At 40.6% G+C, this 104,560-nt stretch carries 108 protein-coding genes, 1 tRNA gene and 2 pseudogenes; 41 read left to right on the top strand and 70 right to left on the bottom strand.

Annotated features, from left to right (window positions below):
- The 9 genes from ACIQXP_RS10120 to ACIQXP_RS10080 all read right to left on the bottom strand — a co-directional run.
- Window positions 1–77, bottom strand: a 77-nt coding sequence (locus ACIQXP_RS10120; RefSeq protein ID WP_402759924.1) for a class I lanthipeptide, incomplete at its 3' end; no start/stop codon positions are given.
- Window positions 78–107: 30 nt separating this feature from the next.
- A complete protein-coding gene (locus tag ACIQXP_RS10115; RefSeq protein ID WP_090981141.1) occupies window positions 108–347 on the bottom strand; it encodes a class I lanthipeptide in 240 nt (79 codons plus the stop codon).
- 38 nt (window positions 348–385) lie between these two features.
- Window positions 386–619 (bottom strand): class I lanthipeptide, encoded by a 234-nt coding sequence (locus tag ACIQXP_RS10110; RefSeq protein ID WP_293745100.1) that lies wholly within the window; start codon window positions 617–619, stop codon window positions 386–388.
- 22 nt (window positions 620–641) lie between these two features.
- Window positions 642–875 carry a class I lanthipeptide gene (locus ACIQXP_RS10105; protein ID WP_387505464.1) on the bottom strand — a complete coding sequence of 78 codons (234 nt, stop codon included), beginning with the start codon at window positions 873–875 and terminating at the stop codon, window positions 642–644.
- Window positions 876–1,167: 292 nt separating this feature from the next.
- Complete coding sequence (locus ACIQXP_RS10100) at window positions 1,168–1,401, bottom strand: class I lanthipeptide (protein WP_090981146.1); 234 nt, start codon at window positions 1,399–1,401, stop codon at window positions 1,168–1,170.
- A gap of 25 nt (window positions 1,402–1,426) precedes the next feature.
- Window positions 1,427–1,657, bottom strand: a complete 231-nt coding sequence (locus ACIQXP_RS10095; protein ID WP_387505465.1) for a class I lanthipeptide — start codon at window positions 1,655–1,657, stop codon at window positions 1,427–1,429.
- Between the two features lie 25 nt (window positions 1,658–1,682).
- Window positions 1,683–1,916 (bottom strand): class I lanthipeptide, encoded by a 234-nt coding sequence (locus ACIQXP_RS10090; RefSeq protein ID WP_387505466.1) that lies wholly within the window; start codon window positions 1,914–1,916, stop codon window positions 1,683–1,685.
- A 195-nt stretch (window positions 1,917–2,111) separates the two neighbouring features.
- Window positions 2,112–2,330, bottom strand: coding sequence for a hypothetical protein (locus ACIQXP_RS10085; RefSeq protein ID WP_293745097.1), 219 nt, complete (start codon window positions 2,328–2,330; stop codon window positions 2,112–2,114).
- Between the two features lie 2 nt (window positions 2,331–2,332).
- Window positions 2,333–2,485: a hypothetical protein gene (locus ACIQXP_RS10080; protein ID WP_159435201.1), complete on the bottom strand. Its 153-nt coding sequence runs from the start codon at window positions 2,483–2,485 to the stop codon at window positions 2,333–2,335.
- Window positions 2,486–2,632: 147 nt separating this feature from the next.
- Here ACIQXP_RS10080 and ACIQXP_RS10075 point away from each other — a divergent pair, with 147 nt between their 5' ends.
- Window positions 2,633–3,688 (top strand): sensor histidine kinase, encoded by a 1,056-nt coding sequence (locus ACIQXP_RS10075; RefSeq protein ID WP_293745096.1) that lies wholly within the window; start codon window positions 2,633–2,635, stop codon window positions 3,686–3,688.
- Window positions 3,675–4,412: a LytR/AlgR family response regulator transcription factor gene (locus ACIQXP_RS10070; protein ID WP_090981156.1), complete on the top strand. Its 738-nt coding sequence runs from the start codon at window positions 3,675–3,677 to the stop codon at window positions 4,410–4,412. The genes ACIQXP_RS10075 and ACIQXP_RS10070 overlap by 14 nt, the downstream gene beginning before the upstream one ends.
- Here the strand turns inward: ACIQXP_RS10070 and ACIQXP_RS10065 are convergent, their stop codons facing one another.
- Window positions 4,413–7,313 (bottom strand): lantibiotic dehydratase, encoded by a 2,901-nt coding sequence (locus ACIQXP_RS10065; protein ID WP_293745095.1) that lies wholly within the window; start codon window positions 7,311–7,313, stop codon window positions 4,413–4,415.
- Between the two features lie 642 nt (window positions 7,314–7,955).
- On the opposite strand from ACIQXP_RS10065, the gene ACIQXP_RS10060 reads away from it, so the two are divergent.
- Window positions 7,956–8,507 (top strand): hypothetical protein, encoded by a 552-nt coding sequence (locus ACIQXP_RS10060; RefSeq protein WP_293745094.1) that lies wholly within the window; start codon window positions 7,956–7,958, stop codon window positions 8,505–8,507.
- Between the two features lie 88 nt (window positions 8,508–8,595).
- Here the strand turns inward: ACIQXP_RS10060 and ACIQXP_RS10055 are convergent, their stop codons facing one another.
- Window positions 8,596–9,741: a hypothetical protein gene (locus tag ACIQXP_RS10055; protein WP_293745093.1), complete on the bottom strand. Its 1,146-nt coding sequence runs from the start codon at window positions 9,739–9,741 to the stop codon at window positions 8,596–8,598.
- 367 nt (window positions 9,742–10,108) lie between these two features.
- Here ACIQXP_RS10055 and ACIQXP_RS10050 point away from each other — a divergent pair, with 367 nt between their 5' ends.
- The 13 genes from ACIQXP_RS10050 to ACIQXP_RS09990 all read left to right on the top strand — a co-directional run bounded on the left by ACIQXP_RS10050 (window position 10,109) and on the right by ACIQXP_RS09990 (window position 19,938).
- The gene (locus ACIQXP_RS10050) at window positions 10,109–10,306 is read left to right on the top strand and encodes a hypothetical protein (protein ID WP_293745092.1); all 198 of its coding nucleotides are present in this window, start codon (window positions 10,109–10,111) and stop codon (window positions 10,304–10,306) included.
- Between the two features lie 67 nt (window positions 10,307–10,373).
- Window positions 10,374–12,020 (top strand): tetratricopeptide repeat-containing sensor histidine kinase, encoded by a 1,647-nt coding sequence (locus tag ACIQXP_RS10045; RefSeq protein WP_293745091.1) that lies wholly within the window; start codon window positions 10,374–10,376, stop codon window positions 12,018–12,020.
- A gap of 11 nt (window positions 12,021–12,031) precedes the next feature.
- Window positions 12,032–12,697: a response regulator gene (locus ACIQXP_RS10040; RefSeq protein ID WP_293745090.1), complete on the top strand. Its 666-nt coding sequence runs from the start codon at window positions 12,032–12,034 to the stop codon at window positions 12,695–12,697.
- A gap of 406 nt (window positions 12,698–13,103) precedes the next feature.
- Window positions 13,104–14,168, top strand: coding sequence for a type I restriction endonuclease (locus ACIQXP_RS10035; RefSeq protein WP_293745089.1), 1,065 nt, complete (start codon window positions 13,104–13,106; stop codon window positions 14,166–14,168).
- Between the two features lie 276 nt (window positions 14,169–14,444).
- The gene (locus ACIQXP_RS10030) at window positions 14,445–14,780 is read left to right on the top strand and encodes a hypothetical protein (RefSeq protein WP_293745088.1); all 336 of its coding nucleotides are present in this window, start codon (window positions 14,445–14,447) and stop codon (window positions 14,778–14,780) included.
- 195 nt (window positions 14,781–14,975) lie between these two features.
- Complete coding sequence (locus tag ACIQXP_RS10025; RefSeq protein WP_293745087.1) at window positions 14,976–15,287, top strand: hypothetical protein; 312 nt, start codon at window positions 14,976–14,978, stop codon at window positions 15,285–15,287.
- Window positions 15,288–15,363: 76 nt separating this feature from the next.
- A complete protein-coding gene (locus ACIQXP_RS10020) occupies window positions 15,364–15,969 on the top strand; it encodes a PH domain-containing protein (RefSeq protein ID WP_293745086.1) in 606 nt (201 codons plus the stop codon).
- The gene (locus ACIQXP_RS10015) at window positions 15,969–16,361 is read left to right on the top strand and encodes a DUF6804 family protein (protein WP_293745085.1); all 393 of its coding nucleotides are present in this window, start codon (window positions 15,969–15,971) and stop codon (window positions 16,359–16,361) included. Before ACIQXP_RS10020 ends, ACIQXP_RS10015 begins: the two co-directional genes overlap by 1 nt.
- A gap of 26 nt (window positions 16,362–16,387) precedes the next feature.
- Complete coding sequence (locus ACIQXP_RS10010) at window positions 16,388–17,716, top strand: hypothetical protein (protein WP_293745084.1); 1,329 nt, start codon at window positions 16,388–16,390, stop codon at window positions 17,714–17,716.
- A gap of 10 nt (window positions 17,717–17,726) precedes the next feature.
- Window positions 17,727–18,569 carry a hypothetical protein gene (locus ACIQXP_RS10005; RefSeq protein WP_293745083.1) on the top strand — a complete coding sequence of 281 codons (843 nt, stop codon included), beginning with the start codon at window positions 17,727–17,729 and terminating at the stop codon, window positions 18,567–18,569.
- Window positions 18,570–18,649: 80 nt separating this feature from the next.
- Complete coding sequence (locus ACIQXP_RS10000; protein ID WP_387505467.1) at window positions 18,650–18,862, top strand: hypothetical protein; 213 nt, start codon at window positions 18,650–18,652, stop codon at window positions 18,860–18,862.
- Window positions 18,844–19,368, top strand: coding sequence for a thermonuclease family protein (locus tag ACIQXP_RS09995; protein WP_387505468.1), 525 nt, complete (start codon window positions 18,844–18,846; stop codon window positions 19,366–19,368). Before ACIQXP_RS10000 ends, ACIQXP_RS09995 begins: the two co-directional genes overlap by 19 nt.
- A 207-nt stretch (window positions 19,369–19,575) precedes the next feature.
- Window positions 19,576–19,938, top strand: a complete 363-nt coding sequence (locus ACIQXP_RS09990; RefSeq protein WP_387505469.1) for a hypothetical protein — start codon at window positions 19,576–19,578, stop codon at window positions 19,936–19,938.
- 416 nt (window positions 19,939–20,354) lie between these two features.
- On the opposite strand, the gene ACIQXP_RS09985 is transcribed toward ACIQXP_RS09990, so the two are convergent.
- Window positions 20,355–21,509: a transglutaminase domain-containing protein gene (locus ACIQXP_RS09985; RefSeq protein WP_293745080.1), complete on the bottom strand. Its 1,155-nt coding sequence runs from the start codon at window positions 21,507–21,509 to the stop codon at window positions 20,355–20,357.
- A gap of 247 nt (window positions 21,510–21,756) precedes the next feature.
- Complete coding sequence (locus tag ACIQXP_RS09980) at window positions 21,757–22,368, bottom strand: GIN domain-containing protein (RefSeq protein ID WP_293745079.1); 612 nt, start codon at window positions 22,366–22,368, stop codon at window positions 21,757–21,759.
- 320 nt (window positions 22,369–22,688) lie between these two features.
- On the opposite strand from ACIQXP_RS09980, the gene ACIQXP_RS09975 reads away from it, so the two are divergent.
- The 3 genes from ACIQXP_RS09975 to ACIQXP_RS09965 all read left to right on the top strand — a co-directional run bounded on the left by ACIQXP_RS09975 (window position 22,689) and on the right by ACIQXP_RS09965 (window position 25,472).
- On the top strand, window positions 22,689–23,447 hold the full coding sequence (locus tag ACIQXP_RS09975; RefSeq protein ID WP_387505470.1) for a TlpA family protein disulfide reductase: 759 nt from the start codon (window positions 22,689–22,691) through the stop codon (window positions 23,445–23,447).
- Between the two features lie 219 nt (window positions 23,448–23,666).
- A complete protein-coding gene (locus ACIQXP_RS09970; protein WP_387505471.1) occupies window positions 23,667–24,638 on the top strand; it encodes an aldo/keto reductase in 972 nt (323 codons plus the stop codon).
- Window positions 24,639–25,472, top strand: a complete 834-nt coding sequence (locus ACIQXP_RS09965) for a helix-turn-helix domain-containing protein (protein WP_387505472.1) — start codon at window positions 24,639–24,641, stop codon at window positions 25,470–25,472.
- 116 nt (window positions 25,473–25,588) lie between these two features.
- Here the strand turns inward: ACIQXP_RS09965 and ACIQXP_RS09960 are convergent, their stop codons facing one another.
- A complete protein-coding gene (locus ACIQXP_RS09960) occupies window positions 25,589–26,566 on the bottom strand; it encodes a S41 family peptidase (protein WP_387505473.1) in 978 nt (325 codons plus the stop codon).
- 442 nt (window positions 26,567–27,008) lie between these two features.
- On the opposite strand from ACIQXP_RS09960, the gene ACIQXP_RS09955 reads away from it, so the two are divergent.
- The 5 genes from ACIQXP_RS09955 to arsB are packed head-to-tail and all read left to right on the top strand — an operon-like array spanning window position 27,009 to window position 29,886.
- Window positions 27,009–27,263, top strand: a complete 255-nt coding sequence (locus tag ACIQXP_RS09955; RefSeq protein ID WP_387505528.1) for a DsbA family oxidoreductase — start codon at window positions 27,009–27,011, stop codon at window positions 27,261–27,263.
- 57 nt (window positions 27,264–27,320) lie between these two features.
- Window positions 27,321–27,650 carry an ArsR/SmtB family transcription factor gene (locus ACIQXP_RS09950; protein ID WP_293745072.1) on the top strand — a complete coding sequence of 110 codons (330 nt, stop codon included), beginning with the start codon at window positions 27,321–27,323 and terminating at the stop codon, window positions 27,648–27,650.
- Between the two features lie 55 nt (window positions 27,651–27,705).
- A complete protein-coding gene (locus tag ACIQXP_RS09945) occupies window positions 27,706–28,173 on the top strand; it encodes a DUF6428 family protein (RefSeq protein WP_293745071.1) in 468 nt (155 codons plus the stop codon).
- Between the two features lie 13 nt (window positions 28,174–28,186).
- A complete protein-coding gene (locus tag ACIQXP_RS09940) occupies window positions 28,187–28,807 on the top strand; it encodes a low molecular weight phosphatase family protein (RefSeq protein WP_387505474.1) in 621 nt (206 codons plus the stop codon).
- A gap of 2 nt (window positions 28,808–28,809) precedes the next feature.
- The gene (arsB, locus tag ACIQXP_RS09935; protein WP_387505475.1) at window positions 28,810–29,886 is read left to right on the top strand and encodes an ACR3 family arsenite efflux transporter; all 1,077 of its coding nucleotides are present in this window, start codon (window positions 28,810–28,812) and stop codon (window positions 29,884–29,886) included.
- A 438-nt stretch (window positions 29,887–30,324) separates the two neighbouring features.
- Here the strand turns inward: arsB and ACIQXP_RS09930 are convergent, their stop codons facing one another.
- The 7 genes and pseudogenes from ACIQXP_RS09930 to metG all read right to left on the bottom strand — a co-directional run bounded on the left by ACIQXP_RS09930 (window position 30,325) and on the right by metG (window position 36,960).
- Window positions 30,325–30,486, bottom strand: coding sequence for a hypothetical protein (locus ACIQXP_RS09930; protein WP_356985625.1), 162 nt, complete (start codon window positions 30,484–30,486; stop codon window positions 30,325–30,327).
- A 76-nt stretch (window positions 30,487–30,562) separates the two neighbouring features.
- Window positions 30,563–31,270 carry a HesA/MoeB/ThiF family protein gene (locus ACIQXP_RS09925; protein ID WP_356985624.1) on the bottom strand — a complete coding sequence of 236 codons (708 nt, stop codon included), beginning with the start codon at window positions 31,268–31,270 and terminating at the stop codon, window positions 30,563–30,565.
- A complete protein-coding gene (locus ACIQXP_RS25185) occupies window positions 31,270–31,986 on the bottom strand; it encodes a DUF7737 domain-containing protein (protein WP_472977849.1) in 717 nt (238 codons plus the stop codon). The genes ACIQXP_RS09925 and ACIQXP_RS25185 overlap by 1 nt, the downstream gene beginning before the upstream one ends.
- A 36-nt stretch (window positions 31,987–32,022) precedes the next feature.
- A pseudogene (locus ACIQXP_RS25180) lies at window positions 32,023–32,534 on the bottom strand (DUF4132 domain-containing protein); the annotation flags it as partial.
- A 1,349-nt stretch (window positions 32,535–33,883) separates the two neighbouring features.
- A complete protein-coding gene (locus tag ACIQXP_RS09915) occupies window positions 33,884–34,273 on the bottom strand; it encodes a hypothetical protein (RefSeq protein ID WP_387505476.1) in 390 nt (129 codons plus the stop codon).
- A 366-nt stretch (window positions 34,274–34,639) separates the two neighbouring features.
- Window positions 34,640–34,711 (bottom strand) — tRNA-Arg (locus tag ACIQXP_RS09910).
- A gap of 140 nt (window positions 34,712–34,851) precedes the next feature.
- On the bottom strand, window positions 34,852–36,960 hold the full coding sequence (metG, locus tag ACIQXP_RS09905) for a methionine--tRNA ligase (RefSeq protein ID WP_387505477.1): 2,109 nt from the start codon (window positions 36,958–36,960) through the stop codon (window positions 34,852–34,854).
- 40 nt (window positions 36,961–37,000) lie between these two features.
- On the opposite strand from metG, the gene ACIQXP_RS09900 reads away from it, so the two are divergent.
- Complete coding sequence (locus ACIQXP_RS09900; RefSeq protein WP_387505478.1) at window positions 37,001–37,900, top strand: S66 peptidase family protein; 900 nt, start codon at window positions 37,001–37,003, stop codon at window positions 37,898–37,900.
- A gap of 1 nt (window position 37,901) precedes the next feature.
- On the top strand, window positions 37,902–38,309 hold the full coding sequence (locus ACIQXP_RS09895; protein ID WP_293745050.1) for a DoxX family protein: 408 nt from the start codon (window positions 37,902–37,904) through the stop codon (window positions 38,307–38,309).
- 162 nt (window positions 38,310–38,471) lie between these two features.
- On the opposite strand, the gene ACIQXP_RS09890 is transcribed toward ACIQXP_RS09895, so the two are convergent.
- The 9 genes from ACIQXP_RS09890 to ACIQXP_RS09850 form a co-directional block, all read right to left on the bottom strand.
- Window positions 38,472–39,131: a hypothetical protein gene (locus tag ACIQXP_RS09890; protein ID WP_293745049.1), complete on the bottom strand. Its 660-nt coding sequence runs from the start codon at window positions 39,129–39,131 to the stop codon at window positions 38,472–38,474.
- A 50-nt stretch (window positions 39,132–39,181) separates the two neighbouring features.
- Window positions 39,182–40,780: a RagB/SusD family nutrient uptake outer membrane protein gene (locus tag ACIQXP_RS09885; protein WP_387505479.1), complete on the bottom strand. Its 1,599-nt coding sequence runs from the start codon at window positions 40,778–40,780 to the stop codon at window positions 39,182–39,184.
- A gap of 24 nt (window positions 40,781–40,804) precedes the next feature.
- A complete protein-coding gene (locus tag ACIQXP_RS09880; protein ID WP_387505480.1) occupies window positions 40,805–43,939 on the bottom strand; it encodes a SusC/RagA family TonB-linked outer membrane protein in 3,135 nt (1,044 codons plus the stop codon).
- Window positions 43,940–44,894: 955 nt separating this feature from the next.
- Window positions 44,895–45,401, bottom strand: coding sequence for a hypothetical protein (locus ACIQXP_RS09875; RefSeq protein ID WP_293745046.1), 507 nt, complete (start codon window positions 45,399–45,401; stop codon window positions 44,895–44,897).
- A 30-nt stretch (window positions 45,402–45,431) separates the two neighbouring features.
- Complete coding sequence (locus tag ACIQXP_RS09870) at window positions 45,432–46,883, bottom strand: SusD/RagB family nutrient-binding outer membrane lipoprotein (protein WP_387505481.1); 1,452 nt, start codon at window positions 46,881–46,883, stop codon at window positions 45,432–45,434.
- Window positions 46,884–46,904: 21 nt separating this feature from the next.
- Window positions 46,905–50,075, bottom strand: a complete 3,171-nt coding sequence (locus tag ACIQXP_RS09865) for a SusC/RagA family TonB-linked outer membrane protein (protein ID WP_293745044.1) — start codon at window positions 50,073–50,075, stop codon at window positions 46,905–46,907.
- Window positions 50,076–50,427: 352 nt separating this feature from the next.
- Complete coding sequence (locus ACIQXP_RS09860; protein ID WP_293745043.1) at window positions 50,428–51,918, bottom strand: SusD/RagB family nutrient-binding outer membrane lipoprotein; 1,491 nt, start codon at window positions 51,916–51,918, stop codon at window positions 50,428–50,430.
- A 17-nt stretch (window positions 51,919–51,935) separates the two neighbouring features.
- Window positions 51,936–55,091 carry a SusC/RagA family TonB-linked outer membrane protein gene (locus ACIQXP_RS09855; protein ID WP_293745042.1) on the bottom strand — a complete coding sequence of 1,052 codons (3,156 nt, stop codon included), beginning with the start codon at window positions 55,089–55,091 and terminating at the stop codon, window positions 51,936–51,938.
- A 293-nt stretch (window positions 55,092–55,384) separates the two neighbouring features.
- Complete coding sequence (locus ACIQXP_RS09850; RefSeq protein WP_293745041.1) at window positions 55,385–57,880, bottom strand: M14 family metallopeptidase; 2,496 nt, start codon at window positions 57,878–57,880, stop codon at window positions 55,385–55,387.
- Window positions 57,881–57,963: 83 nt separating this feature from the next.
- Here ACIQXP_RS09850 and ACIQXP_RS09845 point away from each other — a divergent pair, with 83 nt between their 5' ends.
- Entirely contained in the window at window positions 57,964–59,265 is a 1,302-nt protein-coding gene (locus ACIQXP_RS09845) for a UDP-N-acetylmuramoyl-tripeptide--D-alanyl-D-alanine ligase (RefSeq protein ID WP_293745040.1), read from the top strand.
- Between the two features lies 1 nt (window position 59,266).
- On the opposite strand, the gene ACIQXP_RS09840 is transcribed toward ACIQXP_RS09845, so the two are convergent.
- From ACIQXP_RS09840 to ACIQXP_RS09825, 4 genes are read right to left on the bottom strand one after another with little or no spacing between them, the layout of a single operon-like run.
- Entirely contained in the window at window positions 59,267–59,740 is a 474-nt protein-coding gene (locus tag ACIQXP_RS09840; protein ID WP_387505482.1) for a hypothetical protein, read from the bottom strand.
- A 12-nt stretch (window positions 59,741–59,752) separates the two neighbouring features.
- Window positions 59,753–60,250 carry a gliding motility lipoprotein GldH gene (locus ACIQXP_RS09835; protein WP_293745038.1) on the bottom strand — a complete coding sequence of 166 codons (498 nt, stop codon included), beginning with the start codon at window positions 60,248–60,250 and terminating at the stop codon, window positions 59,753–59,755.
- Window positions 60,219–61,754: a regulatory iron-sulfur-containing complex subunit RicT gene (gene ricT, locus ACIQXP_RS09830; RefSeq protein WP_387505483.1), complete on the bottom strand. Its 1,536-nt coding sequence runs from the start codon at window positions 61,752–61,754 to the stop codon at window positions 60,219–60,221. The genes ACIQXP_RS09835 and ricT overlap by 32 nt, the downstream gene beginning before the upstream one ends.
- 1 nt (window position 61,755) lies before the next feature.
- Entirely contained in the window at window positions 61,756–62,904 is a 1,149-nt protein-coding gene (locus ACIQXP_RS09825; protein ID WP_293745036.1) for a DNA polymerase III subunit, read from the bottom strand.
- A 969-nt stretch (window positions 62,905–63,873) separates the two neighbouring features.
- Between ACIQXP_RS09825 and ruvX the strand changes: the two genes are divergently transcribed.
- The 7 genes from ruvX to ACIQXP_RS09790 all read left to right on the top strand — a co-directional run bounded on the left by ruvX (window position 63,874) and on the right by ACIQXP_RS09790 (window position 68,849).
- Window positions 63,874–64,290 carry a Holliday junction resolvase RuvX gene (ruvX, locus tag ACIQXP_RS09820; RefSeq protein ID WP_145858237.1) on the top strand — a complete coding sequence of 139 codons (417 nt, stop codon included), beginning with the start codon at window positions 63,874–63,876 and terminating at the stop codon, window positions 64,288–64,290.
- Window positions 64,291–64,296: 6 nt separating this feature from the next.
- Complete coding sequence (locus ACIQXP_RS09815) at window positions 64,297–64,935, top strand: O-methyltransferase (protein WP_293745035.1); 639 nt, start codon at window positions 64,297–64,299, stop codon at window positions 64,933–64,935.
- 78 nt (window positions 64,936–65,013) lie between these two features.
- A complete protein-coding gene (locus ACIQXP_RS09810) occupies window positions 65,014–65,691 on the top strand; it encodes a glucosaminidase domain-containing protein (protein ID WP_293745034.1) in 678 nt (225 codons plus the stop codon).
- Between the two features lie 92 nt (window positions 65,692–65,783).
- Window positions 65,784–66,626 carry a glucosaminidase domain-containing protein gene (locus ACIQXP_RS09805; RefSeq protein ID WP_387505484.1) on the top strand — a complete coding sequence of 281 codons (843 nt, stop codon included), beginning with the start codon at window positions 65,784–65,786 and terminating at the stop codon, window positions 66,624–66,626.
- A gap of 48 nt (window positions 66,627–66,674) precedes the next feature.
- Window positions 66,675–67,427 carry a hypothetical protein gene (locus ACIQXP_RS09800; protein WP_293745032.1) on the top strand — a complete coding sequence of 251 codons (753 nt, stop codon included), beginning with the start codon at window positions 66,675–66,677 and terminating at the stop codon, window positions 67,425–67,427.
- Window positions 67,424–67,747, top strand: a complete 324-nt coding sequence (locus ACIQXP_RS09795) for a hypothetical protein (RefSeq protein ID WP_293745031.1) — start codon at window positions 67,424–67,426, stop codon at window positions 67,745–67,747. The genes ACIQXP_RS09800 and ACIQXP_RS09795 overlap by 4 nt, the downstream gene beginning before the upstream one ends.
- A gap of 94 nt (window positions 67,748–67,841) precedes the next feature.
- Window positions 67,842–68,849 carry a DUF3078 domain-containing protein gene (locus ACIQXP_RS09790; protein WP_090981267.1) on the top strand — a complete coding sequence of 336 codons (1,008 nt, stop codon included), beginning with the start codon at window positions 67,842–67,844 and terminating at the stop codon, window positions 68,847–68,849.
- Between the two features lie 7 nt (window positions 68,850–68,856).
- Here the strand turns inward: ACIQXP_RS09790 and ACIQXP_RS09785 are convergent, their stop codons facing one another.
- Entirely contained in the window at window positions 68,857–69,588 is a 732-nt protein-coding gene (locus ACIQXP_RS09785; protein ID WP_293745030.1) for a ferredoxin reductase domain-containing protein, read from the bottom strand.
- A gap of 96 nt (window positions 69,589–69,684) precedes the next feature.
- Between ACIQXP_RS09785 and ACIQXP_RS09780 the strand changes: the two genes are divergently transcribed.
- The 3 genes and pseudogenes from ACIQXP_RS09780 to ACIQXP_RS09770 all read left to right on the top strand — a co-directional run.
- Window positions 69,685–70,674, top strand: a complete 990-nt coding sequence (locus ACIQXP_RS09780; RefSeq protein WP_387505485.1) for a helix-turn-helix transcriptional regulator — start codon at window positions 69,685–69,687, stop codon at window positions 70,672–70,674.
- 227 nt (window positions 70,675–70,901) lie between these two features.
- Window positions 70,902–72,239, top strand: coding sequence for a signal recognition particle protein (ffh, locus tag ACIQXP_RS09775; protein ID WP_293745028.1), 1,338 nt, complete (start codon window positions 70,902–70,904; stop codon window positions 72,237–72,239).
- A 351-nt stretch (window positions 72,240–72,590) separates the two neighbouring features.
- Window positions 72,591–73,643: pseudogene (locus ACIQXP_RS09770) on the top strand (YifB family Mg chelatase-like AAA ATPase); the annotation flags it as partial.
- On the opposite strand, the gene ACIQXP_RS09765 reads toward ACIQXP_RS09770, so the two are convergent.
- Together ACIQXP_RS09765 and ACIQXP_RS09760 are read right to left on the bottom strand one after the other, a co-directional pair.
- Complete coding sequence (locus tag ACIQXP_RS09765) at window positions 73,633–75,108, bottom strand: recombinase family protein (RefSeq protein WP_387505486.1); 1,476 nt, start codon at window positions 75,106–75,108, stop codon at window positions 73,633–73,635. The pseudogene ACIQXP_RS09770 and the gene ACIQXP_RS09765 overlap by 11 nt on opposite strands.
- A gap of 108 nt (window positions 75,109–75,216) precedes the next feature.
- Complete coding sequence (locus tag ACIQXP_RS09760) at window positions 75,217–75,432, bottom strand: hypothetical protein (RefSeq protein WP_387505487.1); 216 nt, start codon at window positions 75,430–75,432, stop codon at window positions 75,217–75,219.
- Window positions 75,433–75,696: 264 nt separating this feature from the next.
- Between ACIQXP_RS09760 and ACIQXP_RS09755 the strand changes: the two genes are divergently transcribed.
- The gene (locus ACIQXP_RS09755) at window positions 75,697–75,927 is read left to right on the top strand and encodes a hypothetical protein (protein ID WP_387505488.1); all 231 of its coding nucleotides are present in this window, start codon (window positions 75,697–75,699) and stop codon (window positions 75,925–75,927) included.
- Here ACIQXP_RS09755 and ACIQXP_RS09750 read toward each other — a convergent pair whose 3' ends face one another.
- The 11 genes from ACIQXP_RS09750 to ACIQXP_RS09700 form a co-directional block, all read right to left on the bottom strand.
- The gene (locus ACIQXP_RS09750) at window positions 75,928–76,455 is read right to left on the bottom strand and encodes an ADP-ribosyltransferase-containing protein (protein ID WP_387505489.1); all 528 of its coding nucleotides are present in this window, start codon (window positions 76,453–76,455) and stop codon (window positions 75,928–75,930) included.
- Between the two features lie 10 nt (window positions 76,456–76,465).
- The gene (locus tag ACIQXP_RS09745; RefSeq protein ID WP_387505490.1) at window positions 76,466–76,975 is read right to left on the bottom strand and encodes a DUF1281 family ferredoxin-like fold protein; all 510 of its coding nucleotides are present in this window, start codon (window positions 76,973–76,975) and stop codon (window positions 76,466–76,468) included.
- Window positions 76,976–76,978: 3 nt separating this feature from the next.
- Complete coding sequence (locus tag ACIQXP_RS09740; RefSeq protein ID WP_387505491.1) at window positions 76,979–77,809, bottom strand: DNA adenine methylase; 831 nt, start codon at window positions 77,807–77,809, stop codon at window positions 76,979–76,981.
- 9 nt (window positions 77,810–77,818) lie between these two features.
- Entirely contained in the window at window positions 77,819–78,673 is an 855-nt protein-coding gene (locus ACIQXP_RS09735) for a hypothetical protein (protein ID WP_387505492.1), read from the bottom strand.
- A gap of 9 nt (window positions 78,674–78,682) precedes the next feature.
- The gene (locus ACIQXP_RS09730; RefSeq protein ID WP_387505493.1) at window positions 78,683–79,003 is read right to left on the bottom strand and encodes a hypothetical protein; all 321 of its coding nucleotides are present in this window, start codon (window positions 79,001–79,003) and stop codon (window positions 78,683–78,685) included.
- 26 nt (window positions 79,004–79,029) lie between these two features.
- Window positions 79,030–79,806, bottom strand: a complete 777-nt coding sequence (locus tag ACIQXP_RS09725) for a DUF4099 domain-containing protein (RefSeq protein WP_387505494.1) — start codon at window positions 79,804–79,806, stop codon at window positions 79,030–79,032.
- 16 nt (window positions 79,807–79,822) lie between these two features.
- On the bottom strand, window positions 79,823–81,058 hold the full coding sequence (locus tag ACIQXP_RS09720; RefSeq protein WP_387505495.1) for an ArdC family protein: 1,236 nt from the start codon (window positions 81,056–81,058) through the stop codon (window positions 79,823–79,825).
- A complete protein-coding gene (locus ACIQXP_RS09715) occupies window positions 81,048–81,230 on the bottom strand; it encodes a hypothetical protein (RefSeq protein WP_184470772.1) in 183 nt (60 codons plus the stop codon). Before ACIQXP_RS09715 ends, ACIQXP_RS09720 begins: the two co-directional genes overlap by 11 nt.
- A 22-nt stretch (window positions 81,231–81,252) precedes the next feature.
- A complete protein-coding gene (locus ACIQXP_RS09710) occupies window positions 81,253–81,624 on the bottom strand; it encodes a M23 family metallopeptidase (protein ID WP_387505496.1) in 372 nt (123 codons plus the stop codon).
- A gap of 101 nt (window positions 81,625–81,725) precedes the next feature.
- The gene (locus tag ACIQXP_RS09705; protein WP_387505497.1) at window positions 81,726–82,154 is read right to left on the bottom strand and encodes a hypothetical protein; all 429 of its coding nucleotides are present in this window, start codon (window positions 82,152–82,154) and stop codon (window positions 81,726–81,728) included.
- 21 nt (window positions 82,155–82,175) lie between these two features.
- On the bottom strand, window positions 82,176–84,218 hold the full coding sequence (locus ACIQXP_RS09700) for a TraM recognition domain-containing protein (RefSeq protein WP_387505498.1): 2,043 nt from the start codon (window positions 84,216–84,218) through the stop codon (window positions 82,176–82,178).
- A gap of 303 nt (window positions 84,219–84,521) precedes the next feature.
- Between ACIQXP_RS09700 and ACIQXP_RS09695 the strand changes: the two genes are divergently transcribed.
- Window positions 84,522–85,262, top strand: a complete 741-nt coding sequence (locus ACIQXP_RS09695; RefSeq protein WP_387505499.1) for a DUF6577 family protein — start codon at window positions 84,522–84,524, stop codon at window positions 85,260–85,262.
- A 5-nt stretch (window positions 85,263–85,267) separates the two neighbouring features.
- A complete protein-coding gene (locus ACIQXP_RS09690) occupies window positions 85,268–86,329 on the top strand; it encodes a nucleotidyl transferase AbiEii/AbiGii toxin family protein (protein WP_387505500.1) in 1,062 nt (353 codons plus the stop codon).
- A gap of 57 nt (window positions 86,330–86,386) precedes the next feature.
- Here ACIQXP_RS09690 and traN read toward each other — a convergent pair whose 3' ends face one another.
- From traN to ACIQXP_RS09580, 22 genes are all read right to left on the bottom strand, one after another.
- Window positions 86,387–87,256, bottom strand: a complete 870-nt coding sequence (gene traN / locus ACIQXP_RS09685) for a conjugative transposon protein TraN (protein ID WP_387505501.1) — start codon at window positions 87,254–87,256, stop codon at window positions 86,387–86,389.
- Between the two features lie 4 nt (window positions 87,257–87,260).
- Window positions 87,261–88,478: a conjugative transposon protein TraM gene (gene traM / locus ACIQXP_RS09680; protein ID WP_387505502.1), complete on the bottom strand. Its 1,218-nt coding sequence runs from the start codon at window positions 88,476–88,478 to the stop codon at window positions 87,261–87,263.
- A gap of 10 nt (window positions 88,479–88,488) precedes the next feature.
- Complete coding sequence (locus ACIQXP_RS09675) at window positions 88,489–88,767, bottom strand: hypothetical protein (RefSeq protein WP_387505503.1); 279 nt, start codon at window positions 88,765–88,767, stop codon at window positions 88,489–88,491.
- 19 nt (window positions 88,768–88,786) lie between these two features.
- The gene (gene traK / locus ACIQXP_RS09670) at window positions 88,787–89,407 is read right to left on the bottom strand and encodes a conjugative transposon protein TraK (RefSeq protein WP_387505504.1); all 621 of its coding nucleotides are present in this window, start codon (window positions 89,405–89,407) and stop codon (window positions 88,787–88,789) included.
- Between the two features lie 3 nt (window positions 89,408–89,410).
- Complete coding sequence (locus ACIQXP_RS09665; RefSeq protein ID WP_387505505.1) at window positions 89,411–90,421, bottom strand: TraJ family protein; 1,011 nt, start codon at window positions 90,419–90,421, stop codon at window positions 89,411–89,413.
- Window positions 90,422–90,538: 117 nt separating this feature from the next.
- Complete coding sequence (locus ACIQXP_RS09660) at window positions 90,539–91,318, bottom strand: hypothetical protein (RefSeq protein ID WP_387505506.1); 780 nt, start codon at window positions 91,316–91,318, stop codon at window positions 90,539–90,541.
- A 2-nt stretch (window positions 91,319–91,320) separates the two neighbouring features.
- A complete protein-coding gene (locus ACIQXP_RS09655) occupies window positions 91,321–91,998 on the bottom strand; it encodes a hypothetical protein (protein WP_387505507.1) in 678 nt (225 codons plus the stop codon).
- 1 nt (window position 91,999) lies between these two features.
- Window positions 92,000–92,659, bottom strand: a complete 660-nt coding sequence (locus tag ACIQXP_RS09650; protein WP_387505508.1) for a hypothetical protein — start codon at window positions 92,657–92,659, stop codon at window positions 92,000–92,002.
- Window positions 92,656–93,321: a hypothetical protein gene (locus tag ACIQXP_RS09645; protein WP_387505509.1), complete on the bottom strand. Its 666-nt coding sequence runs from the start codon at window positions 93,319–93,321 to the stop codon at window positions 92,656–92,658. The genes ACIQXP_RS09650 and ACIQXP_RS09645 overlap by 4 nt, the downstream gene beginning before the upstream one ends.
- 4 nt (window positions 93,322–93,325) lie before the next feature.
- Entirely contained in the window at window positions 93,326–95,803 is a 2,478-nt protein-coding gene (locus ACIQXP_RS09640; RefSeq protein WP_387505510.1) for a TraG family conjugative transposon ATPase, read from the bottom strand.
- Window positions 95,793–96,080, bottom strand: a complete 288-nt coding sequence (locus tag ACIQXP_RS09635; protein ID WP_387505511.1) for a DUF4133 domain-containing protein — start codon at window positions 96,078–96,080, stop codon at window positions 95,793–95,795. Before ACIQXP_RS09635 ends, ACIQXP_RS09640 begins: the two co-directional genes overlap by 11 nt.
- Window positions 96,080–96,367, bottom strand: coding sequence for a DUF4134 domain-containing protein (locus tag ACIQXP_RS09630; protein ID WP_427430984.1), 288 nt, complete (start codon window positions 96,365–96,367; stop codon window positions 96,080–96,082). The genes ACIQXP_RS09635 and ACIQXP_RS09630 overlap by 1 nt, the downstream gene beginning before the upstream one ends.
- Window positions 96,368–96,419: 52 nt before the next feature.
- On the bottom strand, window positions 96,420–96,743 hold the full coding sequence (locus ACIQXP_RS09625; protein WP_387505513.1) for a DUF4134 family protein: 324 nt from the start codon (window positions 96,741–96,743) through the stop codon (window positions 96,420–96,422).
- Between the two features lie 5 nt (window positions 96,744–96,748).
- Window positions 96,749–97,087 (bottom strand): hypothetical protein, encoded by a 339-nt coding sequence (locus tag ACIQXP_RS09620; RefSeq protein ID WP_387505514.1) that lies wholly within the window; start codon window positions 97,085–97,087, stop codon window positions 96,749–96,751.
- A complete protein-coding gene (locus ACIQXP_RS09615) occupies window positions 97,084–97,515 on the bottom strand; it encodes a hypothetical protein (RefSeq protein WP_387505515.1) in 432 nt (143 codons plus the stop codon). Before ACIQXP_RS09615 ends, ACIQXP_RS09620 begins: the two co-directional genes overlap by 4 nt.
- Window positions 97,512–98,147 (bottom strand): ParA family protein, encoded by a 636-nt coding sequence (locus ACIQXP_RS09610; protein ID WP_387505516.1) that lies wholly within the window; start codon window positions 98,145–98,147, stop codon window positions 97,512–97,514. The genes ACIQXP_RS09615 and ACIQXP_RS09610 overlap by 4 nt, the downstream gene beginning before the upstream one ends.
- Before the next feature lie 25 nt (window positions 98,148–98,172).
- On the bottom strand, window positions 98,173–99,405 hold the full coding sequence (locus tag ACIQXP_RS09605; RefSeq protein WP_387505517.1) for a relaxase/mobilization nuclease domain-containing protein: 1,233 nt from the start codon (window positions 99,403–99,405) through the stop codon (window positions 98,173–98,175).
- A gap of 3 nt (window positions 99,406–99,408) precedes the next feature.
- Window positions 99,409–99,819, bottom strand: a complete 411-nt coding sequence (locus ACIQXP_RS09600) for a plasmid mobilization protein (RefSeq protein ID WP_387505518.1) — start codon at window positions 99,817–99,819, stop codon at window positions 99,409–99,411.
- Between the two features lie 378 nt (window positions 99,820–100,197).
- Window positions 100,198–100,464, bottom strand: a complete 267-nt coding sequence (locus ACIQXP_RS09595; RefSeq protein WP_387505519.1) for a hypothetical protein — start codon at window positions 100,462–100,464, stop codon at window positions 100,198–100,200.
- 23 nt (window positions 100,465–100,487) lie between these two features.
- Window positions 100,488–101,447, bottom strand: coding sequence for a toprim domain-containing protein (locus tag ACIQXP_RS09590; protein ID WP_387505520.1), 960 nt, complete (start codon window positions 101,445–101,447; stop codon window positions 100,488–100,490).
- The gene (locus tag ACIQXP_RS09585; RefSeq protein ID WP_387505521.1) at window positions 101,425–102,093 is read right to left on the bottom strand and encodes a hypothetical protein; all 669 of its coding nucleotides are present in this window, start codon (window positions 102,091–102,093) and stop codon (window positions 101,425–101,427) included. Before ACIQXP_RS09585 ends, ACIQXP_RS09590 begins: the two co-directional genes overlap by 23 nt.
- A gap of 336 nt (window positions 102,094–102,429) precedes the next feature.
- The gene (locus tag ACIQXP_RS09580) at window positions 102,430–103,317 is read right to left on the bottom strand and encodes an RteC domain-containing protein (RefSeq protein WP_387505522.1); all 888 of its coding nucleotides are present in this window, start codon (window positions 103,315–103,317) and stop codon (window positions 102,430–102,432) included.
- A gap of 676 nt (window positions 103,318–103,993) precedes the next feature.
- On the opposite strand from ACIQXP_RS09580, the gene ACIQXP_RS09575 reads away from it, so the two are divergent.
- Window positions 103,994–104,230, top strand: coding sequence for a hypothetical protein (locus ACIQXP_RS09575; protein WP_387505524.1), 237 nt, complete (start codon window positions 103,994–103,996; stop codon window positions 104,228–104,230).
- Window positions 104,231–104,560 lie beyond the last annotated feature (330 nt).

The following is a 104,560-nucleotide window of genomic DNA, read 5'->3' as shown; positions in this document are numbered from 1 at the left end:
AGTTCCATTTGTTCTTCGTTCAATTTTGCAACAGTTTCTTTGTTAAGCGCAAGTTTGGTTTTTAATTGCTTTTTCATTTTTCTGAGGTTTTTATAGTTAATGATTAATTATTTACAGCTACAGCCACAGGTACTGGTTACAGGGCAGGTTTTTGAAGCAATAATGGATTGCCTGCCGCAGCTATCACCCTCTACTGCTGCAGCTTCAGCCCTTAGCTCAATACCGATTACCACCGTAGAGCCAGCAGCAGCAGCCTGGCCGCCAGCTACCAGTTCCATCTGCTCTTCATTGAGTTTTGCAACAGTTTCCTTGTTCAGGGAAAGTTTTGTTTTTAATTGTTTTTTCATTTTTTCCAAGGTTTTGTTTATAAATTGATGAATTGTTTTTAGCAGCTACATTTACAGGTACTGGTTGCCGGACATGTCTTTGAGGCAATGATGGATTGTTTACCACAGCTGCCACCGTCATCAGCTACCGAAGCTTCAGCTTCAAAGCCAATAACCACCGTTGATCCCTCGGCAGCGGCCTGGCCGCCACCAATCAGCTCCATTTGTTCCTCATTTAATTTGGCTACAGTTTCTTTGTTTAGAGAAAGTTTGGTTTTTAATTGCTTTTTCATATCATGGTGTTTTGATGATTAATTATTTACAGCTACACTCGCAGGTACTGGTTGCAGGGCAGGTTTTTGAAGCAATAATTGATTTCTGACCACAGCTGCCGCCTTCGGCAGCTTCAGCTTCTAAACTCAGGCCCACTACGAAAGTGGAGCCATCAGCAGCAGCCTGACCACCGGCAATTAGTTCCATCTGCTCTTCATTGAGCTTTGCAACGGTTTCCTTGTTAAGGGATAGTTTGGTTTTGAATTGTTTTTTCATAAGATTTGATTTTTATGGTGATTGATTAAGTTATTTTGCTTTTTATTAGCATCACTGAAAGCCGATTCATTTGAAGGCAGTTTTTTGAAAACCATTACTATCTGTTTACCACCGACTTTGCTCCTGGAGAAAGTTTCTGAAAGCACATCCGGTACAATTGTTGCATCAGTGTCCAGGCATGTCAACCAGCTATCAGCTTCATTTGCTCTTAATTTAGTTTTGCGAGGTCTCTGTACTCAATAAGCGCTTTTTAGGCTGTCTTTTTTTCCTAGTGATTTAGTGCAGGTATTTATTAAATCGCGCAGCAACAAGTACTGGTAGGTGGACATGTTTTGGAATGAATGGGACATGAAGGACCTGTGCTGCCGCCGCATTTACCTGTATCAGTATCAAGCCCGATGTCGATCACTACTGTTGCATTAGCCCCGGCAGCCTGACCTCCTGCTACCAGTTCCATCTGCTCTTCGTTAAGCTTTGCTACTGTTTCTTTATTCAATGTAAGTTTTGTTTTTAGCTGTTTTTTCATGGTGATGTAGGGTTAGATATTTGCATTATTTGCACACGCACAGGCATGAAGTCGTGGCCGGGCATGTTTTTGAAACCTGAACGGTTTGCGGCCCACAGTTGCCAACGTCGCCTAAGGCATCTACTTCTGCTTTTACAGTAACGGGGCCATTTAATGGCAATCCCTGTCCACCGGCAATGAGTTCCATTTGTTCCTCATTCAGTTTAGCAATGGTTTCTTTTGCTAAGGAAAGTTTGATTTTGGGCTGCTTTTTCATTTTGTATATTTTTTATATCACTAAGTTATTCGCAGATACAAGCACATGAACCGGTTGCCGGGCAGGTTTTTGATTTCATAAATGTTGGATTGCAACTTCCTCCTTGTTCAGTTGAAGGACTGAGTCCTTCTTCCATAATCACCGTAACTAACTTGCTGCAAACCGAATGTCCTCCGGAAATCAGTTCCATTTGTTCCTCATTCAGTTTAGCAATGGTTTCCTTAGCTAAAGAAAGTTTGATTTTAGGCTGTTTTTTCATATCGGATAGTTTAAAATGGCATGAACAGATCAGCTAAAGATTAAAGGACAAGGGAAGGATAGTAGATGGCTATCCCCCCAAAGTCGCTTTCAATAGAGCCATTCCGAGCGGTTTTTCATAGGTAGATTGCTGTTCAGGCTAAGTATAGCTTTTGTCTCTTTATCCTCACGGTAATGACTTGAATGGATATAGTTTTTATAGCAAATTGTCTTCCTGGCTTATACGTTTATTATACTGGTTACGCTGGGCAACATGCATTAAGGTGTAGCCCGATAACTTTGCTTCGAAAGGAAGGTTTAAGGAGAAACGGATATCAGCTTCTGATTGTCCTCCTCCAATCATGTCGCTCATTTCGTCGGTTAACACGGTTGCCGAATTTTCCAGGCCAAGCTTTTTCAGTAGTGTTGCTTTCATAATTAAATACCAGTTAATGTTGTTACCAGTGTTTCTGTTGGAAAATAACTCCCGCGCTGATTTAAAACCATTGTTTTTGCAGACGTACTGCGGTTAAGAATCTGAATTTGTTTAACTTCGATTTGCGGTAGTGAAACTTTAATTTGATTTTTCATAGCTTTATGGTTTGTTGTTGATATAAATTTGGAGTTTGTTAGAAAGGCTTCAAAATAATTTGTACCAATGAGCGGTTTTGGATGACGAATGAGTGGCTATAAAAGGACAAGTGAAATTTCATTCCTAAGGCAGACAAACTAAATTAAATGGATAGAAAAAACCTCGGCATCCATATCATCGTATGGGCGGCATATATTCTTTACGAAGTTCTGATCAGTTATTTTGCCGGGCTTGATCTTCGTCCGCTATTTACCGTATTATCATTTGCCATTAACATTGCTGTATTTTATGCCACATGGCTGGGCTTTATGTTTATAAAAGAACATAAGCGTTCACTGATGGCAAAGGTTTTAGGCATCACATTGATTACCCTGTTTACACTTGCCGTATCTGCCGCGATGAAGATTTCGGTAGAGGTTTTTCTATATGATAAAAACCTGGAGATTTATCTCACCCGTTACCAGATTACGGCGCTGGTGATGCGTTGGCTTTATTTTTACATTATCGCCATGGGTTTCAGTTTTGCACAGCTTGCCGCCAAACGTGATAAAGAGGTTTACCGTTATAACCTGGAAAGGATGAATATGTTGCAGGAACAGGAACGTTTGAAAAAAAATGCGCTCCAGGCCGAACTTAACCTCATCAAATCGCAGATCAATCCACATTTTGTATTCAATACTTTGGGCTTTTTACATTCTAAAACCTATAAAGCAATGCCTGATGTAGGTAAATCAATACTGATGCTCTCCAATATCATGCGACATGCCTTAACCGGTAGCGAAGGGGGCTATAGTACATTGGAAAGCGAACTGAATTATATCCACGATTTTATTAGGATCCATGATGAAAGAAATGAATCACTTTCTATGGAGTACAGGCTTGAGCAAAATACGAAAGATAAAAAGGTAATTTCACTTATCCTCATTACATTGGTCGAAAATATCTTTAAACATGGCATAATTAAAGATCCTGCAAAGACAGCCATTTTAAGTATTGAAGTAATTGGTAACGAGCTTCTTTTTTATTCTTTTAACTATAAAAACAATAATAAAAAGGTACATTCAAACAAAATAGGTATTGAATATGTGAAACAAAAGCTAAATGAATTATACCCTGATAACCATTCGCTTACCATTTCCGAAACCGAACAGACCTACGAATGTAAATTAAAATTTCCGCTAAAAAGCTATGAAACAACTTAACTGCATTATTATAGATGATGAACCTTATGCACACAATATTTTAAAAGATTTTGTAAATAAGGTTCCATTCCTCAATTTGGCAGGTGTGTTCACCAATCCAATAGAGGCATTGGTTGAAATAAGGGGAAACCATGTTGATCTGGTCTTTTTGGATATCAACATGCCCGAACTTTCAGGCATTGACCTGATCAAAATGCTGCCGCCTGGTATCGAAGTAATCATTACTTCGGCCTATAGTGAATTTGCTGTTGCCGGTTTCGAAAACAATGTTTTAGATTATCTTTTAAAGCCGTATTCTTTTGATCGTTTTTTAAGTGCCACTCAAAAAGTGCTGGATAAAATGATGTTGCATTCTTTAAAAAAAGACCAGGATAATAAGCAGCTTAGTACCAAAACGGAAGCTTTTTATTTAAAAACCGACCGTGGCAAAATTGTGAGGATCAATTTTGAGGACATTGTTTATATTGAAGGCTTAAAAAATTATTGCTCGGTGTTTACTGATACACAACGCCATGTATCGCTGGTGAGCATGAAATCGCTATCAGATGGTTTGCCTGAAGGAGAATTTATCAGAACCCATAAATCATATATCATAGCGATCAAAAAAATCAAATCAATTGACGGGAATATGATCCTGTTTGATAACATTACTGAGAAAGTGCCTATCGGGGTTACCTACCGCGATAGTTTTTTCTACATGTTGAATAAAACACTATACAAATAATCAATGGCTGGCCCTGGCCAAACCAGATTTTAGTTGTTTAACCATTATTCCGTATAAAAGGCACTCATGCAGCCTTTGCTGGTTTACAAAGTAGCGGTTTACAAGCATGTGGATCACACCTGCTAAAAAACTATCGTTCCAATCCACATGTTTCCCCTCCAGCAGCACTTCTATTTCTTCGCGCCTGTTGTTCAATAATGCTTCGTACTCCTCTACCAGCTTAGGTAAAATGGCACCATATTTTCTAAATAGCTGATCTATCTGTATTTTAATCAGCTTACTATCCATTTCCTTTAAAAAAAAAGCCAGTTGAGTTTCAGCAAACTTTAATTGTATAGCTGCATCTTCGCTTTTGCGTGATAGGTATTCTTTCATCACCCAGAAAATAACCAGCCAGCCCTGCTCAGTATAGTTGTTATTCTCGAACAGTAAAAAAATATAGGAACAGAACCTGCTGTCCACATCAAAAAGGCTTTCAGCCAACTCAATCTGTTCGGCCCCATAGCGTTCAATTTCACGTTCATATGTATCCAGCTGGATATTGCTGATCTGCTGATGCAGGATAAAGGGATCAAGTACTTTTTTAACCAGAAAATAGGTCTGCTGAAAATCATCCGCACTATGCAGCAATATCCGTAAACGTATATGGTGGCCAAATTCGTAATAGCGGATGAAAAACCATTTTTTATAATCAATTATACCTTTGTTTTTATCGAGAAGCTTGTATAGGGCAATTAAAACCTGCTGAGCAGTATTTTCGTTTAAGAATATCTTAACGTAAAGCCATTCGCTCCCCGGAAAATAATGTCGGGTTATTGTACTTTGGTTTAACGGGTAGCTGGCCTTTTTTGCTTCCGTGATGGCGAAAAGGGGTGCAACAAACTGGTGTGCATAGCGTTCGCCTGACCCGTTCTGCAATGCAGGTTCCATCTGGCTGTGCAAACACTCTTTAAGCACCAGATGATCAACAGTTTTTGCAGCTTCCTTCAGCAAAACATCAATTGATAATGCATTTTCTACATCAATTAATAATTCATTGTCGCCATTTACCACAAAAAATTTGTCCGGTATCTTCCATTCCAACCTGAACTGTTTAAAAGCTTCCGATCGGCTGCTTTCGTTATTTGATTTTTTGGTAAAGGCTTTAAGATCAGCTGCAGAAAATTTCCAGGTAGCCCGGTGTAAAATGACACCGAAAGTAGTTTCTATGCGCGGAAAAAAGACAAAATCTCCGGCCAAACGCCCCCAATTAAAACTCAGGCCATTTGGACCATTTTGGTGCTGAATATCACATAAAAAAGTATATATGGGATGTTGTGAGCGGTTGTAGTTGTAAGCACTGCTCAACTTTGGGATAATTTCCTTTTTTTTCTTTTTAGAGAAGAGTTTAAAGAGGCCGTTTTGCAGTTTTACCTCAATTTCGTCAAGGTTGATTACCTGCTTTCCTCCTGCCTGGTTAATATAGGCTAACTCGTGCGACCAAAATTGTGGATGCGACATTACATTAGCAGAACGTTCTTCGGGCAAGTGAATAATTTCTGCATAAATGGCGTCAGGATTAGTAAGGCTTTCTTTCGCAGCCATGTCTGCAGCCAATTGTTTAATGTCATCATCGGCGTCGGCAAACCTTGCCAAAAGACCCAGGCTGCCAGTACCTGCAACCATTTCAAGAAAAATTTGCTCCTGATCAAAAAGCTGGAAAACAGCTGCCAGATTTTGCGGCAGATTGGTTAAAGGCTTTTCAGGCACAAAATCTTCCGGCAGGGTAAAGGTATAATTGCCACCTACATTGGCCGAGGTTAGCACCTTGAGCAGTTTTAAATTATTTTCGGTATAGGGCATCTGCTCTACCGGCCTGATTAAACCAGCATTTAAACCTTCGGTAAATAGGGTTTCCTTATTGTGCCATTGGCCATATTCCAGTCCGCTGTCTGGATCGAAGGCTTCCAGCAACGATACACTACGGCCCTGGTAGCGCTGCAGAAACTGTGTCTGAAATTGTTTGAGCCTTTTCTGTGGGGCAAAATCAGTTAAATTATGAAGAAGTTTTATCCCTCGTAAAAGTTTACTTTGTAAGCTGTTCTGAACAGTAGCCTTCTGTAAATAATTTATTTTAGTTACATGGATACAGTTGGCCGGGGTATCACCCAATAGCTTTTTAAGACTAATCTCAATCTCCTGATAATCCTTAATCATAGTTTCGCTTACACCATATCGATCAGCCGTTCTTTCCAATATGGTTGTTATTAAATGTAATTCAGGCTGCAGGGCTTTTGGCCAGGGCTGTGGCAGATAATCCGGGAAACGCAATCCGATACTTGGCTTGCCGGTATAGGTTAAAAATTGAATCTGGATAAGCTGATTTATAAAAGCTATGGATTCATCGGGATCGAAATCGCCAAGTAATGCGCTCATCTCCTTACGGGTATAAGCATTTCCCCGCATACGGTTAACCAAACCGGCAATAACCTCATTATAGGCCAGGCCAACAATTTCATACAAACGTTCTCCGTCAACCAACTGACATACGATAAATTTATATTGTTTGCCCTGTAGGTAAATTGTGTTATTCAGCACATAAGCGGCTGCAGGATCATGTATTTCGCCAAGTTCTGCCAACTGTTCGTTAACAGCGGCATCCAGGGTTATACTTCTTTTAAAACCTTCACTTAACACCATTTGCAGTGATGTACCCCATTGTAATGCCGAGCAACCGGCAAACAAACCAAAAGGAGTAGCACGGTTGCTCATACGCGCAAGATATTTATAAAAACTTCTGATCAGGTTTTCTTTCTTTAAGCCGTCGATTTTTTCAGTAGCACTGAAAAGGTTATCCAGGTCGTTATAAAGGGATTTACTGGCCAGATAGATGCTCTCCCGTATAAAAGGATTTTTCCACATTTGTATAAGAGATTCTTGCTGTAAACCGGTAGCTATTGGCAAAGCGGCCGACCTCACTATTAAATGTTGGTAGAAAAAGTATTTCACAAGATGGCGTAATAAGAGTTTAAAAAACAGGAATATTTCGGCGGTATTGCGTTAACAATCAAACACTAATATAACAAAAAACGCGGATCGGAAAAACCTCCTGCACTTCTCGTTAAAGTATCCAAACAGGATGTCAGGTGGTATGCCTCGGCAAAGAATACCACAGCATTCTATCGCCAAAAATGAGTAGCATAATTTACATACTAAAATTCATGTTGTATAAGTTTAATTGATTTCGGAAAGATTATGAGCCCTAGGAATTTAATATCGGCGGTGCAATATTTCCTGATATGAATTCACATCACCGTTGAAAAGCACTCCGCGGGAAAAAAATAGTTTGTTGTTGCCAAACCATACAACGAAGTAAAAGGCGGTGCAGTGTTAGCTGGGATTCATCCCGGAGAGGTGCCTGGTTTAAAGAATGAGATTGTTTAGCATGATCAGCCAGATAATGGTCTAAATCAGTTAAAGACAGCTAACCCACTCCAAACCCAAAACGGCTCAATCTTTGCTTCTACCGAAGCTTAAATTTAATAAGGAAAACCCATTTAGATCATGAACAAATTACAAGCACTAGCCCAAAAATCAAGATTCGCTTTTTTAATCCTCTTTACACTTTTTTTATCATCGTGCTCAGAAACCCCTGAACGTTTCTTCGACATCGCCATCCTTAACACCAATATGATCAACGATTTTGCCAGTGCCGATCTGGCCCGGCATATTGAAGATGAAACGAAAGAATATCCCGATATCCCATCCAGTAAAAAGAAAGGCGACGAAGCAGCAGTCAGCCTCAATAACAAAATATTATACCTCGAACAATCGCTGGATAAAGTGAAAAAACTTTCGGCCTCCGGTGAAGAAGAAAAACAAATTAAAGCCCTTTCACAGCAGTTATACGAACTGGTTATCCCTGTTTATAAAAATGAATACCTGGCTTACGCCAAACTCTGCGACAGTAAAGGCAGTCGGGCAGCCAAAGATGAAATGATTAAAAATATCGATGAAAAATATGGCGCACGTTTTGAGCAAAACTTTAATGCTTTAATGGAAAAGGGCAAAGTATATGCCCAAAAGCACAATATCCAGGTAAACTGGGGAAAATAAACTAAGAATATATGGTTTAATTCAGGGTTGAATATCTGAGTTAAACCATTATCAACTTCCAAAACCTCCCGGCCAACTTCTGCTAAGGCTACGCACCAGTGGCCTGCAACTCATTGCCAAGAAGCGCTGTTGTTTCTTCTTCCTCAGTATCTGGTTCTTTCACAGCAGGTTTAACTTCTTTCTCCAGCTTACTTGCCCCATAACCACACAGGCTTATAAAAAAAGCAGCGCATATAAACCATACCAGCCGGGTCAATATATACCTGTAATTAGACGTGTATTTGGTTAAAATCGTATTGGTAAGGGGTTTTAACACCCGTTGTAAATCCTGAGGATAAGGACCACTGGCGGTAAAAAACTCATGATCCTTTCCATGGCCTTTATACCACACTTTACCAATTGAATAACTGGTCAAGGTATCGGGTAGAGTGATTTTCTGTTGCTGTCTTAGCGTGTTCTCATTTAAAGGAATGATTGGCGCACCAGCATTTTGTTTTCCACCCTTAACCGGCTCATAGTGATCTTCATCCCAGTACATAAATTTTTCTTCTGGTTCTGGCATCCTGATTTTAGTCCTACGTTCCCAAACCGCAAAAGAAGTGGTACCAATAAAGAGTAAAACAATACAGGAAATAGTAATGTAGCGAGGATAGAAGCGGGGCACAAATTTTGGCCCCTTAGGTTGTTCTGTTCGAATCACATCTTCACCATTACTTCCACCAGTGGGCTCACCTACAATAACAATTTGTGGAGGTTGGGTTGTAGATACATTGTCAGATACTTTAATATCACTGGTTGGTTTACTTATAATCGGTTCAGCTATTTCTTCATCTTCTGGTTTTTTAGCTGCTTCCTCGAAAATAAACTTCAGTTCTTCTTCGCTAAGTTCTCTCCACTCATTGTAGGGTGGAAAATCTATTAACCACGCAAGAAGCTTAACAAGCCTATCATCTCTAATATCTCTTCCTTCTATTGTTAAAAAACTTACTAAGGCTCTAAATCGATCTAAATCAAATCTCTCGATGCTTCTCATTTGATCTTCATATTCATTTGTTGGATCAAACACAGACCGAATAAAATCTCGGTCCACTTTAGAGTTTTTTCTCAAAAAAACTTTGGCACATTCAGCTCTTAACCTATCCCGACGTGGTGCTTCTAAATTAAGAGAAAGGCGATGATTTTCTTTCTTAATTCTGTAGAAATCAAGTATTGCTTTTTTATAATCTTCAAACATTTCTTTAAAAATTTAGCGTAAAAATAGTGGCGGAATTTCCGGAATTTTTACGGTTTTCCGGAATTACAGTGGAAACAAAGGAAACATCGGAATATACTGATAACTAATCTTTTGACTCACCCCATATTTGTATCGTTAATCAGCACAGGCGGCGATTCATTATCAAAGCTAAAACAAAAAACTGATTAATAAAACGAGTAGAAATCGCGGTTGTGAATAGCCGGTTTGGGAAGCAGTTATTGGCTCCCGCGACAGACACTCAACACTTCCCAAAAATTTTCAGAAGGCCTTCTGATTTACAAATCGTAGCAAGCCCCGCGTAAGGCGGGGACTCTACCAAGTATTTCATTTCTAAAATTTTTGAATCATGTTTTTGCCAATGTTTATTGCACTTTTATTAGGCTTAGTAAGCCCATCGAATACAAATAGTAACTGTACCCACAATGGTGGTACAACCGTAAGTACCAACAGTAATACACCGGGTGATCCGGGTGATCCAGGTGATCCACCTTCAGGTGACGATACGGGAGGCGAAGGAGCACACGTACCACCTAAAAACCCTTAAGAATAAAAGAAAGGTAGCCTAAAAACTGCCTTTCTTTTATTATATTTGATTAATTAATAGCTCAATCTTGAAAAGATCATCCGCATTCTTATTCTTTGTTTTAGCAATACTTGCCTGTAAAAAAGACATCACCAATAGAAATATCGTTAAGGATACTAATTATAGTATCGCAGAGTCTTATCTAAATAAAAATACTGATTCAGCTTTTTACTATTTTAGTAAAGTTACTACCAATCCTAAGGATAGTTTACAAGTAGCTATGGCTTATAATTATATGGCCGTTATGCAATCTGACGCAGGGGACTACTTTGGAGCTCAAGAAAGCTTAATCGCGTCATTAAAGTTTTTAGATCACAATCGAAAAACAGATTTCAGCTGTATATCATCTGATTACAATGAACTTGGATTAAATAGCATTAATTTGAAAAAGTACAACGAGGCCGTAGATTTTCATGAACTTGCTATCAAATTCTCAAATAATAATTCCTTCAAATCAATGTTTCTAAATAACAAAGCATTGGCCTATCAGAAGGCAGGGAATTACAATGCTTCAATTAAGATTTATTCTGGCATTATTTCAAAAAAAATCACTCGTAAAAAAGAATACGCTAGGGTACTTTCTAACCTTGCTAAAACTAAATGGCTTCAAGATCCAAATTATAATGCAGCCCCTGAATTTTTGAAAGCGCTACATATCCGCGATACAGAAAAAGATCAATGGGGGCAAAATGCAAGTTATGCTCACCTTTCTGATTACTACGAGAAGAAGAAGCCGGACTCAGCATTAATGTATGCGAAAAAGATGTATCAGATTGCAAAAAAATTAGCTAGTCCGGATGATCAACTTGAAGCTCTACAAAAACTTATAAAACTAAGTCCTGCTAAAGAAACTAAACGTTTTTTCGGTATCTATGAAAAATTAAACGACAGTTTGCAAACTGCCCGTAATGCTGCCAAAAATCAGTTCGCACTGATCCGTTACGATGCCGAAAAAAGCAAGGCCGACAACCTTGTTTTGCAAAAAGACAATGATGGTAAACGATATCAAATCATTATTCTGGCATTCGGTATTGTTTTAATATCTGTTACGGGCACCGTTCTTTATAAAAAAAGAAAACAACGGATAGAGCTTCAGGCTCAAAACACTATCCGCGAAAATAAACTCAAAACCTCCCAAAAAGTGCATGATGTGGTAGCGAATGGCCTGTATAAGATTATGAGCAAATTGGATAACCAGGAAACCCTGAAAAATAATCCGGTTATTAACGAGATAGAAGAACTTTACGAACAATCGCGCGACCTCTCCTACGAGAAACCAAGATCAAAAAATCATCATTTTCACGAAAAAATATTTGATCTTTTAAAATCCTTCGCTTCCGAAAATACCAGGGTAATACTGGTGGGCAATTCCATTCAGTTGTGGGAAAGGGTTTCAGAACAGGCCAAAGAAGAAATACAACATATCCTCCAGGAACTGATGGTGAATATGAGCAAACATAGTCAGGCCAGTGATGTTGTGATCAGGTTTGAGCAGGAACAACAAAAAATAAACATTTCTTATACGGATAATGGTATCGGCATTAGCGGTGGGGTGAAACCCAACAATGGACTTACCAATACGGGAACCCGTATTGAAGCAATTGGCGGTACCATTACCTTTGATACCAAAGTTGAAAAGGGGCTTAAAATCCAAATCTCTTTTCCGGTTTCCTAATTGTATTAAATATGTTTAAAAGAATACTCATTGCCGAAGATCAAGAAACACAGAATATTTCGCTGCAAAAAACATTGGCCGAACTGGGTGCAGCAAAACCCGAATATGTTTATTATTGCGATGACGCCCTCACCTGGATAAAAAATGCGGTTAAAACAGAACAGCCCTATGATCTGCTGATTACCGATCTCTACTTTGAAGAAGACCATAATCGTCAAAAAATTGCAGGAGGCACCGAACTCATCAAAGCGGCGAAAGAAGTACAGCCTGATTTAAAAATACTGGTATTCTCTGGTGAAAGTAAAACGGCGGTTATCGACATGTTATTCAAGGAAATGAATATTGACGGCTATGTGCGCAAAGCCCGCCATGATGGTCAATACCTCAAGTTGGCCATTAATGCCATCCATAACCATAAGAAATACCTTTCACCTGATTTAAAGCTCGCACGAAAAGAAAATAATTCTCACGATTTTACAGATCTGGATATCGCCATTATTTCCCAACTCGTGGAGGGAACACCTCAGAAAAACATTCCCTATTATTTGCAGGAGAATAACATTAAACCATCTGGACTGAGCAGCATTGAAAAACGTCTCAACCTGATGAAGGAAGTACTGGGTTTTTCTAAAAATGAACAACTAATTGCTTATTGTAAGGACATCGGAATTATTTAGAACTATACCGGGCGATAAGCGCTTAGCGGCTGATTGAGCAAAAGTTCTGAATGCCTATTCCCCGTCCGGCTATCGCTTAGCGAAGCCGATAACGAGTTAATGTTCACGGAAACTAAACCTCGTGAATATCATTACCCTGAAATCGTTTCAGGGTCCTCCGATGATGACACTTCTTAATGAGTGTTTATTAATGATTGATTTTAGCTTTTTTATCCATTGTAAGGGAATGAAGAATTCATTGCTCCAGTAAGCATTTTATCAATCACATAAAAAATCAGACATTAATTGAGACACCGTTTAAATTAATTCAACAATAAACTGTGTTAACCTTTCCCCGCTACGGTTTCCCGTAATAAAAACAATCTCAGCCGATCTACTTTTGATCAACAAACCAAAGCAAGCCTAAATGGACCTTAAACTTAAATTAGAACAACTCCACCAACGGGTGGTTGGATTAAAAGACCAGATCAATACCGAAGAGGCTACGAAAAATGCATTTGTAATGCCATTTATTCAAATACTGGGTTACGATATTTTTAATCCTACAGAAGTGATACCGGAGCACATTTGTGATATCGGCACCAAGAAAGGGGAAAAAGTAGATTATGTCATTCGCAAAAACAACGAACCTATCCTCATTTTCGAATGCAAACACTGGAAAGAAAATGCCGATGCACACAATTCTCAGTTGCACAGATACTACCATGTTTCGAAGGCCCGCTTTGGTGTATTAACCAACGGTACGGTTTATAATTTTTATGCCGATCTGGAAAAGCCCAATATTATGGACGAGAAGCCATTTTTGACCATCGATATTGAAGACCTGAAAGATAATGCCATTAAAATCCTGGAAAGTTTCACCAAAAAAGAATATAATTTAGAGAACATCCTCGATTCGGCCGAAGGTTTAAAATACATTAAAGCCATTAGAAAGGAGTTTGAAAAGGAGATAGACAGCCCTTCTGATGAAATGGTAAAATTATTGGTGAACCGGTTTTTCAATAAACCCTTAACCGCGAACCGGATGATTGCCTTTAAAGAATATACTAAAAAAGCCCTCACCGTTTCCATTAACGAATCCATCAGCGACCGTTTAAAATCCGCATTGCACATTAATGAGAAAATAGAACAAAAGGAAGACGATAAAGTGGTACCTGGTATAGAAGATGCTGATACTTCCAAAATTGTAACTACCGAAGAAGAACTGGAAGCTTTCCAGATTGTGAAAGCCATTTTACGCGAAAAAATTCCTGCAGCACGCATTGCAGCGCGTGATACTCAATCCTATTTTGGGGTATTGTTAGATGATAATAACCGCAAACCGATCTGCAGGTTCCACTTTAATACCGCGAACAAATACCTTGAAACGTTTGAAAAAGGCAAAGATGCCGGTACGAAAAAACAGTTGTCTAACCTTGATGAACTTTACGGTTACAGAGCTCAATTGCATCAAACTTTAGAAAATTATTAATTATCCGCTCAATACTCAAGAAAATGCAGGGATTGCTCCATCGTTTGTTGGGAGCAGGCAGGGCAGTCTCTCATTTTTAAACGCCTAAAATCTTTCTCTATTTGTCATCCTGAGCGGAGTAGAAGGATCTTTTATGATGGGACCTGAAATATCCCTTTTGACACGCTTTCTGTGCGCTCAGTGTGTTATCTCAGTGAATCTTTGTGGTAAAAAATGCGCTTACGTCCGTAAGGTTAGCCGTAAGGAATCCGTTTTTAGCCTTAATACCTTAGCACAATGAAAAACTCGATCATAGTGCTATTTTCAATATTTGCTGTAGGCCACGCCCAGGCGCAAAAAAAGAAAGTAATTACTTATCAGTTAATGGAACCTGGTTTTAACACTAAAATGATTAAAGGAACCATCAGCGAAGTTTACACGACAAACCGTTATGGAAAAAAATTCTGGTGGATTGTAATTGGCCCAGATACCATTATCCATGTATGGCCCAGGCACCTCGATACCGCCACCATGAAACCCGGCATTACCCGAACATTTATGTCTGTTAAACGCCTCGATAACAATTGGTGGAAGAAAGAAAAATCGGAAGATGATATTAAGCCTAAGGAATGATTTTTCGCATAAAAATTAATATAACGATTGGCAGTTTTTGAGTAGGTTATAGGTCTTGCGAGATCGTCATTTCGACCGCAGTGGAGAAATCTGATTAAAAATAAACTTATAAATTTTGCTTTACGGTTTTCCGTAAGGTTTGGGTGCTGGGCTTGTATACTTTTGATATAAAGATATTTATCAAAACTATAAATTATGACAACTTACGATCTAGTAAAACAAGCTATTTTAAATAAACAATGTGTAACCTGTTACTATAATGATTATCTCCGTAAAATGACTCCCCACGTGTTAGGACAAAAAAACGGAAAGCAACAGGCACTTTTTTATCAATATGGGGGGCAATCGAGTTCTGGTTTGAGTGCCGATCCTATTAAAAACTGGAGATGCATTCCAATCGATAAGATTGAAAATATCAGCATTAATAACGATCCCTTTCAAACAGCAAATAATCATTCAAGAACTCAGACATGCGTGGATAGTATAGATGCAGAAATAACCTATTAGTCAAATTTACTATAGAATAGTAAATGCCTACTTCTCTGAATACTATAAACCTTACACTTTTTAATATTCAAAAATTATGATAAACGATTTAAAAAAGTTCTTAAACGAAGAGCAGGATCCTAAAGCTGTAGAAAAAATTTTAGAACGAATTAATAGTCTGCTTACTTCCAATGAACAGGTGGAATATATTGCTGTACAAAAGAAACCAGCAATAAATTTCTCGCCAGATTGTATTGCCTTAACGAATAGGCGAATAATATTTTGTAAACCTAAGAACTTCGGGTTGTCCATGGATTTTCAAGATTACAGTTGGAAAGATGTTGCTGATTGCCACATTAAAGAAGGGATATTAGGCGCAACATTTACAATGAAGACGGTAAGAAACTTCAATAACATGATGGATTATCTTCCAAAAAATCAAGCCAGAAAACTCTATCAATATGCTCAGGAGAAGGAGGAAGAAATGCGTGAGTATAGAAGACAAAAAGAACTGGAAGATAAAAGAGCTGCAGCAGGTGGCGGTATTGTTGTAAATAACACTCCAGTCGCACCAAATGAAAATATTGCCCAACAAGAAGACCCTTTTGCCGTTTTGCAAAAATTGAAAACCTTGTTAGAAAATGGAATTCTTTCTCAAGAAGATTTTGATAGTAAGAAAAATGAAATTCTATCTCGAGTGTAATGAAAGCTATAAAGCCTGTATTCATCGTTTGCTCAATCTGCTGCTTTGTAGCGATATTAAAATTACCCATTGAATATTATACATTTTTGAGAACAATAGTTTCGCTGGGTGCGGTACTGCTCATTTACCACTGGATCAAACAAAAAAACTTCTATCTGGCTATTGTTTTTGCGCTGATACTCTTCCTTTTTAACCCCATTTCTCCGATTTACCTGCACCGCAAAAGCATCTGGATTCCTGTTGATATCATTACCGGATTGTTGTTTTTAATCATTACTTTTTATAAGAAAAGTGACCCTGCAAAACAAGAAGAAAAAGCCACTGAAATTTTACCGGTTCAAAACACATATGCCAGAGACCGGGTAGTTTCAGCAAAAAGAGAAATAAAATAATCAATCAAACTTAAAAACTTAATGTTATGATTTCCCAAATAGAGAATTTTTTTAACTCCAAAACAGCTGATCTACCTCAGGATGAAAATGTGGAGATCAAGGAGCCTGTTACCGAAGAAACTGAGGAGCTAAGAAAAAGAACTTACCACGAGGCCGGTTTCAGAGATGGATCGAGAAACAGTGGTAGCCCACTTGCCCTATCCATTTGCTTAAATGCCATTTATGCCAGGTTTCAAAATGAAGAAAAGGAGCTGATAGAAAAGCAACGGCTAGCGAAGGAACCCTATATTAATGAGCAGAAAACTAAAGAAACAGAAGTAAAGACGCTGGTCATCAGCAAAGAAAATAAAGAACAACAAATCAACAAGTTAGAATCCGATATCAGGGCAGTAAAGGATAATATTGAAGAGTTAAAATTCGAAATTAACGACCTGCCCCGGAATCCGGAAAAATACCATGTGAGCGCGTCAAAAGGTGCTTCAAGTAAATTCTGGATCGGTTTAATCATCCTGATGCCTTTAAGCCTCTATTTATTTACTTTTTATATTTCTACCTCATACTCTGCCTTTTTCAAACTCTTCGACGCCAACAGCACTATCATCATGAATGTGCTTGATTCAAAAGCTTTTGAAAAGGCTTGGCACGATGGTTCATTAGAAGGCGCATTTGTAACTTTTATTCCTTTTGTATTTTTAGGCCTAGGCTATTTAATCCACATGTTTGGAGAGGTTAAAAGTATTGGTAACTACACTAAAATCGGCCTGCTTTTACTCACAACCTTTGTATTTGATGCTATTCTGGCTTATCAGATAGAAGAAAAGATTTACGAACTGACCAGAACGTTTAATACACCCGAATTTAACATCGCGATTGCCTTTGGAAAAATCCAATTCTGGGGAATCATCTTTGCTGGTTTTGTGGTGTACCTTATTTGGGGCGTTGTTTTCGATTTTATCATGAAAGAACATCGGGAGAAAGATAAAGTAAAACATGAACAGCTGCGCAGAAAAAAAGATATTCAGATTCATCAGGATAAGATAGCTGATATTGAAGTTCAAAAAGCAAAATTGACAGAAGAACTTAATAAATTCAAGGCAGATGCAATTGCAGCCCACGACCGGGTTAAAGCCCTCCAAAGTATCATTGATGCGGTTATAATTCCTACTAAGGAATATGTGCTTTATGCTTCAGAATACATGAAAGGTTGGATAACATTTGTTAGTGAAAAGCTCCATATTTCAATGCATGAAAAAATGGTTCTTCAAACTGAGTGCATTGCCTGCTACCATGAAAACCTTAAAAGTGTAGGAGCCAGTGAAGATTCTCAGAACTCTGTTTACGTCACCACTTTATAAATCCGCTAGCATGAAAAGAAAATTACAAAGCCTACTGCTGATCTTTTTGATCACGAATATCTTCTCTAAAGGTGTTATAGCACAAAACCTTAACATTAGCTTTTTATTGGATCTATCTGACCGGATCGATCCTAAAAAGAACCCCGGGATTTACCAACGCGATCTGCAATATATCAGATCGGTACAAAAAGCATTCACCAACCACGTAAAGGGTAAAAAGATGCTACTACTAAAAGACCAGATGCAGGTTTTTTTTAACCCTTTACCCAATATCGAAAATATAAATCGGCTTAGTGAAGAATTAAAGGTTGGTTTTTACCCGAAAAGCAATAAAAATGATTTCCTGAAAATAGATAAACTTTATACCGAAAACCTTACAAAAATTTATCAAAGGGCTATTAAAGACCATAATTATGTTGGCTCAGATATATGGAAGTTTTTTAAAAACAATATTCAGTTATATTGTATCAAACCTGAGCATCGAAACATCTTGGTAATACTTACGGACGGTTATATGTACCACAAAGCCAGCATAATGCAGGTAGGAGGAAAAACTTCTTACATTACGCCGCAATCTCTCGCTTCGAAAAAGCTTACTTCAGCCGGTTATGCCTCCATCATGAGAAAAAACAATTTTGGTTTTATTACTTTCCCTTATAACCTAAAAGATCTTGAAATCCTGGTACTGGGCATTAATCCATCCCCAGGTAACCCTTACGAGGAAGACGTAATTAAACAATACTGGGGTGATTGGTTTAAGACAATGAAAGTAAAGAAATTTAATCTACTTACAACAGATCTGCCGGCTTCATTGGAGCCAGTAATCAATAATTTCATTCAGGGAAAGCTATAGATATTAACTATTTATATATCGATAAGTCATTTATAGATAGATAATTAAAACACTAACCAACTTCAACTCATCTCCTCATTATGAAAACACTCTCCCTACTTATCTTCTTATTCGCGAACATGATTACCTGCAAAGAAACTACAACCGTATATATCTGCAACAGCCCAGGTGCTAAAAAATACCACAATAGCTCAAATTGTCGTGGTTTAAGTAATTGTACTTACAAAATTGTAAAAGTGGATATTGAACAAGCTAAAAAAGACGGCAAAACATTATGCGGCTGGGAAAAGTAATCCTGCTACTGCTGTTGCTTGCGCTTCAGTCATGCGTTATCCCGCCCGCTGAAAATAAAGGCGTTGATTATAGCAATCTGGTTTTTACCGCCAAAGTGATCCGCATTTTAGATGGCGACACCATGGAAGTTTTATACCAGAACCACCCTGTTAAAATTCGCTTGGCGCATATTGATTGCCCCGAGAAACGCAGACACCAGCCTTTTGGCAGCAAAGCCAAACAAGCCCTTTCCGATTTATGCTTTGGACGGATCGTTACGGTTCAGGGCCAAAAATATGACCGGTATAAAAGATTGATTGCCATAGTAATTAACGATAAAAAACAGGTGCTTAATCAGGAAATGATTAAACAGGGCATGGCCTGGCATTTCAAAAAGTACTCCTCCGATCCGCTTTATGCGCAGCTTGAAATTACCGCGAGGAAACATAAAGTAGGTTTATGGCAGGATAGCACTGCAATTGCTCCATGGAAATGGAGAGCGATGAAGCATGTTTTGGCAAAGTAACCGCTTGCGTGTTTCATGTTTTAAGCCTTATATAATGGAGGCTATGAAACGCTAGTGCAGATTTTGCACAATATTGATCTCCTGCTGATAAAGAAACCGACCTTTATCTCTACCATCTCTTTGGCAGCCCCACCTAATAGCTCACCCGCCGACAGACTAAGGATTACCTTAACATAAGCGAAAGCACCTATCATGGCGAGGTAAAAGATGGAATTTAAACCCAGAAAAATGCCGGGTGGCGACCGTTTTTACCTGAAAAACCTGTTGGCTTCTTATTTAAAAAAAGCCAGCGAAAAGGCTGCATTTTATTACCTATCCTTTACCCTTTGTTTACCTCTTGTTCGAGACAAGTTGACCCCATGTTTACCTTTTCTCTACCTATCCTTTACCTTTTGTTTACCCCGGCGTTACCCTTTAGGTAAACAAAAGGTAATGCCGGGGCCTTTTGATGCCGGCAATAGGGTTGTGCCCGGCGCCAGCTGTCTGCCAGCATGTGCGCAGATTGCTTATCAATTGAGTTTAAAGGTTTATTTTGGCTCAGGTAGATCTATAACAGTTTATGTCGGTTAAGTCCGGAATAATGCGTAACGAAAGTCCGTAGTTGTGCCTGGGGTGGATGTTGCGGTTAAATGAGAAATTATGCTATAAAACAGCCCAATAGCTGGGTAAAACCCTTCACTTCAAGTTAACTATGCTCTATATAACTTCCTTAATTTGTTCAAACGTATACTGGCTTGGGGTATGATGCACCCCATAAACTTAATGTCAGAGGTTGATTAATGATTAAAAAAACCTGGGAATTAAACGACTTACCGTTTAACAAAAAATAGCCAATACAAATTCCTTGCACGGATAATTTAGGCAAGGAATTTACAATCTTTTCGCATGTATGGCCAGGCCCCGTATAAAAACAAGCCTTTTTTCATCTGTTAAATGTCACTTTTAAGGCTAGCCAAATGAGGTATTTCTTGATTTTTCATAGCGGCTTATTTTGGTGTAGTCCAGAACATTTCAGGGTTGTTGGTTTTATAATTGATAAACTTAACCCCTGTTTTCTGAATTGTGGATTCCCTTTTCTGGGGCGTCTGAATAATACCGTCCAAGGGCAACAGCTCCACGTAGGCCACTTCTTTTCCGCTGGTCCAGGTTTCGGTATCATACTGACTGATTACGGGTGTTTCCAGACGGTAAAGGTTTTTTGCCATATAGGTTTGCAGGTAATATTCTTTGGACTGAAGGGCCGTACGGTTCCAGTTTGCATCAGCATTTAATACCAATGGCATACCTTTTACTAACCGCTCCCTTACTTCCTGTATACCGAGCAGGTTTCCTTTTTCATCCATTACATATGAATCAAAGGTAGGATCAATCCAGATCCACTTTTTAAGGTCTTTGCTGAAGACCATGTTAATCACATGACAATCATCAAAATTAGTCTCCTTTGGCATGCAGGTAATATACCTGGAAGTGATACCCATGGCGAGATAACATTCGTTAAGTACCGTGGCCAGCATGCGGCAGTTTACCCCCCGGTTTTGCTCCCGGCATACTTTAATCAGCTCAATTGCATTTTTAAGGGTAGGGTTATCACTGTTCCCATCATGCCTGATTAAATTATGTACCCAGTGCAATAGATTGAAAACTTTAGAAAGCTCATTTCCTTTTCCTGCAACCGAATCCAGCTTGAGATCCTTTCTGATGCGTACCAGATTGGGGTTATCCATGGATTGATAAGTAAATACCGGGATTTCGCGTCGGTCAGAAAAATTATATTTTCCTGCTCTGCGAAGGGTATCCAGGTAGGCAACAGGTCGCCTGTTGGGGGCCTTTGCATCATATTTTACCTGCGTTCTTGCCGTATCAGTTCCATTGACCAGGATAATAAAATCATATTCTCCCACCTTCGGATCCACATTGAAGGTTATGGATTCCTGATCCGTGTAAAAAGTTACTTTTTTGGCTGAGGTCGTATATACATCTAATTTTTCATTAGGCATGATCGTCCAGGCATTCTTTCTGACAGGGTAGTTATCATCCTTAATATCAACACTTGTAGAAGTTGCCCTAACAACTTTTAGCTTCTTTTGGGCGAATGTGGTGGTTACTGAGAAAAGGAAAAAGAATAGAATAGCGCGTTTCATTTTTCAATTCGTTTTAAGGTTCAGGATTTAGAACAAGACGCCCGAGGACGTCAGAACGTTGCATGTAATCAAAATAATAATCACCTTCTAAAAACAAGATTACTAATTAGAACAGAAAACAACCTATAGCCATTTTTAAACATGCGGTCAGTATGATTTCGCATGATACAGCAATATTCCCGGAACCACTCCCTTAAACAAAAAAAGCCGCCCAAAAGGGCAGCTTTATTAATCTGATTGATTCTTTTTATTTTGCTAAAACCATCGCGTTTTGCTCTGCTTTCATAATCGCTTCAGTAGCATATGATTCTGATTTAAGACTGGCAAAGTCAGCTAATTTTACATTTTTCATATTGCTTGCAATCATCGTACTTTGATCAGCAGTACCATTTAATTTTAATACCGCATCTTCCTTAACGATGGTGTATAAACTGCCCGCGGTAGTTTTAATCTTTGCAGTAGCACTTTGGCTCAAAAACAACTGAAGGTTTTTTACATCAAAGTTATTACTGGTGATTACAACCGATTGGCCATAAGCTTCAATTCTTTCTAAATCTTTTACGGTGATATTAAGCGTTACCTGACCGGTTTCCATTGAATTGACAAATAAGGTTGTTCCATCAGTGGTTACCGAAGTTTTTGCCGCATCGTAGTTGCTCTCGCCCGCTACATTTTGTTTGTCGCCCTGCGTTAAGATCAGTTTTACATTACCACTTACCCAGATCCTGTTGAATGTAGATAAGGAAGAAGTTTTTGTTTCTGCTTTAACAGGCTCAGCGGCAAAAGTTACCATTGCTGATGAAGTGAATACTACTGCTGTTAATACTGCTGCGAATAAGGTTTTTGTTAAGGTTTTCATATCTTTAATATTTTAAGTGCTTGTTATTGTTTTGTTATTAAGACGCAGCTTACCGCCAAACGTTGCAGGCAAAAACTTCATATTATACCAGCATCAATAACTACTAGACCAACGCCTGTAATTTCTAGACGAAACTGAAAATTATTTTGTTTGTAAATCTTAAAATAACAATGAAAATATATTTCTTTCAGGCAATTACCGCTTAAGGCAGAGCGAGAATTTTCTAATTACACCGGCAACGGATGAAATTTATAAATGAATTAAATTTGACGTTTATAATTATAAATTAGCCAGTAAATAGATCTAAAAAATGTTTTATCATGCAACATATACAACGAACTTTTGTCTTAATTGTAATAGCAGCAATTAACTTAAACAACAATCCATTCAATATTATTATGAAGTCTTTCTTTATTTCCTTGTTTATTCTTTTTTCCCTATCTGTATCCGGGCAACAAAACTATTACTATAAAATGCCAAATGGCAAAATCATTGATTCTGAAACTTATCTGAAGGTTAAGGAAAACCTTTCTAAAAACGGAAAGGTTGAAGAACGCGTTGTTACGCGAATAAATCGTAATGATTCGGTAATCATTACGCCTAAAATTACTGTTCTTACCGGAAAAGATAAAAACGGAAACTATATTGATCCTTACGGTGAACAAAAAAAACTGATCGGCACCCGTTTTCCTATTGAATGCTTTAAGAATGAAAAAGGCTCAAACTACTCAAAGGCTTTTTTGAGCGGTAAACCAACTATCATTAACTTCTGGTTTACAAATTGTATACCGTGTGTAGCTGAAATTCCTTTGCTTGATTCATTACATCTACAGTCGCGAGATAAATTTAATTTTCTTGCGATTACCTTTGAGGACCAAAAAGTGGTTAATGCCTTTTTAAAGAAAACTTCTTTTAGCTTTACCCATATTCTCAATGCAAAAAAAGAAATAGATAAACTTAAAATTTCTGCTTTTCCTACAAACCTAATTTTGGACAAGAAGGGTTTTATTGTTGATGTTTACGGTGAAATTTCAGATTCGTGGAGACAAATATCAATTTTACTAAATGACCTGCTGTAAAATTCCACCCCTCCACAAAAGAACCGTCAACAAGTATCAGGGCGGCTTTATGCCTATTAAGAAAATATTTTATTTTGCCAATACAAGGTATCTACCTAGGTATACATAGTCGAGGATTTAAAAATTTGGATTTCAAATACCACTTAGTTGAGCTGTATAAGCAAATTAATTGGGCTGTGTACGCAACTTATTCTCTTTCCGAACGCTGATATTTGAAATATGAAAAACATCAATAAAATTCAGTTAGGCCAGAATGGGCCATTAGTATCGGGCCTAGGGCTGGGCTGTATGCGTATGTCATCGATTTGGGGAGGACCAACACCTGTTGAAGCAGAAAGTATGGCTACGATAAAGGAAGCTTTGGACCTTGGCATCAATTTTCTGAATACCGGCGATTTCTACGGTGCTGGCCACAACGAAATGCTGATTGGAAGAGCGATTAAAGGAAGGCGCGATGATGCCTTTATCAGCGTGAAGTTTGGGGCCATCTTTCACAATGGCCAATGGCTAGGTATGGATCTCAAACCAAATTCAATCAAGAATTTCGTTAATTACTCCCTTACCCGCCTTGGTATTGAAACCATTGACCTTTATCAGCCCAGCCGGATGGATAACAGTGTACCTGTGGAAGATATTATCGGTACTGTTGCCGATCTGGTTAAGGAAGGCAAAGTTAAACACATTGGTGTATCTGAAATTACCGCAGCGCAACTCCGTAAAGCCAATAATGTTTACCCCATAAGTGCATTGGAAATTGGCTATTCTCTAGCTGAACGACAGATAGAAAATGAATTGTTACCCGCAGCCAGGGAGTTAGGCATTGCTGTTGTAGCTTTTGCAAATACTGCAGAAGGTTTACTTACAGGCGAAATGACCGCACCACTGAACGATGATGATTACCGGAACCATTTCTCCCGCTTCCAAAATGAAAATCTTATGTATAACCTCGAAAAAGTGGAGGTGCTGAAACATTTAGCCATCACAAAAGGTTGTACGCCAACACAGCTTGCCATTGCCTGGGTAAAAGAGCAGGGGGATCAAATCATGCCGTTGGTAAGCATGAGCAGGAGATCGCGTTTGCCTGAAAATATCGAAGCAATGGAAATCAGCTTTACCCCGGAAGAAATGAATGCATTAAACACTACTTTTGCAATAGGTGCCATTAAAGGTGGTACCTATTTAGAACGATAAATGGACAGTCCGGCAGAAATCCTTCCTGGTGTAATCTTTTACTCTTACCTCTCAACCGAAAGGAAACAGAAAGCTTGCTTTTGGAATCATCATACCCTGATACTGCAGGTTTCAGGTCAATTTACATTAGAAACTTCTGCTCAAACGATTTCGATGGGTGCAGGAGAAATGCTGTTGATTGGTAAAAATCAATTGGGTATGCTAACCAAAACACCTGGTTTTGGAGGCAGCTACGAAACGATTGTGATCTCACTACAGGAAGATTTAATGCGCAAAATTGCATTGGAGGAAAAACTTGAATCTGGTGGAAAATATAGAGGTCTGCCAAACTTCCTGATTCCCTCCAATGAATTTTTGCAGGGCTATTTTCATTCTATCGTTCCATATGCCAGAAGTTCAGGAGCCTCCATGACTGATGAAATGGGGATCCTGAAAGTAAAAGAGGGCGTTAAATTACTACTTCTGGCGATGCCGGTATTACGAAGTTTTTTATTTGATTATTCAGAACCCTATAAAATAAATCTGGAAAAGTTCATGCTTAATAACTTCCAGTTTAATGTTCCCGTAGAAAAATTTGCCCGGCTCACAGGCCGCAGCCTGGCTGGTTTTAAACGTGATTTTCAAAAAACTTTTAGCCTTCCGCCTCGCCAATGGCTGCTCTCAAAACGGCTGGATGCTGCAAAATTTTTAATTGAACATAAACATCAAAAGCCTTCGGCCATCTATCTGGATTTGGGCTTCGAAAGTCTTTCTCATTTTTCACATGCCTTTAAAAAGAAATTCGGACTAGCGCCAAGTGAGGTTATTCACCTCGAAAAAGTAAAAAAAGCATAATCCCCATGCATTAATAGCGCGGTATGGTGTAGGCATTTCTTAAACGAACGACGATGATTCTTGATAGTTTGCGGCCAAAAGCCTACCAGTTCTCAAAAAAGGCTGTAGCGTTGGCGCTACTTTTCTAATAACCATGCTTTAGCGGCGTCAATCACACGATCATTCCTGGTATTAGAAAGGTCGTCAATAAAAACATCGGGTCTAATGTTTTCTGGATAGCCTTTTCCGGTTCGGTCAGCTACGTAGGTTCTGGCCAATTGCAGCTGGTCACCATTGGAAAGATGAAAGGTATAATTAGCTGTAGTATATCCCGCCGATGTTTGCCCAAAAGATTTAACATTGGGCAGTCCGAGTAGCGAAACTACTGCCATCTCGCCGCTGCTTCCGGTTCTGGCATCCAGCAACACAGCAATTTTTAGTGAGTTGTTTTTAACTTTATAAGTGCTGATACTGGCTGACTTACCCGAAATTTTACCGTTTTCATTTAGCCAGGGCTGTTTTTTTTCTATGCTGCCATATACAAAGTAACCCGCGGTACCATCAGCAACCAGCGCATTCAGCCCCGCCAGCATAGGCCACATGTTACCCCCTGTATTATGACGTAGATCTACAATCCAGCCCGCAATGGTGTTTTCGGTATCTAATTTTTGAATGATCCGACGGATGGTGTCTGCAAAATGAGCGTCTTTCACTTCATTAAAACTCAAACACCTTGGTACCTTAACCCAGGCAATACCATCTCCCAGATAGTCGCCTTGTGGCCGTTCCGCAACTGGCGACTCGGCAATTTGCTTCATTCGTTTTCCGGAAATAAAAAATGAGTGTTTATCGCCGGCTGCCCTTAGCTTCTCTGTATAAAAATTGTAAAGCGCCTGCTTACTGGTAGAATCGTTGGCGGTTAACGATAACATTTCGCTTTCCTCCTGTATGCTTCGCCAATCTAATTTGTCGCTAAACATAGATTTATTTTTCAGTATGGTGAAAATTTCTTTATTTAATTTCACCGTAGTACGGCTAGGTGAATTGCTTTGGCTATAAACGGGGTTATAAAGTAAACCGCATAAGATGATTAATAAATAGGCAGGGATTTTCATCAGTTTATGTTTAGATATAATTAATGTAAAACGATTAAAACTATAGAGTTTTGATACAATTTTAAAGACGCGGAGTTAACGGAGAAGGTTGCATAGGAAATGTATTAAATGGTTTTGCCGGTCATCGCTATTAATAGGGACAGCATCTGAAAGCATATAATCGGGCATATAAAATTCCCTGGATCATTATTGCTCCAATATTTTTTTTCTGTGGTTTGATCCCCAGTTATGTAGCGCCTCAATTACCTTTTCTAGTGTAAAAACATAATCTGCTGCCGTATATTAATTCAATGAAAGGCCACCGCATTATACAATTTGCCAAAACAAAAGTGTTAGGTAAAAAAGCCGAAGAAATTTTGTTTCTTGCCTATTTTACAGAGGGTAAAAATTTAAATAGCAGTGCTATACTAGCTGAAATAGGAAAAGAAATCGGTTTAACAGAATTGAGGTTAACACAGCCCTCACAGATCCTTTATACATGCAGAAGGTAGAAAGCGACAGCTACGAAGCTCAGAGTTTAGGCGCTACAGGCGTACCTTTTTTCGTACTAAACCGCAAATACGCCATCGCAGGTGCGCAACAACCCCACAATATTCTGCAAGCTCTTGAAAATTCCTTTGCCGAATGGCAGAAAGAAAGCCCACAGACCACATTAGATGACTTTTTCGCTAACGATTTTAGGTACCTAAATAAATAAAGATGCATGATTATTTTGCATTTTCAACTATACATCGTAATATTGCGATATAAAATTATGGGGCTTACAAAATCAGAAATATTTACAGATGAGCAGAACCAGCTTTCTGCTTTATTGAAAGCAATTGCCCACCCGGCCCGGATTGCCATCCTGCAACGGATTATCATATCAAACACCTGTATTTGCGGGGATTTGGTGGGCGAACTTGGACTGGCGCAAGCAACAATATCCCAGCACCTGAAAGAATTGAAACTAGCCGGCATCATTCAGGGCACGATAGAAGGTGTAAGCGTTTGTTACTGCATCAACCCCAAAACATGGAAGTTGATAGAGGAACAACTTGGTGGATTTTTGGCCTCTTATAAAGGTGAAACTACCTGCTGTTAACTTTTTTTAACTACATCAATCGTTAAATTGCAATAATACTATTAATATACAAATCATGAAATTATCGGAAATAAAAGAAATCTTAGCTACAACTGAAGGCGTAACTTTCAAACTGGAAAACGGCAACCCGGTACCTGAACATTTCCATGTGACAGAGGTCGGAATTATTACAAAAGACTTTATAGACTGCGGCGGGACCGTCCGCCATGAAAAAGTGGCTAATTTCCAGTTATGGGATGCTGATGATTATGAACATCGCTTAAAGGCCGGCAAACTGCTTCACATTATCTCACTTTCGGAAGAGATTTTGGGGATAGAAGATCTGGAAATTGAAGTGGAATACCAGGCAGAAACCATTGGTAAATATGACCTTGGATTTGATGGAGAAAACTTTCTTTTAATGGCAAAAAAAACCGCTTGCCTTGCATCGGACAAATGTGGCGTTCCAGCCAAAAAGCAAAAAATTGAAATGGTAAATCTGGCCTCAGGTTCAGCATGTACGCCTGGTGGAGGGTGCTGCTAATTTAGATATAACGATGAATGCAAAACTTTTCCATGCAATAGAAAGTGTGGTCAATACCATGAAGTTTGATAATATCACATCAGAACGCAAAGCGATATTACAGCCCTTGATTGATTTTATTCAACACAAACACCACACAAAAAGTGAAATCAGGCTTAATCTGATCTGTACCCATAATTCGCGTAGAAGTCATCTCTCACAAGTTTGGGCGCAAACAGCAGCAACTTATTATGGGATTAAAAATGTATTTTGTTATTCTGGAGGAACAGAGGCTACGGCCTTGTTTCCAGTAATTGCCGAAACATTGAGGCAAATGGGGTTTCAGATTCAAATTATCGCCGAAAGCAATAACCCCATATATGCAATAAAATATAGCGATAATGAACATCCTGTAATCGGCTTTTCGAAGACCTACGATAATCACTTCAATCCTTCGGGAGGTTTCGCGGCAATATTGACCTGCTCACAAGCTGACGGCGGATGTCCCTTCATTTCCGGGGCTGAAAAGCGTATTCCAATAACTTTCGATGACCCGAAAGCATTTGATCATACCCCACAGCAGGCCGAAAAATATCAGGAAAGAAGTTTGCAGATCGCAACAGAAATGTTCTACGTCTTTTCACAAATCAAATAAATATGGCTGCAAATACATGTACCCCTGCGGCGGAACGTAAAAAACTGGGTTTTCTAGACCGATACCTGACTTTATGGATTTTTCTGGCGATGGCTATTGGCGTATCTATTGGCTTTTTGTTTCCATCATCATCAGGTTTTATTAATTCTTTTTCCAGCGGAACAACCAATATTCCGTTGGCAATCGGACTAATACTGATGATGTACCCACCGCTGGCCAAGGTCAGGTATGAAAAAATGGGGGAAGTTTTCCGCAACACGAAGGTGCTGGGTACTTCGTTGGCCTTAAACTGGATTATTGGTCCTGTACTTATGTTTACATTAGCAGTTATGTTTTTACAGGACTATCCCGATTACATGACCGGCCTGATCCTGATCGGCCTCGCACGCTGTATCGCAATGGTGGTGGTTTGGAATGAACTGGCAGAAGGCAACAGGGAATATGCAGCCGGTCTGATTGCGCTTAACAGTATCTTTCAGGTGTTACTCTATAGCTTTTATGCCTATCTCTTTATTACAGTACTCCCACCGCTGTTTGGTATTGATGGATTAACAGTAAACATTACCATTATTGAAATTGCAAAAAGTGTAGGGCTTTACCTGGGTGTTCCCTTTGCCGCCGGGCTGATCAGCCGGTATGTTTTGATCAGGCTTAAAGGCGAGCAATGGTTCCAGCAGAAGTATATACCGTTTATTTCGCCAATAACCCTGATTGCGCTGCTTTTTACAATTGTGGTGATGTTCAGTCTTAAAGGGGAACTTATTGTGCAGATACCAATGGATGTAGTACGCATTGCCATTCCGCTGGTCATCTATTTTGCCATCATGTTTATCGCCAGCTTTTTTGCAGGGAAAAAAATGGGGGCTGATTACGCCCAAAGCACATCCATTGCCTTTACTGCAGCAGGTAATAACTTCGAACTGGCCATAGCGGTAGCTATCGGAGTTTTTGGCATTAATTCCGGTCAGGCATTCGTGGGAGTAATTGGGCCACTGGTCGAGGTACCTGCGCTCATTGCACTGGTAAATGTCGCCTTTTGGTTTAGAAAGAAATACTACGGAATTGACAAAGCATCCTGACACATATATCTTGCTCCATCTCAACAACTATTTCTCGCCCTTCGGACGACGTAATTGGTCATCATTTATTCAACTGAACGGATGCTGAATCAATGCATTTTATCAACATTTCTACTTAAAAATCTTATGTAAGGCTAATGGCCAATAAAAGCTACAGAAATTTTGCATTCCATTTGAGAACGTAACAGCCCTCTCGAAAAGTATTTTACAAAAATCAGTCAATTTTCGACTCAGTAAAATTAACCATTCAGCATGGTCGAAAAAGAATCTTAATGTGTTATAAAAACCAAAACAAAGTCTTTAAAATCAATGATTTGCGCAACTATATTTTGGTTTGAATTTAGGAAGTGGGGCCGACGAAACACCGAATGCAGCACCATTTTTATTTATCTGGGGACTAAGGCGTAGCTTTATTGTCTGTTCATCGATAACCTTTGCCTATTTACACTGGTTGGCAAGCTGGGTTTCAATGATATATTTGGCCAGATCCCTAGCGTTGGTCCATAAACCGGCGGCAGCCTGCTCTGGATAAATATGAAATTTGCCCTTTACCTCTTTGCCATCCCCATCGTATCCTGCAGACAGCAGATCCTGACTCACATTCCGGCGGATACTGGTTCTTCATCGCTTTTACCAAAATATAACTTACTATCACCGGCAATCTTTAAGTTCATCTTCAGGACTTTTGTATCTTGAAGAATTTAAAGATATTGTTCAGTGTATCCATGCAGAGTAGCCGGCCATCCAGATTGCTCTCAAGGTCAAGGATTATTTTTAAAACTTCTGAGGCTTGCATTGTGGCAGCTGTTCCGCAGGTGGTATTGATGATACCGGAATTGTTACAGGTATTGATGTCATTTTCACGCAGGGCCTGACTGGAGAAGATATCTTCGAGCTTGATCCCTTGTTTATGATTCAACACCGTTAGATAGGCCGTCCATTCCAACACTGCTGCATATACCAAAGGCTTATTCAGCGACGCGCTGATTGCCCCAATCAGGATCCTTGTTTCTGTATCATCTGTGCAGTCGCATAAGATTCCGTAGTTTTCAATCAATTCCCTTACATTGTTTTCATCCAGTTTTTCGCAATAGGTGGTGATCTGTATTTCAGGATTGATCTGCTGAAGCCTTTCTTTTAAAATATCTACTTTGTTTTTGGTCAGGTCTGCTTTGGTATACAGAAACTGGCGGTGCAGGTTGGTGATGGAGATCGTGTCCTGATCCACTATGCCGATATGACCAACACCGGCAGAGGCCAGGTAAGTTGCAAGGGGCACACCCAGGCCACCTGCACCAATGATGAGCACTTTGGCATTGCCGATCTTTTCCTGTCCTCCCTTGAGTACCTGTGGCACCAGGATCTGCTGTTGGTAACGCCGCATTAACTTCTGTTGATCTGGGAGGTGATGGTGGTATCGGTGATCTTATCATCCTGTGCGAGCAAAAATGCCTTGGAGAGGATAACCGATAAACCTGCATCACCTTCAAATGGTATAAAAAGATTTTCGGTATGGTTTTTTTGGCTTCGGTCAGGCACAATACAGAGGTATTGATCATTGGGTTCCATCAGGATATTGGTGCTTCCCAAATGGATCTTATAGGTACGCAAGCTACCCCGTACCACCAGGAACTTATCTTTAATCTCGGCAACCTTGCTGATCTTGAGGCGCGGCAATAAATTCGTAATGATTTCTTTCCTGTTTTTAGCCACCTCTGATAAATCCCCAAAAGAGAAAGTCGTCCAATAATCGCGATAAGCCGGCAGGCCGCCAGAGTCTTGCCAGGTGGGATCGTTACCCACACTTGCAACACCGACAAATAAATCCACATCCCTGAGCACCTCTGAAAGGGGAAGAGCAGGGATATCAATCAGGTTTTTCACCTGGTCATTTGAAGTATCGATGAAGCGTACCTGGTCGGTGGAAATATAGTTCCAGATGCCCGTATCGTTAAAGGCGTCGTCTGCTGCAACCTCGCTTACCCAATACTCTGCACGAAGGTTATATTCGGGAAGATAGACCTTTGCAGACTCGTTGTCACGGCCATCATCGTAAGCGCCAAGCAGCGAGTATTTCCATCCGCGTGTCTTTGCCAACATGTTGAACTGATGCTGTTTTAAAATGTGCGAGGCCATGCGATTGCTGTAGGTACGGGTATTGATTTCGGCATCTGTGAGCAGGTAAACTTCCCTGTAGGCCTGTTTTAGAGGCTGCTGGATTTTCTGTCCGCTGAGAAACACCCTCCACTGGGTAGTTTCCTGAGTGCTGGCTAAAGCAGGATGCCAAAGCGATACCGTACAAGTATTTTTGGGTGTCACCCGGTTTCCCTTATTATCCTGCCATTCCCGACCGATTTGAATGAGGCTTTGTGGATGGCCGGGATTTTCAGGGTCGGTAAATGTCCAGATGATCTTTTCAGCGATAAAGCTGACCAGACCATGCTGCAGGAAATACTTTTCAAAGTTTCGTAATTCCACACCCTGCCAGTTCTAAAAAGCCTGTCAATCCGGTCTCTCTGGGCTGAAGTATTTTGATCAACTTGTTTTTGTGTATCCTTTATTTTTTTAAGCCGCTGCGCGTATTTTTCCTTGATGAAAGCAGGAACCGTTTTTTGGGGACTTCCGTCCGGCCTGGTCCAGCTAAGCATTGATTTACCTATGCCGGTAATCTCGAGTGTACAGTTATAATCTTCAAAAGCGTAACTGCGCTTTCCATGAGTAAGCTTAAAATCTTCGACAGCCATATCCTCAATATCATGCGTTGAGACTTTTTGGAAAGCGGCTGCCTCGGCAATGTATTTTTCGATAAGGGTCTGGGTGCTGGATTGTTTGATGCGTAGCTTAAGTCTGGAAAGATGCCCAATACCATCAAGACCTTTAGATTTATAAAGCACATACAAACAAGCGTTCCCCAGGCCTGCTGCTGCCGGGCCTTTGCCCGGAATTTTCCGGAAGCACCGTTCGGCCAGCTTAGCGATGAGGTTGAGCGTGTTCTGATCATGAAAGTGTGCACATATCCAGACCAGCCCTTTGATGGCATCCAGGTTAATGCCACTTAAAAATTCACTTGTGCTGTAATTATAACGCTGGGCCCCGGTACCATAGGTGTGCGTCACGGTAGTTTCTTTGTGGGCAGTAATGAACTCGATCCAGCTGCCGATGACTTTCTTGAATTTATCCGTACCCAGGGTCTTAACCAAGGCGAGGGATTCATCAAGATATTTTTTGCTCGGTTTTGCGCCGCTTGCTTTCTGGGCTTTGGAAAGCAAATCAAACCAGATTTGTTTTTCCGGGTTTTCCATGGCCATCAGCATCGGGTTGGCATAAGCTGCCAGCGCATCCTCGCCCAGAAAAAGTGTCGGTTTGGCTTCGTTGGCCGTCTGCTCGAAAAGCAGTTCATCAAGTTTAGCTTTTAATTTGACGATTTCTTTCAATGTCGTCTGATCACTGCTGGTATAGGCTTTTTTTAATTTCTCAAGCACAGCTTTTACCGCGTCAGCAGGTTGATCAGCTTTGTACTGGTTTAAAAGCTGGTTGATAAACAGCGCGATCGGCCACTGGCTGAAAGTAGACCATTTGCCGTACCGTTTTTTGGTGAAAAAGGCGTCAATGATCCTGATGATATCATTATCCTGATAATGGATCTTTGTCCGAAGAAGCTGCGTCAGGTAAGCATCCCTGACAACATTGTCTTTGTATTCTTCTGAGCTGGTATCGCGATTGTGTTTTGTATAAGCGTCTGTTTCGCTAAGGCAGTACAGCAGGAAATCTGTTTTTTTATCATCTGACCAGTTTTGCACCTCATTCTGGTAAACATCAATACCGCTGAGCTTCACGTCATAAAAGTGCTCGTTCATTTTCACGCACTCCTTCCGGGTAGAAACAATAACCTTTTTGAAATCCGCGTTTTCAGTCCCTAGGGAATCCGTGAGGCTGCTGGAAACTTTTTCAGTTGCACCAGCTATGGCCTGCTTAATCTTATCAAATATTTTCATCGCTATCCCCCAACTAAAGGTGTTAGTTTAATGAAGCTGATGGCCGTGTTGTCACCGAGCTCGACCTGCTGTTCCAGGCTTTCAGACTGTTGGTTATCGATGAGTACAAAAAAGCCGTTTTTCTGAAAGGCATCCAAAGCCACGTAAACCTGTTTCTCGACATCGATGAGTTTCCGGTTTTTAAGCTTGTATCCGTTAAGCGTCTTTTCAGCATCTGTGGGCTCTATCAGACCATTAAAATATTCAGGGAGTTTATTGTTGTAGTTTTCGACCTCTTTTCTTACACGGCTTGAGATAATCTCTGACACGCTTACGGTGCTGGACTGGAAATGAAGCTGGATCTCCTGAAGAATTTTACCAGCAAAGGTTTCATCTTTAATAGTAATGGTCATGCGGATGTGTTGATAGCAGTTTAGAATTTGTTTTCAAGATGCAAATTTTCTTTTTGCCTGGCAAATTTAAAAACAGATGCTGTGCTCCATATAAGATTGAGATCAATAACTCTAGCAGAAACATGAAACAATAGAGGTACAACAGGAACACGTTTCCGAATCACAGTCAAATAAGAAAACATAGAAACTATGAACAGGAACACAAGAAGCACCAACAGTATTTTACAAAAAACAGTCAATTTCCGATTCTCCAAAATTAACCATCCAGCATGGTCGAAAAAGAGTCTTAATGTGTTATAAAAACCAAAACAAAGCCCTGAAAATCAACGATTTGCGCGACAATGTTCTGGTTTAAATCCAAGGAAGTGGTCCCGACGAGAATCGAACTCATATCTAAAGTTTAGGAAACTTCTATTCTATCCGTTGAACTACGGGACCAAATTGTTGCGCAAATATAGTAAAAGTTTTGTCGCAAGAGAATTCATTTTAACAGGCATTTTCCTCAGGAAAATGCTTGTTAAAATTTCATAGATGAATAGCCGACCAGGGGAATCAGCTATCGTTTCAGGAAAATCATATTATCTGATAACACTGCCCGCTTGAAATTTTTCTGCAGGTGCCACGAAAGTGAGTTTGCCTTCCGCATTTTCGGCCATCAAAATCATACCTTGTGATAAAATCCCTTTGATTTCTCTAGGCGCCAGGTTAACAATCATACTTACCTGTTTACCTACAATATCTTCAGGTTTATAATACTCGGCAATACCAGAAACCACTGTTCTTTCATCAATACCTGTATCTACCGTTAACTTTAACAGCTTTTTAGTTTTTTCCACTTTCTCAGCCGCTATAATAGTAGCCACCCGGATATCCATTGCCGAGAAATCGTCAAACTGGATATTTTCCTTTGCCGGAACAGCAACAACGTTATCAGCTGCATTACTGGCTTTGCTTTGATTCAGTTTTTCGATCTGGAAGTCGATTTCTGCATCTTCAATCTTTTCAAATAAGAGTACAGCTTCTCCAATATCGTGACCACGTTTTAAAAGGTTAACCGTACCTGCATCATTCCAATCGTGACCGCCATTTTTAAGCATCTTCATTAACTTTTCTGCGGTAAAAGGCATAAAAGGTTCGATCAGGATCTGAATATTGGCGGCTATTTGAAGTGCAAGATGCAAGATTGTCCTTACGCGGTCTTCGTTGGTTTTGATCAGTTTCCAAGGCTCAGTTTCGGCCAGGTATTTGTTCCCCAAACGGGCCACATTCATTACTTCTGATAAGGCTTCTCTAAAACGGTAGTTTTCGATCGATGTAGCAATCTTAGCCGGATAACCCGCTAGCTCATCAATAACAGCCTGATCTAATTCAGTGATCTCCATACAGGTTGGTACAGCACCACCAAAGTATTTATGCGTAAGCACCACCACCCGGTTTACAAAATTACCCAGTATCGCTACCAGTTCGTTATTATTTCTGGCCTGAAAATCTCTCCAGGTAAAGTCATTGTCTTTAGTTTCAGGAGCCGTTGCTGTTAAAACATAACGAAGTACATCCTGTTTTCCTTCAAACTCTCTTAAATATTCATTTAACCAAACAGCCCAGTTTTTGGACGTTGATATTTTTTGTCCTTCCAGATTTAAAAACTCGTTTGCAGGCACGTTATCAGCCAAAGTATATTCACCATGCGCCATTAACATCGCAGGGAAAATAATGCAATGGAAAACGATATTATCTTTGCCGATAAAGTGAACTAACTTGGTTTCATCACTTTTCCAGTATTCTTCCCAACCACATTTGTCGTTTTCGTAATTATTAATATAGTATTCTTCTGCTTTTGGGTTCCAAACATCAAGCTTAGCATAGTTGCATAACTCTTTGGTTGCAGAAATATATCCGATTGGCGCATCAAACCACACATAAAGCACTTTACCTTCGGCATCTCGGAGCGGAACACGCACCCCCCAATCCAAATCTCTGGTCATGGCCCTGGGTTGTAAACCTGCATTTAACCAGCTTTGGCATTGGCCGTACACATTTGGGCGCCATTCTTTATGACTTTCGATATACGTCCGTAAACGGTCTTCATATTTATCAAGTGGTAAAAACCAGTTTTTAGTTTCCTTTAAGATGGGTTTATCACCAGATAAGGTCGATTTTGGATTGATCAGGTCGGTAGCATTGAGTGTAGAGCCACAGTTTTCGCACTGATCGCCATACGCATTTTCATTGCCACATTTAGGGCAGGTACCTGTTATGTACCGATCGGCCAAAAATTGTTTTGCAGTAGGATCGTAATATTGTTCGGTAATTTCTTCTGTAAATACACCTTTCTCGTAAAGGGTTTCGAAGAAATCAGCAGCAGTTTGGTGATGGGTAAGCGATGAAGTACGGTGATAGATATCAAAAGATACCCCAAACTCTTTAAAAGAATCGCCAATAATTTTATGGTACTTATCTACCACTTCCTGAGGCGTAATTCCCTCCCTTTTGGCTTTTAGCGTAATGGGCACACCATTTTCATCAGATCCACAAATGAATTTTACATCGCGTTTATTCGATCTTAAATAACGGGCGTAAATATCTGCAGGGATGTAAACACCAGCCAGGTGTCCAATATGAACCGGTCCGTTTGTATACGGAAGCGCTGCAGTTACGGTATATCTTTTTATTTTACTATTATCCAAAACAATTTTTATTAATTTGGCAAAGATAAGTGTTTTGAAGATGATTAAGCAGCCACCATATTTAAAAAAAGGAGATAAGATTGCACTGGTATGTCCGGCAAAGAAATTACCCAAACCGATAGACCATGCCATAGTGCAATTGGAAAGCTGGGGCCTGGAGGTTGTTATTGGCGAAAGTGTATATGCCAGCCACCATCAATTTGCAGGGAATGATACCTTAAGAGCGAAAGATATTCAGCGTTTTTTAGATGATCCATCTATCAAAGCCATAATTTCAGGGCGTGGAGGTTACGGTACCATCCGGATTATTGACGACCTCGACTTTACTGAATTTAACAAAAACCCGAAATGGTTGGTGGGTTTCAGCGATATTACGGTTTTGCTATCTCATTTGATTGCACAATGCAATTACCAATGTATACATGCCCAAATGCCCTATACATTTGATGAGTCTACTCCTGAGGCTCTAAGCTCTTTAAAAAAGGCTTTATTTGGCGAGAAACAGACCTATTCGTATCAAAGCTTGTTTAAAAACAGGGCAGGGGAGGCAAGCGGAGTTTTAATCGGTGGCAACTTAAGCTTGCTTACGATGGTACAGGGTTCGGTTTCGGAAATGGATTTTACCGATAAAATTCTCTTTTTGGAGGATGTAGGTGAACAGGAATATGGCATAGATCGCATGTTGCGTATGCTGAAAAGAGCGGGAAAGTTGAAAAACTTAAAGGGATTGATTCTTGGTGCCTTTACTGAAATTGAAGAAGAAAAAATCCCTTTCGGGCAAACTGCTGATGAGGTCGCCTGGGATCTGGTTAAAGAATATGGTTATCCGGTCTGCTTTAACTTCCCAACAGGGCATATCGACAATAACCTCAGTATGGTTTTAGGTGCTGAGGTGAACTTAAAAGTAGAGGTAAATAACGTTCAATTTAAATATTTATAAGATGGCAATTTTAGACAATTTAGGAAAATACCGCAATACGGGCTTATTGCTGCTTCGGATTGGTTTAGGTATCATGTTTATCATTCATGGTTTCCCCAAACTGGCAGGCGGCCCGGGTGGCTGGACCAGTTTAGGGGGAAGTATGAAAGTAATCGGCATAGATTTTATGCCCATATTTTGGGGTTTCATGGCTGCTGCAACTGAAACTTTTGGTGGATTTCTGTTGATTGTAGGATTATTTTTCCGACCGGCACTGATGTTGTTGATCATTACAATGATAATAGCCGCGCTGGTTCATTTTAGCGAAGGGGAAGGCTTACAAGGTGCCAGCCATGCCATTGAATTAGCTATTGTATTTATCGGGTTGATTTTTATCGGCCCCGGAAAATATAGCGTTGATAAGAAGTAACAAGACTTTTCTAAACTTAAACCCGTCACGATAAATAGGGTTTCAATAATTAAGGTTTTTTCCTCATGAACATGAATCAAAACAGCAATTCTTAGTCTGGATTTGCTGTTCTGATTTATGTCTTACTATTGATGGTCTACTCAAACCAATTTATTAAGCTTCTTAACGATTCAAAAATTGAAAAAATGAAATGACATCCGCCTCGTCTTTCAAGCTTTTATTTGCAGCCAAATAGGCATCAATTTCAGGCTTATAAGCAGCAAAAGTATTTTCTATTGCCTTTTTATTGATCTTAAGCTCCTTAAACTTTCCGTTTTCTGCATAATAATATTTTTTATTTTCATCAATAACCTTATTTACGTTAGCGGAATTGTACCCTTTGGCTTCCAGAACTGTTTTTTTGGTTTTCTTAAATAATTGGAATTTTCCGTCAACTAAAACTTCAAAATAACCCTTAGCCGAGGCCCCTGTTTCTTGAGTTAAATAGATAAATTTTCTACTTATCCCTCCAGATTTAATAATAAAAGATGCCACTTTAGGGATAAATTCATAGCTAGCACCATTGGCTTGAAAAAGCAGGTTATCTGTAACCTGGTCATATTTTAAAGAAAGGTTCTGGACCAATTTCTTTTCATTGGTAATTACTTCACCTGTCTTCCAATCCGGGAATAAGTAAGCACTACCTTCTACATTTTCATATCTTTTATCGGTGAGCACTCTCCCTTTTTCATCAGCCACAAATTGATATTGTGCACTTAGACTTTTTGCCGCGAAAAGCGAACAAAATAAAATAGCGCTTACAATCTTAAAGTTTAATTTCATAACCATAAAAATAAAGGAGCCCTGTTAAAGGCTCCTGTTAACAATGTTATCTACCAAGTAGGGTTTTGCTGTGCCTTTAAAGTAGGATTATTGGTTGTTTCAGAAAGCGGAATAGGCCAAACAAATCTATAATCCGCATATGGGATTGCTGCCACTGATCTTGCACCTGCATATGGCGTAGATGAATTCCAGGAAGCAAATGTTGTATTGGCAAATGAGACTTTTGCAGGGATGCCTCCAGTAGCGAAAACCGGATCAGTAGCCAACCTGTGTATATCTCCCCAACGATGCCCTTCAGCCAGAAATTCGATCCTTCTTTCATCTAAAATAGCCTGTATTAAGCTATTCGTAGTTATAAAATTTGCAATAGTATATTGATCTGCCACTGTAGTTACCGCACGGTTGCGTACTGCATTCAGCAATGCTAAAGCCCTCAAATCAAGACTATTCGTTCTGGCTAGTGCTTCTGCTAGGTTTAACAAAACTTCGGAATATCGAATAATGGGATTGGCATCGGTAAACGTAGCTGGATCGCGATATTTGTTAGAAAAATATGCTCTGCCATCGCTAGCCGCCAACAAACTCCTCCTTAGGTCATTTGGCTTCCAAAATGCTGCATTCCATACAATAGGGGAGATTGCGATCAAACCACGACCAGGGGTTTTGCTATACATCGTCGAAATAGATCCATTTGTTCCTGAGTTCCGGTTGGTATTATTTTCAATTGAAAATACAGACTCATTTGTACCATAGTTCTGGGCAAATGGTGCATCTGGAGAACCAGCCAGTTCGTATGATCCTATAGAACTTTTAAATGGTGCAGTCAAAGGCACAATTTTATTACCCTCTTCGATTACTTTGGCCCAATTATTCATATGTAAGTACACCCTGGTTTTAAGCGCTATGGCAGCACCTCTCGTTGCATGGGTAATTTTTAAATTCGCGGATGAATAAGTTGGAGGAAGACTATTTTCTGAATAGGTCAGATCTTCGATAATTTTATCATAACACTCTTTAACCGTATTTCTACCTTGGCTGATATTTTGGGCCACCCTTTCAGGTGTATTTACCGGTGTTGTACGATAAGGCACACCTGGATGGGTTGCATCCGATGTATGTCCATAAGGACGTGCGTAATGAATCAATAATTCATGATGGGCCAGCGCTCTTAAAAAACGGGCCTCCCCCTCGTACTGTTTAGCCAAATCTGCTGAAATTACACCTTTAGCAAGAGCTCCCTGAACACCTTCAATTACGACATTTGCTCTATTAATTAATGCATAGAGTGTTTCCCACATGGCGGTACCATTTGGGGAGTTTGTAGCATTGGTTGTTTCATAGGTAATTAAATAAAAAGAGGGTACGGCAATTACATCTTCTCCTCTTGCATCTTGTTGTTCTGTATTCGCAGCACCAAATGGATAACCGCGGTTCGTGCCATCAGTATAAGCACCGGCTTGTGCCGCACTATATACACCATTAACCGCCTGAGCCACTCGATCTGCTGTCGTAAAGGCTGTTTCTTCAGCGAAACTATTATTGGGCACTAAATCTGTAAACTTTTTGCATGAGCTTACAGAAAGTGTAAGTCCAATTATCACAACAGCTATAATGCTACGGATATTTATTTCTTTAATTATACTTTTCATTTCCTTTGATTTTTTGATAAACGATTAGAAACCCAGGTTTAAGCCAAAAGTAAATGTCCTCAACTGAGGGTTACCATTAAAATCTACACCCGCACCGGAAGTATTGGTTTCAGGATCAAGTCCTTTATAGCCTGTAATTACAAATAAATTTTGTGCAGAGGCATAAACCCTTACTTTTCTGATGCTTCCTTTTGATAAAATTGAACTTGGCAACGAATAACCTAGTGCTAAGTTGTCCATTCTCAAAAAGTCACCTTTTTCAACAAATCTTGATACTGCATTATTATCTAAGTTGATAAAGCCCCCCCTGGCAGCCCACAATCTAGGCATCTGCCCGTCACCAGGATTTTCCACACTCTGCCATCTGCCTAAAACTTCAACACTATTGTTTACAAAATTATTGCTTAATAAATCCTGTCTGGTTCTATTCATAATATAGTTTCCGCCCTGGAATCTTAGGAACACATTCAAATCAAAATCGCCATAAGTAATGGTATTATTAAAGCCTCCAAACCATTTTGGTAACGAATTACCCAAAATCACTTTATCATTTGCAGTTAAAGATGATCGGTTATCAGGATTAGTTGCACTAACAGGTTGTGCGGGATTAAAGAAATAATTAGGGTTGGCTGGATCGTATTTATAATAAGTAGTATTACTGATTCTTCCCTGAACTAAGCTACCATCAGCTTTAACATATAAAGGATTACCATTTGCGGCATTTACACCAGCATACTGATAACCATACAATGTTCTGATTGATTCGCCAACGCGGGTTAAATTGTAATCACCTACGATATCATTTCCATCAACCAGCCCTTTAACCTTATTATTTTGAACTGAGAAATTCAATGTCGTATTCCATTTCACCTTGCCTGCCGGAAGTACGTCTGCATTTAAAGAGAATTCCCACCCTTTGTTCGTCATACTACCTACATTTCTACTGATTGAGTTTCCGGGAACACCCAATACAGGTGCTGTTGGAGCCGCTAAAATCAAATCTTTGGTATCTTGCTTCCAATAGCTAACCCCTAAATTAATACGATTGCTCAATACTCCAACATCTAAACCAACATCATATTTTTTCTGTGATTCCCATTTCAACAATGGATTTCCAGTATTGTTAAAGCCGATCCCTCCCTGGTTTCCATAAAGAGCGGCACCGTAAGTACCAAAGTATGGGAAAGAACCAATATCAGTATTACCTACTTCAGCAAAAGATGCCTTAAGTCTTAGATCAGAAATGAAACTTAAACCTTCGGCATTTTTAAAGAATTCTTCCTGATTAATACGGTATTGAATACCAACCCCAGGAAAATACCCTACTCTATTTCCCATGGGTAATGAAGATAAGGCATCTCTACGAATCGATCCAGTGATATAATATTTGTTTTTATAATTATAGTTTAACCTGCCTAGGTACGATTCAATACCGTTCAAAGTTAAACCACCCGATATTGTTGGTGTAATAAAGGTTCCGGATGTAATATTCTGATTAAAGTAGATATTTAACAGATTCGACACATTTGCCTGGAAAAACGATGACCTTTGTTTTTGAAGCTCTGATACTAATGTCACATCTATATTATGCTCACCATTAATAGATTTGGTATATGATAAGATATTTTGCCAGTTCCATCTGAAAAACGGACTATAGGCTTGAGACATCGATCCATTACTACTGAAACCATCGCCATGACGAGGATCAGTATAAACGAAATCTTCGATATACGACCCATCTATACCAAGCTGGGTTTTAAATTTTAATCCATCCATAATCTTAGCCTCCAAATATGTAGATCCGATTAAACGAATAGTTTGAGATTGACGTACGTTATTATCCAATACAAATCGAATATTTGGGATGTTATCTGAAATAGGACTCAAGTTTGCTCCGGGTCCAAGCGATCTTCTGTCCGTACTGATGTTATAGCCGGTGATATCTGTATCACTGTAAACAGGAACGTTTGGAAGCATGCGTGTAGCGGCAAAAATATTTCCGGATAAGTTATTTGAACCGGCTAATGGACCTAAGTTCTTCTGATATGTAACACCTGACGTGATACCAAAGGTTAAGAAGTTTGTAATTTTCTGATCTAAATTGGCCCTAAAACTATATTTCCTTAACGAGTTAGACACAATTGCACCTTTTTGATCTGTAAAACCAAGAGACATAAAATATTTAGTTTTATCTGTACCTCCGGAAGCAGATACGGAATGACTTTGTTGTACCGATTGCTGGAAAACCGCATCTTGCCAATCTGTATCCACAAAGCCTCCTGAACCATCTGGAGTGGGTTTGGCCTGTGGGTTTTGTCCGGCATTGGTAAAGCGCTCATTGGCAATAGTGATAAATTCATCTGCATTTAGCAAGTCGAAACGGCTGGATATGTTGGCTATTGCAGTCCAGCCATCATAGTTAAACTGTGTCCCTGATTTTCCTCTCTTGGTGGTAATTAGAACAACACCATTAGCTGCTCTTGACCCATAAATAGCCGTAGCAGCGCCATCCTTTAAGATTTCAATAGATTCAATATCATTGGAATTGATGTCTGCCAATGCATTTACTGATGTAAAGCCACCAACATCGCCACTAATTACAGGTATCCCATCAACCACATATAAAGGTGATGCGCCTGATGTAATAGAGTTAATACCGCGAATTCTAACTTGTGGCGCCTGACCAAGCAAACCTGATGGGGTTATAACCTGAACGCCGGTAGCCTTACCTGCCAATGCCCTATCAAAAGATGGCGCCGGAATATTTTGAAGAGATTCTCCCGCCACTTTTGCCACACTTCCAATCACATCCTTTTTTGAAGCTGTACCATAGCCTACAACAACAACATCTGTTAGAGATTGGGCATCTGACTCCAGGCTTACATTTATTAAATTCCTGCTACCAACGGAAATAGATTGGCTTACGTAGCCTACTGAGCTAAATTCAATTGTTGACGCGGATGACGCGACTCTGATGGCAAATTTACCGTCGGCACCAGTTGTGGTTCCACTTGGCGTACCTTTGATTTTAACACTTACTCCGGGAAGTGGTAGTCCATCACCCTTGCCTGTAACTGTACCAGTGATTGTTCGATCCTGCGCTATTGCCGAAGTGGCAATAAAAAGCAGTATGAACAAACTTTGTAGAAGTTTTTTCATAAAAAAGTTAAGTTTAGTTAATGATAATGCAATATAGAATTTAGTATTTTGTAATGCAAATTTTACAATAAAAAATAGTTACCTTCGCATATATAAACTAGTAAACTACTAATTAAGAAATACTTATAAACAATTTGTAGGTCAATTTTAATTTATACACCGGGATGTACATGCTGTATTTGAAATACATCCATATGACAACCATCATATCGTGAATAGCCAACAAAGTCTGATTAGTTGTTCAATTTACTGCTCCGGCTGCAATAAATAAAACGTGAGCAAACTTTATCATTCTAATTCTTAATAAAGTTAATTTAGTTTCCGTTTAATAACTAAATATAACACTTACGAGGACGTGGGGCAAATTTTACAAAAAAAATAAAAAAGTTTGATTTAATCAGTTCTATAAGTACTCGCCGAAAAAATCTATTTAACGCGTAAAAAAACCACATTTCAGATTTAACCACCTATAAAACAACAATATAAATAAACAAAAAAGATACAAATACATTAAAATTGGATTAGAAATAGATGCTACAAACTTCGTTTAAAGGGAATATTGGTTTTCGAATCAATATTATAGCACTTGTTTTATACTTCCAGTATAAAGAATTGAATGGTCGAAGCATACGTTTGAATCACGATTCCATCAAAATCTCGTCGTTTTTAAATTTTTGCAAATTTGCTTGAAAAGGAGTGGTATCAAAAGCAATTATCGCTTTGAAAGTTTCTTCTTGAAGGCAAGGATCAAGGTAACGGTTAAAATCCGGCCTTCCATTTTCATAGTTAAAAGATAGAGTAAGTAAACTTATTTCTACTCACATAAACAAATATAATTTCAGATTCATATCAATATCAGCTTCATACCGTTGACCTACAACTCAGTAATAGGCAAAAAAAGGCCGCCTTATAATTTGCTTATAAGACGGCTTTTTTCAATAGTTTTTTTAATAATTTATTTATCTACGTAAACCCTCACGTATGTTGGAACTATAGTTTGTCCATTATCAAGAGTGATTAGAAAATAAAAACTTCTTGCCAGAATTGCGGCAGTAGTCGTTCCTGATACAGCGGCTGTAGGAGCAGCTAAACCTGTTTTAGCAGTATACTCAGCTAAAGTCGTATTAAAGGTTACGGTAGTGCCGTTTCCAGCGATAGGTGCAGTATTGTACAAACCAGTCGTCACTTGTACGCTTCCATAAGCTGTTGCTGCAGCTACTCTTGTTATTTCCTTTATCGTTCGGCCAGATGTAGCAGGGATTGACAATATAATCTGAATAGCACCCCCAGCGCTTAAAGAAGTTTTAACGGTTGGAGCTGTAAAAATATCATACTGATTAGTGACTGTCACTGGTATTTCAGGAAGATTATTAACGGTAGAAATATTTTCTTTTTTACAAGAAGTCAATCCTATAATAACCATTAATCCCAAATATACACTTGATTTTATAGTTAATTTCATAATGTTTATCTAAAATGTTCTTAATATATGTTATTTACCCCACCAAACTTTTACACTGGTTTTAATAAGAGGTTTTGGTTGATTTGGATTTGCATTTCCCTCACTAGAAGTATAAACATAACGCAAAGGAATTGCACCATTATTATCTCCAACAGCATTTAAAGCAGGCGCCAATACTGGATAACCAGTTCTTCTGTAATCATTATATGCTTCAATACCATTTCCTACCCAAGAAAGGTATTTCTGTGTGATAATTTGCTTAAGCTTATCAGCATTCGTACCAGCCAAATTTACAACCGTAGGATTATCAGTAAAATACTGATCAATTTCTGCAGTTGTCATGCCAGCTTTTGTCATCGAAGCTCTTATGCCAGCTTGATACAAAGTATTCGCATCGCCCGCTGTACCTAATAAGAGCGCTGATTCAGCTAAGATAAATTTTCCTTGAAAATTGGTCAACAATCTAACTGGTGCCTCTCCTGTAGTACCGACAACATATGTGTTGTACACGGAACGCGTAGCAAGTGTAGGTTGAGTTACAGTAGCGCCATTTTCGTATCCAACAAATCTTGTCCCTAACGGCTTAGTGTAAAACTTAGATAATCTAACCGTATCATTAACACTTTTTGATAAAGCTAGAAGTCTTGTACTTAACATTTCACCATTTTTAAAACTTCCGGAAATGTCTTGAACGTACATTGGATTTTGATTAGTAACAGCTGAACTGAAAGGTACCATTAAATCATACTGATTATCATCAATATAACCTTCCGTGCTAGCCAATACGCCTTCAATCTGTGCCTTTGCCAATGTCGGATTTACAACGGAAATCGTATTTGCGAATTTTAAGATTAGACTGTTTCCAGCTCTTTTCCATTTAGTTAATACACCACCATAAATTAAATCATCAGTACCTGGCTTTAATGCTGAAGGTTTGTTTAGGTCAGCAATTCCACTTTTTACCAAATCAAACAATGAGGTTATTCCCGCTGAGGAGTTGCCTTGATAAATATCTGCCTGAGAATCATATCTAGGAGCTGGAAAATCTAAACCAAAACCTGCTTGAGAATATGGAACATCACCCCAAAGATCTGTCATTACAGAAAAAATATAAGCTAACTGAATTTTAGCAATGCCTGAATAAGCAGGATCTGTAGACTCGGATTGTTGAATGATAATGCGTAAATTATTTATACAACCTTGAAAAATTTCAAAATTCCATTGGTTGTCAAATAAACCTGAGATATTATAACTATCATAGGTTAAGTTTTGATTGGCCAGGCCTGCATTATACTGCATTAAAATAGACGCACACCTTCCTAATTCATTTGCATTCGCCCATCCAATTCCGATAGAAGTTGTCGGCAATAACACTTTTGAAGGCACCTTTAATGCCGAGTTTGGATTCTTGTTTACATCTAAAAATTTCTTACAGGACGTGATCGACAATACACATGCTGCAAATAATATAATTTTTTTCATATCTAATATTTACGTAGTTAATTAAAAAGTTACTCTTAAGCTCGCTCCAAAGTTTCTTGTATTAGGAGCACTCTGAAGCTCCAATCCGCGGATATTTCCCGCACCCTGAGTAGAAACCTCAGGATCGATAGGGCTATTTGGAGCGTAATAATAGAGATTTCTTCCGTAAACAGTTAATCTAATATTTTTTACAAAGTTTGATTTTAAAGTTTTACCTGTTAAATCGTAACCAATAGTGATCTCTCTTAAGCGGAAAGTAGTTGCGTCAAAAACATTAAACTCGGTGCCACCAATACCTCCAAATCCTGCGTTCCAATAAGTTTGTCCAGGGATTTGAATATTATTCGGAGAGAAGCTTCCATCCGCATTTTGGATAACACCTGGTAGAATATGGGGTTGTTCACGATCTTCCGCAGTGATTAACAATGAACCATTAGATCTTAATGTTGCAGCTGTCCATGAAATAACATCTCCACCTTTCTTGAAATCAACCAATCCGGAGAAAGTAAAGTTCTTATATCTTACTGTATTTGTCAATCCTGCGGTCCATTGTTTATTTGGATCTGCAATAACTTGGTTTGGAATAGTTGCCGTGCTATAAAGACCAGTAGTCTTGTCAACGATCAAATCACCCGAAGGACTACGAGGGTATTTACTACCTACAATTACACCATAAGCATAACCTTCATAAATGGTAGGAATCTGTCCAGAAAACGCATTACCAGCAATGGCAAATGAAGTTACACCCGGAGCGATCGAAATAACTTTATTTTTGTTCTTTGAGAAATTTGCAGAAATTTCCCAAGTAACGTCTTTGGTTTTTATTGGTAATCCACTCAATAACAACTCAATACCTTTATTTGATACTTCTCCAATATTTGTTAAGCGACTGCCATAACCAGTTGATGCTGGTAAGGCTACACTAACAATCTGGTTTTTACTACCCTGCTTGTAGATAGTTGCATCTAAATTAACTCTATCTTTAAATAATCCCAAGTTTAATCCTAATTCATAAGAGTTGGTAAACTCTGGTTTTAAATCTGGGTTACCAATTGAACTATTAGCTCCAAATCCTAAGATAGGCCCATAAGGGAAACTAAAACTCGCTGTATTATTTCCATAGCTACCTGAGGAATAAGACCTAGCGTCCAATACATAAGTATTCGCATCTTTACCAACCTTCGCATAAGAAGCACGAATTTTACCTATGCTTAAGATGTCCGATTTGATTTTAAGCGCGTCAGTGAATACAAAACTTGTAGATACTGATGGATAAAAATAAGTGTTATTTGCTACAGGAAGGGTAGAAGATTGGTCAAAACGGCCAGTCAGTTCCAAGAATAAATAGTTATTATATCCTAATGATACCTGTCCATAATATCCTAATAATCTTCTTCTTGTAGTGCTCTCACCAGAATTGGTAAAAACTTGTCCGTTAGCAACGTTAGTATAATCAGGAATAGTCAATCCAACACCTGATACGGTTGCATTCTGAAAATCTCTTTGATTAATGTTCTGACCTATTAATGCCGTTGCATTAAGTCCATTTGTAAAAAGATTTTGTTTTTTAGCAGTGATAAGTAAGTCTCCATTTAATTCACTTCTAAAGAAATTGTCCTCGGTTACGCTACCCGCTGAGCTTGCTGCTTGAGTTGATCCGATGGCAACATAACGCTTACGCCTATCAGTATAAGTATCTAAACCTAAACGATAACTAACATTCAACCAATCTAAAACATCATAGCTTAAGCTAACGTTACCTAGGAAGCGAGATACTCTACTTTTAAAGGAGTTTTCATATGCTGCAAAATAAGGGTTATCTCGTCCTGTTACAAACCAGTTGTTAGTGCCATCAGCATTTTTGTAATTATCTCTATAATAAGCTAAATCCGTTGATCTGGTAACTCCAAAAATACCAAACATACTACTGTTTGCGCCATTCCCCTGAGTTGTAGCGCCATTTTGGAAAGTATTGAAATAATTTGCTGAACCATTAAGATTTAGTTTTTTAGTTAACTGAGAACCAGCGCTAAATCTTATGTTTACTTTATCAAAATCAGATGCTGGTAAAATCCCTTTAGTTGTTGAGTTACTTGCGGAGAATGCGTAATTGTTTTTAGCATCACCACTGATTATTGAAATATTGTTATCCCAGGTATGACCTTGAGCAAAATATGTTTTAAAGTTGTCCGGGTAATTAATGTATGGCAATACATCGCCAGGTTTATAAGTTACACCATTGATTACCGGGCTTGTCCCTGCAGCAACGATTAAACCATTTGCAATTGTCGGCGTTGTACCAAATCTCTTTCCTAACGAAAATGTTGAAGTTGGAGAAAATACACCGCTAGACCCCTGACCAAATTCGTTTTGTAGTTTTGGAAATCCATAAACATTTTGAACACCATAAGCGGAGTTTACTGTAATGTCAGTTCGACCAGCCTGCCCTGATCCTTTTTTGGTGGTAATTATAATTGCACCAGCTGACGCTCTTGAACCATAAAGTGCAGCAGCGGCCGGACCTTGAAGTACGTTCAATGACTCAATATTGTTTGGATCAATATCCAAAGCCCTGTTAGCTGGCTGATTACCATACAAAGTATTAGTTGTTTGATCTACATCATTACTAATAGGAATACCATCTACAACAAATAGTGGCTGATTCGATCCTGATAACGAAGACATACCTCGTAAAATAATATTAGTTGAAGAACCCGCGCTACCACTAGCCCCAGTAATTTCCACACCAGCAATTTTACCTTGCAGGGCATTCAAGAAGTTATTATCTCCTCTATCAACAAGCTGCTCGCCCTTCACATTTTGTGTAGAATAGCCTAAGTCTCTTTTGGTTCTTTTTAATCCTAATGCGGTAACGACAACTTCAGATAAATCTTTTGCATTTGGCACTAATACTACATTTAAGGTATTACTTGCCCCAATTTTTAAGCTTTGGGTAGCATATCCTAAATAAGTAAATTGTAAAATCGTTGATCCAGCTGGAACGCGAAGGCTATATTTACCATTTGCGTCGGTCATTGCGCCGCCCTGTACGTCCTGAACCTTAACACTCACTCCCGGAAGCGGTAGTTTGTCGTCAGAAGAGATAACAGAACCAGTAATTGTTCGATCTTGAGCCATTGCATTCATAGCAATAAACATCAATAAGAACAAACTTTGTAGAAGTTTTTTCATGAAATTTTAATTATGTGATGATTTAGTTATTTAAAGGGTCGAATATACTGGAGATAACCATTATTTAACAAAATTTAACATAAATAACCATCATAATGACTTTTTTTTGACAATAAAGCTGTCTGATAAATAAGTCAGTATAACTTGAAATGTCAATACTATAGTATTAAGCCACTAATCGAAAATTATAGTAACAGATAAATCAATTTCCTTAATATTGAGTTATCTAATGCTATATTTAATTACGGTCGCGAAGTATGAACTGAAATTCAATCTTCCTCCCATAAAATTTAAAAAAAAATAGGGTTGCGAATTCGCAACCCTATTTTTAACATATCTGGATGAAAAATTACTATTGTTTATCCCACCATAAACGAGTACTTAAAGCATCAGGACCCTGAGCTGCTACAGCAGCATCATAATTTACCTTATTTAAGTCACTTTCTGTTTTAGGATAAGCTTGTCTTCTAGGAATTTGCTTATCCGCATTTGCCGCATCACGAGCGGGAACTAAAACCGGATAGCCTGTTCTTCTCCATTCTGCCCAAGCCTCATAACCATTGTTCATATAGAAATTCAACCATTTTTGAGTCTGGATTTTCTCTAGTTTTTGATTGTGAGTTAAACCAGCTGTTAATAAAACATTAGGTTGTGCTTCATAAGCTATTTTCTGCGCAGCAGTAATTGAAACAACGGGATTGGTAGAAACTGCAGACCATTGATCCATAGAAGCATCAATGCCTTTAATATACCAGTTGATCATTTCAGCATCACCACCAGGAATCCATCCTTCTAAAGCAGCTTCGGAAAGCGTAAAGCACATCTGTGAATAAGTTGTCAACTGTAAAGGGAAGGTCTGTGCATAAATTGCTCTTCCCAATAGAGCGCCATCAACTCCAGCGGTATATTGATCTGTAACACCATACGGAATACCTTTATAAACAGCTGGAGAACCAACTGTTCTAGAGAAGACAGGTAGGCGTGGATCTGCATTAACCACCATGTTTTTGTCAACTACAGTTTGCGATACACCATAATCAATACGGCCGTTTCTTACATAATTAGTATACCAAGGACTTTCGTACGTAGAGTTAGCCTGATAAGCAAAAATGGCATTATCTGAATTGGAAGTCATTAAGCCAGCTGCAACTGCCTCTGTAAATGCAACCTTAGCGGTCGCAACATCTTCAGTCTTCATCATTCTTAAAGCAACAATCGCTCTTAATGAATTTGCCCATTTTTTCCATTTAGCGACATCACCACCAAATAGCGGATCGTTAGGCTGTGATGTTGTTATTTGCAATGGAGCTTCTTTCAATTCCTTCAAAAGGTCATTATAAATGAATTTCTGCGTATCGAATTTAGGTTGCGTATTCAATAAGCCCAAACCAGATTCAGTATACGGAACATTACCCCATCTATCGGTAATTTGAAGCATTAAAAAAGCTTTCAAAATCCTCGCATGACCAATTTGATTAGCATTGCTACCGTTATCTGTTACCTCTTTGGTAGCTTTCGTAGCCGGGTCTGTGTTTAACTTAATAATACGTTGCAAATCTTGTATAGGGCCTGCGTAGATACCATCATAAGAATATTGGCTTTGTGAATACCTTGATTCATTGGTATAAATAAATTCGGCCATATGCTGTACATATAACAATCCGGCAGCACCATTTGGAATACCTCTTGTACCGATAACCGCACTGGAGAACAAGAACTTCGTACTTGGAGATAATGGCGTATTTGGATTCGTGTTTAAATCGCCGAAATCCTTTTTACAAGCTGATAAAAAACTTGCACCCGCCACCATCAATAATATATATTTTTTAAATTGATTTTTCATCTTTCCTGTCCTTAAAATTATAACGAAAATTTAACGTTGAAACCAACCGTTCTGGTTCCGGGAAGCTGAGCCGTGTCAATCCATGAAGATTGTAATTCTGTAGGATCAATACCTTTTACCTTACTGTATATCAGCCATAAGTTCTGCCCAATCACAGAAACATCAATTCTTTGGAATGGCAGTTTCTTAAATAAAGTTTTAGGAAGGCTATAGGTTAATGCAACCTCTCTCAACTTCACATAAGATGCATCATAGATCCAATTTTCAAAAACGTTTTGAAGTCTTGTTTCATAAAGCTCTCTGGCATCCACATAAACCGTATTTGGCAAACCTGTAGTTGCATTTACGCCTTCTAACCTAATACCACCACCATTTGCGGGGTCATCTCTTTTAGGATTGCCTTTATCATTCAGACCAACAGTCTCTTCCGATAAACCAGAACCCGCAGTAATCATTCTTGTTAAAGAAAGTAATTTACCTCCTTTTTGAAAATCCAATGAACCACCCAAAGTGAATTGTTTGTAGGTGAACGATGTTGCAAAACCACCAGTAAACTTAGGAAGGATACTTCCTAGCGGCATATTATCCTGCAAAACGTAGAAGCCATCATCATCAATCAATTTGTTTCCGTTCGCATCTTTAACAATACCCTGTCCATTGATAAAACCTGAAGCCTCACCAACTTTAGCATTTAATGATGCAGATGGAGATCCAACAAATCCGAAAGATCCAACGGACCCGTCGATACCACCTAATATGTTATCAACACCTGGCGCCAAAGCAATCACTTTGTTTTTATTGATACCTAGGTTAAAATCAGCATTCCAAGTAAAGTCTTTGCTTCTAACCGGCGTGCCACCCAAAGTAATCTCATAACCATAGTTTTTGATGTTACCTGCGTTAATGGTACGTTGGGTATAACCAGAAGAACCAGGCGTAGTTACGTTAATAATCTGATCTTTAGTTTGTCTTGTATAGAAGTTGAAATCACCTCTTAAGCGATCTTTGAAGAATCTTAATTCAGCACCAACCTCATAAGCTGTAGATAAAGCAGGCTTTAATTCTGGATTTGGAATTAAATTAGATACTGTTTGCGAAGGGTAAATTACGCTAGATTTGCTATAGTTTGTTGTTGCCAACGGAAATGTTTCAGCAAGCGCATAGGCACCAACATCTGTACCTACACGGGCAACTGAAGCCCGTAATTTACCAAATGATAATGCTTCAAAATCTTTTGTAAATTCAGAGAAAATGAATGAACCAGCTGCACCACCATACCAGTAAGAATTGTTGGCTTTTGGTAAAGTCGAAGTTACATCGTTACGTAAGTTCAAATCCAAAAATAAATAGTTTTTGTAACCTAATGTAGCATATGCATATAAACTGTTTACCTTCCTACGGCTAAAAGAGTTTGTAGCAGATTTTTCGTTTAACGAGTTTGAAACGTTATAAACATTTGGAACAATAAATCCACCGACAGTTCCTGCTGCTACGTTATTATTATCCTGAGTCATTAACTCGCCATATAAAGCAGCCTTTAAAGAGAAAGAACCAAATTCTTTATCATAGGCAAGGTTTGCTAAATAGTTGGTCTCTGAGAACTTTGTTGACGAGCTGCTAAATGCAGGCGTATTTAAAGTAAATGAGGCTGTTCTACCATCTGAATTTACATTCGTTATGTTAGTTCTAGCAATCACCGAAGCTTTCAATCCAGAACCAATATCGTATGTTGCACTGGCACTGCCATAAACCCTTTGAATAAAACTTTCAGATAAGTTTTTGTAAACCTCTACGTAAGGATTATCCCAGAACTTTGGTGTTAGATTATCTGGGCCAGATATGTTCCAGGTGGTGAAAGTGCCGTCCGGACGCTGGTATCTTTTTAATTTTTCCATTTCTATATCACGGTGGAACCACTGATTAAATGAACCGGCAGTCTGGGTACCGTAACCTTCTCTTGGAATATTAAATCTTTTCTCGTAAACGTAATTAAAATTACCAGTTACAGATAGCCTATTGCTTAAATTAGTTGTGTTGTTGAAAACAACCCAATTTTTTTGCTGGCTTGAATTTGGAGAAACGCCGCTTCTAGTCAAGTTAGTGAAAGAAAAACGGGTTGTAGAGTTCTCGCTAGCCTTTGATAATGCCACAGATGTATTATTTGCAATACCTGTCTCATAAAAGTTTTTAATATTATCAGGTTGGGCAACCCAAGGTTTAGTTTTACCATACTCTGGATCTGTTGGATCGAAAGCATACCAAGGAGCGTAAGGCTGGCCATCAAATTTTGGCCCCCAGCTCTCGTCAATTGAAAAATCATAATACCTCGCACCGTTCAATACCGAATTTGCGCTTCCTGCAGGAGCAGTATAAGTAAGCCATGTCTGACCGTTACCACCTCCATATTCGTTTTGATATTCTGGTAAAATATAAACATTTTCAAAAGTTGTAGAGTGGTTAACATCTACCCCAATACCTGATTTTTTAGATGCCTTTTTAGTTGTGATTACAACCGCACCTTCGGAGCCACGCTGACCATAGAGTGCTGTTGCACCTGGGCCTTTCAAAACGTTTAATGTTTCAACATCATCAGGGTTAACTGCATCTGGACTGGTAATAACTCCATCAACAACGTATATAGGGTTTCCTCCCCCCAATGAATTGATACCACGGATACGTATGGTAGATGTCCCGAATTTCGCTCCAGAACCACCACTAATCTGTGTACCCGCAATCTTTCCTGCAATAGCAGTATTAATATCGGCGATTTTAGTCGGGCTGATTTTTTCTGCTGTTAATTGCTGTTGCGCAGTACCGATCGATCTTTCTGACCTTTTAACGCCTAAAGCCGAAGTAACAGTTACTTCACTTAATGTTGTTGCATCTGGAATTAACGAGACGTTAATCGAATTCGATGATAAAGGCACTGTTTGGGCGATATAGCCTAAATAAGTAAAGGTTAATCCTGTTGCGGATGCAGATACTCTTATGGAATACCTTCCATCTGCACCTGTTACAGCACCGCCTTGTGCGCCTTTTACTTTAACACTTACGCCAGGCAGAGGTTTTTGATCATCCGAGGCAGTAACTGTTCCTGTGATTGTTCGATCTTGTGCCATTGCTGTTGTAGCAAAGAACATCAACATGAACAAACTTTGTAGAAGTTTTTTCATAATTAAGAAATAGGTTAGTTAATGATAATTATCGCTAATGTATAGTTAGTTAACTATAACACCAAATTTTTTTTAACAAATTTTAACACTTTTTTATCCTTCATCTTTTCTAATGCGGTTTTTAGGTTAAAAAAAACAAAAAAACAATTGTAATTAATTTGATTGTTTATATTGATTTGACTTTTAGAATTACATCAAAGCACTACAAATGCATTCTATAGATTAATAAAACTAACTGAAACAGGATGATTAATACAGTTAGATTTACTGAATGGCCGCAAGTTTATATTATATTAATAACCACAAAAAATGATGTTCGAAAACAATGTTTTTCCGCTTTCCCAAAAGTTCCTAAAAAGTGGATCGTTTGCCAAATAAACAACCTGTCCCCGCCCAAAATCCTGCACCCCAATAAGCAGCCCGCTTTTCAGCTCTTCTCTTGCTTTTTTGCCTACGATACCTGACATTAAACTTTTTTCGTTGACCAACCCCACGTTCCATCCCTGAACAAATGGCTCATATATTTTACGATCGGTTTTTAAGCTGTAATAAGTTTTGCCCAGACCATAAGCAAAAGGGTGACTGGAATCAAGACTGATCTTATAAATTGCGCCGGGAATGGTCGTTTCAAAATCATCCTTGTTCCTATCTTTAAAGAGAAGTTTGCTTGCCTCCGGTTTCTCATCTTTTTTGACAATAGCCTCTTTCTTTTTAATGTCAAAACCTTTCTTATCCAATACACTCTCGATGGCATCTTCCATCAAAATCATTTTTCCACCTTTATTTAACCAGGCAGTTAAACCATCGCCAATAAAAGCACTATAACTACCATCGGGCAAAATCAATGTATTTACCTTATTGATATCCAGGTTATTTAAATCTTTGGCATTAATAATAACAGGAGAAAGATTCAGATCATGTTCCAAAAAAAACCAGGCTTCGCCAAAGGCCAGAGAAGAAACTTCCGCCCCTGAGGCAATCGCTATTTTAGGCTGTTTTAACAATGGATAAACGTTAGACCCAAAATCTTTACCTTTTTCCACAAAACCACTGCTTACGGCTTGAATGGGTTTATCCTGCATTTTAGCAATAAAGGCTATTTTATCTTTTATTCCCCTTATTGCTTTTTCATTTTCTGCTCTCAGTACAATCAATGTGCCCGTAGGATAATCTCTCCCGTTTACCGAGAATGGCTGATCAGCCTGCCTCACCTTTATATTTTCTTTTTGCAATGCCGTTAAAACCCGAACATCTTCGCTGGTTCCCCAGTTGAAAAGCCAGGCCAGGGGTTTCTCAACCTCAGTATTGACAATCGTTGGTTCTTCAATTGTCGGGAATTTTCCCTTTATACTCTCTTTACTGGCATAACCCTTTAATCCGTACACATAGGGTAGGGCCCAGGCCGTAATATCATAAGTATTTGAATCAGTTACAACAGTTTGTGGTTCTAATAAAACATTAGCCAAAACTGCCCTTGGCTGCTGAATGTTTACAATTAAATCATTCCGGGAAACGCTAAAACTTTCTTCTTTTTGCGTATCATAATCGTAAGCTCTTCCGGTTTTATCGCCACCAAAGGCAAATTCGATCTTATTTCTTTTTAACAGTTCTGCCAGTTTTTTTAAGCGGGATAAACTGGTCGCTTTTATAATATAACTTTTATAAATACCCGGACTATTAGCTAATTCCTGCTGGAAATATTTTTTAAACTCTGCTAATAATTTCTGATGGTTTAAGGAAGTTACTTCGAGGGTAGACATTCCTGTGGTAAAATGGTGCGCAATACGGTCTTTCAGCGTTAGGGTATCACCATCATTGGTTACCACTGATAATCCGGCCCTAATGCCCCCTTGCTCATAAGTCATACCAATTGATCCATTGTACAAAGGATAGGTATCCCCGTAAGAGGGATAGAGCAGGTCAAACCGTTCTTTGGTAAAATATTGCCAGCCTTCGGCATCAAAGTATTTGGCATTGTTTTTACCTACAACCACCTGGAAACTTTTTTGCCAGGGTGTTATGTCTTGATGAACCGGTTCTGCCGCAGGGGCAAAATAATAGGGCTCATTATAGCTTTGCTCATGAAAATCGACATGTACCTGCGGCATCCATTGATTATACAGAGCCAAACGCTGCTGACTTTCAATCTGGGTTTGCCATGCCCAGTCGCGGTTTAAATCGAAATAATAATGGTTTGGCCTGCCACCTGGCCAAGGCTCGATGTGTTCTCTTGATGAAGGGTCGGAATTAGGTGTTTTACCTACAACACTGTTAAAATAGTTTACGTATCGGTCTCTTCCATCAGGGTTCAAACAGGGATCGATTACCACAACGGTATTTTTCAACCACTCGTTAGCAGGCTTGTTAATGCCCGACACTAAAGTGTAAAGCATCTTCATGGCAGTTTCAGTAGAGTTCGCCTCATTGCCGTGAACATTATAGCTTAGCCAAAGTATGGCAGGCTGTTGAGTTAGATCGATCGCATTATTAGCGCCTGTTGCCAAAACTAAATTGTCGCTCCTTATTTGTTCCAATTTAGTTATATTTTCTGGTGAAGAAACCACTGCCACCATTAACGGTCTGCCCTCATTGGTTTTTCCATATTCTATCAATTTCATGTTTTTGGCAGAAGCAAAAGCGGTTTGCCTAAAATAATCAGCGACTTTATAGTGAGGGGTAAAGTGCGAACCTAACTGGTATCCGAGAAATTCATCAGGAGATTGTATTTGTGCCTGCACAAATGAAACCACACCAAGGGTGATTAAACAGATCGTTAAGAGTCTTTTCATAAGGAATAATTTTACCTAATGTACAAATTTTGTTTTTTGTTGTCGCGAAAGCTTAATTTTACATGATATTTTTTACCATAGGCATGATTACAACCGAAAAATTATACGAACACTACCAGAAAAACTCAACCATATCCACTGATACAAGAAACATTACACCCGGTTGTATCTTTTTTGCCTTGAAGGGAGATCATTTTAATGCCAATGAATTTGCCGCCCAGGCCATAGAAAAAGGGGCTGCATTTGCTGTAATTGATGAAGAAAAATATGCGCAAAGCGATAGGTTTTTACTGGTTGAGGATGTACTAAGCTGTTTACAGGATCTGGCACGCCATCACCGCAAACAGCTTAGTATACCGGTTATCGGTTTAACGGGTAGTAATGGAAAAACAACGAGCAAAGAACTTATAAATGCGGTTTTATCTGAACAGTATAAAACTTTTGCCACTTTTGGTAACTTGAACAATCATATTGGTGTTCCGCTATCCATACTATCTATTACAGATGATGTGCAGATTGCTGTAATTGAAATGGGCGCAAACCACCAGAAAGAAATAGAATTACTGTCTACTATAGCACAACCCACCCATGGCATTATTACCAATGTTGGCATGGCACATTTAGATGGTTTTGGTGGCTTTGAAGGCGTAAAAAAAGGTAAGGCAGAACTTTATACTTACCTTAAACAAACCAATGGTTATACTTTTATCAACAGAGACAATCCGCATTTGCTTGAAATGAGCATGACCGCGGGTTTAAACAAGCTCATTTATTATGGAACCGAAAATGGAAATGCCATTAAAGGGGAATTAAAAAGCAGCGATCCTTTTATCGAAGTGAGCTGGACCAATCATGAGGTTTCATCATCGATAAAAACCAATCTAACCGGCAGTTATAATTTCGAAAATATTCTGGCTGCAATCTGCATAGGAGATTTTTTCGAAATGGCGCCTGAAGAAATAAATATTGGCTTATCAAATTATCAACCGAAAAACAACCGTTCGCAACTCAACAAAACGGAGAAAAATACGGTGATCTGTGATTTTTATAATGCCAACCCAAGCAGTATGGCCGCGGCTTTAAAAAATCTATCGGTAATATCAGCCGATAAAAAGACTGCCATATTGGGAGATATGTTTGAATTAGGCCCTGAGTCCCCAAATCAGCATGAACTTATTGCAAAACAAGCCAATGAAAGTGGTTTAGATCAAATCATTTTCATCGGGAAGGATTTCTATGCATTTAAAGGCAATTTTAAAGGTATATTCTTCGAAACGCCGGCCGAGGCTGACCGGTACTTACAAGAAAATTTAATTCATGATCATTTAGTATTACTCAAAGGCTCGCGGGGAATGAAACTGGAAAACCTGTTAAAACACCTATAAATTACTTTGAAAACTGAATTTCATACCTTTCACCATTAATTTCTAAAAGTTCCGGCTTCATTTTATCTGGATAGCTGATCAGCAATATTCTTTTTAAACTTTTTTGAGGACCTAAAGTTGTTTTATTTTTTGCTGGTATTGATACAACTGTGGCCTGGTAAACAAAAGAGACCGGATATTTTACCTTATTTACAAGATCCAGTAATGAAACCTCCGAGAAATCTAAATCAATGGTTTCGTTGGTTTTGTTAGTCACTTTCGTCTTTACGCGAACAAAGGTATAGCCTTTTTTGGCAACTATGCGGCTGTTTCCTGTAGCTTGCTGACTTGCAGAAGTCATTCCATAAACTTCATATTCCATATTGTTTTTGTAGTTGAAGTTGTTTTTCGCCGGGCTGAGCTGATAGACAGTTACACATGATGAAAGCGTTAAGATTAAACCCAAAAAGAGTAATCTAAAAAGAGGTATTTTCACGAATGATTAATTTCAATTAGTTAAGGATTCACTTACAGTTAAACCAACATCACTCACTTCCAGGAGTGGATTATCGCGCATGTTCTGTTCAATCTCAATCTCAAACTTACCATTTCGTGGAAAATAATGGTTGGTCAACATGGGTAGGGTATAACTGAATACATTTCCTGAACCGCTACCCAACCATTCGCCGTCATTTTTGGCCAGTTTATATTGATAACGTTTGGTTACCACCTTTTTACCATCTTTAAAATGGGCCAGGATAAAAATATTGGCATATTTATAATTAGCGGTATGCCTTAACTTAAAATAAATATTATACGCTTTGGTATTATCTTTAATATCAAAAGTTGTAGAAACATGGTTTCGGTAAGTCCACCTGCGGTCGGCAATTTCTACATTGCTATCAACTACACTTTTTGTGCAACCCACAGAAAGGGTAACCATCCATAAAAAGGCAAGTAAAATGATTTGCCTTTTATTCAGCAGCAGGTTTATTTTCTGAGCCATTATTATTGTTTCGGCGGTTATTGTTTTTCCTACGGTTATTTCTGTTTTTACTTTTGCTCTGCTCTGGCCTGGCACCATCTACGCCAACATTCTCCTCAGTTTTAACTATTGTTTTTGGGCCCTGTGGCTGCTTCTGTTTGTTATTTTGCGGTTTGGGTCCATTTACATGATGCGGCTTCGGTACCGCCTGTTGAGGCTTTTGACCAGAATTTTGTTGTGGCTTTCCTCCGTTAGGCTGTTGTTTTCCACTTTTTTGCGCTTTTTGGGTAACCTGTTGAGGCTGCTGAGGCCCGTTATTAGCACCTGGGCTTTTTTCTCCGGCAGTAATTCTTTCTCTCTTATTCTGGTTATTACTGCGGTTATTTTTCTGGTTGTTCCTGTTCTGGTTGTTTTTACCACGAGAACGTTCGTCAAGGCGGGTTAAACTATCCTGGCCTACAACATTTTCGTAATCAAATGATTTTTCTACCACAACAGGCGCAGCAATCTGAACGGCTTCTTCTTTTAAGTTCGGTGCTTTTTTACCCGCCTTATTCATCGCCGTGATCTCTTTTACACGTGCAGCTTTAACCGGAATCCAGTTTTCATCGCCCTGATAACTGAACCACATGATTTTTTTAAAAATATCCGTTTTTTGGTGACGAGCAAAACCCGCCTCAGTATCCAGGTTTTCAATCCTATCTGGAATATCTTTCAACGCATCCAGATAGGTATCCAGCTCATAGTTTAAGCAGCATTTTAATTTACCGCATTGCCCGGCAAGCTTCAAGGTATTTAATGATAAATTCTGATACCGTGCCGCAGCGGTAGAAACCGTTTTGAAATTGGTTAACCAGGTAGAGCAACATAACTCGCGACCGCATGAACCGATTCCACCTAAACGGCCGGCTTCCTGTCGCATCCCAATCTGGCGCATTTCAATGCGGATACGAAAACTTTCTGCCATTTTTTTGATCAGTTCGCGGAAATCCACACGTCCATCAGCAGTATAAAAGAAAGTAGCTTTCGTTTTATCGGCCTGATAATCCACATCGCTGATTTTCATCTGCAAACGGAGATCCAATGCCAGTTTTCTTGCTTTGTGCATGGTTTCCCATTCCATTCCTTTGGCGGCATTCCACTTCTCCACATCGGCTTCAGTAGCCTTACGGTAGATTCTTTTGGTTACCTGATCAAGAGTCGTTTTGCGGCGTTTCATCTGGATCCGCACCAGCTCGCCGGTAAGCGAAACGTGTCCTACATCAAAACCACCTGTTGGTCCTTCAACGGCAACAAGTTCTCCAATTTCCAGGTAAATATTATCGCTATTGAGGAAAAACTCTTTACGAGAGCCCTTAAATTTAATCTCTGTAACCTGAAAAGGTTTATAATTAGAAGGCATATCCAAATTAGACAGCCAATCGTGCACTTCCATTGTCTGGCAACCACCGGTGCCACATGAGCCATTACTTTTGCATCCATTAGGGGTGCAACCACCGCCTGTTGAACAACTTCCACATCCCATATTAATTGTATATATATTGAGTCCCCGCAGGGAGCGTTTTAAACTTGATAATTTTTACCAATTGTAAAGATACATCTAAAAACAGAATTTTCGGGTTCGCGTTTCTTTCAATGTGGTAATGTGCCTTTTCCAGTTCGCTGATAATGGCCTCTGCCATGGGCAAGGTAAGCACATGTGTACTGAGTTTTTTGGCGGTTTCAAAGGTAAGCGGCGGTAATTTGACCAATTCTTCGGCACCACTTAAAATTAAACAGCACTCGCGTAAATAATTTACGCCATATTTTAAAAAATTCTTCTGGTTTTCTCTTCCCCACTTTGCCGCCTCATCGGTAAAATCGATTAAATCGGGTACCTTATTGCCAAAACCCATCCTTAACCAGGCCGTAAATGTACCTGAACTATCGCTTTGTGTATCTGCTGCAAGCGCTTTTGCTTCAATTAAATTCCCGTCGGCTAAAAAAGAATAATCAATAGCCTGATGTTCCGTTAATCCGCTCGAATTTAACAGATACCCGGTCACCTCTTCCGAAGAGAGTTTTGGGATCTTTACAATCTGCGTTCTGGATAAAATAGTGGTTAAAATCTGGTCCTGACTTTGGGCGATTAAAATAAATAAGGTATTTGCCGGCGGTTCTTCAATTAATTTCAACAGGGCATTCCCGGCCTTATCCAGGTATTCGGGAAGCCACATAATTAAAACCTTGGTTTCGGCTTCGAAGGCTTTGTAACTTAGCTTTTTAATAATATCGTGGCATTCGGCGATATTAATATTGGCCTGTTTATTGGCTGCATCGAGTTTAGAACGCCAGATATCCATATCAAAATAAGGATCCTGCAGTAACATGCCCCGCCATTCTTCCAGCACATCCACCGCCGTTTTTACACTTGCCGAGGCGAAAAAAGGATAGGAGAAATGCAGATCAGGGTGAATTAAACGCTCGTACTTTCTGCAGCTCGAACATTCTCCGCAACTATCACTCTCACCCTTGTTTAGGCAATTGATGTATTGCGCATAGGCAATAGCCAGGGGTACAGCTCCAGAACCGGCAGGCGACAAAAACAGCTGTGCATGGCTAATGCGGTTTTCCTTAACCGTTTGCACCAATTGTTGCTTTACTCTTTCCTGTCCGATGATTTCTTTAAACTGCATTTGGTGCAAAATAAGAAATAGATATGAGATTCACACACAAGTGACCATGTTCTTACGTTCAGCGTACATATTTTGGCAGGTAGCAGTCCCTTAAGTTTTCAAGATTTAAGGGCTTGCCTGCCCATCATACAGCGATAGCGAAGTTTCATTATTATTTTTTGGAAATGACTGGTTCTGTTCCAATGGCAAATGCAGTCCTGCTATCTCTCCAAGTCCTCGCTGCGCTCCGGGCTTTCCGTTCTATCAGGTTTATTTAACAAAATCAGTAATGCTTCGGAAACATCAAATAGCGCACTACCCAATTTTACCCAACCGCACTGGCCTGTATCAACTAAATCTGATGGGAGCGGACATCCCGATCCTTCATCCTACCGTGTGGACACATCTTTTTAAGAATAGTTTGGGCATCATGCTATGCCTGCTTTGAAAAACTACAGCTTTGAGCGAAGAACGTCGTCAATCCCAAGAGCCAGGCAAATCAAAAAAACAGTTGCAGGTCAGATAAATTAGCACTAACAAACCTGAAACGTAGTGGTTTTGTGTTCATAAAGATGGTTTAAATATTTTAAAAAATATATGAACACAAAACAAAGTGACCGATGTTTTTTTGATGCGCAAGGGATTGTGCAAAAGGCTCATTGCCGGATTGACGGAGCGCTTTGGGCACTTTGGCGCTCCAAAGTACCATGCCACCGCGGCATAGAGCGGCAGAAAAATATTATCATTAATTGTGTCCACACGGTAGGATTTTTCATCGGGATAAAGCATACAGCAGGGCCATATATACCAAAGTACTACAGGTTTTGCTTTCCAAAAAACAGAACGAATCAATTTTTGAGCAAATAACACGCACGTTACCAGCACATTACCGCTTATGTTTACCGAATATTTCAAAAAGCTTACCTTTGGGCTTTTATTTTTTAAACTGGTGGTAAACGCTTTACGCCAAACACCCAATGCTTAACTTGTATGGCACGGATCCTTGCATTTGATTACGGAACAAAACGCATCGGCATTGCCGTAACCGATCCATTGCAGATCATTGCAACAGGCCTGGACACGGTACATCCTAAAGATGTGATCGAATATATTAAAAAATACATGCTTAACGAACAGGTTGAGGCCTTTGTATTAGGCGATCCCAAACAAATGGATGGTTCGCCGTCTGATTCTGCTCAACACGTGAAAGGTTTTGCTACGCTGCTGAAAAAATCATTTCCCGATATCCCAAGGCATTGGGTTGATGAACGTTTTACTTCTAAAATGGCGCAGCAGGCCATTATGCAGAGCGGGCTAAAAAAAACCGACAGAAGAGACAAAGACCGGGTAGATACAATTGCCGCAACCATTATTTTACAATATTTTATGGAAAGTAACCGTTTATAACCAAAAATGAGCCTAATAAACAACGATTTACAGGATTTACTAATTGCCTATTGCGAGCCTGAAAGCGAATTGCTTCAACACATAGACCGCGAAACCAACCTTAAAGTGTTAATGCCCCGCATGCTTTCCGGCCACTACCAGGGCCGGGTATTGAGCATGCTCAGTAAAATGGTTTCCCCTAAAAGGATCTTGGAAATCGGCACTTTTACCGGTTATGCGACTTTATGCCTCGCAGAGGGATTAACTAAAGACGGCCTAATGTATACGCTGGATATTAATGAAGAACTGGAAGACATGGTTCGCCATAACTTTGCCAAATCAGCCTATAATGATCAGATTCATTACATCCTCGGCGATGCTACTATTACGATTGCAGGTTTAGATGAAGTTTTCGACATTGTTTTCATCGATGCAGATAAAAAAAACAACGGTACATATTATGATCTCATTTTTGACCGTGTTCGCCCAGGCGGGCTGATCATTGTTGATAATGTATTATGGAGTGGAAAAGTACTTCAGGAGAAACAGGATAAAGACACTAGAAATATTACTAGTTTTAACGACAAGATAGCTGCAGATGAACGTGTTGAGAAATTAATTTTACCGGTGCGGGATGGTTTGTTTGTGATCAGAAAGAAAGCTTAATATATTGTGGTTAATCGGTTAATTGTTTTAACCGGTTAATCGTACAGTTAACCAATTAAATAATTTGTACAGTTAACCATGACTAAAAAAATCTTTACTTTCTGCCTGTTCCTTTTAACAGGAATTATTGCGAAAGCACAGAATACTGAAGACTATATTGCAGCACATGTAGCGTGTGCACAAGGTTTAATGCATGATCATAAAATTCCGGCCAGCGTTATTTTAGCTGTTGCCATTCACGAATCTGCCGCCGGAAACAGTAAAATCGCACAGCACCTCAACAACCATTTTGGTGTAAAAGGACCAAATAACAACGCGGAAATCCGTTCCTCATATCGTGATTATTTAAATGCCGACGAATCTTACAGCCATTTTGTAGAAATTATGGAAACGCGGGCGCCTTTTAACAATCTTTTTGGGAAGTATGATCAGTATGATTACAAAGGTTGGACTTATGGCATCCGCCGCTGTGGCTATGCCCATAGCAGAAGCTGGACCAGTCAGGTAATTGGCTTAATTAAAAAATACGAACTCTATCAATACGATGAGCGGCCGGAGGGCTATGTAGAACCTGTTTATGCAGCTCCTGTACACCGCCGGGCAAAAAATAAAAGAAAAACAAAGTTATATACGGTTAAATCTGGCGATAATCTAAGTATTATCGCCAAAAAGAAAGGCACAACCGTTAAATCCCTTATGCAAAAAAACGGTATTAAAAAGGCAAATTTAAAGCCAGGACAGCGAATTAAGTTTTGAATTGGGAGCTGGGAGTCATGAGTTCACAATTAACCAGTTTTCAGTCCACAGTTCATCAATTAAACCATTAACCGATTAAACATCACCATATAATGCGTTCATATCATCATTACCTTTTAATCGCAGCAATCCTTGTTTTTTTTAGTTCCTGCGGCACCAGAAAGTTTGCTAAAAACAATAAAAAGATTGAAAAAGAAGCGAACAAAGCAAACAACAACAATTATAAGAGTTACAACACCTTAAGTTATATTGATGAATTTAAAGGTGTGGCTATAGAAGAAATGAACTCAGCGGGAATTCCGGCAAGCATTACTCTGGCACAGGGAATCCTGGAATCGGGTAGTGGAAACAGCGATCTGGCCAAGTATGCCAACAACCATTTTGGCATCAAATGTACATCAGACTGGAAGGGAAAAAACTATTTCCGTGATGACGACCAGAAAAATGACTGTTTTAGGGTTTATAAAGATGCCCGCGAATCGTTCAGGGACCATTCTGAATTTTTAAAGCGCAAGCGCTACAGTTTTCTTTTCCAATTAGACAAAAATGATTATAAGAGCTGGGCGCAAGGGTTGAAAACCGCAGGTTATGCAACCAATCCAAGATATCCGGACTTGTTAATCAATACCATTGAAAAATACCAGCTTTACCAATACGATCAACCGGAAAGTGAAAAGCAAAAAATTGCCCGAGAAGATCGTGTTTTTTTAGAAATCAATAAAAATATCCCCCAGGAAAAGGCTAAGTTTACCCCTGTAGAAACGCCACCTGCCGGTGCTAAACCGATCCTTGCCGACGGCACTTATACCGTTGTTAAAGGTGATACACTTTACAACATAGCCAAACGCTTTAATTTAACCGTTGATGAGCTAAAAATGCTGAACGAAATGACCACCGAAACCATTAAAATAGGCCAAACATTGAAGGTTAAATAATGTTAAGTAAAAAAATAGCCAGCAAGATATTTGTAGTTTTATAGCTGAATGAAATTTTTTATTCCTTTTATACTTGTTTTTGGCTTCTCTACGTGGCTTTATGCACAAAATAAACCTGTGCAGGGTATTGTCATTGATAAAGAAACCAAGCAGCGCTTAGCGAAGGTTTATATTTATAATGTCCGTACTGGTGACGGTTTATACAACAACACAAAAGGCGAATTTAGCACGTTTGCTCTTCCTGGCGATACCTTGGTTGCAGCTTTATCAGGCTATGGTGTAGATACGATTGTTTTCAAAGGGCAAACTGCTGCATATTTTCAACTCCGATCGCTCGGTATCAGATTACGTGATGTAGTTATTCAACAAAAAAGATTGGCCCCGCAGCAGCAATATGAAAAAAATGTTCAGGAATACCGCTATCAAACCTTAAAAGGTAGTAGTAAAGATTTATTGAATTTAGGCAACGGCGGTGTTGGCTTAGGTATCGATGCCATTTATAACCTGTTAAGCAGGCAGGGGAGAAATGCCCGTCATTTGCAAAAAGTCCTGGAAAAAGATTATCGTGAAGACCTGATCGATTATCGCTTCAACGCCAATCTGGTCAGTCAGGTACTTGGCATAAAAGACGCTGAACTGACTGATTTTATGCAGCAATACCGTCCAACCTATCAATTTGTATTGGATGCTACAGATTATGCTTTTAATCTTTTCATCAGAAACGCCTATAAAAGCTACATGTTAAATCCTAAAGCCCTACAATTGCCTGCATTACCTAAAATAACGATTGATAAGTTGTGAACGCACCAGTCCTGATTGTTAAAAAACTACCCGCAGCAGGCATGGCCATCTTTCCATTTATTCTGCTAAAATCGGCAGCGTTTAAAAACGATCAGGAAATTATCAACCACGAAAAAATTCACTTGCGTCAACAGTTGGAATTACTTGTATTCCCTTTTTATATCTTATATTTGCTTAACTATCTGATCAACCTGATCAGATACAAAAAACACAATCTGGCCTATCGGAATATTGTTTTTGAAAAGGAAGCTTACACTCATGAAGCTGATTTAAATTACCTTAAAAATGGTAACTGGTATGGCTGGATCAAGATAAGGTGAAACTATTTCCTCTACTTTTATCCCAATAGCTGTTCTGGTAATCATTTTGTTAAATGCTTTTTATCTCTAAAATTTTTCGTTTTCTTTGTAGGTAATGAAGAACTGTTTAGCTGCCATCATCCTGATTCTAAGTTTCTGCTCTACCCAATTACATGCACAGGAAATTGATACTATTCCAATCAATACTAAAGACCTGAACATTAAATTGAAACGCAGTCCACTGCCAAGCAGACAGGGCCCGTTAAACTTTGAACCTGTAAAAATTAAGCCCCTGGTGGTAAACGCCAAAATTAATTACTGGAAAACAAGAACCAATATCGGCATCAACATTAACCAGGCTCAGTTCAGTAACAACTGGAAGGGTGGGGGTACCAATTCGGTAGCCGTTGGCGGTTTGGTTAACTGGAAAGCGGAGTATAACAAAAACAGTTATAGTTATGTAAGCGAAGTGGTTTTGCAATATGGCAAAATCAAAAATAAAGATCAGCTGCAAAAGAAAACCAACGACCGTATTTTTTGGGATAATAAAGCGTCTTTTCAATTATCGAAAAGTTGGTTCTTCTTTGGATCGGTGAGTTTCGAATCCCAGTTCGACAAAGGTTTCAGGTATTATAGAGATGGAAAAGGCGATGAGCAACAAGTGCTGATTTCGAAATTTATGTCACCGGGTTACTTAACCGAATCAATCGGTTTGGAGTATAAACCAGTCAAGTATTTCTCTACCCGAATTGGCACAGGTACAGCCAGACAGACTTTCGTGCTCGATACTGCCGTTTACGAAAAAGATAAAAAAGAAGCTTATGGGGTAGACAAAGGTAAAAAATTCAAAAATGAACTTGCTTTCCAGATTGTAAGTGCAATTGATAAAGATATTTTTACCAATACCAACCTGAAAGCCAGGTATGCCATGTTTATTCCATATCAGGAATTTAAGCCAAGTAAAATCGACCATAGATTGGATATTGCGCTAACAGCAAAAATCAACCGCTTTATGAATACCAGCTTAACAGGAGTGTTGTTGTTTGATACAGATATGGACACGAATAAAATACAGGCTAATCAAACGCTGGCCCTGGGCTTTGGCTTTACCTTCCCAAGATAACATCAACTTAAGCTCCACCAATTTTACCCATTTCCCAATAGGGCATTGTTATAATCTGCCTAAAGCTTACGCCCCTTTGTTTTAGGTACCGTTTAAACTGCTGTACTGATTTTGCCCTGCCTGTTAAATAGAACGTAGCATTTTGCCACATTTCCCAACAGAGCGGGTGCATATTTTCCATCCAGCTGATGGCATTTTTCGCCGGGGCGTTCAGGTCAGACGGTACGGTATCAATCAATAACTTGAGGTGTTTCACTGAATTCAGGTTTTCTTCCTGAAGTTCCAGTACCCCAAAATATTCAACATCTTCATCAATTACCTTTTTACCTAACGACTCATACAAACCAAGGCTGGTCTCATCGCCAAAAAAGAAATGCTGATTAGATGATTCATTGTATTTTACCTTTGCCCGGTCTACAATTAATTTTAAACGGTCTCCTTTTTGGATATTTACGGCCAGATGGTGCCCTGGTCCTTGCTTGTTTAAATAAAAGATCACTTCACAGGTTTCTTTCGTTTTATCAAAGGCAGACAGTGTATAATGACGGTATTCGTTTGCGTTAACCCTAAACAGCACTTCCATTCCCGGAATAAATTCAGTTTCGAAAAAACCACCTTTAAAGGTAACACACTTTAAGTTGCTGCTTAACATTTTAGTTTCTACAACCTCTACCTGATATATTTTATTGCTGATCACTTTTTCCATTGTATCGGCCAGCCAGGATGGTAATTTTGTCATCGTATCTTTTTGTTTAGTAACTTTGAACAAAAGTAATGGTCTAATTAAGGCCCCTTTTTATATCAAAAGGATTAAAGTTTATATTAAAGGGATTTTATGGCCTTAAAGATTTACGATAGCGACAATAAGAATTATACTGTAGGAAGCATGTTTGACAATGCTGGACTTCAACCGGCGCTGGTAACTGAGCGGCGCGACAAATACAGTTTTCCATTTGGTGATGCAGAGATTGTGCAGATTGCTTTTTCGGCCATTTATATTGTTTATGGCGATATGCTGGTAAAGCAGAGCCGTTTGCGCATTAAAGCTTTCGACGAACCTGATATGGTGGAACTTCATTTTGCACTCGCTGGCGGGGGCATCATGGAAAATTACCTCACCAACAAACGCCTGAATATCAAAGAAAACCAACATAATATTATCTATAGCCCCGACTTTGACGGAATGGCAGAATTCAAGACCAACGAACCGCATAAATTTTTTGAAGTAAATTTTGAAAGAAACCGCTTTATCGATTTAACCAGTGAGAGCAGCAACCTTTTAAAGAATTTCGCCGAAAACATTATGAACAACCGCCCGGTAGAAATTTCGTCAGAAAACCTCCCCATCAGCCTGGCTATGCACAGTTGTATAAAAGATATTATGAATTGTCAGTTCACAGGCGGATTAAAGTTATTGTTTCTTCAATCTAAATGCCTGGAATTGCTCGCGCTACAGGCTCAGGCTTTTGAAGAAGCAGCTAAGAAAACCGTAAATTCTGCTATTAAATCAGCTTATGATAAAGAAAGGATCTATTATGCCCGCGAATATTTGCTGGCCAATGCCAATCATCCACCGTCTTTAACTGAACTGGCCAAAACCGCAGGTATAAATGAATTTAAACTGAAACACGGCTTTAAAGAAGTGTTTAAAAATACTGTTTTTGGTTATTTGAGCGATTATAAATTAATGCGTGCTAAAGAGCTGCTGGCCGATAGCAGCAAAGACATCAAAAATATCTCCGACGAACTGGGTTACTCTTCAGTACAGCATTTCAGCAGCGCTTTTAGCAAGAAGTTTGGAATAAGTCCGGCAAAAGCGAGGTAAGTCTAATTAGGAAATCTTCAATCTGCTTCGCCTTTCCATAAAATCACGATAAATAGATTAAAGCGATTGACCGAAATCAGCTCCAATAAGAATAAACTGCTCATTTTCAAAAAAAGATTTTTGACTTTGAGGTGCAGCGATTTACAAGCAAAATTTGATACATTTGCCTTTTATTAAAAACAAGTAGCTTTTTGCCCTCTGGCATAAGGCTTTTAGCTTAAAAAAAGATGTTTGATAATTTACAGGACAAGCTAGATAGAGCATTTAAAGTATTAAAGGGGCAGGGCAGTATTACGGAAATCAACGTGGCAGAAACCATGAAAGAAATCCGCAAAGCATTGCTGGATGCCGATGTTAACTATAAAACAGCAAAAGCCTTTACTGATGAGGTGAGGCAGAAAGCTCTGGGGCAAAACGTACTTACCGCCGTTTCTCCGGGTCAATTGCTTACCAAAATAATGAACGATGAACTTGCGGCCTTAATGGGTGGTGAAGTTACAGAGTTGAATACAAAAGCAAACCCTACCATCATTCTAATTGCAGGTTTAAACGGTGCAGGTAAAACTACTTTTGCCGGTAAACTGGCCCTACACCTGAAAGGTAAGGGCAAAAAACCTTTATTGGTGGCAGGCGATATGTACCGCCCGGCGGCTGTAGATCAATTAGAGGTTTTAGGAACCTCGGTGGGTGTGTCTGTTTACGCAAACCGTGCATCAAATGATCCTGTTGGTATCGCTTTAGAAGGTATTGCACACGGTAAACAAAATGGAAATAACATCATCATTATCGATACCGCAGGTCGTTTAGCGATCGATGAATCGTTAATGAATGAGATATCTGAAGTTAAGGCTAAAACTCAACCTCACGAGATTTTATTCGTAGTGGATGCAATGACTGGTCAGGATGCGGTAAATACGGCCAAAGTATTCAACGACCATTTAGATTTTACAGGTGTTGTATTAACCAAACTGGATGGAGATACCCGTGGTGGTGCAGCCCTTTCCATTAAATCAGTAGTAAACAAACCTATTAAATTTATTGGTACTGGCGAGAAGATGGAAGCCCTGGATGTTTTCTATCCAGATCGTATGGCATCGCGTATTTTAGGCATGGGTGATGTGGTTTCGCTTGTTGAACGTGCTCAGATGCAATTTGACGAGAAAGAAGCTGCAGAACTGCAGAAGAAAATCCGTAAGAATAAATTTGATTTTAACGATTTCTACAACCAGATTCAGCAGATCAAGAAAATGGGTAACATGAAAGATCTGATGGGCATGATCCCGGGTGTAGGTAAAATGATGAAAAATGTAGATATCCAGGATGATGCATTCAAATCAATCGAAGCCATCATCAATTCAATGACACCATTTGAGAAAGAAAATCCGGATAGCATCCAGCAAAGTCGTCGTTTACGTATTGCAAAAGGTTCAGGAAGCAAGGTTGAAGAGGTAACCAAACTCATTAAGCAGTTTGAAGACATGCGTAAAATGATGAAGCAGTTTTCTAATCCTGCAGCCGCAGCAGCCATGATGAAAGGCATGCCTAAAATGCCATTTGGCAGATAGATTAAAAGGTTTGGGGTAAAGGGTTTAGTGCGTAAGGCTAGTAGTTTCGTCATGCTGAACTTCTTTCAGCATCTTTTAAAATAATATAGATCCCGATCAGTAATGGTCGGGATTTTTTGTTTTATAGGTTTTGGAGATGAATGTTGGTATTCTATAGGGCGTTTCAGCCCTGCTTTCCCTACTGCCGATAGAAAAAATCGGCATTCGTACAATCAGTTTTATTTAACAATGGCTGGTAAAAAACGATCCGCCAATAGATACAAAAGCTTGATCTTTTTTTAAATAATCTGTATATTAGAATCAATATTCATCCCGAATAATTTACATAAGACTTTATTTGAATTAAACTAAATGCTTGTAAAAACATACGGGAGTGCTGTTTATGGCGTAAATGCACTAACCATAACCATCGAAGTGAATATTAGCGCAGGCACCAAATACTATATGGTGGGCTTGCCTGATAATGCGGTAAAAGAGAGTTTGCAAAGGGTGGCCAGTGCCATCAATGTTTCAGGTTTCCGCATGCCTAAACAGAAAATAGTGGTAAACCTGGCGCCAGCTGATATAAAAAAAGAAGGCTCATCTTACGATCTGCCCATTGCTATCGGCATTCTGGCGGCATCAGGGCAAATCCCAGCCGAAGAACTGGAAGACTACTTTATAATGGGCGAACTGTCTTTGGATGGAAGTATCCAGCCCATAAGAGGTGCCCTTCCAATTGCCATCCAAGCGCAGCAAGATGGCTTTAAAGGTTTTATCTTACCAAAACAAAACGTTCGTGAAGCAGCTATTGTGAACGATTTAACGGCGTATGGCGTAGAAAACCTGGCCCAGGTGGTAGCTTTCTTTAACAAAAGCGAAGTGCTGGAACAGGTTAAAGTAAATACCAGAGAAGAATTCTTAAAAAACATCAACAATTACGAACACGATTTTGCAGATGTTAAAGGTCAGGAAAACATTAAAAGAGCGTTAGAAATCGCAGCTGCAGGTGGTCATAATGTTATTTTAATTGGTCCGCCAGGCGCAGGAAAAACTATGCTGGCCAAGCGCCTGCCCACTATATTGCCCCCGTTAAATTTAAATGAGGCTTTAGAAACCACAAAAATTCACTCTGTAGCCGGAAAACTCGCTGCAAGCGATGCTTTAATGACGAGCCGTCCGTATCGTTCTCCGCACCATACCATTAGTGATGTTGCGCTGGTAGGCGGCGGAATGAATCCACAGCCTGGAGAAATATCGCTGGCCCACAATGGTGTTCTGTTCTTAGATGAATTGCCAGAATTTAAACGAACCGTTTTAGAAGTTATGCGCCAGCCCTTGGAAGACCGTAAAGTGGCTATTTCAAGGGCAAGGTTTTCAGTAGAATATCCGGCCAGCTTTATGTTGGTAGCCTCTATGAATCCCTGAAGTCGTGTTGACTTGTTAGCGGAGAACCCGAAGAAAGATGGGAAATTGCCACAATTACGTTATCTTTTTCAACGGTGACATATTCCGTGATTGTCTCAACAATAGCCCGTTTTTGAGGGAAAAGCATTTTTGACCATTCATTATACAGTTCCTTTGCTTCTTTCAACACATAATCAGTTGATGTAAGTTGTATTTTCTCAAAGTCGATCTCTCCTTGAAGTTCAGGAATCGACTTGTCAAGTTGCTTAACCTGAGATACGAGCGGCTGATAGACCGCAGCGAAATGGTCGCTATCAAGATCTCCATTTATTCTTAGTGGAATCAGATCATCCATTTGTTTACGCAACTGGGTTCGCTTTTTAACACTTTCAACAAGTAGCACTTCCTTGTCTTTCAGCCGTCCCATAATTTCTTCTAGATAGACCTGTGGGTTTACGTCGTTGAGATAACCTTTAAGAACTTGTTGATACACATCATCCATATCTTTAACCGAGATATTATTTTTGCAGTTTTTGCAAGTGAATTTCTTAGCCTTGCTATAAACATACATCGATGTACCGCATTGGCACTTCACGAATCCGGCAAGCAGGTATTCCGATTTTCTTCCGGTTTTAACCCGCTTGATTGCCTGTTCATCAAGAATGGAGTTGCATTTATCCCATAATTGCTCGTCGATTAATGCTGGACAGGGCAGCACTATCCATTCCTCCTCCGGTTTAGATACCCACTTCCTGCCTTCGCCAATACTTTTTGTATGGTTTGCAACACGAGCTCCTTTGGCAGTTGTATCCCTTAGTAAGCGGTCTATAGTTGTGTCGGAGAATTGAGATCCGTTTCTAGTCCGGTGCCCCAACTCGTTTAATCTATTGGCTGTGGTTTTCTTTCGTTGGCATTCCAAAAATATCTCATAGATTAGTTTTCGAACTGGTGCTTCTTTCTCGTCAATGACCAAAGTTTTATCCTGCCATTTATAACCGAAGCTTGCCTGTCCGCCTAATGGTTTGCCCATGCGTGCCCTTACGGGCACAGATGCAGCTACCCGGCTTGAGATCTCTTCCCGTTCCCACTCTGCCATTGCTGCAACGATAGTAAAAAACAATCTACCTGCAGGAGAACTGGTATCTATTTGTTCTGCAAGTGAAACCAAGTCAGCGCCCTCTTTTCTGAAGATTTCAGCAAATTCTAGAAGTTCCTTTGTACTCCGCGCTAGACGTGCTAGTTTGGAGAACACCAGGCCTGAAATTCGACCACTTCTTAAATCTCTGAGCATGCGTTGTGCCTCGGGATGGTTCATAACTGTCTTTCCCGATACTGCTTCAAGCCTATATACCTCGGCAACCTGCCAGTCCCTGGATTGTATATAGTATTTTGCCCGTTGTTCGTGATGTTCTGGGCTATCGTCCTTAACCTGCATGTCTGTGGATACCCTTATCCAAATACCAACACGTTTTTTGTCTTCCATAGCACGGTGATTTATTTGTTGCTTAAAGATACGAAAAAATATGCTAATTTAAAATAAATTAGTAAACAATGCACTCATTTACAATACTTTGCAACAAATTACTTAAGACTATTTTTGAGATGTTTTTTTCATAATTGTTTCGATAATAGCTCGTTTAATTTTCGCTTCTTCGTCAGACACCGGGACGTAAATTACAGTAACCCTATATCTCTTTACTGATTCTTTAGTAAGTGTGACCTTTCTTCCGCTGGCCATTCCTTTATTTCCATGGTGCTTAGTTTGTTTTAGTTCCCCACCTTGAGGAGGATTTGATTGGTCTTTCATTAGGAAGCATTTTAATTAATCGATTCACAATAGATTGGTGAAAGAGGAGCCTGTATGAATAGCTGGCTCTAGATACACAATCCCAACTGTTCCTTTAGGCAAAAATAGGGGGCAAAGTGTCACATACCAGCTTTCGAACCTTCTATCCGTCAAATCATTACCACCAATTAGTTACTAAGTTTTAACCCCAAATCGAATCTGTAAACGGCATAAAATTTGCTGTATAAATATGCCGAAACTAATCTGGAAAATAATTGCAGGACAATGAAAACAGTCATCTTATTTCTTATTACCATCATAATCAGCACAGGCGCGCTACTCGCATCTCTGAACGCGAAAAATCCCATTGTTGGACCACTTGTTGCCCTTACAATGGTGGTACTCTTCGTGCTATACCTCACCGGGAAAAACAGAAGACGTATAAAACAACGTGAAAAGGAGCGTTTGTTTTACAACTATTTCAATGCGCTGCAAAACAAACGCTCCAGATTTTAACTAGAAATTGCGCCTTGCATGAACTTCGTTCAGATGCCTTTCTTCCCCGTAATCTAGCACCTGTAGAATTTTAATCTGTTCGGCTCTAAATGCTATATATTCGTTCTGATGATCTCCCAGGCTAGAAACAATACCATCATAACCCGCTTTCTTAAACATATCATTCGCTTCTTGCGAATTCAATGCATCATAAAGATCAGCAATCTCCCCCAGACCAATTTCCCTGTTCAATAGTGACAGAGCCGCTCTTGGCCGAAGTGTCCGGTCAAATGCAATCTCGCAGATAACAGGTGCCTGTTCAAGTGTTGAAAAAATACCTTGAATTCTTAAGTCTAACGGCTTGTTTATCGAAACTGTGGCACTATAAACCCGTGGGCCAAAAAGCAAGGCATTTCCCACCTTATCCGCAAAAAAGAAACCATGTATCGTATTTTCCCATCCGGTATTACTACGTCTAAACCTGTCATCAAAATCGCCGAAATCGTAATAGGAGCCGTGGTAGAGCAGCTCCGGAATTTCTAACTTCATATCATTTAATTTACCTGCTCCTGGAATAGCCAACAGACTTTTCGAGCGTGTCAAGTTTTTCTTTCAAAATGTGATTATGACATTCCCCTTGGTATTTAAACACCTTATCGCCGAAAGTATAATGTTCGTGTCCAGGGTCATAACCAATTAGCAATAAGTCGTCATCTTCGATCCAGGCATGCAGAAATTTTCCTTCTTGGTACCTACATGCGCCATAATAGCCGTTCCCATGCTCTATATAAGAAGATTCAAAGCTCAGATCAAAGTGCACTGCTATGGTGACAAGATCCTCTGGATTAGGGATCCAATCAGTCTGATAATCAACCTTTAGGGATCCAGGCAAATGAGCAACATCTATATCAGCGAAGAACCGCTTTGGCGCTTCAATGAAAAAAGGCGGCCATTGCCCCTCTTCGTTCCGGGGAATACAATCCTCCATCTTCTGGAAAAGATCTGCGGCCATCATGAGCTGGCCAGCTGGGCCACGGAATTCTACTTCATTAAAAACATGATTGGCCATAATCTATGCCTCCAGAATTTTTAATTGCTCCGCAATTGGATAATTTGCCACCAACATCTCTGTTTTTGTTTTTTGGTTTCCGGCCTTGGCATTTACAGATACTTTTTGCCTGAATGCCATTTTCTGCCATTGCTGGTTACGGGTATATTTTTCCAGTATTGATGAAGGGTATGAGGACAATAGAAATTTCCCTTTGATCTTAGTCAACAGGTACAGCAAGCTTTCATAATCCTGTAGACTGTATCCATCGTAATGACCGCAATCAGAATTATAATATGGCGGATCACAATAAAAAAAGGTGTTTTCAGAATCCCGGCTGCCGATGATATAAAGGGCATCAGCACATTCAATCTGGCAGTTCTGTAAACGGATAGCGAGTTCTTCAGTAAAGCCGGATTTATGATGATGAATCTTTTTAGTGGTTGTATTGCTGGAAATGTCGAATCCCCAAGTTCCATCCAGTTGAGCGCTGAAACTTTGCGAACTCAATACCCATACTGCCCACGCCCGTTTCAAATCTGAAAACATATCTGGATTCGTGTAAATAACGGATGCTCGGCGGTGCATGTCCCGGCTGTGCAGACTAATCCTGACTTCTTTCTCCAAGCTCACAAAGTCTTCCTTGGCTACCCGGTAAAAATTTACCAGCTCCCGGTTGGTATCGTTAATGACTTCAACAGCTGAGGGCCTCTTTGCAAAAAATACTGCTGCTCCTCCAATGAATGGCTCGCAGTACAGAGTATGTTTGGGGATTAGGGAAACAATAGTAGCGGCAAGCTTTTGCTTACCGCCGTAATAACTGATGGGTGTTTTTAAGCGAACCTTACGCATCATCTCAAAATATTAACGTCCAACTTTCTGACCGGAACCATCGGTAGGATATTGCTGCCAGGGTTGTTCCGGTCCGACTGACCTATCTGCAGCATCTATATCTTCCTGCTCGGAAGTCGGCGCTTGAGCCTGCGGCTCTAACTTGTCCATAAAAATCTGTTGGTCAGGGATTCGGTTTAAGTCTTTATCGAAGACTTCAAGTGCTCTTAGCTCCGGTCTAGCTGCAATGTAGACCGGAAAAAACTGGTCATACAAACGCATCTCTGCTTTAAATAGTTTGCCTTGGGCCAAATGTTCGATGGCAACTTCTTTAATTGGCCCAGAAAGGTTGGTAAGGGGGTACCTATCCAAAGTGGCACTAAGGTCATAACCATATTCGGGATAAAATTTGCGCATAGGATGCTGTTCATAGGCATCGAGCACATCCAGTGAAAGCTTCATCCAAATCTTCCTGGCATCCTGTTGCACATCAACCCCCTCCTTACGTGGAGGAAACACATTTTTTTCAATGGAAAACCCAGACAACATTCGATAAGCCTGCCATGCTGTAATCCGGTGGTCACGCTCCAGGTCAAACGTATGGGAACGGGGAGTAATTTCCATAGGCTTAAAAAGGAACACTCGATAATCGTTCAAAAACACCGAATCCGAACTTCTGCTTTTATTAAAGTTAAGCTGGTATTTGACGATATCCTTATTTGGCGTCCCAAGAATTTTTCCCTCATCGGACAGGTAAGAATTGCTAATACCCAGCGAAAAGGTATTGAAGTCTTTCTCCAAAGCTTGCTGTAGCACCGCGTTCAAGCGGCTACCGAACCCCAGGTTGTCCAGTAACTTTTTGAGGTACTCAAAATTTTTCTCATTCATAATTAATAATTAAAACATCCGGAGCTGGCTACCATGCCCAGGTGGTTCATAGCCCATTTCCTTTGCAAAATGTTCTGCCAGCGCCTGTACGAATTCATTGATATTTCGGTATGGTGTTTCTTTGAGATAATCAGTATAAAAAAAATGAGACCGGTAGCCGGTCTCACTAATAATTTCCGAATCAGATCGGAATTCGACATGACCAAACATCGGATCCTTTCCATTACCCTTTTTCTCTGGCCACCAAAAGCGATATTCAACGTTTACAGGGTGATCAAAGACATTAATTTCCAACTCCAGATTCTGTTTAAAATATTCAGGAATAATCATTTGATTTCAAAAGGTAAGCGCTATGCCTATCGCGAGCGAGTCCGTCCATATTCTGGAGCCTGCATACTAAGATTTGGCAGGTCCTTTTGAGCCTGCTGACGTTCCATAGCAGAAAGTGCCATTTTAAAGCCAGCGGTGTACTCATCTTTCTGAGGCTCTTTGTTGCTCAATAGGTTACGCAAACCTCGTAAAAGTAAATAGGAGATGCCACCATCCATTAAGACGGATACAACAAGTGCGATACGATCCGATAATATTCCATTGGGTTCCGAAGCACGGTGTTGGAAGGATGTCCCGTCAGAAAGCTCGACGAGTTCGCCAGACTGAAACGCTTTTTTTTGCTCTTCGGTGAGTAACTCCCCGTTAACTCTCTCAGGAGCCTGAACCTTGGTAGGAATATAGGAGATAAACTCTTTTGTCTCGGCATCATATTCAAAAATCAGGTGCTGAGCCCTACCATTCGGATCTTCCACTGTCTTTCCAATGCTGGCAACCTTTCCTTCGGTCAACAGCTTCTTGTCTTTTTCTGTTAACAAGGGATGGGATTGAATCTCATGATGAATAGGATGCGCCTGCAAACTGATCCAACCAGAATCAGACCTGTTGAGGGAAAGTTTAACATCCAATTGCTTTATCAAAAAGCCATCTGCTTGGACATTTTCTAGGGTAACGAGCCCTGTACGGCGTCCTGCAAGCATGGCACGAAGGTCATCTGGAGATAGTGTGGCTCTGCCCTCTTTCCAAAGCCCAATTCTGACCAGGTCATCTACTGGCAGTTCATTTTCCAAAAATAAAGGTTTCATAAATTAAAAATTAAGGTTAACGTTTTAGCCCATACGCCGCAGAGATCTCCGGTTCCTGATCAAATTGTTTTTCCATTGTAGCAGTAACATCAGGGATAGGTCTGCTGACCTGTGTGGCTTTAGCCTCAACTAAAGAAGCATACAAGCCGTCGGATTTAGATAGCGTAAACTGAGCTCCATTCCCCAAGTTTTCCATCCGAAAGCGGCTTTGTTTAAGGAGACTTGTCACCCGGTAGACGGTATTATCATAACCGATTTGGTCTCCCATCTGGAGATTTTTGGCGGGTCGTTTTTCCACTTCAGCGACTTTAAGCCCCTCCTGCTGATCTTGCTTCTGGACGCGCGTTCGCTCAAAGTCCATCAGATAGTTAAAGATTTTTTCAGCATCAGCGGCAGCTGCGTGAATTTCAAAAGGGGTATTCGTAAGAATTTTGACCCAATCCTTAACGTAAGCAATGTGTTGCCCCGGATCATGACCGATCTGAAGTTCTTGCCCAATTAATAAGGATGCAATTTCTGCTCTTAATTCTTCCCTGGCATATCCCTCAGACCCGAATTTATTCATCAGGCTTCGGTCTAATCTTGAGGGGTGTCCGCTCCAGTGTCCTGCCTCATGCAGTACCGTCGCATAAAATTTTCCGGGGCTGTCGAACTGAGCTTTTAACGGAACTGTGATCTGATCGGCGAGTAGGCTGTAGTATGCACGGTTACCCGCCTGATAGACAATATCGGCACCAGTACTTTTGATCAACTGTTCTGCACGCTCTAATGGATCCCAGCCAAGCTCGGCCGAACTGGTGATTTTCAGCTCTGGAATTCCCGCTACCTGCCTTGCATTAAAGACTTTTGCGCTGTTGATGATCGGCTTTTCCAACTTGATGAATTCCTTTTCTGGCTTTCCATCTGCATCTAAAATCGGCTTGCCGTGCTGATCACGCTTGGTTTGTTCATCATAAAAGCGTACATACTGGATGGTTGTACCGTGTTCCCCCTTTTTAACCTGCCAATCTTTGGAAGCGGCCTGGTTATAAGTCATCCACCTCGGGTCGTCATATCCTGCGAGCAACAAAGAGAAAGTGTTGATTCCCTTATATCGGTTTCCGGAAATCACGTTATAAGGAAGCTGAAAGGCTGGACTACCTGCTGCCGACCATGGCTTTTGCCAGGGTGCTGTTCCTGCCTTAAGCTGTTCAATCAGCTTTTCCGCCACCTGTAAGTGCAGGGCTTTAGGCGTTTCCGTTTTAGTACTCATCCTGATCCTCCTGTAAAATTTCGTCTTCAGGAAACTCGTCCGCATAATCGGCACCGTAAATGGCTGCCTCTTCTGGTGTTAGCTCCATCTGATCTCCTTCAGCAAGAAGCTGGAGCTTCCTTTCCAGCGAGCGGTTATAATACCAGTCACCAGGTTCATAAGGATTGTTCATGAAATAAGAATTAATAATAAGATTATTGTTTACATGCTAAGCCTATAAGAAATCGTAATGGATTTATAGGATAGCCACGAAATTTGGTGCTTAAATGAAGGTGTGGCCCGGTAACCCTTCCCGTCTGACCACTCAGTCCCAAATAATCTCCAGACCGTACATCTTGCCCATCAGCAACTACGGTAACTGATAAATGGCCGTAAACTATTTCCAGTCCATTTCTTTCCAAACGAATGAACTTCCCTAAAATAGGATGAAATCCTTGAGCGGTGATCCTGCCATCCACAATGGCATAGACCGGCTCAAATCTGGCAGACAAATCCACCCCACTATGAAAATCTTTGGTTCCAGTAACAGGATGCTTACGCCAGCCAAATCCGGAAGTTAAATTCATGGAGTTTAATGGAAGGCAAAACTGAGCCATTAAATAAAACGGGAAAAGTAAGAGCATTAAAAACAGACTGACAGTTTTCCGGCGATTACAAAGCCGTTTCATTACCTGCCCAATCCAATGCTATTGCCCTGCTGTAGGTCAGCACCATAGTCCAGCTCCAACATTTCCGAAAGAGGTCGCGTCGCAAACTCCAGGGCCTGCGGACTATCTTTCAAAGCCGCCATGGATTCCATTATCTGCCGCGGACTGCCGGTACTCTGGTACATGCTCAATCTGAGCAAGTTCTTAAAGTCAGCCACCTCCAGTTGCTTTACCTTGACTAGAAGCTCCTTATACAATTCATTGTGCGGTTTTAAAACCAATAATGCATCACTCTGATATCGTCCCGCACCTTTATTCGCAAATGCTACAAAAATGGTATCGCTGTGCAAATCTGCTCCGATAACTGTGCCTGCCTGGCCCCGCATCATAAAGGGATCTTGAGTAAGCTGGGGATGCACCATGACTGGCATACCTAATAGATCGTCCATATATTATTAGATTAGTGAGATTTATTTATCTGTCCCTGGCATCATTGAACCTTTCATTGACGGAGGAACTTGTGCCGGCCTGGCGGCCGGTTTAAACTGTTTAACCAACTCCTGTACCTCCACGGTAATCCGGTTAAAATTTTGAAGCAGGATTTCGTCCCTGTGTCCTTTGAAATTGTAGAAGAGTGGTAATTCCCTGTATGCCGCTTCTTCCTTTTTAATGGCATTCAGATCCAGGTTCACTCTGCAATGAACCGTGGACGGCTCGAAGCTGCCTGTATATTCTTCTACTGCATCGGAAGCGAGCAAGCCCACCATTTCCCCTGCCTTTAATGCAGCAATCTTTCCCGCCGGGATCAGCGGCTCCAGCTTTTCACTCAATGATAACGACACTTTACTGCGATCAATAGAAACACTCTCACTAAGCTGCTTTACCTTTCCAAATATGCGCTCTAGCCAGTCTAGGGTATCTTTATTTTGAACCGAGCCAGATAAAACGTTACCAACAATAGATGTGATTGTAGCTGCTGTTTCTTTGCCATATTGCTGCTGGATCTGCTGCATTGACTGGAAACCCAAAAGCGTCGCCACTTTATTGGAACGTGCCTGGGCCAAAAGCAGATCCAGGCGGTTTACCATCAGTGATGCAGCCTCATCTATGATCAATCCTACGGGCAGATTGCCTTTTGTATTGATCAGCTTGGTAATACGGTTCAATACTACTGAATAACAAGCTGCATTGGTACTTTGGGTAAGAGGATCGTTAGCCAGTATCAATAGGCTAGGAGAAACCGGGTTGTTGATCTTTAGATCAAAATCGTCACCTGAGAACACCCAATAAGTTTCCTTGGTGGCAATACGGCTGATGAAAATTTTCAAGGTGCCAACCTGGCCCTCCAGCTGCTCAAAAGCTTTTGCTTTGTAAGCAGTCATAAATGGGGAAAGCAATGAGCTAAGTTCCTTATTAGAGAATAGTGTACTAAAGATGTCTTCATAGGAACAATTTAAGAAGGCTAGCACGTGAGGAAGGCTGGAGTACTTGCCTCCATCATATTTGCTGAAAAAATAAATGCAGGCTGCCAGAAAGTTGATTGCTGACTGCGTAAAAAATTGATCCGATCCTCCGGACTTATCTCCTTTCTTTAAAGCTTCAACCAAACCTTCCGCCGTCTCCGATGCATCCGCAAGTGTCTGCAAATAGATTGCCTTCCATGGGTTAATACGCCTGCTTCGTTCCGGCTCATTAAGGTTAATTACGTGAAAGCTGAAATTTTGGTAATCTCCCTTTTGCCTTGCCAGTAAATAATGGTAATACGCAATCTTTCCCAGGTCGGGAAACTTTATATCGTAGACCACAAGTGTCATTCGATTGGCTATCAAACCTCGGATCACAGGCATTACGATAGAAAAACTTTTACCGGATCCAGGAACTCCGAGCAGAATCATGCCCCTGTATAAATTCTGCAACACGATATAGCCTCTACGTACCTTTCCTTTGTAGTAAAACAGCATTGGTATATTTACCGCGTGGGGACTAATTACCGGTTTGGTTGCCTGCATAAAACTTTCACCTTCGACGTTCCATTTGTCCTTACTCAACTTGGAACTGATGATCTTTGAAATGTTGTCCATCGCGACATGCAAAAGCAGGCAACCAACAAAGGAGCAGATCATATAAGCCAGTTCATACCAATTCGCTAAAGCGATCACCTGCTGTCCTGGCTTTCCATAACACCATAGTCCAAGACCCAACACGAACAAGGCAGCACACAAAGGATAAACAATACTATTTTTAGGATTTAGGTCTTTCTGCTTTCTTCCAAGGGTTCCGACGGACGTCAGGCAAATGAGCAACAGGGTAAAGGCCTTACTGTATAGCGGAGTCTGATACATAACCAATCTACTCAGCCCAAGGAAAAATGGGTGAAGGCCATAGTGCTCTGCCCATGGGAAAGCGAGTATTTTAACAGCGTATACAAATACCAGGATGTCAAATGCCACAGAAAGATATATACCAAATTGCAGCAACCTGTGCAGGTGCTGCTGTTCTTTTGATTCTTCCATAAGTTAAGGAGGGGATTTATAGACTTCCTATAAAACCAATGTTTTTTGAAGCAAGCATAGAAACTAGCTCGCAATTTATAGCTGAATGCCTATGAAGTTTAATATCAAATTGTCGGCAATATCCCTGTAGTATTGCCGACAATTTGATTTGTTTATTTGCAACCCTTATAAGATTTTGGATAAAAAAAACCACCACCTTATCGACTATTTATTAAATATTTAACGTCATTTTTCAAAACCAAATTTTCGGCATTAATATTAAAAAATTGCCGTAAATTTGATTAATTAAAGAAAGGAGCCATTATGAAGTCTGTTAGTGATTTACAAACCTACTTTGGTGAAAAACTCGAAATATCGCTAGACGATTTGCGGGAATATTTCCAAAGCATTGATCCGGATATTCCAGATAGTACAGTGAATTGGCGAGTACATGACATGATAAAATCATCAATATTACATAGAATTGGCCGAGGACAGTTTGAACTCGGCTCAGGGCGTCAATACCTCCCGGAACTGAATCCCCGTGTAATAAAAATTCTTAAGTTTATTCAAAAGAATTTTTCAGACGTTACTTATTGTGCGTGGAACTCTGACTTACTTAATGAGTTTGCCCAACATTTAAGTGCCTACCCGTTCATTGTCTTAGACGTTGAAAAAGAGGTTGCAGAATCTATCTATTATTCGATTAAGGAACAATTTAATGGTGTTTTTCTACGACCATCCGAATCACTCATCAATGACCTACTTCCAGATTTTCGTCTACCAATAATCATAAGGTACCTCATTTCCGAAAGCCCGATTAATGAGCAGAATAACCTGCCTTTAGTGTCTCTGGAAAAAATTCTGGTAGATGTATTTTGCGACATGGAATTCAGCTTTCTAGCCGGTGGCGAGAGGCGGGCTATTTTTCGCAATGCTTATTACAAGTATACCATTAATGAAAATAAACTGTTACGTTATGCTGCGCGTAAGGGCAGAAGACCAGACATTCACAAATACATTATGGAGGGTGGCTTTACTGAGCAAAAATTTAAACCAATATAAACCATATGATATCTAAAGAAAGTCTTACCAAAAAATGGTTGGACAAAATATCTGTTCAAAACAGAAAGGCCGATAAAATCCTCATTGAAAAGGTAATCCGCGCGTTGCTCCTTTTAGAAGGACTCGTCAAGGCAAACGTACAATTTGTCTTTAAAGGAGGGACGGCGTTAATGCTGCTTATGGGAAGCACCAAACGTCTGTCAATAGATATTGACATTATCGTTAGCAAACCCCAAGATTTACATGACCTCTTCGAAACATTCCTGCAAGAACAAGGGTTTACCCGCGTGGAATTACATGAAAGAAAAACCTCATCAGAAATTAAGAAAGCACATTATAAGTTTTTTTACAAGCCAATTCACGAGGAAAACAAAGCTGAGGATTATGTCTTATTAGACATTCTTTATGAAGATCCCCATTACGTCAAAGTTATCGAGTGGCCTATAGATTCTTCTTTCGTGCAGCACGATGGAGAACCGTTATTGGTAAATCTGCCTTGTCATGAAGATATTCTGGGAGATAAGCTCACCGCCTTTGCCCCAAACACTACTGGGATCCCTTATTACAAAGGAGAGGATCTAAAATCTATGGAAATCATTAAGCAACTATATGATATAGGGAGTTTACTTGAATCGGTTGAAGATGTTTCCATCATTGCTCAAACCTTCAATGTGTTCGCTCAAACAGAAATAGGCTACAGGGAGTGTAAAACTGATGCCAATGGGGTATTAGATGACATATACGACACCGCCTCACATATTTGTACTGCAGGGAAAGAGGGAAAAGGAGATTACGATGCTTTGTCGAGAGGCATTAACTCAGTCAAACGCTTCATTTTTTCTGAAAGCTATCAAATAATCCGTGCCACAACAGATGCGGCGAAAGCAGCATACATAGCTACTGTCTTAAAACATGGTCTCCAGAAATTTGAAAGGTATACAGGGAAAGAACAAGTTAGAGACCTGGTTATCGATCAAAAATTCAGCTTGCCACTAAGCAAATTAAAAAAAGGAAATCCTGAAGCTTTCTTCTATTGGTATCAGGTTTATCTAATCAAATCAGCTTAAATCTACAATCAAATTTTCGGCAGTAATAGCTATATTTTGCCGAAAATTTGACCCAAATTAAAACGTATCTGCCTTCAAAATATCTCCGTATTTCACTTTTAGAGTTATTGTGCGACCGGAAATCTGCTTTTCGGTAAGCTCAATATTCAGCAACTTATTCTCCGGAAAAGTCATCTTTTTCAATACAAAAACATTCCTATAGTTTCGTTTGAAAGAGGTTAGCGGGTAAAGTTGCCATATAGGCGCAATCTCTACTGACTGCGCATTAGTAGCCTTGGTGATTTTTTTGTCCTCAATCTTGAAACGAAGTTCGTCGATGCTATATCTAAGACCAGTCTTGTTTTCAAAAGACAGATCCAGAAAAATGTATTCACCCAGCGTGTAAACTTGGTTAAGCCTGGTGCAGACTCCATATCCATCTGCCTTCCGAATAGCAGAGGTCGATCTGTTTCTAAGCAGGCTCAACGCATGGACTTTCATAGCTGGTGTAGACAACCCTACACCAGAAACCTCTAAAGGATGACAATCTTCAGGACTGATGTTAAGTAGTGTGGGCGTCAAACCCAAGCCCGGCGGGCTAAAGCACAGTTGGTATTGGGCGATAAAAGTCTCACCAATTACTGTCACGACAACCGAGGCATCCGGAGTACGGAGCAACAGATAAACTGAATCAGGAACAATTTTCAGACGTAACACGTTCGACTCCAGCAGATCCCCTACCAGGGCATGACTGGATATATCAACTTTCTGAATAGGTTCAGGAGATACAATGTGCAGGGAAATCCCGCTTGTAATTTCTATCCTCGGCAAATTGTTTAATGTAGAAATAGCCCGCTCCTGAGCTAGTGCATCAAAAGCCGAAAGAACGAACGAAAATAAAAATGCCAGCATAACGAATAATTGCAGGCGCATGAAAGAGAGTGACATAAGCTTAATAGTTATTTTGATTTTTTCTGAGTTCTTCCGGGTCAATCAAGTAGACCAGGGTATTGTATTTTATTTTGGCTTTGTTCTGCCGGATTAGCTTACCGACTGCGGTCGTAGTTGACTGAAACATTTTCTGAAGTAAGCCCATGACCAGTTGATTGTTGTTTTCTGCCTGCTGCTGCAGGGTCAACCCTTGGGTAGTATTATTGCCCAGTTCACGCGAAAATTCCCTGAAGGCGGAAGCGGGAACATACAAGCCAGGCGAGCCGTCATTATCATAGACCTCGAGCCGTACCGGCAGGATATGCCCATCTTGCATAATGGAATTAATTACCATGCTAACACGCTGTCCGCTGAAGCCATTAATCTGGGCAAACAGATATGTTCCTTTCTTGATGAGGAAACGACCAGCCATCATATCCTCCAGTAAACGGATCCGAAGCCTGGACCCGGCATATCCGGTAACATTCTGATCAATGATGGCAGTGATCAAATTCTCCTGCGAGTCGGCTGTAATGGTATTGAATAGGGATGATCCTGACTGGGATCTACTCACTGGCAGCTTTTTCTCAGACAGCTTACCGATTTTTAAATCTTCCAACTGGCGTTTTTTTTCCTGCTCGGCCTTGAAATCCGGATCTGCGGCTTTACCCATACTGTCAACCAACGCCATCTGCTGACGAAATAATTGCATGGCATCCAGCTCGGTATTTTTTCTGGAAACAGAACCAATCAAGGGAGCAGGTCTGCTCATCTTCGCCAAAGCCTCAGCAAGCGCTCTGTCCTGGGTAAAAGAGGAAGTATGTCCCGCAGCATTTTCATTAGGAGAATAGGCCTTGCTTCGTCCAGGATTCACCGTACTACCTGCTCCACCATACCTGGACTTCATAACCTGATCGATGGAATCCAGCATTCGCTTTTCACGTTCGTTGTACAAGGAGCCGGGTTCAGCCGCCGCCGTTTGTTCTTCTTGAATGGCTCCAATTGCCGTATAGCCATCCGATTGCTTGAAACGATCCCGATAAGCATCCAGCTTACCGCTCAATGCAGAATTCCGCACCTGGTCCGACACTCCTGCAACGTTCATTTGTAACGAATCTCTTCCGGGATCTTCCTGCGACTGAGGATCAGCTACCCCTTGATAGATATAAAAAAAAATAAAAAGGAAAGGCAACAGGATCAGCGGCAGGATATATCTGGGCTGTTTAAAATTCATTTTCATATGTTGCTGTTTAATGGGCTACAGCCCGTTTGTAAATGGAATCGATCTGCTTCAGCTTAAATTTCAGCAGTACACTATCCGCATCTGTCAATTTCTTTTTTTTGATGATTGTCCTGACCTGATCGCCGAGTACTTCCAGTCGCTCCAGATCCTGGTAGATAGATAAAGTCCGGTTTAATCCGGCATCGGAGGTGAAATTCATACCTGGCATCCGGGGAAACCCATCAGGCTTTGGTTTGCGCAGGACAGTAAAAGCCATTATCCCAGATCCAAGGATCAAAATGATCATCGCAAGAAAAGTTATGCGCTTAGAGATTGTTTTTCTGAACATTTTCGAGGTCTTTGTTTTGAAGGGTCTTCCAGGATGTGATCAATACTGCGTTTGGGTTGTTGTCCGAACGAAACTCAAGATCACGTAAATAGCCCTCGGTAACCAGCGAGCGCGTAATAGTGGAACTACGGCGATCAATTTTTTGCGTTCCGTAATACCGAAAATATTTGCGCGCTTCATCCAAAAAGACGGAGTCGGTTCGAATAGTCAGTACTGAACTTGAAGATAGGATGGAGTTAAAAAAGTTCCGCTCTTTTAAATTATTGTATTGTGCTGCCCCACTCTCATCGATCAGATACATTGCCTGTTTCATCTGGTACTCGATGTACTTGTCATCAGGGGTTAGCGAAAAGAACAGGCTATGAAAACGCGCGATATGAGCCCGGTATTCGGCCGCGCGGTTCATCTGCACATCGGTCTGCCGGGCAAGCACCGGAATGCCCCCAGGATCCAAGATGTAGATAGACTTTCTGGCGTCGCTCACCTGCCTGTAGGCAAAAAAACTGACTCCAATGGCTATAGCAACTGAGCAAATAAAACTGCCGGCGGAAAGGAAAGTAGCCAATCTGACTTTTCCCTCAATATTCTTAATGATCATATGTTATCCCTTCATCATTTTAATTGCCATACGGGAAATATTAGACGCCCCACGTCCCATGGAAGATGCGGCAGAAGTGATCCCGGAAGTAGAAACAACCCAGGTAGAAATGCTGGGCACAGTAAGCATAGTAAGCCCACCGATCAAAAAAGTAACGATCACCATCCCAAAGGATAATAGGCCATTACCCGCAAATGCAACTAGCTTTTCCATAGGCGCGCTTCCGGCGAGTAGTTCCTGATAACGAGAGATCTCCGCCTCCATAGCATATTGCTGAAACAGCGAGGCCACATAGAGTACCAGGTATGCAATACCAGAATAGAGATTTACTGAAATGAAGCGGGCAACCCACGTAGTAAATGAATCCCGGAACGCGGGCAAAATACTGATGGCCACTGCAAAAGGCCCCAATATGATCAATATGGTTGAGAAAATAATCTGAACTATAAATATCACATATACGCAGATCCTCAGCACCCAAAGTGCGAGTGTTTCCAGCATAGATGTGGTCAGTAATTGCAAACTTACCTGCAAGCGATTTCTCAGTTCAACAATGGGGTTCCAGACCTCAGCAAAGCCTTCCTTCACGGAAGATTTTACAGATTCCCAGGCATTTTCATACCAGGTATCCGCCTCCTTTTTGGCCGTTTCGGTTTCAGCCTGTATGGTCATCAATTGGTTAGCGACTTCATTCATCAGCTGCGCACGTTGAAGACGCAGATTGTTAATCTGGACCTGGCTGCCATCAAACATGGCCTCGGTCTTATTAGAGACAATGTCGGTAGGGAAAGCTACCATCCTGGTAAATACCGGCCACCATAAAATAACCATGACCAATCCGAATGGGCGCAAAAGAGGCATTACCTCAAGTTGCTTGTCGCCAGCCATCATTTCGTAACTCTTAACCGCAAAAAAAACCAACATAAAAATAGCAGATAGTGCCTGCGCATCTGCGATAAAGGCATCATAGTGTGTCCAGACTGTGTTGCGCATGGCCTTAAGAAAGTACATCATACTCTCTTCATAAACCCCATTGCCTTGCAGAAAATTGAATGTATTCTTGAACGCTTCCGGATCGACGGGTGCGGCCTGTAGTAACAGCCCAGTCCCTAAAATATTCACCCCCATTTGTTATAGTTTAGCGTGTCTCAATATCCTGTCGATGATCTGCTTGTCATTTTCTATACCGCCAGTCATGGTTGAAGCATCGGGCGTACGCACCTTTTGCGCAGTTTCAGCCAAAGACAAGTAAAGTTTAGACCGCTGCTTTTTTGCTTCCCAGCTTGCCCGCAGCGTACGATATTCCCCCAATATGCGATGGTATCCCAACAACCGGGACCCCCGGTCGATATTGGTCGCACGCAGTGCAGCAAGCCTCTCGCGAATAGACTGGCTTTCCTCAAGGTACCAGTCCAATAGTCCTGTATGCTGCAAGTAAACCTGTTCTTTACTTCCCAATCCGAAAAGCAACGCACTGTCATTCTGTTCGATCAGCGGTTGAAATTCCCTGGAATAATATAGCATCCAAAGTGGATCCAGATCAGCAATGGCACCGGCATAGTTGGAGATTTCTCTCAATGCAACAGATCGCAAAGTATCCGCATGAAGTTTATATGCGTTACTGCTTTGTCGCATTGCCAGTACCATTCCCATGCGCTGGGTCTGCGGCCCATATGGGCCGAGCGGCCTCAGATCGGTTTTTGGATAATTTGGATGCAATCCCCAAGTCAGCCAGTACATCGGATTCAAGTGTAAAAAGCCGGGTTCTGGAACAAATTTATTCCTGTCCCATTGTTTAAATACCATGCGCTCCTGCTGGTAGCGAATCGCATTATCGCGTATAGACTTTTGACCAAAAGCCATAGCCGTAGCCAGCTCTAAAAAGAGCAAAGCCAATATTATGTTTTTCATGATTAATTTTTTAAGTGTCTCAAATTGAAAAGCAGCTCCTCCGCTTTTCTTTTATCCTGGTTGATAAACCCCTGGTAAGGGTTGAGCGACCGGACAATTCCTGCCTGTTTTGCCCAGTACATCGAACGACCAAGGCTATACACTAGTGTACGCATCACCTGCAACTCCAGGATCACCTTTTTCATCAGTAAATCGCGCTTATCAAAGTCCATAAGTACATTTTCTCCTTCTCGTAAGACGAATGAGGACACCTCGGTGACCAGGTTAACCCCACGGTTTTTAAGCTGACGGGAAACATCTTCAGCAAACAATAGCAAATGCGGATCATGGGCTGCCAAATCAAGCATATAGTTGCTTTCCGATACAATTTCGGTAGCTAATCGGCCTACCTGCCTGGCCATAATGCCTGTCTTCAACACCTGGTTCACCTCTACTAAAGAGCCCCGAATAATGTTCTGCACCAATACCACTGAAGATACGTTCAGGGTGATGTCATCCAACTGCTGCTTAATGGCTGATAAATTGCCATTATGTGTATTTTCTGCCGCAAGCCGCGCCGCTCCGTTTTCGCTGACTGCAGTAAAGTGGTTCCTGTCAAAGATCACCCGTTGGGAAAAGCTCCGCAGACAAACAATCAAGAGAGAAAATACCATCAAAAGCGCATGCAAAAATGTTCTCATATCAGGGCTGTTTTATGATAGATATCTGTCGCAAGATGTCATCGACCAACCGTTTGTCTTCCTGGACATATTCTCCAAAGGGATTTAGCCTATCCAGTCTTTTCTTTTTACTTGCAGAAAGAAGGGATTGTGCGAGGCCTCGGGATGTTCCGGCGATGCGCCTGAGCTCGACCAGCACATGCCCAAACAGGATTTTTCTGTCTGAGGATTTCATTTGGTTTAAATCGCCTATACTGACCGCTAGGCCGTAGAGGTAATTGCTGAGTAAATGTGCCTGCCCGACGAGGTCTGCTTCTACATCCAGAGCCAGTGCGGTCAGCAGCGGATCATCTGAGGCAAGCGAAATAATCTGCTGCTGCTGATCCATAATCTCCCCAATGATCGGCGCAGCCTGGATACCAATCTGAGCTGCGTCAATAGCCAGGCCTAAGACCTTAAATCTGGATTGTAGCTCTCTGTACTTTGACTTCAGCCTGGCCATTTGGCCTCGGTTGACTTCCTCGTTTGCCGAGGTCACCGCCTGTTTATCCCTGGCCTGCTTCTGCCGGTCATTTTCTGACTTGCTCTGATCTACCAGTTGATGAAGCAGCGCTACATTAGTTTGCGCGAATATTGATCCGTGCAGAATAATAAATGCCAAAACAAAAAAACCATGCTTCACGGCTTTAAGTACTTAGCATTTCGGATGATGTCATCGGCAATGCGCTTGTCGATATTAATAAAACCGCTGTATGGATTTAAGGAATTTAAAATGCCTCGCTGTTTCGCCCAATACATGGAGCGGTGCATGCCATAGGCTACTCCGCGCAGGATGGTCAGCTCGGTGACTATCCTGCCCAGCAACCTCGCCCTTTCTCCCGCGTCCATTAAATTATTAACCCCGCCAGACAGCACAAATGAGCTTACCTCAGCAGCCAGCGTGATTGATCGGCTCTTAAATTCCCTGGCACCACCTTCGGCAAAAAGCAGCAACACCGGATTGGAACCGGCAATCTGTAAAGCCTTATTGGCATCATTAACAATATCCGAGCTGATTTCCGCAATATCTTTTACAGCAAGCAGGTTTCTTACTACGGCAGAAACCTCACTCAGTCCGCGGTAAATCTGCCCCTGCAGGTCATTGACGATTGCCAGTTGCCCGGTTACAGCCAGTTGTCCCCGCTGGATCAGCGTCAGGTTATCATTGGTTCTGTTCAATTGTGAATTAATGATACTACCATGTGATGCCATAGCAGCAGATGTGGTTGGATCAATGTATATCGTCTGCGAATAACTTAGGCCGTACAACATCATACATCCGACCCATAAAAATAGTCGTTTCATAAAATTAAGTTGATAATGGATAAATGCCTGAACGGTTCACTTCAGCGACAAAAGCAGACAGCGAAAGTCCGCTTATTTCCATATGCGAAACAAATGCATCCAGTGCTTTGGAATAATCTCCAAAATGCAGGGCATAGGTTTCCACTGCATTTTTTTCTGGCTTTTCAGTTGTATAAACCAGGTACTGGTAAATGGAAAGTTCTATTCCATAAACCTCACCGACAGATCCCCGCTTGATATACACTTCTTTAAAGCGGCCCCGGCCTTCCTGATTGTCCAGTTTATTGATGGTAAAAATCTTCTTCTGTTCCGCCTCAGATAAAGACAACAACCGGGCAATCTCCCCATAGTTGTCCTTAAATTTACTTTGATCCAAAAGAATGATAGTATCCGATTCGGAGATAATGCATTCCTTTAAGATGGGATTCCCCAGCACATCAGACAGGGATTGGGTGACTTCGATCACTTCTCCCCAAAACTTTCGGACTGTCTTATTTAAGTACAGTAAGAATCCTGCCATCAGTGGCGACCCGATGGCTTTCCAGCATTCTTCTAAAATAAGGCATTTGCGTTGATGGGTGCGGAAGCGCATCTTCTGAATGAACAGATCGATGATTGTAAGCGTAATGATTGGAAACAAAATTTTGTTATTCTGTACCGAATCGATTTCAAAGACAATAAAAGGTTCGGAAAACAGTGAATCATCCGTACGCTCGTTCAGGATTGTCTGGTATTCCCCATCCCGGTAGAATTTCTTAAGTACGAACCGACATTCATCCAGGTCAAAGGGGATACGCTCCTGCTCCTTGATCTGAGGGACACGCCATAGCATATACTCATAAAAACTATTGAAGTTAAGCTCGGATATGTTAAACGCCTCCTTTCCATTGCCATCGGAACCGGAAAAATAAGTGGCATAATAACCAGAGATGACACTTGCGATCACATCACGTTCCACCGAGGAAATCTGTCCTTCAGCACCTTTCCAAAGCAAAGAAACAAGGGTAATCAGAAAATCCTTCTTTTCAATGTTATATTCAGATTGACTGATAAGGAAAGGGTTCATTGTGATGGGCTTATCCTCCGAATAGGTTACATACCTGGCCTTTAGATAGGAGTTTAACCCTGAATAGGAATGGCCGACATCTACGATGACCACATCCATGTTATATAACAAATATTGCTCAACTATAGCATTCACGCATACTGACTTACCGGATCCGGATGGCCCGCAGATGAGTTTATTCCGATTGTTCACCCTGTTTGTCCTCATGGGTAAATCGCAGGGATCGATGCCGATGGGAATCCCTTCCCTATTGGTAAAGCGGATCAGGAATTCGGAATCTTCATCCTGTTGCAGACTTTCTTTAAAGAAAAAACAAAGCGCCGCATCTGCCGTCGTCAAAAACCAATCGTAAACTTTGAGTTCAACCCCATTGCCAGGCAGGGCTGTCCTGAACAGTTCCATCTGGTTATAGCTTTGCCTGCTGGGTAAAATCCCTTGTTGAAAAAGAGAAGACTCCACAAAGTTAGAAGCTCTGGAGATTTTATCCAGATCCGCACAGATCAGGATATTGAAGTGAGCCTGAACCAACAACTGGTTTTCCCTAGCTACGTCTTCCATCAGTCTGTCGATATCCTGCACACAAACCAGATTGGCTGGATCCGGTACACCACTATGCCGCTTGCGCTTGACCTCCAGTTTGGTTAGCACCTGCTGTTGTCCCGGGATTTCAATGACCTGGTTGTAGATCATACAAGAATAACCCGGAACCTGGTGCAGGAAAAACAGGTTGTCTACTGGAAAGCCTTTGAGCGCGGCAGATTCCTGACGTTCATTGTACGGTCCTATTTCCTCCGGCAGATCTATAATGTCTGTATTGATCAGTGAAATACTTCGGACAGCCCGGCCACCAAGTCCCAGCTGCTGATCACCGCAAAGCAGGTTGTCCATGACCGGATGTTCGGAGGAAAACTCCATAGCAAGAATCCTGGTGACGTACTTCTGAATGTCAGCTTCTGTTAACAATATGGGCGATAGACCTGCACCGGAAAATAAGTCCAGTAGTTTGTCTGTATGCTGAACTAATTCGGAAAGAAGCTTTTCGTTGTATACGTAAAAGGCACCTTTTTTCACTTGCCGGGTGAGGATGAGATACGTAGTGACCTGTGTACTGATCCTGCCTGAAAAATGGTCATTGTATTTTTGCTGAAGAAATGTAGGTGCGGGGCGTGGGCCAAACGTGTGTTTGGAAAAAACATCCTGCTTTTGTAGGAGATAACCTTCTCCAAGGATTTTGATGGCGTTGAGCAGAATTTGCTGATAACCTTGATAGGGCTGGGCGTCAGCGCCATATTGTACGACCGGGTTTCTGATGCTCATGATCACTGAACTTTCACCACCATTTCCCAGCAAGATCGCCTTTCCCTGGAATTCATCGATTCCAGCAAAAGGCATTTCAAATGCCCGTTTATGTTGCATAGGATTTAGAAAAAGGGTTCGGATGGATCATGACACCCTGATGTCGCGTCTTGGAATGAAGGCCTCCTTTCTGTTTTTGGAAGGTGTAAAACATACCTGCCGAGGCATTCAAAATGGTAAACACTCCTCCTAAATACATATTGGACAGGGCACCAATGATTCCTCCGGACACCAGGCCAATGACGAGCGAACCGATACCCCAGGCGATAAACTTTCCACGAAAACCACGATAGATAAGGGGCTTCTGAAGCCCCTTATAAATTGGATAACGAATCATTATACGCCAAAAAAGGCTTTGATCACAACTGAGACCAAGACCAGGAAAAGACAGGATCCACCCCAGCCCATGATCTCTTTGTTGATGTCCTGATCACCATTGTTCCACTTAATGTAAACGCGTACGCCACCGATGAGGCCAACTACAGCGCCGATGGCCAAAATCAGAAAGGAAACCGGATCAATATAAGTGCTCAGTGAAGATGTGGCAGCATTGATGCCGGTCACACCACCGCCCTGTGCTTTGGCGGAATTGAAGGAAGTCATAGCAATGACAACCAAAGACAATAGACTTTTAGGTTTTACTGTCATAAAGAAAGATTAATGGTAAACTATTGGATTAATAAATCCCATAAAGGGCGCTGAGAAATCCTGCGACCAGCAGCAGGAAAAGGCAGGAAAAAAACCAGCCCATAACCTGGGCATCAATGTGACGGGCACCGGATTGCCAATTGGCGTAAACACGAAGACCTCCGAACATTCCGGCGATGGCAGCCATCACCAGGATTAAGTCTGTTAAGCTGAAGTACCAGCGGTGAACTTCGTCTGCCGCCTTATAAAGCTCTGCGACACCTGGCTGGGCATAGAGCGAAAGCGGGGAATTAGCGAAAAAAAAGGCAAAAAAAAAGACAGCGGGAACTGTCTTAAAAAATTTGGAATTCATAGTGATCAATACGGAATTGCCCTGGTGTGCTCGATGAGCTCATCCTTGGCTCTGATCAGCAGTTCGGCAATGCTCAAAGCGCCGGTGGCCTGCACCAGTCCCGAGCTTAGCACTCCGGAGGCGGACGCTGCTGTAGTCCCGCCGATTTCCGGGATCTCCTCTACAGGTGCATCCTTCAAATAGGAAACAAGTAATGGCTCCGAAGATTCTTCAAAGAAGAGTTCTTCCTGCGATGGCTCTGATGTTTGCGCCCTATTAGAAATCAATAGATCAAAGGCCAGGTTCAGGCCATAGTATAACAAATAAGCCATGCCTAACCAAAGGCCGAAAGTAGTCCATGTCATAAATCAGGATTTTTAAGTGAATCTTGGATATAGGTCTGCAGCCAAGGATGTCGGGACAGCAGTTGGTGTAATGCAAAAACAATAAGCTTGTTCATCTCTACACCCCGCACAAGCTTTAATCGCCGGAGCAGCTTCATCGTAGCAGCATCCACCCGTATCATGCTTTTCTGTTCGCCCAAATACTGAAAGCCCTCTAACTGTTCGAAAAACCGGGTTACTTGGGCATCAGTATACTTTTTGGGAGCCTGCACCAATGGGTCTAAATCAACAGCGAGTGGTAAAGGGTCGCTACTAACCAGATCAGCTTCTGGTTGGATTTCAGGACTGACATCCATAGTCTTTCCATCATCCTTTTCTGCTGCGGGGGGCTGCTGATCACGGAGTTTTTCCCTGATTTCATCCGCGAGGCTTTTGATCTGCTGGTTCATGAAACGCCCTCCCTTGGAATGTATTTTTCATAAATCAGTTCCAGCAGCGGAAGGACGACAGGAAGAACGATTGCTGGTGTTTCATTGGTGTTCAACCGCTGAAAATCTACCCGGTCTGCAATCGCGGGGCAGAGTTTGCCGAAACGCTCCAGTACCTGATCCACCTGCTGTCGGGTCTCATAGCGTACCGTACTTTTTATCCGGTTGGGCACAAAAAGCAAAGGAGCGCGGTTATTGATCCGCTGGGTCACCATTGCAAATAGCAGGGTTGAGTCTACTGAAAACTCATCATAATTGAACGGGCAAAGTATCAGATCGGCCGACAGAAAAACCGGGATCAGTCCGTCATCATCCATCTTTCCCGGCAAATCAATTAGTAGCAACTCACCTTTTTTTCGCTGGATAGCTTCTAGTAGTATTGGAAAATGTTTCAGGTCGCAAGGGATCACCTCATACGGTTCAGGGTTTTCCAGCACCTTAGCCTTTTCATATTTAGTGACAATGCTTTGCTGGTAATCCATATCCAGAACAGTAATCCTGCGCTTTCGAACCTGGCTTAGGTAGTTCGCTAGCAGCAGGGTGAGCGTACTCTTGCCTGCGCCACCTTTTTGATTGCCAATTAAAATGACCATAAAAAAGCGATTAAAAAGTTAATAATTATCGGGTATTTGTTCGGGCCTTCCGTTTTCGCCTCCGGGTTGGCCCAAGGATCTGCTCGTCATCGACGTCACCTGAAATATCCAGACGAAGATCCTCCAGTGCAGATAAGAAAGTAGTTGCTCCGGACTGCTCATTTTGATCTTTTGCAACATCAGCTGTCCAGGCGGACACTTTGCTTGCCTCAGGCTCAGACTGCGGGACGGGTAGATTAGCCTCACCCACTTCAAGAATATCCTCTTCGAGAGTTGCTTTTATGGCAACAGGCTTTTGTGGTATAGGTTCAGTGTGCCCTGTGACCGGGGCGATCAACTCCTTGATGTCCATCAGCTCTTTCCCTTTCAGTACCATTTTCTCTTTATGATCTAAAATAGAAAAGCCGTAAGGTGGCTTGCCGGGCGTGCCATGATACAAAAGCTGCAGCCCAAATTTCTGTTGGAGTACTTCAGCTAGTTTTGAGGAATAGGAAAATGCCGGGCCAGCGGCTCCTCCCGGTAAAGGCTTGGATACGGGAAACAATTCTCCAGAATGTAAGGCGCGGTAGCGTTCGACAATCGCACGGAGCTGAATCGTGCGTGCCCTGTTTTTTTCATAGACCGCAATCCGGCTGTCCACCTCGCCGAGTGCCACCTTGCCCAATATGTGACCAAATTTATATAGCTGGTAATTCGCTCCTTTAATTTCAAGCTTATATCCTCTGGCTTCCATGAGCATTGCAAACTGAGGCCGGGTGGAAAAGTTGTAGGCGAGCGCTTCCCTTGCATCCTTCTTACATTGCTCTGCAGGGTCCTGAGCCATGATCCGGTTTAGCACCTGGTACGCTTTTAACTTTTCAAAAGAGTCATTGATTTTTTTTCCAGAACGGTCAACCCGGGTAGAGACAATATGCACGTGTGCGTTGGCTGTATCGCTATGGAAGACGACAATGTAAGGCTGCATTCCATAGCCCATTCCTTTCATCCATTCAGATGCAATTCCAGTAAGTTGCTGTTTGGTATGCGACTGACCTTTACAAGAAATGCTGACATGCAGCTGGGGATATTTTGTTTTTGAACTTCGGGAAGACAATGCCTCCAGGTAATTTATGTAGTCAGAGGGTCGTAGGTTGTCAAGTCCCTGCAGGGCGCCGAATCCAGACACCAGCATGAGTTCACCTTTATCCTTTTCCATCTTATTGGAATTGTATCCTACACCATTGAAGGTTTCGGACTTGCGCAAGATTTTCACGATCATTCATCAACCGGTCATTAAGCGGATCAACTGCCGCATCATTTTTTGGATCTCTATGTGCTGCTCCAGGTAACGTGCAAAATGCAGGTTAAATGTCGAGAACACTTCTCCGTCCAGCATTCCCCGTTTGTTCAGGACATTTGCATGCCGGGCAAGTTGGTTAATATTATTTCCGCATCTCCCTAATTCCGCTCCAATACTGTCCAGGGAGGCTAGGAGTTCAGAAGTATTAATCACCACTTGCCCATGTTGGCTGAGTAGTCTGGAACGGATAAGTTCCGTCCGGGTGATCCCCAGTTGCCTGGCCATAGCAAGTACCTGCTGATGCTCTTCTTCGGTCAGCTTCGCCTTTAATAAATGTTCACGCTTTCCCGATTCCAGCACAGGCCTGCCTACCTTTTTTGAATCTGTTTTCATAGGCTTTAAAAAATACGGGTATTGATTACGACAATTCGCGATTGGCTGGCTTAGCGCTTAGCTGATTTGCAGTAGCCTTCTTAAAAATACCGGCTCTTTTGTATTCGGCAAGTTGTGTTTTCGGGTACCCGAAAACTAACTTGCCTTTACCCGCCTCTCCCCCTGATCAGGGGAGAGGTACGGGAAAAGGAGTAAAAACCCCGCGCAACTTGGGGTTTTAGCAAATTGGCTATTAGGCTGCTTAGCTAATCGGCTGGCAAAGCAGCCGATTGTTAGGCCCGCTAATAAATAAGTCCGCTAATCACTTAGTTCGCCAATTGGCCAATCGTTGGGCTAACCAAGTGATGGGCCATTTGGCTGGCCAATGCGCTAACGTGCCTATCGGCTATCTACATGTTCAGCCGCTTCTGATTCTGCACCTTTCGGCACCTCGGCTGGCCGCTGATCACTTTGCTTTTCCTGAAAGCCTTTAAGTACTTCTTCTAACGCATCGGCCTTGCCTGACAAATAGGCAACCACTACCTTTGATTGGCTGCGCAACGCTTCTGCAGCAAAATAAAGTGCGGCAACAAGAAGCAGCAGGTTGCCGGCTATCACCGCCAAGGCTAACAGGAAATTGGAATTGATAAAACAGTACATCATCATCTTATAGGTTAGTAATAATTGGTTTAACGTTTGTAGGTATTCAGAATTTTCTGAAAAACCCCTTCTTCTTCCCAGGGCATTCTTAGCTCAGGCTCGTCCATAAGCATCGCATTGTAATCCTCATAACCCTGATAAGCCGATGCACCGTCAATGGCATCCGGATAAACAGCCTGGAAAGAAACAGTTGCTTTTCGTCCCGCTTCGTCGTTGTCGAAAAAGCACGTTTTTTGCTCAAAGTCCGCAGTCGCATTAATCGCATGTTCGATCATTGCTATGCTGTTGAGCACATACACAGATGACTTATCCCCTGGATTTTTCGTTGCCCAGCTCAGGTAATCCATCATCCCTTCAAAGAGTACGACCTGGTTTGGATCACCTTTAAACAAACTCATCCCTTTTTGACCGAGGCAATGCTTCCATTGGGCAGCAGTACGAATCTCCCAGTCCATGTACTCATTCTGCCAGCCGACGCCAAAAAGTTTCTTTCCCGCTCTTGGACCGGCGATGCAGCGGAGATAGATTTCCGAAAGCCTGCCTTGAGCAGCCTCCCAAACCTTTCGGGACTTTAGATATTCCTCTAACAAAGGGTTACTTCCTAAAGGCCTTATGCAAAACAGCTCATAAGATTGTACCTTTTCCGCCTTTCTTGGTCTGGGCTCCTTGGGTCTTTCTGCAAAAATCAGCTTACTTTCCGGTAGGTCGCAGACCTCCTGAATTTTTTTCAACACCTGGTAAAAACTGAGCCCAGGCCAGTAGGTCACCCCAAAACTGATCAGATCACCTCCACCGGGAAGACCGAAATCATACCACTGATTAGTATCCGCTCTGACGGTAAAGGAAGGACTGCGGTCCCCGTTTCTTATTGGACTATGGTATTTCAGTTCTCCTCCAGATTTACTGACTGGCTGGTGGCCTAAACGGCGGAGCAACTCCGGCAAGCTTACCTGCTCACGAAGTGCGTTAGCATCGATGTAGTGGTTCATAAGTTATGGGTTTACAAAGAGTGGGTAATTTGGAATCCAGGAAATTGCGATATCCCTCATTTAACGGCGCATATTGTACTGAGCGGTCTATAACATTACCGTATCTCAGGTCAATCCTTTTCCAGAACCGTTCGTTGCTAAAAAAGAGTTCCGCCTGCTTAAAATAACGGCATAGAAACATACCCGCCTCAAGGAAATCTGAAGAGTTCAGTACAATGACAGTATGATCCGGAGCCCTATAGAACTGATACCATTTCAAAAATTCAAAATAGGTTTCAAAAATGGCAACCCGTGAAGAACTTCCCAATCTTACCGTGATCGCTTTTTGTCCAAGTAATCCGCGCCAGCACGCATTCTGTATCACCCAGCCACCCGCCTCATTCAACCATCCCAATGCGGAATAACTGCACAATGTTCCGTCAATGCGCCTGCTATAGTGTACCTCCTGCAACAACTCATTTGTCCAAGGCAAAAGGCCAAGATGTTTCAGGTATCTGGTCAACACCCTGGTAGTGCCAGTGGGCAGGATTCGATCAATGGTGAAATCAGGGGCATTGGTTAGGCGTGGCCTTAACCATCGGATGGCGTCAGAATCTTCAGGATCTCCGCCGAGCTTTACAAAAGTATCAAGATGAACGATAGACATAATCTTAGGTTTTTATAATTAGCCGAAAACAGAAAAGGGGCTAAAAAGCCCCTCTGCAAACATTCTCTGGCAAACGCATCCTGAAAATGTATATCAAAAATGGAACTACCTGCGTAAGGATCTACCTCCCTCGTCCAAACGGACTGCCTGCGGATCACTGCCCCGCCAGTAAATGTCAAAAGACGATTACTTGCATTGCGCAGCTGCACAACAATTTCCGGAGAGTTAGGCCGGAAATGCTTCGTTCCATGATGTCAAAGATCTTGCTTGGTAACAAGACCAAAATTGCGGAGAGCAAATCTGATGTATTCCCCATTTCTGAAAATGGGGAACGATTTATTTTTGCTTGTTTAGTTTACGTTTGCTTGCTTTGAAGCGATCTTTCTCCAAAATTTGCTCTCGCACTGCTGACATCATCTCTTCCAGATATTTGGTATAACTGCTATTCTTACGACGCTGCAAATCCGCGAACATGCGGTAAGCATCTCCCAGATCCACGCCCAAAGTATCTTCGAGCCATTCTACTATATCCCGGACTTCTACTTTGCCATCATTCATACGCCTGGTGTAATAAATGCCGTAAGCAATTTCGATGAGCTCAATCTTGTCTCCGGTCCATCGTCTCTTGCTACCTTTGAGCAGTGCCTGCACATATTCACTCTCCGGGTTTCGATACAATAACCGAAGCTTACGTCCGGTATACTCCTGCAAACGGTCATATGCAATGAATCTTGCAAAGGTGTAACCCTGGTTTGTGAGGAAACGCAAATCGAAGGGTGTATTAACAGGTAAGGGGCTCAGCGCTTTATAGTTCCTCGGCAGAAAAAACATATGATCCCTATCATCGTCATCTGCAAGGTAGTACTCATAAACTGCCCGGTGCTGGTCAAAAAATCGAAGCTGATATTGATATTCCTGTATATAAAAATCCCTAACCATGATATCTGTACCATGCTGTGGTACGAGTTTGAGCATAGCTGCCAATTCGTTGTGATAAATGTACCAAGAATAAAAGCGCGGATAAATATGCTTGAAAAAATAAATTTCTTCAGTTTCATCCTTAAAACCATTCTCCAGAATGAAATTCTCAAGCAATTTCAAATTATGGCCGATGCAAATGTTAAAGTTATCAAGCTTTTCTGGATAATTTATTAATGAGCTTTCAATGCTTCTCAAACCTTCTTCGAGCTGTTCATACAGTTCTGAGCTAAAATCGTATATCATAAGTTGTTGATTAGGTAAGTGACTTATTGTTCAAGTTTGTTCCTGTCAATACAGTCTGATTCTTGTTAAAAATCTACGGGGACATGACTTTGGCTTAGACCTTTCAAAAATCCAATTTCATTGCCTGTCGTCTTTACGGAAAAATCGGGTTACTATTCTTTCCGCTTGGTTAAGCACGCTAATGGTGGCACAATCGAGGCATCAGGTCGCATTCGACTATGTAGACCATGGCGAACCAATTCTACTAATGCAACACATTCGTTTTTAACATAAATTCCTGAAAAATATTTTATCATAACGCATATTTTTTTTGTGAATAAGCGCCAATTTGGGAGGATTTATTTTTGAAAAAAAGTGACAAACATGACATAGGACAAGTGTCACATTTATTAATAACCGGCTTTAATGATATGCTGAAAAGGATATTTATGTTACACTTTGGGGTGGTGATTTTTTTGTAAATACCTCTTTTTATTTGGTAAACGTTAAGTACATTTGAGATACAAAATAATGCAGAAATAAATAATATATGGGGATAACACTTTGTGCTAAAAGGACATAGCCAAAGTTATAATAAAAGGCCGCATTGTAGATTCAAACTGGAGCATGGCGGCCATCTTAGCAAAAAAATAAAATTCATTTCTTAAAGGCTTAATCAGATTAATGCTCTTCTATTATGCAAGAGAAAAGACAAGGCAATGAAGGATTTCTTGATCGAGCTATTGATCAATTACCTGTTAGTGATCACTTCAAAAATAAAAGTGTTGAACTGGGTTTTTCAACAATAAGAAATATTACGGATTTAGGCTGGGGAAAAGTTATGAAACTTAATGGTTTTTGTTATTCGTGGTTCAACGAGCTGGTTAAATTATTAAAAAATCAGGGTTTACTGGAACTTTTAGAAACAAAATAATCAACAGAATCTTAAACTGTTCAGGAAAATGAGTATCTATATAAGCGACCATTGTTGTGAGCCATGATCTTACCTTTCTGACAACTTTCGGAGAAAATTCCCAGCTTGGTGCAAATATATTCCGCATATATTGGGGGGAAGCATTTGAGTTTTTTGTCCGATCTGTTTTGATATGACGCTCTACAAATCTGTACAAATTTGCATTGTATCTTATTTTTATGAAATTGACAGCCCGCTGCATATACCAATAAATTTGACCCCCTTTCGCCAATTTCAAATTGACCCCCAGAGTTGTTGCTTGAAAAAAGCAGAAGTTGTTGTGCAAAAAGG

Source organism: Pedobacter suwonensis (assembly GCF_044762335.1).
Taxonomy (GTDB): domain Bacteria; phylum Bacteroidota; class Bacteroidia; order Sphingobacteriales; family Sphingobacteriaceae; genus Pedobacter.
The sequence above is the reverse complement of the archived record's forward strand: the minus strand, read 5'-3'. Positions and strand labels throughout refer to the sequence as shown.

Bases quoted from the DNA above. Each gene is read 5' to 3' on its own strand.
- ACIQXP_RS10115 (WP_090981141.1), bottom strand. From the start codon at position 347: ATGAAAAAACAATTAAAAACAAAACTTTCCCTGAACAAGGAAACTGTT.
- ACIQXP_RS10110 (WP_293745100.1), bottom strand. From the start codon at position 619: ATGAAAAAGCAATTAAAAACCAAACTTTCTCTAAACAAAGAAACTGTA.
- ACIQXP_RS10105 (WP_387505464.1), bottom strand. From the start codon at position 875: ATGAAAAAACAATTCAAAACCAAACTATCCCTTAACAAGGAAACCGTT.
- ACIQXP_RS10100 (WP_090981146.1), bottom strand. From the start codon at position 1,401: ATGAAAAAACAGCTAAAAACAAAACTTACATTGAATAAAGAAACAGTA.
- ACIQXP_RS10095 (WP_387505465.1), bottom strand. From the start codon at position 1,657: ATGAAAAAGCAGCCCAAAATCAAACTTTCCTTAGCAAAAGAAACCATT.
- ACIQXP_RS10090 (WP_387505466.1), bottom strand. From the start codon at position 1,916: ATGAAAAAACAGCCTAAAATCAAACTTTCTTTAGCTAAGGAAACCATT.
- ACIQXP_RS10085 (WP_293745097.1), bottom strand. From the start codon at position 2,330: ATGAAAGCAACACTACTGAAAAAGCTTGGCCTGGAAAATTCGGCAACC.
- ACIQXP_RS10080 (WP_159435201.1), bottom strand. From the start codon at position 2,485: ATGAAAAATCAAATTAAAGTTTCACTACCGCAAATCGAAGTTAAACAA.
- ACIQXP_RS10075 (WP_293745096.1), top strand. From the start codon at position 2,633: ATGGATAGAAAAAACCTCGGCATCCATATCATCGTATGGGCGGCATAT.
- ACIQXP_RS10070 (WP_090981156.1), top strand. From the start codon at position 3,675: ATGAAACAACTTAACTGCATTATTATAGATGATGAACCTTATGCACAC.
- ACIQXP_RS10065 (WP_293745095.1), bottom strand. From the start codon at position 7,313: ATGTGGAAAAATCCTTTTATACGGGAGAGCATCTATCTGGCCAGTAAA.
- ACIQXP_RS10060 (WP_293745094.1), top strand. From the start codon at position 7,956: ATGAACAAATTACAAGCACTAGCCCAAAAATCAAGATTCGCTTTTTTA.
- ACIQXP_RS10055 (WP_293745093.1), bottom strand. From the start codon at position 9,741: ATGTTTGAAGATTATAAAAAAGCAATACTTGATTTCTACAGAATTAAG.
- ACIQXP_RS10050 (WP_293745092.1), top strand. From the start codon at position 10,109: ATGTTTTTGCCAATGTTTATTGCACTTTTATTAGGCTTAGTAAGCCCA.
- ACIQXP_RS10040 (WP_293745090.1), top strand. From the start codon at position 12,032: ATGTTTAAAAGAATACTCATTGCCGAAGATCAAGAAACACAGAATATT.
- ACIQXP_RS10035 (WP_293745089.1), top strand. From the start codon at position 13,104: ATGGACCTTAAACTTAAATTAGAACAACTCCACCAACGGGTGGTTGGA.
- ACIQXP_RS10030 (WP_293745088.1), top strand. From the start codon at position 14,445: ATGAAAAACTCGATCATAGTGCTATTTTCAATATTTGCTGTAGGCCAC.
- ACIQXP_RS10025 (WP_293745087.1), top strand. From the start codon at position 14,976: ATGACAACTTACGATCTAGTAAAACAAGCTATTTTAAATAAACAATGT.
- ACIQXP_RS10020 (WP_293745086.1), top strand. From the start codon at position 15,364: ATGATAAACGATTTAAAAAAGTTCTTAAACGAAGAGCAGGATCCTAAA.
- ACIQXP_RS10015 (WP_293745085.1), top strand. From the start codon at position 15,969: ATGAAAGCTATAAAGCCTGTATTCATCGTTTGCTCAATCTGCTGCTTT.
- ACIQXP_RS10010 (WP_293745084.1), top strand. From the start codon at position 16,388: ATGATTTCCCAAATAGAGAATTTTTTTAACTCCAAAACAGCTGATCTA.
- ACIQXP_RS10005 (WP_293745083.1), top strand. From the start codon at position 17,727: ATGAAAAGAAAATTACAAAGCCTACTGCTGATCTTTTTGATCACGAAT.
- ACIQXP_RS10000 (WP_387505467.1), top strand. From the start codon at position 18,650: ATGAAAACACTCTCCCTACTTATCTTCTTATTCGCGAACATGATTACC.
- ACIQXP_RS09995 (WP_387505468.1), top strand. From the start codon at position 18,844: ATGCGGCTGGGAAAAGTAATCCTGCTACTGCTGTTGCTTGCGCTTCAG.
- ACIQXP_RS09990 (WP_387505469.1), top strand. From the start codon at position 19,576: ATGGAATTTAAACCCAGAAAAATGCCGGGTGGCGACCGTTTTTACCTG.
- ACIQXP_RS09985 (WP_293745080.1), bottom strand. From the start codon at position 21,509: ATGAAACGCGCTATTCTATTCTTTTTCCTTTTCTCAGTAACCACCACA.
- ACIQXP_RS09980 (WP_293745079.1), bottom strand. From the start codon at position 22,368: ATGAAAACCTTAACAAAAACCTTATTCGCAGCAGTATTAACAGCAGTA.
- ACIQXP_RS09975 (WP_387505470.1), top strand. From the start codon at position 22,689: ATGCAACATATACAACGAACTTTTGTCTTAATTGTAATAGCAGCAATT.
- ACIQXP_RS09970 (WP_387505471.1), top strand. From the start codon at position 23,667: ATGAAAAACATCAATAAAATTCAGTTAGGCCAGAATGGGCCATTAGTA.
- ACIQXP_RS09965 (WP_387505472.1), top strand. From the start codon at position 24,639: ATGGACAGTCCGGCAGAAATCCTTCCTGGTGTAATCTTTTACTCTTAC.
- ACIQXP_RS09960 (WP_387505473.1), bottom strand. From the start codon at position 26,566: ATGAAAATCCCTGCCTATTTATTAATCATCTTATGCGGTTTACTTTAT.
- ACIQXP_RS09950 (WP_293745072.1), top strand. From the start codon at position 27,321: ATGGGGCTTACAAAATCAGAAATATTTACAGATGAGCAGAACCAGCTT.
- ACIQXP_RS09945 (WP_293745071.1), top strand. From the start codon at position 27,706: ATGAAATTATCGGAAATAAAAGAAATCTTAGCTACAACTGAAGGCGTA.
- ACIQXP_RS09940 (WP_387505474.1), top strand. From the start codon at position 28,187: ATGAATGCAAAACTTTTCCATGCAATAGAAAGTGTGGTCAATACCATG.
- arsB (WP_387505475.1), top strand. From the start codon at position 28,810: ATGGCTGCAAATACATGTACCCCTGCGGCGGAACGTAAAAAACTGGGT.
- ACIQXP_RS09925 (WP_356985624.1), bottom strand. From the start codon at position 31,270: ATGCGGCGTTACCAACAGCAGATCCTGGTGCCACAGGTACTCAAGGGA.
- ACIQXP_RS25185 (WP_472977849.1), bottom strand. From the start codon at position 31,986: ATGTTGGCAAAGACACGCGGATGGAAATACTCGCTGCTTGGCGCTTAC.
- ACIQXP_RS09915 (WP_387505476.1), bottom strand. From the start codon at position 34,273: ATGACCATTACTATTAAAGATGAAACCTTTGCTGGTAAAATTCTTCAG.
- ACIQXP_RS09900 (WP_387505478.1), top strand. From the start codon at position 37,001: ATGATTAAGCAGCCACCATATTTAAAAAAAGGAGATAAGATTGCACTG.
- ACIQXP_RS09895 (WP_293745050.1), top strand. From the start codon at position 37,902: ATGGCAATTTTAGACAATTTAGGAAAATACCGCAATACGGGCTTATTG.
- ACIQXP_RS09890 (WP_293745049.1), bottom strand. From the start codon at position 39,131: ATGAAATTAAACTTTAAGATTGTAAGCGCTATTTTATTTTGTTCGCTT.
- ACIQXP_RS09885 (WP_387505479.1), bottom strand. From the start codon at position 40,780: ATGAAAAGTATAATTAAAGAAATAAATATCCGTAGCATTATAGCTGTT.
- ACIQXP_RS09880 (WP_387505480.1), bottom strand. From the start codon at position 43,939: ATGAAAAAACTTCTACAAAGTTTGTTCATACTGCTTTTTATTGCCACT.
- ACIQXP_RS09875 (WP_293745046.1), bottom strand. From the start codon at position 45,401: ATGAAATTAACTATAAAATCAAGTGTATATTTGGGATTAATGGTTATT.
- ACIQXP_RS09870 (WP_387505481.1), bottom strand. From the start codon at position 46,883: ATGAAAAAAATTATATTATTTGCAGCATGTGTATTGTCGATCACGTCC.
- ACIQXP_RS09865 (WP_293745044.1), bottom strand. From the start codon at position 50,075: ATGAAAAAACTTCTACAAAGTTTGTTCTTATTGATGTTTATTGCTATG.
- ACIQXP_RS09860 (WP_293745043.1), bottom strand. From the start codon at position 51,918: ATGAAAAATCAATTTAAAAAATATATATTATTGATGGTGGCGGGTGCA.
- ACIQXP_RS09855 (WP_293745042.1), bottom strand. From the start codon at position 55,091: ATGAAAAAACTTCTACAAAGTTTGTTCATGTTGATGTTCTTTGCTACA.
- ACIQXP_RS09850 (WP_293745041.1), bottom strand. From the start codon at position 57,880: ATGAAAAGACTCTTAACGATCTGTTTAATCACCCTTGGTGTGGTTTCA.
- ACIQXP_RS09845 (WP_293745040.1), top strand. From the start codon at position 57,964: ATGATTACAACCGAAAAATTATACGAACACTACCAGAAAAACTCAACC.
- ACIQXP_RS09835 (WP_293745038.1), bottom strand. From the start codon at position 60,250: ATGGCTCAGAAAATAAACCTGCTGCTGAATAAAAGGCAAATCATTTTA.
- ricT (WP_387505483.1), bottom strand. From the start codon at position 61,754: ATGGGATGTGGAAGTTGTTCAACAGGCGGTGGTTGCACCCCTAATGGA.
- ACIQXP_RS09825 (WP_293745036.1), bottom strand. From the start codon at position 62,904: ATGCAGTTTAAAGAAATCATCGGACAGGAAAGAGTAAAGCAACAATTG.
- ruvX (WP_145858237.1), top strand. From the start codon at position 63,874: ATGGCACGGATCCTTGCATTTGATTACGGAACAAAACGCATCGGCATT.
- ACIQXP_RS09815 (WP_293745035.1), top strand. From the start codon at position 64,297: ATGAGCCTAATAAACAACGATTTACAGGATTTACTAATTGCCTATTGC.
- ACIQXP_RS09810 (WP_293745034.1), top strand. From the start codon at position 65,014: ATGACTAAAAAAATCTTTACTTTCTGCCTGTTCCTTTTAACAGGAATT.
- ACIQXP_RS09805 (WP_387505484.1), top strand. From the start codon at position 65,784: ATGCGTTCATATCATCATTACCTTTTAATCGCAGCAATCCTTGTTTTT.
- ACIQXP_RS09800 (WP_293745032.1), top strand. From the start codon at position 66,675: ATGAAATTTTTTATTCCTTTTATACTTGTTTTTGGCTTCTCTACGTGG.
- ACIQXP_RS09790 (WP_090981267.1), top strand. From the start codon at position 67,842: ATGAAGAACTGTTTAGCTGCCATCATCCTGATTCTAAGTTTCTGCTCT.
- ACIQXP_RS09785 (WP_293745030.1), bottom strand. From the start codon at position 69,588: ATGACAAAATTACCATCCTGGCTGGCCGATACAATGGAAAAAGTGATC.
- ACIQXP_RS09780 (WP_387505485.1), top strand. From the start codon at position 69,685: ATGGCCTTAAAGATTTACGATAGCGACAATAAGAATTATACTGTAGGA.
- ffh (WP_293745028.1), top strand. From the start codon at position 70,902: ATGTTTGATAATTTACAGGACAAGCTAGATAGAGCATTTAAAGTATTA.
- ACIQXP_RS09765 (WP_387505486.1), bottom strand. From the start codon at position 75,108: ATGGAAGACAAAAAACGTGTTGGTATTTGGATAAGGGTATCCACAGAC.
- ACIQXP_RS09760 (WP_387505487.1), bottom strand. From the start codon at position 75,432: ATGAAAGACCAATCAAATCCTCCTCAAGGTGGGGAACTAAAACAAACT.
- ACIQXP_RS09755 (WP_387505488.1), top strand. From the start codon at position 75,697: ATGAAAACAGTCATCTTATTTCTTATTACCATCATAATCAGCACAGGC.
- ACIQXP_RS09750 (WP_387505489.1), bottom strand. From the start codon at position 76,455: ATGAAGTTAGAAATTCCGGAGCTGCTCTACCACGGCTCCTATTACGAT.
- ACIQXP_RS09745 (WP_387505490.1), bottom strand. From the start codon at position 76,975: ATGGCCAATCATGTTTTTAATGAAGTAGAATTCCGTGGCCCAGCTGGC.
- ACIQXP_RS09740 (WP_387505491.1), bottom strand. From the start codon at position 77,809: ATGATGCGTAAGGTTCGCTTAAAAACACCCATCAGTTATTACGGCGGT.
- ACIQXP_RS09735 (WP_387505492.1), bottom strand. From the start codon at position 78,673: ATGAATGAGAAAAATTTTGAGTACCTCAAAAAGTTACTGGACAACCTG.
- ACIQXP_RS09730 (WP_387505493.1), bottom strand. From the start codon at position 79,003: ATGATTATTCCTGAATATTTTAAACAGAATCTGGAGTTGGAAATTAAT.
- ACIQXP_RS09725 (WP_387505494.1), bottom strand. From the start codon at position 79,806: ATGAAACCTTTATTTTTGGAAAATGAACTGCCAGTAGATGACCTGGTC.
- ACIQXP_RS09720 (WP_387505495.1), bottom strand. From the start codon at position 81,058: ATGAGTACTAAAACGGAAACGCCTAAAGCCCTGCACTTACAGGTGGCG.
- ACIQXP_RS09715 (WP_184470772.1), bottom strand. From the start codon at position 81,230: ATGAACAATCCTTATGAACCTGGTGACTGGTATTATAACCGCTCGCTG.
- ACIQXP_RS09710 (WP_387505496.1), bottom strand. From the start codon at position 81,624: ATGAATTTAACTTCCGGATTTGGCTGGCGTAAGCATCCTGTTACTGGA.
- ACIQXP_RS09705 (WP_387505497.1), bottom strand. From the start codon at position 82,154: ATGGACGATCTATTAGGTATGCCAGTCATGGTGCATCCCCAGCTTACT.
- ACIQXP_RS09700 (WP_387505498.1), bottom strand. From the start codon at position 84,218: ATGGAAGAATCAAAAGAACAGCAGCACCTGCACAGGTTGCTGCAATTT.
- ACIQXP_RS09695 (WP_387505499.1), top strand. From the start codon at position 84,522: ATGAAGTCTGTTAGTGATTTACAAACCTACTTTGGTGAAAAACTCGAA.
- ACIQXP_RS09690 (WP_387505500.1), top strand. From the start codon at position 85,268: ATGATATCTAAAGAAAGTCTTACCAAAAAATGGTTGGACAAAATATCT.
- traN (WP_387505501.1), bottom strand. From the start codon at position 87,256: ATGTCACTCTCTTTCATGCGCCTGCAATTATTCGTTATGCTGGCATTT.
- traM (WP_387505502.1), bottom strand. From the start codon at position 88,478: ATGAAAATGAATTTTAAACAGCCCAGATATATCCTGCCGCTGATCCTG.
- ACIQXP_RS09675 (WP_387505503.1), bottom strand. From the start codon at position 88,767: ATGATCATTTTGATCCTTGGATCTGGGATAATGGCTTTTACTGTCCTG.
- traK (WP_387505504.1), bottom strand. From the start codon at position 89,407: ATGATCATTAAGAATATTGAGGGAAAAGTCAGATTGGCTACTTTCCTT.
- ACIQXP_RS09665 (WP_387505505.1), bottom strand. From the start codon at position 90,421: ATGATGTACTTTCTTAAGGCCATGCGCAACACAGTCTGGACACACTAT.
- ACIQXP_RS09660 (WP_387505506.1), bottom strand. From the start codon at position 91,318: ATGAAAAACATAATATTGGCTTTGCTCTTTTTAGAGCTGGCTACGGCT.
- ACIQXP_RS09655 (WP_387505507.1), bottom strand. From the start codon at position 91,998: ATGAGAACATTTTTGCATGCGCTTTTGATGGTATTTTCTCTCTTGATT.
- ACIQXP_RS09645 (WP_387505509.1), bottom strand. From the start codon at position 93,321: ATGAAACGACTATTTTTATGGGTCGGATGTATGATGTTGTACGGCCTA.
- ACIQXP_RS09640 (WP_387505510.1), bottom strand. From the start codon at position 95,803: ATGCAACATAAACGGGCATTTGAAATGCCTTTTGCTGGAATCGATGAA.
- ACIQXP_RS09635 (WP_387505511.1), bottom strand. From the start codon at position 96,080: ATGATTCGTTATCCAATTTATAAGGGGCTTCAGAAGCCCCTTATCTAT.
- ACIQXP_RS09625 (WP_387505513.1), bottom strand. From the start codon at position 96,743: ATGAATTCCAAATTTTTTAAGACAGTTCCCGCTGTCTTTTTTTTTGCC.
- ACIQXP_RS09620 (WP_387505514.1), bottom strand. From the start codon at position 97,087: ATGACATGGACTACTTTCGGCCTTTGGTTAGGCATGGCTTATTTGTTA.
- ACIQXP_RS09615 (WP_387505515.1), bottom strand. From the start codon at position 97,515: ATGAACCAGCAGATCAAAAGCCTCGCGGATGAAATCAGGGAAAAACTC.
- ACIQXP_RS09610 (WP_387505516.1), bottom strand. From the start codon at position 98,147: ATGGTCATTTTAATTGGCAATCAAAAAGGTGGCGCAGGCAAGAGTACG.
- ACIQXP_RS09605 (WP_387505517.1), bottom strand. From the start codon at position 99,405: ATGATCGTGAAAATCTTGCGCAAGTCCGAAACCTTCAATGGTGTAGGA.
- ACIQXP_RS09600 (WP_387505518.1), bottom strand. From the start codon at position 99,819: ATGAAAACAGATTCAAAAAAGGTAGGCAGGCCTGTGCTGGAATCGGGA.
- ACIQXP_RS09595 (WP_387505519.1), bottom strand. From the start codon at position 100,464: ATGATGATGTACTGTTTTATCAATTCCAATTTCCTGTTAGCCTTGGCG.
- ACIQXP_RS09590 (WP_387505520.1), bottom strand. From the start codon at position 101,447: ATGAACCACTACATCGATGCTAACGCACTTCGTGAGCAGGTAAGCTTG.
- ACIQXP_RS09585 (WP_387505521.1), bottom strand. From the start codon at position 102,093: ATGTCTATCGTTCATCTTGATACTTTTGTAAAGCTCGGCGGAGATCCT.
- ACIQXP_RS09580 (WP_387505522.1), bottom strand. From the start codon at position 103,317: ATGATATACGATTTTAGCTCAGAACTGTATGAACAGCTCGAAGAAGGT.
- ACIQXP_RS09575 (WP_387505524.1), top strand. From the start codon at position 103,994: ATGCAAGAGAAAAGACAAGGCAATGAAGGATTTCTTGATCGAGCTATT.